This is a genomic window from Microbacterium sp. 01T413_2 (assembly GCF_056398985.1).
This window is the reverse complement of record NZ_JBFTQL010000002.1, coordinates 112,276-224,441: the sequence shown is the minus strand read 5'-3', so window position 1 is coordinate 224,441 and position 112,166 is coordinate 112,276. Positions and strand designations below refer to the sequence as shown.

The following is a 112,166-nucleotide window of genomic DNA, read 5'->3' as shown; positions in this document are numbered from 1 at the left end:
CGTTGCCCGGGATCGAGAACGACTGGAAGATCGCGGCCGGCTGGTTGACCGCACGGTCGCCCAGATCGGACTCGAACGTCTGCTGCGCTGCGGCCGGGATCAGGTCGATCACGTCGACCTTGTCGCTCTGCAGGTCGGCGTAAGCCGCGTCAGCGGTTGCGTAGAAGATGAAGTTCACGCCACCGTTCTTCGCCTGACGTCCACCCTTGTAGGTGTCGCTCTTGACCAGGTCGAGCTCGACCTTGTGCTGCCAGGCGCCGGCCTTGGCGAACTTGTAGGGTCCGTTGCCGATCGGGTTCTCGCCGGCCGTGGCCATGTCCTTGAGGGACGCGGCGGGCAGCGGGTAGTAGGCCGAGTAGCCGAGGCGCTGCGAGAAGTCCGCGGCGACCGGGTTGGCCAGCTTGATCGTGAACGTGTAGTCATCGGTCTTCTTCAGACCGGTCAGCGGGGAGTCGGCGGAGTCACTGAAGCCCTCGATGTCGCTGAACCAGGACTGGTTGAGCTGCTTGTTCGAGAACAGCGCACCGTACTGCCACGCGTTGATGAAGCTGTCGGCCGTGACCTTCTCGCCGTTGGAGAAGGTGTTGCCCTGCTTCAGCTTGATCGTCAGGCTCGAGGCGTCGTCGACCTTGATCGACTCGGCCATGTCGTTGACGAGCTTGCCCTTGGCGTCGTAATAGGCAAGGCCCGCGAACAGGGAGTCGAGGATCTTGCCGCCGCCCACCTCATTGGTGTTGGTCGGGATCAGCGGGTTCTCGGGCTCGCTGCCGCTGACCTTGATGATGGTCTTCGAGTCGCCGCCCTTGGTGGGGGTTGCGTCTCCGCCGCTCTTGCTGGAGCAGCCAGCGAGGGCGAGTGCGCCCGCCGCGAGCAGTCCGATGCCCGCGAGGGCGATCTTGTTGCGCTTCACGTTGTGTCCTCCTGTGGACAGATAACAGCAATCTGCACGCTCTTCGTCGAGCGCGTAGGGATACTCGAGGGTAACCGCCGCACCCCCGATCCGGCGAACCGACTGCGTTAACCGTTACTCACTGGTGACCTGAACGACGAGGCGCCCTGGGAGCGGTTCCCAGGACGCCTCGTCGTTCTTCGGATCGTGCGGATCCCTACAGCGCGAACGCCTCCACCGGAGGGCAGGCGCACACCAGGTTGCGGTCACCGTACGCGTTGTCGATGCGGCGCACCGGCGGCCAGTACTTGCCCGCGATGAGCGCGTGCGTCGGATAGGCGGCCTGCTCGCGGGTGTAGGCGTGATCCCACTCCCCCATCAGCAGCGCGGCCGCGGTGTGCGGCGCATGCACGAGCGGGTTGTCGTCGGCCGGCCAGACACCTGCGGCGACCTCGTCGGCTTCGGCCTTGATCTGGATCATGGCCTCGACGAAGCGCTCGAGCTCGCCGAGGTCCTCCGACTCGGTGGGCTCCACCATGAGCGTGCCCGCGACCGGGAACGACATGGTCGGCGCGTGGAAGCCGTAGTCGATGAGGCGCTTGGCCACGTCGTCGACCGTGATCCCGGTCGCCTCCTTGAGCGGACGCAGGTCGAGGATGCACTCATGCGCCACCCGGCCCTGCTCCCCCGAGTACAGCACCGGGTAGTGCGCGGCCAGGCGTGCGGCGACGTAGTTCGCCGCGAGCACGGCGGCCGCAGTCGCATCCCGCAAGCCGTCGGCGCCCATCATCCGTACGTACGCCCACGAGATCGGCAGCACGCCGGCGGATCCGTAGGGCGCCGCGGAGACCGGGCCGCCCTCGAACACGTAGCCGCCCGCGTGCGCGGTGCGCTGCGCCTGCGGGTGCCCTGGCAGGTACGGCGCGAGGTGCGCCTTCGCCGCCACGGGGCCCACGCCGGGGCCGCCGCCGCCGTGCGGGATCGCGAACGTCTTGTGCAGGTTGAGGTGCGAGACGTCGCCCCCCAGGTCACCGAACCGGGAGTAGCCGAGGAGCGCGTTCAGGTTCGCGCCGTCGATGTACACCTGGCCACCGGCCGCGTGCACCGCCGCCGTGATGTCGAGCACGTCGTGCTCGTACACGCCGTGCGTGGACGGGTAGGTGATCATGAGCGCCGCGATCTCGTCGGCGTGCTGGGCGATCTTCGCCCGCAGGTCGTCGAGGTCGACATTGCCCAGCTCATCGGTCGCGACGACGACCACCTTCATGCCTGCGAGCACCGCGGACGCGGCGTTGGTGCCGTGCGCGGACGACGGGATCAGGCACACCGTGCGGTGGTCGTCTCCGTTGGCGAGGTGGTAGCCGCGGATCGCGAGCAGGCCCGCGAGCTCGCCCTGGGATCCGGCATTCGGCTGCAGGGACACCGCGTCGTAGCCGGTGACGTCCGCGAGCCATGCCTCGAGCTGGTCGATCAACTCGAGCGAGCCCTGCACGTCCGCCTCGGGGGCGAACGGGTGCAGTTGTGCGAACTCGGGCCAGGTGATGGCCGCCATCTCGGTCGCCGCGTTGAGCTTCATCGTGCAGGATCCGAGCGGGATCATGCCCCGGTCCAGGGCGTAGTCGCGGTCGGCGAGGCTCTTCAGGTACCGCATCATGGCGGTCTCCGAGCGGTGCGCGTGGAACACCGGGTGCGTGAGGTACTCGTCCTGACGGGCGAGTGCAGCCGGCACGCTGGTGACCGGGATGTAGGCGAACGAACCCTCTCCCGCACCGAAGACCGTGGCCACGGCGAGGATGTCCTCGTAGGTCGTGGTCTCGTCGGCGGCGATGCTCACGGTGTCGGCGTCGACGGGGTTCAGCAGGATCCCTGCGGCGTGGGCGTCGGCGACGATCGCGTCGGCCCTGCCGGGAACGCGCACCGTGATGGTGTCGAAGTAGTCGGCATGCACGACTTCGGCGCCGGCCTTCTCCAGCTGCGTGGCGAGGAAGCGGGCCTTGGAGGCCACCCCCGTGGCGATCTCCTTGAGGCCCTCCGGGCCGTGATAGACCGCGTACATCGCCGCCATGACGGCCAGCAGCACTTGGGCGGTGCAGATGTTCGAGGTGGCCTTCTCGCGGCGGATGTGCTGCTCGCGGGTCTGCAGGGCCAGGCGATAGGCCGGGTGGCCGTCCGCGTCCTGCGAGACGCCGACCAGTCGCCCGGGCAGCTGGCGCTCCAGTCCGGACCGCACCGCCATGTAGCCGGCGTGCGGGCCGCCGAAGCCCATCGGCACGCCGAAGCGCTGCGTCGTGCCCACCGCGACGTCCGCGCCGAGCGAACCCGGCGAGGCGATCAGGGTGAGCGCGAGCAGGTCGGCCCCGACGACGGCGAGGCCGCCGGCGAGGTGCGCCGCATCGATGACGGCGGAAGGATCCCAGATCCGTCCCGAGGCGCCCGGATACTGCACGAACACGCCGAACAGCTCCTCGGGCAGGGTCTCCCCGCCGGCGAGGTCGCGCTCGACGAGCTCGATCCCGAGCGCGGCTGCGCGCGTGGCCAGCAGAGCCTTGGTCTGCGGCAGGGCGTCGGCGTCGACCACGAACCAGGGCGAGGGCGACTTGGATCCGCGCCGCGCGAGCAGCATGCCCTCGGCGACGGCCGAGGACTCGTCGAGCATCGACGCGTTCGCCGTGTCCAGGCCGGTGAGGTCCGAGACCATGGTCTGGAAGTTGATCAGCGCCTCGAGGCGGCCCTGCGAGATCTCCGGCTGGTACGGCGTGTAGGCCGTGTACCAGGACGGATTCTCCAGCACGTTGCGCTGGATCACGCTCGGAGTGAGGGTGCCGTAGTAGCCGAGGCCGATCATGGGACGGTTCACCGTGTTGCGGTTCGCCATCGAGCGCAGCTCGGCGAGGGCCTCCGCCTCACTCGCGGCGGCCGGCAGCAGGCTGACGCGGTCGGCGGCCGAGCGGATCGAGGCCGGGACGGCCTCGCGCATGAGCGCGTCGACGGGACGCTCGTCGGCGCCGTAGGAGATGCCGATCGCGTCGAGCATCGCCCGCTGGGCGTCGGCCGTGGTGCCGATGTGGCGGTCGAGGAACGCGGTCACTCTCAGCCCTCCGTGTGCGCGACGTAGGCGTCGCGGTCGAGAAGACCGTCGACGGCGCCCGCAGCGATGGACACCTTGATCAGCCAGCCGCCGTCGAAGGGCGCGGAGTTGACCAGCGACGGGTCGTCGACCACGGCGTCGTTGATCTCGACGACCGTGCCGTCGACCGGCGCGTACAGCTCGGAGACCGACTTGGTCGACTCGGCCTCGCCGAAGACGTCGCCGCGGCTGAAGGACGTGCCGACGGCGGGCAGCTCGACGAAGACGATGTCACCGAGGGCGTCCGCGGCGAAGTCGGTGATCCCGATGGTCGCGGAATCGCCGTCGACGGCGACCCACTCGTGCTCTTCGCTGTAGCGCAGGGTATTGAGATCGGTCATTTCTTCCTCCGGTAGAAAGGCAGGGCGGTGACGGTCGCGGGGATCTTGGTGCCGCGGACGTCGAGGAACAGGGGGACGGCGCCGTCGGCGACGGCGGGGTCGACGAAGGCCATCGCGACCGGGTGGCCGAGAGTCGGGCTGAGCGCACCGCTGGTGATCTCGCCGATCACCGCGCCGTCCTCGGTCACGACCGCGTACCCGGCGCGGCCGGCCCGGCGGCCCTCGGCGGCGAGGCCGATGAGCACGCGCGCGCCCTCGGCGGGCGTGACGGCGCCCTTGCCGACGAAGTCGTCCTTGTCCTCCACGACCACGCGACCCAGGCCCGACTGGGCGGGCTTGGTCTCGCGGTTCAGCTCGTGGCCGTACAGCGGCATGCCCGCCTCCAGGCGCAGCGTGTCACGCGCGGCGAGACCGGCGGGCACCAGGCCGCGGTCGGCGCCCGCGGCGAGCGCGGCGTCCCACAGCGCGGCGGCGTCGGAGGCTTCGACGAGCAGCTCGAAGCCGTCCTCGCCGGTGTAGCCGGTGCGCGCCAGCAGCAGCGGCTTGCCGTTGTAGGTCGCGGAGGCCCAGGCGTAGTACTTCTGCTCCGCCCACGGGATCGAGACATCGTGGATGCCGTCGATCGCGGCGACGATCGCCTCGGCGTTCGGGCCCTGCACGGCGATGAGGGCGTAGGAGTCGGAGACGTCCTCGACGACGACCTCACGACCCGCGGTGCGCGCCAGCAGCGCCTCGCGCACGGCGTCGCGGTTGCCGGCGTTGCTGATGATGAGGAAGTCGTCATCGCCGAGTCGGTAGACGATCACGTCGTCGATGATGCCGCCGTCCTCGGCGAGCAGCAGCGAGTACTTCGCCTTGCCGACGGCGAGGGCGGAGAGCCGGCCGGCGAGCGCGTAGTCGAGATACGCGGCCGCGCCGGAGCCGACGATCGTGAACTCGGCCATGTGCGAGATGTCGAAGATGCCCGCGCTCTCGCGCACCGCGTGGTGCTCGGCGAGGTCGGACGTGTAGCGGACGGGCATCTGCCAGCCGCCGAAGTCGGTGAACGATGCCCCGAGCGCCTCGTGGCGCTCCCGAAGGGGGGTGTAGCGGGCGTCTGTCATGGAGCTCTCCCGTGCGGATCGGTGAGGATCCGCACGGCGCACGGATCCGAGAACTCCCCCTCTGTCATGAGCCTGAGAGTTTCGCCCGCGCCTTCGAGAGGCGACAGAGCTTTCACCGTCGGCGGATCCCGAGCGAGAGGTGGAGATCCGCGGGGATCCAGTCACCAGGGTTTCGGCTCAGGCGCCTTCAGCGTCTTCGCTCAACCCGATTTCTCGTTTCACTCGAAATCGCTTTTCAGAGCGGCCGGGTCTGCGCGGTGCGGTTACCTGAGAGATTGGCGGGGAGGCTTGCTCCTTCGGTGTCCGGCTGCGATCACCGGACTCTCCCGCGCGGACCATGCGGCCACGTGTTCAGTTTTCCTGCGCCATCCTACCGTGCGGGATGCCCGTCGCGCCGCCGGTTTCCCGGGCGGGCGCGGCGGGAAGACGAGCGTCACCAGGACGACCGAGATGATCATCAGGAGGAACCAGCTGGACACCTTCGACAGGGAGACCGGCTGCCAGCCCCCGACCTGGTCGGGATAGAGCCAGGCCCCGCTCGCGGTGCCGATGTTCTCGGCCAGCCAGATGAACAGCGCGACGCCGGCGAACGGCAGCAGCAGTGGGATCCGGAGGGTGCGCCGCCAGACGCGTGCATGCATCACGGTCGGCAGCCAGAGGACGACGACGAGCGCCGTGAGCGCCCAGCGCGCATCCCAGATCCAGTGGTGCGTGAAGAAGTTCGCGTAGATCAGCACCGCCAGCACCACGGTGGCCCAGCGCGGCGGGTAGCGCACGAAGGCGAGGTCGAACAAGCGGTGCACGCGCACCATGTACGAGCCGACCGCCGCATACATGAAGCCGCTGAACAGCGGGACGGCGCCGATCCTCAGAAAGCCGTCGGCCTCGTACGCCCAGGAGCCGACGTCGGTCTTGAACAGCTCCATCGCGGTTCCCGTCACGTGGAACAGCATGATCACCCAGAGTTCCCGCCCCGACTCCAGGCGCGTGGCGAGCATCGCCACCTGGATCAGCACCGCGATGAGGGTCAGCAGGTCGTTGCGGGTGAGGGCGAGGTCGGACGGGTACAGCGTGCGCACGAGCACGATCGCCACGAGGAGGGCCGCGCCGAACACGCACGCCCACCCCTGCTTGGCGAGGAACACGGACGCCTCGACGAGGAAGCCGCGCACGCCGGTCGAGGGGGCGCCCGCGAGGATCCGGCGAGCGCGGGCATCGATCCGCGCCTCGAGACGCGTCGGCTGCTGCATGTCCCGACGCTATCCGCCGCGGCGGGCGCGCGGCTGAGAGGTCGCCGTAATGATCGCGAGTTCTGGTCACGGCGACTATAAGATGATCCACGGAGGTTAGAGTCAGCATGACCAGAAGCGAGCACGAGGACGGGATCCGCGTCGCGGTGTCGACCGTGATCCTGACGCTGCGCCGCGACGGCGGCGAGGCGCCGCGGCTCGCGCTGCCGCTCGTCAGGCGCACGCGCGATCCGCATGCGGGCGCCTGGGCGCTTCCCGGCGGATGGCTCGACGACACGGAGAGCCTGGCCGCCGCGGCGGCCCGCACGCTCGCCGAGACGACGGGGCTCACCCCCAGCTACCTCGAGCAGCTCTACGCGTTCGGCGCGGTGGACCGCTCCCCGAGCCGGGTGATCTCCGTCGTGTACTGGGCGCTCGTGCGCGAGGAGGAGTCCGTCGGCGCGGTCGGATCAGATCCGGAGAACGTCGACTGGTTCGACGCCGCCGACCTGCCGGAGCTCGCCTTCGACCACGGCCGCATCATCGAGTACGCACTGTGGCGGCTGCGCAACAAGGCCGGTTACAGCCGTGTGGCACAGGGCTTCCTCCCTCCGGAGTTCACCCTGGCCGACCTGCGCGAGGCGTACGAGACCATCCTGGGTCGCCGGCTGGATCCCGCGAATTTCCGGCGTCAGGTCGACGCGACGCGGACCCTGATCCCCACCAACGCGTTCCGCACGGGCAGCCATCGGCCCGCCCGGCTGTACCGCGATGCCACCGATGTCGAGCTCGCCGACCGCGGCCCGCTCGCCCCCGAAGAGACGAGAACCTCATGAGCACCACCTCTCTGCACTCTCCGATCGATCCGTCCGTCGACCATGCGCTGCGCCTGATCGTCACCGGCGCCTCCTCGGAATCGACCTGCACCACGGATCTCGCCGCGGGGCCCTGGAACTTCGACACGATCCCGGGGTACGGTCCCGGATCGTCCATGGGCGACGTGATCCCGACCGGCGCGCCGCGCCAGGGCGAGCTCCCGGCCGCCTATCGCGAGGCCGGCGAGGACGAGCTGCACGAGCGGATCCGTGCGGCGAAGGCCACCCTCGGCGAGCGCGTCGTGGTGCTCGGGCACTTCTATCAGCGCGAGGAGGTCGTGCAGCACGCGGACCATGTCGGCGACTCGTTCCAGCTCGCGGGCTTCGCGAAGCAGCACCCGGACGCCGAGGCGATCGTGTTCTGCGGCGTGCATTTCATGGCGGAGACCGCCGATCTGCTCTCCGGACCGGATCAGGCCGTGATCCTGCCGAACCTCGCCGCCGGATGCTCCATGGCGGACATGGCCGACATCGACCAGGTCGAGGACTGCTGGGAGCAGCTCGCCGACGTGCTCGGTCCGCTGGACCAGCCCGACGCCGACGGACTCGTGCCGGTGATCCCCGTCACCTACATGAACTCCTCCGCCGCGATCAAGGGCTTCGTGGGACGTCACGGCGGCATCGTGTGCACCTCGTCGAACGCCCGCACCGTGCTGGAGTGGGCGTTCGCTCGGGGTCGGCGGGTGCTGTTCTTCCCGGACCAGCACCTGGGCCGCAACACGGCGAAGGCGATGGGCGTGCCGCTGGATCAGATGCCGATGTGGAATCCACGCCGTCCTCTCGGCGGATCCTCCTCGGTCGAGCTGCAGGACTCCCGCGTCATCCTCTGGCACGGGTTCTGCTCGGTCCACCGCCGTTTCACCGTCGCCCAGATCGAGCAGGCTCGCGCCGAGCACCCTGGCGTGCGCGTGATCGTGCACCCGGAGTGCCCGATGGAGGTCGTGGACGCCGCCGATGAGGCCGGCTCCACCGACTACATCCGCAAGGCCATCGACGCGGCGACCGAGCCCACGACTTTCGCGATCGGCACCGAGATCAACCTGGTCCGCCGGCTCGCGGCGCAGTATCCGCAGCACGAGATCTTCTGCCTGGATCCGGTGGTCTGCCCCTGTTCCACGATGTACCGGATCCACCCCGGCTACCTCGCCTGGGTGCTCGAGGAGCTCGTCGCGGGGCGCACGCCGAACCGGATCACGGTGACGGCGGACGTGGCGGACCCGGCACGGGTCGCACTCGAGCGCATGCTGGCGGCCCGCCCTCCGGTCGCGGTGGCCTGATGCCCGCGCCCGGCGAGCGCCGCGCCCCCGGGGCGCAGCACGTGCTCGTGATCGGCGGCGGGATCGCCGGTCTCACCGCCGCGCTGCATGCGCACGAGGCCGGCCACCGTGTCGAGGTCGTCGTGAAGGACGCCCTCGGCGACGGCGCGACCGCGCTCGCCCAGGGCGGGATCGCCGGGGTGTACGGCACGGATGCCGTTGGCGTGGCCGACTCTCCCGCCGCGCACGCCGCGGACACGCTCACCGCAGGAGCGGGGCTCTCCGACCCCGCTGTGGTGGACGTGCTCGTCGGCGAAGCGCCCGCGCGGATCGCAGAACTGGTCGCCCGCGGAGTGCCGTTCGACCTGGATCCCCAGGGGCGGCTGCTGCGCGGGCTCGAGGCGGCCCACTCCGCGGCACGGATCGCACACGCGGGCGGCGACGCCACGGGGGCGGCCATCTCCGCTGCCCTCGTCCGCGCCGTGCGGGAGGCGGGGATCACCGTCCGCGAGCACGCGATGCTGGTCGATCTGATCGTCTCCGGCGGAGTGGTGCGCGGGGCCGGGCTGCTCATCGCGGGGCGGATCGTCGAGCTCGCAGCGGACGCCGTGATCCTCGCGACCGGCGGCGCGGGCCGGCTGTTCCAGCACACCACGGCCCCCGCCGTCTGCACCGGCGATGGGATCGCCGCGGCGCGGCGAGCGGGTGCTGCGGTCGAGGATCTGGAGTTCGTGCAGTTCCACCCCACGATCCTGGCTGCACCCGGGCCGGCGTTCCTGATCTCCGAGGCGGTGCGCGGGGAGGGCGCAACCCTCATCGACGACGAGGGACGGCGCTTCGCCTTCGACGCGCATCCCGACGGCGAGCTCGCGCCGCGCGATGTCGTGACGCGCGCGGTCGTGCGCCGCGCGCGGGAGCAGGGCGGCCCTGTGCGTCTGGACGCCACGGGGATCTGCCGTCGCGAGGGCTGGAGCGCGGAGCACCTCGCGCGCCGGTTCCCCACGATCGACCGGGTCACGCGGGAGCGCGGCTTCGACTGGGCCCGCGAGCCCCTCCCGGTCACTCCGGCCGCACATTATCTGATGGGCGGGGTGGTCACCGACGCCGACGGCCGTACCACGCTGCCCGGCCTCTACGCGGTCGGAGAGACCGCGCGCACCGGCGTGCACGGTGCGAACCGGCTCGCCTCGAACTCCCTGCTCGAGGGCGCGGTGTTCGGCGCACGGGCAGCGTCCGCGCTGGACACCCCGTGGGTCCGCGCGTCGAGCAAGGGCATCGAAGGACACCCCGACGAAACGCCGTTCGTGACGCGCGATGGCTCGTCTCGGTCCGCGGTTCCCGAGCGCCCGTTCGGGGATCCGTTCTCCCGGCCCGCGCTGCAGGAGCTCATGTGGGATCTGGTCGGCCCGCTGCGCACCCGCGAAGGTCTGGAAGAGGCTCTGGCGACGGTCCGCTCCTGGCGCCCGCCGGAGGGCCTCACCCGAACGGCCGTGGAGGACCGCAACCTGCTCCAGGTCGCCGAGGCCATGATCACGGCCGCGCTCGCCCGCCCGGTCTCGATCGGCGCTCACCATCTCGAACCGTCGCCCGCCCTGATCGGAGTCTGATGCTCACCCCCGCCCTCCTCACCCGCGTCGTCGGAGCAGCCCTCGAAGAGGACGCCCCCTGGGGCGACCTCACGAGCACCGCGCTGCTGCCCGCCGCCGCCACCGCGACAGCGGACCTCGTCGCGCGCGAGCCCGGAGTGCTGGCCGGCGGCGACGTGTTCGCGGCCGCCTTCACACTCACGGATCCGGAGACGGTCGTGGATCTGCACCTCGCGGACGGCGACGCCTTCGCCGCCGGAGACGTGCTCGCGACCGTGACCGGATCCGCCCGCAGCCTGCTGACGGCGGAGCGGGTGGCGCTGAACTTCACGCAGCGCCTGAGCGGCATCGCGACCCTCACAGCCGCCTACGTCACCGCCGTGGAGGGCGCCGGGCCCGACGGCAAGCAGGTGCGCATCGCCGACACCCGCAAGACCACCCCCGGGCTGCGTGCGTTCGAACGACACGCCGTCGTCGCGGGCGGCGGACGCAACCACCGCTTCTCGCTGTCGGATGCGGTGATGGCCAAGGACAACCACCTCGCCGTGCTGACCCGGGGCGGTCGCGACGTCGCGCCCGCGCTGCGCGAGGCGATCGCGACGCTGCCGCACACCACGCACGTCGTCGTCGAGGTGGATCGGCTCGACCAGATCCCTGCGGTGCTCGACGGCGGCGCCCACACCGTGCTGTTGGACAACTTCTCCCTCGAGGATCTGCGCGCGGGAGTCGCGCTGATCGGCGGTCGGGCGACCGCGGAGGCCTCGGGCGGCGTGAACCTCGACACGGTGCGCGCGATCGCCGGGACCGGGGTCGACGTGATCTCGGTGGGCGCCCTGACCCACTCCGCGCGGGCACTGGACCTCGGGCTCGACATGCGGATCGACTGACCATGTCCGTCCCGCTCTACCTCGACCACGCGGCGACCTCGCCGATCCGGCCCGAGGTGCTCGAGGCGATGGCCCCGTTCCTCACCCGCACGTTCGGCAACCCGTCCAGCCATCACACCGTGGGCGAGGCGGCGAGCGCGGCGCTCGAGGACGCCCGCGCGCGGGTGGCCCGCGTGCTGGGGATGCGTTCCGGCGATGTCGTCTTCGCTGCCGGCGGCACCGAGGCGAACAACCTCGCGGTCAAGGGCATCGTGCTGGCCGCACTCGCCCGGGGCGGGCGCCACGTGATCACGACACCCATCGAGCACGAGTCGATCCTGGAGTCGGTCCGTTATCTCGAGCGGTTCCACGGCGTGGCCGCGACCCTGGTCCCGGTCGATGCGGCAGGACGGGTGGATCCGGACGCGGTCGCTGCGGCGATCCGCGACGACACCGCGCTGATCGCCGTCGGGCATGCGAACAATGAGATCGGCACGATCCAGGATATCGCGGGGATCGCCGCGGCCGCCGCCGCGCAGGGCGTGCCGGTGCACCTGGACGCGGTGCAGTCCGCGGGATGGCTGGCACTGTCGGGCCTCGGCGCCGACGCGATCGCGATCGCCGGGCACAAGCTCGGCGCCCCCAAGGGCATCGGTGCGCTCGCCGTGCGCGGCCGGGTGCCGATCGAGCCCCTCTTGCACGGCGGCGGGCAGGAGCGCGGCCGCCGCTCCGGCACCGAGAACGTGGCGGGCGCGGTCGGTCTCGCCACCGCACTCGAGCGGGCCGAGGGCGAGCGCGCCGAAGCCTCCGCGCGCGTCGGGGCGCAGTCCGCCCGGCTCATCGCCGGGGTTCTCGCGGCGGTCCCCTCGGCGCGCGTGACCGGCGATCCGGTGCACCGGCTGCCCGGCACGGCGAGCTTCACGTTCGCCGAGGTCTCCGGCGAGGCGGTGCTGCTCGAATTGGAGCGGCGCGGCGTGGTCTCGTCCAGTGGATCGGCGTGCGCGGCCGGCAGCGACGAGCCCTCGCACGTGCTTCTGGCTTGCGGCATCGACCCCGCCGTCGCGCAGACCGCGGTGCGCTTCACGCTCGGCCACGGCGGCCTTCCCGGCGACGGCCCGGAACAGCTCGCGGCGCTCGTCGCCGACGCCGTGTCCGCTGTGCGCTCCTAGACTGGCGGAGTGCCCGCCCCGCTCGTGACCGTGATCGTCCCCGGTCGCGACATCGCCGCCTTCGCTCCTGCCGCCCTCGACTCGCTGCGCGCGCAGACGGAGACCTCTTGGCGGGCGATCCTCGTCGATGACGGATCGCGCGACGACACCGGCCGGATCTTCGACGCCGCAGCAGACGCGGATCCGCGCTTCACCGTCCTGCGGCACACGGAGGCGCGCGGGCTCGGCGGCGCCCGCAACGCCGCGCTCGAACTCGTCGACACCGAGTACCTCGGCTTCCTCGACGGCGACGACGAGCTGACGCCGACCGCGCTCGAGCGGATGACCGGCACCCTCGCCGCGTCTGGGAGCGACTTCGTGGCGGGCGCGTACGTGCGCTCCCGCTGGGACGGGCAGACATACGCGCCGGGCCGTGTGCAGCCGTGGGTCGCGGCGGCGACGGATCCGGAACGCCTCGGCACCACGATCTTCGAGCACCCTGCCGCGTCGGCGAACATCGTGGCCTGGTCGAAGCTGAGCCGCACCGCGTTCTGGCAGGATCTCCGCTTCCCGGAGGGCGTCGCCTACGAGGACCAGATCGTGGCCCAGCGCATGTACACGGCCGCGCGCGCCTTCGATGTCATCCCCGACGTGGTGGTGCGATGGCGGCTGCGGGAGGACGGATCCTCCATCACGCAGGGCAAGCACCGCCTCCGCGTGCTCCGCGACTATCTCGCCGCGTTGCGCGGGGGCATCGACGTGCTGCATCGGGCGGGCGCGCAGGCCGCCGTTGTCGCTAGGCTCGACCTCATCCTCGCGATGGACCTGCCGCCGCTCCAGGAGATCGCCGGCAGCCACACCGACTCCGCGTATCCCGCGACGGTGCGAGCGTTCGTGCAAGACCTCGAGGCACTCCCCGAGTTCGCCGACGCCCGCGTGGACCCCACTCTCGCCGCCGCGCTGCGCTGGTAGCCGCGGCCATTGCCCGGACGGCCGATGCGCCCGTGCGCGTCGCTCCGCCCAGAATCAGGACCGTCATGAACGCCTATCTCTCCGACCTGTTCTCCCTCGAGGGTCGCACCGCCGTGGTCACCGGCGGCAGCTCCGGCATCGGGCGCGGCATCGCGACCGCGCTCGCCCGTGCCGGTGCCGCCACCGTGATCGTCGCCCGCGGCGCCGACCGGATCGACGAGACGGTGCGCGAGCTCACCGATGCCGGCTGCCGCGCCGCGGGCGTCGTGGGCGACCTCGGCACGCGCGACGGGATCCTCGCCGTGGCGGACGCCGCGGCACGTCCGTTCGGCGAGCCCGACATCCTCGTGAACTCCGCCGGCATCAATATCCGGCCTGCCTTCGCCGACATCACCGAGGCCGACTGGGACGCCACGATGACCGTGAACGCGCTCGCCCCGTTCCTGCTCGGTCAGCGCTACGGCGTGGGCATGGCCGAGCGAGGCTACGGCCGACTCATCCACATCAGCTCGCAGCAGGCGCACCGCGCCTTCGTCGGCAGCGGCATCTACGGCGTGTCGAAGGGTGCCGTCGAGTCGCTGATGCGCTCCGAAGCGGAGGCCTGGGGCGGGACCGGCGTCACCAGCAACACCCTCGTGCCGGGTTTCGTGCTGACGCCGCTCAACGCCCGCCTCCAGGAGGATCCGGTGCAGATCGCGGCGCTCGCCGCCCGCACCATGATCGGCCGTAACGGGCTGCCGTCCGACTTCGCCGGCGCCGCCGTGTTCCTCTCGGGCGCCGGATCGTCGTACGTCACGGGTCACTCGCTCTTCGTGGACGGCGGGCTGAGCGTGCACTGAGGCCGGCGCTGTGTGCTGAACTCAGTCGATCCGGCCTGTGTTCGGGCGCCGGCGCGTCTCAGCGCACGATTCGACTGAGTTCAGCACGCCCCGAGGCTGTCACCCCGCGGCATCGCGGGTCAGGCCGAGCGCACGTCGTCATCGATCCTCGCTGCGGCCACCTGCTGCGCGGCGAGGTCGGCGTACAGTCCCCCCTGGGCGAGCAGCTCGGAGTGGGTGCCCGACTCGACGATCCGCCCCTCCTGCACGACGTGGATGACGTCCGCGCCGATCACCGTGGACAGCCGGTGCGCGATCGTGAGCGTGGTGCGGCCCTTGGCCGCCTCGTCCAGCGCCTCCTGCACGACGCGCTCCGACACCGTGTCGAGCGCGGACGTCGCCTCGTCCAGCAGCAGCACCGGCGGATCCTTGAGCAGCACCCGCGCGATCGCGATGCGCTGCTTCTCGCCGCCCGACAGCCGGTAGCCGCGCTCTCCGACCACGGTGTCGTAGCCGTCTTCGAAGCCGACGATCACGTGGTGGATGTTGGCGGCGGTGCACGCCGCCACGAGCTCCTCATCGGTCGCATCGGGCTTCGCATAGACGAGGTTCTCGCGGATCGTCGCATGGAACAGATACGTCTCCTGCGACACGATCCCGATCTCGTCGATGATCGACGACTGGGTGAGGTCACGCACATCGGCGCCGTCGAAGAGGATCGCTCCCTCCGATGCCTCGTAGAGCCGGGGAGCGAGATAGAGGATCGTCGTCTTGCCGGCCCCCGAGGGGCCGACGAAGGCGACGTGCTGCCCCGGGTCGGCGGTGAACGAGATCCCCTGCAGGGTGTCGCGCGCGGCGGACGACGCGTCCGGGTAGCGGAACCGAACATCGCGGAACTCGAGGCGCCCGCGGGGGCCGGGCGCCTCGGAGGCGGACTTCGCGTCCGGCGCGTCCTGGATCTGCGGCACCAGGTCGAGGTACTCGAAGATGCGCGCGAACAGGGCCTGCGAGGTCTGCACGTCCAGCGCGACGCGCATGAGTCCGATGAGCGGCATCAGCAGTCGCGCCTGCACGGTCGTGAAGGCCACTATGGCGCCGGCGGTGATGGATCCTGTCCCTCCGGCGACGAGGAGCCCCGCCACGAGGTAGATGATCGCCGGGACACTGGACATCAGCACCATCACGACCGCGAAGAAGCCCTGCCCGCTCATCGCCTGGCGCACCTGCAACCGGATCTGCGTGCGGTTCTGCGCCTGGTAGCGGGCCGACTCGGAACGCTGCCGGTTGAAGGACTTGGACAGCAGGATGCCGGACACGCTCAACGTCTCCTGCGTGATCGCGGTGAGCTCGCTCAGCGACTCCTGCGTCTCGCCGGCGATCCGCGCGCGCACCTGACCGACGCGGCGCTGCACGAGCACCAGGATCGGCATCACGCACACCGCGATGATGGTCAGCCGCCAGTCCAGCAGGATCATCGCCACCAGCGAGGCGATCACCGTGACCGTGTTTCCGAGGATGCTCGTGACCGTGCTCGTGAGCACTCCGGCGACACCGCCGACGTCGTTCTGCAGCCGGGACTGGATCACCCCGGTCTTGGTGCGGGTGAAGAACGCCAGCTCCATCGCCTGCAGGTGCTCGAACAGACGCACCCGCAGGTCGCCCGTCACGCTGTTGCCGACGGTCGAGGTGAGCCAGGTCTGCACGACGCCGAGACCGGCCGACAGCAGGTAGAGCGCGACCATGCCGACCACCAGCTCCACGAGCAGCGCGATGCGCGGTCCTCCGCCGCCCGCCGGGAACAGCGCGTCGTCGAAGACGAGCTTCACCAGCAGCGGCGGGATGACGCCGAGCGCGGCCGAGATGATCACCAGGAGGCCCGTGACGAGGATCCGTCCGCGATAGGGGCGGAACAGCGCGACCACCCGGCGGCCGAGATTCGCGATCTTCGGCGCCTCGGCGTTCTGCCGGCGCTGCGACGCCTCGTCCACGGGGCGCATTCCGCCCCGGGCTCCGCCACCTCTGGCCATCATGCTCATCCGCTCACCCCTGCCCGCCGCTGGTCACCTGCACCTTCGGCACCTCGCAAGCGTAGATCCCCGTGCCGAGCATGGGACGCCGCCGTCGAGAACGTCCGCTCAGGGCGCAACGCTGCTGAGAGCAGCGCCGACGGCCGGCGGGGAATGAAATGTCCGACCCTGTGGTTACGCTGAATGTCGCTGGCATCTCTGTACAGCTCATCCCCCCCTTTTTCGCCCCCGCCGAGTCGGAGGAAACATATGTCCGCCATCGAAACCGGATCCGTGCCGACCAGCGCGAGATCCTCTCTCATCCCCCGCCGTGACATGGCGGTCATCTGGGTGCTCCTGGCCGCCGCCTTCGTCGCGATCCTCAACGAGACGACGATGAGCATGGCGATCCCGCACCTCATCGACGATCTGAGCATCACCCCGCTCGCGGCGCAGTGGGTGACAAGCGCGTTCATGCTGACCATGGCCGTCGTGATCCCGACGACGGGCTTCCTGCTGCAGCGCTTCACGACGCGGCAGATGTTCCTCGGCGCGCTCACCCTGTTCTCCGCGGGAACGCTGATCGCCGCGCTCGCGCCCGGCTTCACCGTGCTGCTCATCGCACGCGTCGTGCAGGCGTCGGGCACAGCGATCATGATGCCGCTGCTCATGACGACGCTCATGAACCTGGTTCCCGCGGAGAGCCGCGGCCGGATGATGGGGCGCGTCAGCATCGTCATCTCGCTCGCGCCGGCGATCGGTCCCACGCTGTCGGGCTTCCTGCTCGACCACTTCAGTTGGCGCGCGATCTTCGTCGTCGTGCTGCCGATCGCCCTGGTCGCCATGTTCATCGGCTGGCGCTGGCTGACGAACGTCGGCGAGCGCACCGACGCACCGCTGGACGTGCTGTCCATCGTGCTGAGCGCCTTCGGCTTCGGCGGGCTGGTCTTCGGCCTCAGCCAGATCGGAGCCCTCGCGGGCGGTGGCGGATCCTCCGCTCCCCTGGTGATCGCGCTGGTCGTCGGCGTGGTGGGGCTGGTGGCGTTCCTCTGGCGGCAGGTGATCCTGCAGCGCAAGGACGACGCCCTGCTGGATCTGCGGGTGTTCGCCTCGCGCGACTTCAGCCTGTCGATGGTGCAGATGTTCCTGCTGTCGCTGGCCTTCTTCGGCACGCTCACGGTGATCCCGCTGTTCCTGCAGAAGGCGCTCGGCCTGGAGACCACCGAGGCGGGGCTGGTGCTCCTGCCCGGTGCCCTCGCGATGGGGCTGCTCGGCCCCGTGATCGGGCGGATCTACGACGCCCGCGGCACGAAGATCCTGCTGATCCCGGGCTCGATCCTCACCGCTGCCACGCTGTGGTTCTACACGACGCTCGCCACGAACACCTCGGTGTGGATCGTGCTGGTCGCGCAGACGCTGCTGTCGATCGGACTCGCGCTCTCGTTCACGCCGCTGTTCACGGCGTCGCTGGCTTCGCTGACGCCGAAGTTCTACTCATACGGGAGCGCGGTCATCGGCACTGTGCAGCAGGTCGCGGGTGCGACCGGCATCGCCGTGATGATCGCGGTGTTCACGCTCATCGTGAACGCGAACGGCGGCACCGAGGTGCCCGCCGCGGTCGCGGCGGGCTCGCGCAGCACGTTCGTGATCGGCGCGGTCATCGCGACGGTGACGATCCTGGGCGCGTTCATCATCCGCAAGCCCGCGGACCAGCCGCACGAGGTGGGCTCCCCAGAGGGCAGCGCCCCGGCGATGCACTGAGCCTTTTCCACTTCACTGCACCTCGAATCGTCCCCGTCGGCGCACGCCATAGGCGCCTCCGACGGGGACGATCCTGCGTTCGCGACCGCGAGGGATCCCGACGGGGGTCGCGATCGGCGAGGTCAGTCCTTCGCGCCGGGCAGACGACAGACGCCGTCGATGCACAGTCCGGCGTCTCCCGCGTCGAGGCCCGGGAGCAACGACAGCCCGCCCGGAGCGGCTCCCGATGTCGGACGCGTCGCGTCCGCGGGTGTCTGCTGCGGGGATTCGGCTGCCGTGGTCACCCCCCGATGCTACGCCCGTACCGGAGCATCGGCGCCGTTCTGAGGCATCCACCCATGTCGCCGAACGCATCTCGGGCATAGTCTTCGCTCAGGCGCTGGGGCTCGCCGTCCGCGAGCATGCCGCGCATGGACGCGAAGGAGCTTCCCATGATCATCAGCACTCCCCCTGCCGAGACCGCGCAGGGGCACGCCGCCGACATGTACGCCGAGGACATCGCCGACGCGGGCTTCGTCTTCGCCTACACCCGCGCGATGGCGGTGAACCCCGAGGCGCACGAGGCGTTCATGGCGCTCATCCGCGCGATCGTGCCGTCCATCGGCGTGCGCGTCTATGAGGCGGCGACGCTCGGCGCAGCCCGCGCGATCGGATCCCCGCACTGTCTGCTCGCGCACGGACGCAAGTCTCTGCGGGCGGAGGTCCTCAGCGGCGATGGCCTCGCGGCGTTCGCCCGGGGCGACGACGACGGCTTCTCCGCCGCCGAACAGGCCGTCGTGCAGTACGCGGCCAAGCTCTCCACCGATCCGCGCGGCATGACCGACACCGACACTCAGGCGCTCCGGGACGCCGGCTACGACGACCGCCAGATCGTCGACATCACCTTAGCCGCAGCAGCCCGGAACTACTTCAGCCGCGCTCTGCTCGCCCTCGCCGTGCCGACGGACGAGATGCCGGGCCTGGATCCGGAGACGGCCGAGGCGCTACGGGCCGCTGCGCGCTGAGGCCGGTCGCCGCCCGCCGATCGCGTTCCCCCGCTCCCAGGTGGGAAGACCCTCCGAATCGGGCCGAATCGCCGCACAGCGGTTGAGAGCTCGATCCAGAAGGGGAATCGTGGCCCGGACACATGCCGTGACCTCGGCATGTCCGCAACCGGAAGGAGTGCCTCGTGCTCACCTTGACCGACAACGCCACTGCGCTGGTCACCACGCTCGTCCGTCGTCGTACCGAGACGGAGGGTGCGGGACTGCGCATCCACACGGCCGAGACGCCGGGAAAGGCGGGCGAACCCCGCCTCGCCGCCGACGTGGTCGTCTCGCCGGAGCCGGATGATCAGATCCTCGATCTGCCCGGCGCCCCGGTTTTCCTCGAAGGGGAAGCCGCCATCGTCCTGGACGACAAGGTCCTCGACGCGAACGTGAATGAGGAGGGCGCCGTGTCGTTCTCCCTGATGCCGCAGGTCGCCTGACCCGCGGCACCCCGAACGGGCGCATGACCCGGACCTCCCGTCCGGGTCATGCGCCCGTTCCCATTCCGCTGCCTTTCATGCGGAGCACGGCATGCGCACCCCTCTACCGTGGACGGATGCTCCGTCGCCTCATCGCCCGCGTGTTCTGGACGTTCAGCCGCTGGACGCTCGCTAGCGAACCGGGTCCGACGCGCCCCACCGTGCTGATCGGCGCCCCGCACACCTCGAACTGGGACTTCGTGCTGATGCTCGGCATCGCCTGGCGGCTCGGCGTCGAGGTGCACTGGCTCGGCAAGAAGAGCCTGTTCCGTGGCTGGCGCGGCCCACTCATGCGACGCCTCGGCGGCATCCCGGTGGATCGAGAGGATCCTGCGCGGGTCGTCGGCGAGGTCGTGGCGCAGGTGAACGCCGGCACGGTGTTCGGTCTGGTCGTCACGCCCGACGGCACCCGCGACGGCAACACGTATTGGAAGAGCGGCTTCTACCGCATCGCACGCGAGACCGGCATGCCGGTGACACTCGGGTTCGTCGACCGCACCACGATGACGACCGGGCTCGGGCCCACGTTCGACCTCACCGGCGATATGGCCGCGGACATGGACCGGATTCGCGCCTTCTACGCCGATAAGGCAGGCGTGCGTCCGGAGCGGCGCACGGAGCCCCGGCTACGCGAGGAGCGCCCCGAGATCACCCCAGGCCTGTGACGAGGTTGATGATCGTGCCGAGGATCAGCGCGCCGAACACGTAGGCGATCGTGGTCTGCGCGATCACGATCCGCCGGATGGCATTGCGCGTGACATTGGTGTCGGCGACCTGGTAGGTCATGCCGAGCCCGACCGAGAAGTACGCGAAGTCGGTGTACTCGGGGTCCTCGTTCTGGTTGAAGATGATGCCGGCGGATCCGTCGTAGTAGAGCTTCGCGTACCGCAGCATGTAATCGGCCTGGATCAGCCCCCAGGAGGCGGCGACGCTGAGCACCGCGCTCCCCGCGAGCGCGAACTGGGTCCACCCCTCCGCGTGCCGAGCCTGCAGCACGACGACCAGCACGGCCGCGATGCTGGCGAAACTCCCGACCACGGCGACCACCCGGGCGATGCGTCGACCGGGGTCCTCCTCGGTGGCGTGCGAGCGCGTCTGCTCGGCGTTCATCGGCCACACGACCAGCAGGATCCACACGGTGCTGACGAGAGCCAGCGCGCCCCAGGCCGCGAGAAGGCCCGCGGCGAGGCCGAGGAACGGCGTGACGACGAAGCCGACCGCGACCCCGACAAGGAGCGCGACGGACGAGCGCACGCGCCAACGATGGCGCAGAGGAAGCGGGCTCACCCCGGAATGCTAACCCGCATGTCGCGTCACGTCGTGGAGGGCTCGGGCTGGCAGTGCGGACAGAGTTGAGCGGAGGCACCGGAGAACACGCGATCGATGATCGTCGTGCCGCAGACCGGGCAGGCCTCTCCCCCGCGCCCGTGCACGGCCATCGCGGCGACCTTGGCCTGCTTGAGCTGGCCCGGCGGCAGGCCCCGCCGATCCGCGAGGGAGCCCCGCAGCACGTCGACCGTCGCGTGGAAGAGCCGTTCCCGCTCGGCATCGTCGAGCACTGCGGCGTGCACCGTGGGAGCGATCCGCGCCCGATGCAGGATCTCGTCCGAATACGCGTTGCCGATGCCGGCGAGCGACGTCTGCTCCTGCAGGAGCGCCTTGATCTGCTTGCGCCTGGTGCCGAGGGCGCGCTCGAACACGTCGCGGTCGAAGTCGGCGGCGAGCGGATCCGGTCCGAGCGCCGCGATGCCCGAGACATCAGTCGGGGCATCGACGACCGACGCGGTCACCGCGAGGAAGTCACCCAGGTCGACGACCTGCATCAGCGCACCGTCGTCGAGCGCGATTCGAGCGACCTCGGGCACAGGTTCGTCGCTCCGCGGGGCGTCCGGCGCCTGCCAGCGGATCCAGCCGTTGCGCCCGAACCCGATCATCAGCCAGCCCGCCTCGGTATCGAAGCCGACGTGCTTGCCGAAGCGCTCCAGGCGCCGGATCCGCGCACCGACCAGCGATCCGGGCGGGCGGTCGCGAGTCTTGACGATGCGGAACTCGCCGACATCCAGGTCGGCGATCACACGACCGCGGATCCGCTCGTCGAGGAACTCGACCAGCGCCTGCACCTCCGGAGACTCGGGCATGCGCCCATCCTCGCACCGGGATCGGACATGCGCGCGTGGTGGCGGTCAGGCGAACGCGACCTCGTCGTGCCGCGCCACCGCGAACTCCTGCCCCGGATAGCGCAGCCCGGCGAAGTACATGTTGGTGTGGGCGACGATCTGCTCGCCGGAGATCCGAACGCCCTCGATCGTCGCATCGACGGTGGTGTGCGCGTCGCGCACGAGCGTGACGTCGTAGCCCTCCGCCGCTGCACGCTGGGTCGTGGTGCGTACGCAGAAGTCGGACTGCGCGCCGGCGACGACCAGGCGGGTCGCGCCGTATCCGTCGAGCACGGTCCGCAGTTCGGTCTCCGCGAAGGCGTCGCGGTAGCTCTTGCGCACGACCGCCTCGCCCTCGGCGCGGGCCAGCGGTGCCGCCAGCTCCCAATCCGGCGTCCCCACGCCGATGGGGTCATGGTGCACCCATACCACCGGAACCCCTTCATCGCGCGCCCGGCGCACGAGCGCGTCGGTCCGCATCAGCACCCCGTGCTCGTCGAAGCAGTCGGGCATGACGCCCGCCTGCATGTCGATCACGAGCAGGACGGTGCGGGCGTCCGCCGGCGGAATGGCGCCTCGCATCAGTCCCAGGCCAGGTAGTCCTCGATCGCGAACGCCGTGTCGACCGGATCGCTCACGGGGAACAGGTGCCCCCCGCCCTCGATCGTCACGACACTGGCGCGCTCGACCGCGGACGCGCGCAGCTTCTCGCCGTTCGCCGGGGGCATGACGTCGTCCTCGGATCCCTGGATGATGAGAATCGGCACCGACGGCGCGATCGGCACGTCGACGTCCTCCACGCCCAGCAGCAGCACGCCGAGCGCGCGGTCCGTGCGCTTCGCGGAGAGCGCGCGGGCGACAGTGCCGCCGACGCCGTGGCCCCCGATCCAGGTGGCGCCGATGCCGGCGTGGTCCATGACGTCACTCGCATCCTGGACGCGCTCCTCGAGCGTCGCGGCATCATCGGCGCGACTTCCGATCCGCAGCACACGGATCCCCTCGCCGGCCAGGATGTGCGCGACCGAACCGAGCGCGCCGCCCTCGAGACCACGCCCCGGAATCAGCACCAGAACGGGCCCGTCACCCTCCGACATCTCGTCGACGTAAGGGATCGCGCGGCCATCGGGTTCGAAGATGCTGTTGTTCTCGGTAGTCACCGAGCCATCGTATCGAGTCCCGCTGGAGCATCGACGGCGGCGTACGATCGCTGGACGGACCTGACACGGACGATTCAGGGAGCGACGAGGATGAGCCAGTACATCATCTACTTCAACCAGCAATGGGTCGGCGAGCACAGCGCCGAGTGGTTCGCCGAACGCGGGCCGCTCGCCAATGCCGTCGTGTCGGACATGCGCGACGCCGGCGTGCTCGTCTTCGCGGGAGGCGTGCACGAGGACATGCAGGCGGCCTTCACCGCCGATGCCTCGGGTGGCACCCCGGTGATCACACAAGGTCAGTTCGCCCCCGGCGAGCAGTACATCGGCGGCCTCACCATCATCGACGTGGCGGACGATGACGCTGCGAAGCTCTGGGCCGGCAGGATCGCCGAGGCCTGCGGTTGGCCGCAGGAGGTCCGCCGGGTCAGCTGACGTCCTCATCGACGTCGGGCTCGGCGCGGAGGAGGTCCGCGATCTCCTCCTCCGGACGGGGCGCGATGTTCTCGTCCGCCTCGAGCTCGGGAATGCTCGGTTCGCCCGGCTCCGGAATGTGGGCGGAAACGGACCGCTCATCAGTGTCGGACATGGCCGCACCTCCTCAGGAAGACACGGCCAGCGTACGCCTGCACGCACCGGGCCAGTATGCGGGTCAGTCGAGTGGCCGCTTCAGGCCCACGTGCGCGGTCTGATAGCCGAGCCCGGTGTAGAAGGCGCGTGCCCGATCCCGGGCCTCATCGGTGGTCACCTGGGCGAGGGTCGCCCCACGAGACCGCCCGAAGTCGTGCGCCCACTCCAGCATCGCTGTGCCGAGGCCCTGTGAACGCTCGACCGGAGCGACGCGCAGACCCTCGATCTGCAGCCGAGTGGATCCTCCGCGAGAGAGCCCGGGGATGACGGTCAGCTGCATGGTCGCCACGATGCGGCCGGCGTCGTCTCGAACCACCCCGAGATAGTTCGAGGAATCACGTCTGACCGAGTTGTACGCAGCCTCGTATCGGCTGAGCTCGGCGTCCTCGCGCTCGGCACCGAAGGGATCATCGGCGAGCAGTTCGGCGATCGCCTCGATGTCCGCGTGGCCCGCCCGCTCGATCCGGTAGGTGCGGCCCGCCGCCCGCAGCAGCCCTCGGACGGACGTCTTCGCTTCCGCCTGCAGTCGCGCCACGAGCAGATCAAGCCATTCGCCGACGTTGGCGCGGGCCTCTGCCGTGTCGGGGTACCGGCACCTCAGGTGCAGGCCGGATTCATCGAGGATGAACCACAGCATGACTCCGTCCGTGTCGATCGCCGCGCCGACGTACTGCGCGTCGAGTCCGACCGAGTCGATCCGCACCGGCAACCGGCGCAGGTCGAGCCAGGAGATCGCGAACATCCCCGGCGCGACCGGCATCCCGCCCCAGGGCGCGAGCACGTCGGCAAGCGGCCACGACCCGAGCTGTACGGCCTCCTTGACGGCGGCGGCCGCTGCACGCGGCTCCGCGACCGCCGACTCCAGTACGGAGTTGGTGATGAACCAGCCCACGGAGTCGTGCCAGGTGTCCTCGTAGCGACTGTGCACCGGGAAGATCGCGCGCAGCGCCGTACCGGCGAGCGTGCGGGTGACCGCCGTCATGGCCACGACTGCGAGGGTCAGCGTCGAGACGCCGCTTTCCCGCGCCTGCGCCGCGAAGGCTGCGCTGTCATCCGGATCGAGCACGTCGCGCACCTCGACCCTCTCGCGCTGCGGATCCGGCGAGCCCAGCGGGAGCGGGAATCGCGGCATTGCTCCGCCACTGTCGCGGATGATGTCGGCCCACCGTTTTCGCACCTCGTCAGGGGCCGGGTCGCGTTCGAGCAGCGACCGGGTGTGGTCGACGAATGCCGCGGCCGGCGCGGTCCAGGGATCCCGGCCGTCGCGCGCCGCGTCCACTGCCGAGAGGAGGTCGCGCGCGATGACGAGCATCGACCACATGTCGACGTGCGCATGGTCGGATCCGATCACGATCGTGATCCCCGTCGCGTTCTCGAGGACGCATAGCCGGTACGAGGGTCGGCGGTAGGGCGAGCACGCCCCATCGAGCACATCGCGGACGGCGTCGTTCACCGCCTGCCCCGGCAGGATCTCGTGCTCGACCCAGGATCCTGGGGCGATCGCGAGCTCGTGGAGCTGGGGCTGCCCGTCCTCGCCCGGAGCGAACGCGGTGCGCAGGGTGCCGTGCCGCGCGATCACCGCGAGCCACGCGTCGGCGAGCGCGTCCTTCGTCACGGGCCGCGGCAGGTGGAACGAGATCGCCATCCAGGATCCCGGTCGGTCTCCGAGGCCGACGTGGATCCGCTGGTCGAAGGAGACCGGCAGGCGCGGGCCGAGTTCGGAGGCGCTGACGTCGTACCCCCAGAGCCGGCCGAATGGGAGGCGCAACTGCGTGACGTGGGTCAGACGCATGGCAGTACCCTAGCGTCCCGCTACTCTGACATCGGCGTCGCCTCTGCGGATCCGACATGCGACGCCGGAGCGGAAGGAACCCGATGCCCACCTTCGAAGTCACCGGCGCCGAACTCGCCGTCGCGCTCAGCGACGAGGGCGGGCATCCGGTCGTGCAGCTGCACGGCCTGACCTCGAGCCGAGCCAGGGACCGGGTGCTGAATCTGGACCTCGGCCGAGGGCTGAGCGGAACGCGGCTGCTGCGATACGACGCACGCGGTCACGGCAGATCGACCGGCCGCAAGGTCGCGGAGGACTACGTGTGGTCCAACCTCGCCGACGATCTGCTGCGGCTGCTGGATCATTGGTTTCCCGGCGAACAGGTGCACGGGGTCGGTCCGTCGATGGGAGCGGCAACGCTGCTGCATGCCGCGGCGCGAGAGCCGGGCCGGTTCGTCGGGCTCACCCTCATGGTGCCCCCGACCGCGTGGGAAACCCGGGCCGCGCAGGCGCAGAACTACCGGGACGATGCTGCCCTCGTGGAATCGGAGGGCGTCGATGCCCTGGTCGCCGCGCATCGCGGAGGGACGCGTCCGCCGGCGACCGTGGGCGCGCCGGAGACCGTGCCCGACGTCGCCGATGCGCTGCTTCCCTCCCTGCTGCGCGGTGCCGCGATGAGCGACCTGCCCACCCATGAGGCGATCGAGCGCATCGACGTCCCGACCACGATTCTGGCGTGGATCGAGGATCCGGGACACCCGCTCGCGACGGCGCAGACGCTGGCCGCTCTGCTTCCCCACGCCACCCTGTCTGTCGCGAGCGATCCCGTCGACGTCGACACCTGGCCGCAGGTGCTGAAGCACGACGTCGCCCGCACCCGCTAGTACGCTGGGGGTCGGCCGCGATCCGTGCGGGAAAGGACGGGCTTGCATGAACATCACCCAGCTCCGGCGGTTCGTCGCCGTCGCAGAGGAACTGCATTTCCCGCGTGCGGCAGCCAGGCTCGAGATCTCACTCACCGCTCTGTATTCGGCGATCGAGAAGCTCGAGGAAGAAGTCGGGCACCCGCTCATCACCCGTGGCAGCGCCACCCGTCTGACGAGTGCCGGGATTCTCCTGCTACCCGAGGCGCGCGAGCGGATCGCCGCCGCTCCCCCGCCTCAGCAGAAATCTGCCGCGCCGTCCGGAGGCAAGGCCAAGGCGTCGAAGGGGAAGGGCCGCGCACCCGTGGTGAAGGGGCAGCCCAAGCCGTACAAGAAGCGCCAGGGGCGCTGACGCGGATCGGACCTGCGGACTTCCGCGGCGGATCAGCGCATGCTGCTCGTCACGCGTGTCCAGAGCCACGTCGCCAACGACGGAGCGGCGGCATCAGCGAATGCGCGTCCGATGGTCCATGGAGTCGCTCACGCGGCCTGCAGCGGCGTGATGGCGGCGACCTTGTCCCGAAGAGCCCGGCGTTCGAGCCGTAGCTCGTAGTTCGTCTGCAGGTTCATCCAGAACTCCTCAGACGTGCTGAAGTACCGAGCCAGACGAATCGCGGTGTCAGCCGTGATCCCCCGCTTGCCGTGCACGATCTCATTGATCCGTCGCGGTGGCACCCCGATCGACACCGCGAGCTTGTTCTGCGTGATTCCAAAGCCCTCGATGAAGTCCTCCATCAGGATCTCTCCCGGGTGAATCGGCTCGATCGCGTCAGCCTCAGTGATAGTCGACGAGTTCGACATCTTCCGCACCTCCATCTCTCCAGACGAAGCAGATACGCCACTGCGCATTCACGCGGATGCTGTACTGACCGCGACGATCTCCGGCCAATTTCTCCAATCGGTTCCCCGGTGGGATCCGCAGGTCGTCGACATCCTTTGCCGCGTGAACCAGCTCGAGCTTGCGCAGCGTCGCCCGCTGCACGGTTCGATCAACACCCTTGACGTACTGCTCGCGCCAGATTCGTTCGGTGTCCTTGCCCCCGAACGATCTGATCACGAGGCAAGCATATAACGAAGACCGTCAATAACGCTATACGTTAAAGCGGAACTCCACCACGTCGCCGTCCTGCATGACGTAGTCCTTGCCCTCGAGGCGGGCCTTGCCCTTGGAGCGGGCCTCGACGACGGATCCGGTCGCGACCAGGTCCTCGAACGAGATGACCTCGGCCTTGATGAAGCCCTTCTCGAAGTCGGTGTGGATCACGCCGGCCGCCTGAGGAGCCTTGTCGCCCTTGTGGATCGTCCAGGCGCGGGCTTCCTTCGGGCCTGCCGTGAGGTAGGTCTGCAGGCCCAGCGTGTCGAAGCCGATGCGGGCGAGCTGATCCAGGCCCGACTCGTCCTGACCGGTGGAGGCGAGCAACTCGGCGGCGTCCTCCGGATCCAGGTCGATCAGCTCGGACTCGATCTTGGCGTCCAGGAAGATCGCCTGCGCCGGGGCGACGAGAGCGGCGAGTTCCGCCTTGCGGGCGGCGTCCGTGAGCACGGCCTCATCGACGTTGAAGACGAAGATGACCGGCTTCGAGGTGAGCAGGCCCAGCTCCTTGATCGGGGCCAGGTCGATCCCGCTCGTGGAGAGCAGCTGGCCGCGCTCGAGCGCGTCCTTGGCGGCATTCGCGGCCTCGAGCACCGACGCGTCGGTCTTGCGGCCGCGTACCTCCTTCTCGATCCGCACGATCGCCTTCTCGAGCGTCTGCAGGTCGGCGAGCATGAGCTCGGCGTTGATCGTCTCGAGGTCGTTCTTCGGGTCGATCGCCCCCTCGACGTGCACCACGTCGTCGTCGGCGAAGCCGCGCACGACCTGCGCGATGGCGTCGGCCTCGCGGATGTTCGCGAGGAACTGGTTGCCCAGGCCCTCCCCTTCGCTGGCGCCACGCACGATGCCGGCGATGTCGACGAACGACACCGTCGCGGGCAGGATCCGCTCGCTGCCGAAGATCTCGGCGAGCTTGTTCAGCCGCACGTCGGGCAGGTTCACCACGCCGACGTTCGGCTCGATCGTCGCGAACGGGTAGTTCGCCGCGAGCACGTCGTTCTTGGTGAGGGCGTTGAACAGGGTGGACTTGCCGACGTTGGGCAGTCCTACGATTCCGATGGTGAGAGCCACGGGGTACGAGTCTACCGGGGCCCGCGTCGACTCAGGATCCGCGGATCGCGCGGTAGGCCGCGGTGACGTACGGCATCGACAGCGTCTCGCCCTCGATGAGCCCCAACTCGTCGAACAGCTCGTCCATGGCAGCGGCGATCCGCGCCTTCTCCTCGTCGGACGACGTGATGATGAGGCTGCGCGAGCTGGCCATCGCATGCAGCTCGGCGCGCGTCATCTCCCGGCTCCACTCCCAGCGCCGCTCTTCGAGGGGGCCGAACGGCGCCGCGACCCGCACGGCGTTGTCGGCGATCATCTCCTCCGCGGCGCTGCCGCCCATGATCGCCGTCAGCCGGCGCACCCAGTCGGTGCGGTCATCGCGCACGTTCCAGATCAGTCCGAGCACGCCGCCCGGGCGCACCACCCGTCCGATCTCAGCAGATGCCGCAACCGGATCCACCCAATGCCAGGCCTGGCCGAGAGTGGCGGCATCGACGCTCCCGTCGGCCAGAGGCAGCGACTCCGCGGTTCCTGTGACCGCCTCGACTCCTGGCGTCTTCTGCCGCAGCGCCTCCAGCATTTGCGGATCGGGATCCACGGCCACGACGCTCGTGCCGCCGAGGGCGAGCACGGCGCGAGTGAGCTTGCCCGTCCCCGCGCCGATGTCGACGACCGCCGCGTCGGGGCCCGGCAGCGGCTCCAGCAGCCAGGCCACCGCGTCGGATCTGTACTCCGGACGTCCCTTCTCGTAGCTGCCCGTCTCGGACCCGAAGCTCGTCGCACGTTCGACCATGGCCCGAGCCTACGCTCGGATCCGCCCAGGATCGGCGCGCCTGGACGATGCCGGCCCCTCCGCGACGGAGGGTTGATGCGTGGCCTTGGACTTCACCGCAATCGACTTCGAGACGGCGAACTCCTCCCCTGCTTCCGCCTGTGCGGTGGGCCTGGTGCGGGTGCGGGACGGCATCGTCGTCGCGCAGACCGGATGGCTGATCCGGCCGCCCGCGGGGCACGATGCCTTCCAGGAGTGGAACGTGCGGATCCATGGCATCCAGCCGCACGAGGTCGTGAACGCCGACGGCTGGAGCGAGCAGCTCGACCGGCTCTGCGCGTTCGCCGGCGCCGACGTGCTCGTAGCGCACAACGCGGGCTTCGACCTGAACGTGATCCGTCGTGCCTGCGAGGCCACCGGCGACGAGTGCCCGCCGTACCAGTCGCTGTGCAGTCTGAGCGTGGCGCGCAAGGTGTACGACCTCGACTCCTACAAGCTCCCTGTGGCCGCGGCAGCCGCCGGCTTCGGCGCGTTCCCGCACCACGATGCCCTGGCCGACGCACGCGCCTGCGCGCAGATCGTGATCGACGCAGCCCGGCGCACCGCATCCGGCTCAGTGCAGCAGCTGGCCGACGCGATCGGAGTGCGCCTCGGCGCCCCTCTCGCCCCGGCCGCACCCGCGAAGGTGCGCGCCGCCGCCTGACGCGGTTTCTGCGTTCCGAGGGCGCGCTCTCCGGCGATGTCGGTGGCCGCGCCCATGATGGACGCATGGACGCGCTCGCACTGCTCATCGCCGCACTCACCGCTGTGGCGGGCCTTGCGGTCGGCTGGTTCCTCGGCCGCAGCCGCGGCGCCGCCGATCTCGCCCGCGCCGATGCGGAACTCTCCGTCGTGCGCGAGGACCGCGACCGTCAGCACGACCTGTACCGCGATGCCGTCGAGCACGCCCGCCGCGAGCAGCACGACGCCGCGGAGCGCGTGCGGCAGGAGAACGCCGTGCTCACCGCGCTCGCGCCGGTGCGGGAGAGCCTGCACCGGATGCAGCAGACGGTGACCGTGCTGGAGCGCGAGCGCCAGACGCAGTTCGGACAGCTGAGCGAGCAGCTGCGGCGCTCCGAGGAGAACGGCGAGGCGCTGCGTTCCACGACCGAGTCCCTGGCCGGCGCGCTGCGCTCGACCTCCGCGCGCGGCGTGTGGGGCGAGACCCAGCTGCGCCGCGTGGTGGAGGCCGCGGGCCTCACCCGACACGTCGATTTCGACCTGCAGGCCACGATCCACTCCGATGCGGGCCACGGCCGTCCCGACATGGTGATCCGCCTCGCCGGCGGCGCGTCGATCGCGGTGGACGCCAAGGCTCCCCTCGACGCGTTCCTGGCGGCCGGCGCGCTCGCGTCCGAGGATCCGCAGCGACGGTCGCTCATGCAGCAGCACGTCAAGGCTGTGCGTGCGCACGTCGACGCACTCGCGAAGAAGGCGTACTGGTCGGGCCTCGATGTGAGCCCCGAGTTCGTGATCTGCTTCCTGCCCACGGAGTCGCTGCTGTCCGCGGCGCTCGACGAGGATCCGGCATTGCTCGACTACGCATTCGGCAAGCGAGTGGCACTGGCCACCCCGGTGAACCTGTGGGCGGTGCTGAAGACCGTCGCGTACACCTGGAAGCAGCAGGAGCTGTCGGCCGAGGCGGCCGTGCTCCTCGACCTCGGCACGCAGCTGTACGACAGGCTCGGCGTACTCGCCGGCCATGCGGACGACCTGCGTCGCGCGCTCGAGCGCACCGTCGACAGCTACAACCGCTTCGCCGGATCCCTGGAAAGCAGGGTGCTGGTGACGGCTCGCCGCTTCCCCGGCGTCGATGCGGGAGCACTCATCGCGCCTCCGGCCCTGACCAGTGCCACGCGACGGTTCACCGCCGACGAGCTGGTCTCGTCCGCCGACGATCTGGTCTCATCCGATGACGAGGGGCGTTCCGCGGCTGAGGGCCATCCTGAGGGGATCCGCGCAGACCTCGGCGAGCTGCGTGCGCGCCTGAGCGGTCAGGATCCGGACCACGCCGAGCCGAACGATCGTGCGGAGCGAAACGATCAGGCCGAGCGGGAGGTCACGCGCTCCCCGGAACCGCGCTGAGCAGGAAGACCACGGTGGCGGAGAAGAGCACGAAGGCGCCGATCATCCACCAGGCGCTGATCTCGTGACCCTCGTCGCGACGGACGCGGAACAGCACGTCGGTACGGCGCGCAGCATCCATCTCGACGATCTTGACCGAACCGGTGTCGGTGACCGTCTCCTGGCGGTAGATGTTCTCCGCAGCCATCGTCCACGCTCCCCTGCTCCGCATTCCGAACCGCGCTGAATGCGCCGTGCACGCCGATCGGCGCCCCTCCATTGTGACAGGTGAGGCCGTGAAGACACGGAATGCGATCAGGTCGTTATCGCACCGGGTTCGCTCAGGAAGCCGGTGCGACGGGAAACCCGCTCAGAGCCACTTGGAGACGAGGTGCTCCGAGGCGATCCGGCGCAGGGTGCCGGAGGCGCTGCGCAGCACCACGCTCTCGGTGTAGAGGTAGTCGCCTTCGCGCCGGACGCCGGCGACCAGCTGGCCGTCGGTCACACCGGTCGCCACGAAGATCGTGTTGTTGCCGCTCACCAGGTCGTCGGCCTCGTAGACCTTGTCCATGTCGAGCCCGGCGTCGATGCCGCGCTGGCGCTCGTCATCGTCGCGCGGCCACAGCCGGCCCTGGATGTGCCCGCCGAGCGCCTTGATCGCGCACGCCGTGACGATGCCCTCGGGGCTGCCGCCGATGCCGATGCACATGTCGGTGCGCGCCCCGTGCCGGGCCGCGTTGATGCCGCCGGCGACGTCGCCGTCGCTCATCAGGCGGGTGCCCGCTCCCGCAGCGCGGATCTCCTGGATGAGCTTCTCGTGACGCGGACGGTTCAGCACCGAGACGACGATCTCGTCGACCGGCTTGCCGAGAACGCCGGCGAGGCGCTTGATGTTCTCCGCGACGGGGAGGCGGATGTCGACGACGCCGACACCGGCAGGGCCCGTGACGAGCTTGTCCATGTAGAAGACGCTCGAGGCGTCGAGCATCGTGCCACGGTCGGACACCGCGATGACGGAGACCGCGTTCTGCCGACCGTCCGCGGTGAGGGTGGTGCCGTCGATCGGGTCCACGGCGATGTCGTACTGCTGCGCCCATTCGACGCCGCTGCCGACGTGCTCCCCGTTGAAGAGCATCGGAGCGTTGTCCTTCTCGCCCTCACCGATCACCACCAGGCCGTCGAAGTCGACGGTTCCGAGGAAGGCGCGCATCGCATCGACAGCGGCACCGTCAGCGGCCTCCTTCGCGCCGCGTCCGATGAACGGGACGGCGCGGATCGCCGCGGCCTCCGTCGCACGGACGAGTTCCAGTGCGAGGTTGCGGTCGGGGTGGAGGGGGCTGAGATCGGCTGTGAGGCTCACCATGCCCCCAGCGTAGGGGCGGGACGGTTACGGATCCGCAGATTTCTGCGCTGCGAAACCGAAAGATACGCGCTTCTTTACCAGGCCGAAGATCCGCCCTCCCGAGGCCGCCGTCACGCGCTCTGAATCGCCGATCCTGCGGCGCTAGAGTGGCACCGACCCCCGTCATCCAGCACAGGAGATGCCATGCCCGTTGCCACCCCGGATCAGTACGCCGAGATGCTCGACCGCGCGAAGGCAGGCGGCTTCGCCTACCCGGCGTTCAACGTCTCCAGCTCGCAGACCATCCACGCCGTGCTGCAGGGTCTGACCGAAGCCGGATCCGACGGCATCATCCAGGTCACGACCGGCGGCGCCGACTACTTCGCCGGCCAGACCGTGAAGGCCCGCGCCACCGGCGCCCTCGCCTTCGCCAAGTTCGCCACCGAGGTCGCCAAGAACTACCCGATCACGGTCGCGCTGCACACCGACCACTGCCCCAAGGACGCGCTCGCGGGCTTCGTGGAGCCGCTCATCGCCGCCTCCGAGGAAGAGGTCAAGGCGGGCCGCAACCCCATCTTCCAGTCGCACATGTGGGACGGCTCGGCCGTGCCGCTCGCGGAGAACATCGAGATCGCCCGCGACCTGCTCCCCCGCATGAAGGCGATCAACGCGATCCTCGAGGTCGAGATCGGCGTCGTCGGCGGCGAGGAGGACGGCGTCGCGCACGAGGGCTCGAACGAGGCGCTCTACACGACCTTCGCCGACGTGGACCAGGCCGTGCAGGCGCTGGGCCTCGGCGAGCAGGGCCGCTACATCGCCGCACTCACGTTCGGCAACGTGCACGGCGTGTACAAGCCCGGCGGCGTGAAGCTGCGCCCCGAGCTGCTCGGCGAGATCCAGCAGCAGGTCGCCGCGAAGTACGGCACGGGCGCGAAGCCGCTCGACCTCGTCTTCCACGGCGGATCCGGCTCGACGGACGCGGAGATCGCCCTCGCGGTCGCGAACGGCGTGGTGAAGATGAACATCGACACCGACACCCAGTACGCGTTCACCCGCTCGATCGCCGGATACATGTTCAGCAACTACGACGGCGTGCTGAAGGTCGACGGCGAGGTCGGCAACAAGAAGGTCTACGACCCGCGCGCCTGGGGCAAGGTCGCCGAGACCGCGATGGCCCAGCGTGTCATCGAGTCGACCCGCCAGCTCGGCTCGTACGGCCAGTCCAAGAGCTGACCACCAGCACCGCCGCAGAGCTGACCAGCGGCACAGCCGCAGCAGCGTCCAGGAGCGTCGTCGGGATCCGTCCCGGCGGCGCTCCTGTCGTCTGCGGATCAGCCGCCGATGTCGTGACGCAGGATCACATCTCCCGTGGCGGTGCGGATCTCCACCGTGCGGATGTCCGTCAGCGCGGCGGCCGTTCCCGCCGACAGCGTCGCGGTGCGCCCGGGCTGGGCCTTCCACGTCGACAGATCCGTCGTCGTGCCGTCTCGGTCCACGACGGTGAGGACGTATGTCCAGCCGGCGTCGGGGGCATCCGCGCCGTACAGGCACGCCATGTCGATCCTGGTCCCCCAGGCGACCGGCGTCAGGGACACCGTCGCACTCACCGGCACCGTGGCCGCCCCCTGCAACGCCACCTCGACCGCGGGCCGAGGGGCGACGGCGACGATCGTGACGGGGACGGCGACGGCGAGCGCCGCGGCGATGCCGACGCCGGTCCACAGTGCGCGGCGCCGGGAGCGCTTTCGGGCGCGCGCGATCGACAGCAGCTTCGGCCCGGCGGGGTCCGCCGCTCCAGCGCCGATGCGGGCTGCGTCGTCCGCGTGCACCCGGGACAGGAGCCCCACGGCCGGCACGAGCTCGGCGACGGCGTCCCGGCATTCGGCGCACTCCGCGAGGTGCGCCTCGTACCGCGCTCGGTCCGCGGCGGACAGCGCGCCCATCACGTAGGCGGCATCCCACGTCGCGAACGGATCAGCGCTCACCGGATCACCCCTCTCTCCTGCAGCGCGAGCCGGAGGGCCCGCAGTCCGTAGTGCATCCTGGATTTCACCGTGCCGCCGGGGATCCCCAGCTCGGTCGCGATCTCGGCGACGCTGTGTCCTCCGTAGTAGGCCGCCACGATCACCGCGCGGTGTTCCGGGCTGAGCTCGGCGAGCGCGTCCTCGATGAGGATCGCGTCGAACAGCCGGTCCGTGACATCGCCCGATGCTCGCTCGGGAAGCTCGGCGACCGGATGCTCGTGGCGGCGGCGGGCGCTGCGCGCCTCGTCGATGACGAGGTGCCGGGCGACGGTGAACATCCAGGCCCGCGTCGTCGTCACCTCCTGCTCCAGGATCCGCGGCGTGCGCCAGGCGCGCAGCAGTGTCTCCTGCACGACGTCGTCCGCTGAGGCGCTACTCCCCGTGAGGTGCACGACGTAGCGACGGATCGGACCCGCGTGCACGTCGTAGAGCGCGGTCAGCCGCTCGTCGTCGTCATCCACAGTCGCCTCCTCAGTGGGAAACGAGGCCCGCGCCCCGAAGGTTCATCGGCGGGCGGATCCCGGATCCGACCATCGATGAACCCGGATCCCGACCTGTCGTCCCCTCAGTATGGTCGCGTCGCCTCCCCGGATCCGGGAAGCCGATCATCCGCTCGGCGATGCGGGAAGTAGCCGATCGGCTGATGTGGACGATGCGCCTCGATTCCTAACGTGGAGGACATGAACATCTCCTTCTCCCGCAAGCTCATCGCCGCGTCGACCATCGCCCTCGCCGCCGTCGCGGTCGTCCCGACGACCGCCGCGGCCGCAGCTCCGACCACCACCGCTTCCGTGTCCTTCTCGAAGCAGGTCCTGACCCCGTCCGAGACGCTGGCCTCCACACCGTGGAAGACGACGAGCGCGCGCGATGCCCAGGGCAATCGCGTGGCGCTGGACAACCCTGCCGTGTCGAACTTCGTGGGCTGGGCGTACTTCAAGGCCGACGGCACGTTCACCATGTACAACCTCGACAACAGCCCGAAGATGCACGGCGACTGGTCCGTCCCCGCCGACGGCTCCTCACGCTGGATCGCGGCGAAGGACGCGAACGGCAACGTGCTGTTCCAGCGCATCGTCCCGATCGTCGAGCTGAACAAGAACGTGTTCACCTACCGCGTGTTCCCGAACGCGGCCGACCAGACCGTCTACTACGACATCGTGCACACCAAGACCAACCACGTCGAGCCGGGCACCGACGGCCGCGGTCCGGGCGCCAACGGCAACGGCACTACCGGCAACGGCGATTATCACTTCAACAACGGCAACGCGCGCTGATCCCGCGACGGCCCCGCAGAACGCGAGAGCCCGGCACCCGATGGGGGCCGGGCTCTCGCCCTCTCAGGGCGCTACTTCTGCAGCTGCTGGTTCAGGTAGGCGATGACCGCCGGATCCGTGAAGAACGGCACCATCATGCAGAGCGTCGTCAGGGTGACGAACACGACACCGCCGGTGACCGGGAGCCACCACGTGAGCTTGCCGCGCCGCAGCCGAGCCACGGACCATGCGGCGGTGATGACCCACCCCACGATCAGGAGGATCCCCGCGACCATGCCCCAGGTCCGCGCCTGGGAGTAGTTCGAGAACGTGCTGGAGATCCCCACGGCCTGCATCATCGTCGCCATCAGAGACGACGGGTTCAGGAACGCGAAGGTCGAGGTGATGACGTTCCAGAGCCCGTAGGCGAGCAGCGCGATCGACGCCATGCGATCGACAGGGTGCGCCGAACGCTCCTCCACCACCTCCGCGGGAGCCGCGGGCTGCGCGCCGGGCACGGCTGCGGGTGGCGTGTGCACGACGGGCGGCGGCAGCGGTCGTCCCGCCCGTCTGCTCTGTTCCTCGGGCGTCGCATATTCGCCGAAGGCCGGCCTGCGCGACTGCTCCGCGGAGCCGGAATCGGTCATCGGCTGCGTCCGCCCAGTGCCCGCTCGTCGCGCTGGCCTGAGATGTCCTGGCGCAACTCCTTGGGCAGCGAGAACATCAGGTCCTCCTCCGCGGTGCGCACCTCTTCAACGTCACCGTATCCAGCCTCGGCGAGCACCTGCAGCACCTCCTGCACGAGCACCTCGGGCACGGACGCGCCGCTGGTCACGCCGACCGTCGCGACGCCGTCCAGCCACTCCTGCTGCACCTCGTCGGCGTAGTCGACACGATAGGCCGCCTTCGCGCCGTACTCGCGCGCCACCTCGACGAGGCGGACGCTGTTGGAGGAGTTGGCGGATCCGACCACGATCACCAGATCCGCATCGGCGGCGACCTTCTTGATCGCGACCTGGCGGTTCTGCGTGGCGTAGCAGATGTCGTCGGAGGGCGGATCCTGCAGTTCGGGGAAGCGCGTGCGCAGCCGGTTCACGGTCTCCATGGTCTCGTCCACCGAGAGCGTCGTCTGCGACAACCAGACGACCTTGGAAGGATCGCGCACCTCGACGGTGTCGGCCTCCGCCGGCGAGTTCACGACGGTCACGTGATCCGGGGCCTCACCGGCGGTGCCCTCGACCTCCTCGTGCCCGTCGTGACCGATGAGCAGGATCTCGAAGTCGTCGCGGGCGAAGCGCACGGCCTCGCGATGCACCTTGGTCACCAGCGGGCAGGTCGCGTCGATCGCGTGCAGGTGCCGGTCCTCGGCGGCGGAGACGACCATCGGCGAGACGCCGTGCGCACTGAAGACGACGTGCGACCCCTCCGGGATCTCGTCCACCTCGTCGACGAAGATCGCGCCCTGAGCCTCGAGCTCGGTGACCACATGGATGTTGTGCACGATCTGCTTGCGCACGTACACGGGGGCGCCGTATCGCTGCAGGGCCTTCTCGACGGCGACCACAGCGCGGTCGACACCGGCGCAGTAGCCGCGCGGGGCGGCGAGCAGCACGCGCTTGCGCCCGTCGACGGGACGGTCCTGGAGCGGCTCGCGCACGGCCGTGGGGCGGCGACGAGGGATCTGCGGCACGGGCAGCGCGACGGGTGAACTCACCCCCCGATTCTACCGGCGGCGTCCTGACAGCAGGCCGGGATCGGGCGGAAGCCCATTGCTACGCTGGGGAGGCGATGACCGTCTTCGAAGCCGCCTCCGTCCCTGGCGAGGCCCCGCCTGCCGACTCCGTCGCGCCACGCGAGTCCTCCGCGGACGCCCCGACCTCGATCGCACGGCTGAATGCGACGATCCGCGACTTCGTGGCGCAGTGGGGCACGGTCTGGGTCGAGGGCGAGATCACGAGCTGGAACGTGCGCGCCGGCAACGTCTTCGCGCGACTCAAGGACACCCGCTCCGACGCGCAGATCTCGATCCGGTTGTGGTCGAGCGTGCGTGCGCGGATCCCCGCCGATCTCGCCGTGGGCGATCACGTGGTCGCCGCGGTCAAGGCCGACTACTTCGTCAAGGCGGGCGATTTCAGCTTCACCGTCTCGGCGATGAAGCACGTGGGCCTGGGCGATCAGCTCGAGCGCCTGGAGCGTCTGCGCGTGCAGCTGCGTCAGGAGGGGCTGTTCGACCCGTCCCGCAAGAAGCCGCTCCCGTTCCTCCCGCACGTGATCGGGCTCATCACCGGTGAGAACTCCGACGCGGAGAAGGACGTGCACCGCAACGCCGAACTGCGCTGGCCGCAGGTGCGCTTCCGCACCGTGCATGCCGCGGTGCAGGGCGACCGCTGCGTGCCGGAGACGCTCGCCGCGCTCAAGAAGCTCGACGCGGATCCCGACGTCGACGTCATCGTCATCGCACGCGGCGGCGGAGATCCGCAGACCCTCCTCGGCTTCAGCGACGAGCGGCTGGTGCGCGCCGTCGCAGCCGCGTCCACGCCCGTGGTCAGCGCGATCGGCCATGAGAACGACCATCCGCTGCTGGACGACGTGGCGGACCTGCGCGCCTCGACGCCCACCGACGCGGCGAAGCGCGTGGTGCCCGACGTCGGCGAGCAGCGGGCGCTCGTCGCCCAGCTGCGCGCACGAGCGACGACCCGGGTGTCGCAGCGCGTGGCGCACGACATCGCCCAGCTCGAGCAGCTGCGGTCGAGGCCCGTGCTGCGGGATCCGGATCCGCTCATCGAGCGTCGCGCGCAGGAGGTGTGGCTGCTCGCCGCACGCTCCCGTGACACGCTCGGCCGCGCCGTCGATGCCGCGGGCCGGCGCACGGCCGAGCTGCGCGCCTCGTTGCGCGCCCTGTCGCCGGCGGCGACCCTGGCGCGCGGCTACGCGATCGCGCACCGCGACGACGGCGTGATCGTGCGCGATGCCTCCGACGCCCCGGCAGGCACCGCGCTCACCCTCACGGTGGACCGCGGCTCGCTGCGCGCGTTGTCCGAGGGCGAGATCGCCGAGTCGGACGCCACAGACGCCACGAACCCTGCGCGACCGGAATCCGCCGCGCCGCTGAAGGCCGGCGCATCCGACCCCGCTCCGGCCGAGGGCTCCGACGCGCGCCGGTAGGATGGAGGCGTGACTGTGTCGAACGAGCCGTCCGCCTCCGCAGGGAGTTCTGCGCCGACCGTCGCCGATCCCGCGGGCCTCAGCTTCGAGCAGGCCAGGGACGAGCTGGTGCGCGTCGTCGCGGAGCTCGAGCAGGGCGCGCCCACCCTCGAGCAGTCGCTCACGCTATGGGAGCGCGGCGAGGCGCTCGCCGCCCGCTGCGAGGAGTGGCTGCTGGGCGCCAAGCGCCGCCTGGATGCCTCGCGTCCGGAAGCCGGTGCCGCCTCGCGTCCCGCCGAGGAGGACGCACGATGAGCCGCGCCCCGAAGCAGCCGCCGGTCGTCGCCGAGCTCGGCCGCCCCGAGACCGCCGCGGAGACGGCCGACCGCAAGGCCGCTTCCTCTGCCGCGTACCGGTCCAGCCAGACGTTCCGCGGCCTGATCGCGGCCCTGATCGCGACCGTCGGCGTCGTCCTGCTCATCGTGCTCATCGTGCCGCGCGGTGACTTCACCGGAGCCAACGCCGTGGATCTTCCCACGGCCGCCAAGAACGCGCAGAGCACCCTGGACCGCCCGGTGCTGCTGCCGACGCCGCCCAACAACTGGCGCGTGAACAAGGCCGTGCTGGTCGACGGCAAGCCGGTCGTGTGGGACATCACGGTGGCACCGCAGGCCGACGACGCCCGCGGCTATGCGCACATCGCCCAGGCGTTCGACGCCGACGCCGACTGGGCGGCCACGCCGCTGCGCGGGACGTCCTCGAAGGGCACCGTGAAGATCGGCGGGCGCACCTGGGACGAATACGTGATCCCGAACCCCGACTCGGCGGCGAACATCAACTACGCGCTCGGCACCCAGGTCGGCAAGGACTACGTCCTCGTCTATGGCGCCCTCGGCAAGGCGGGCACGGCGGAGCTGGTCGCCAAGATCAGCCCGCAGATCGACCAACTCGGAAGCGGACGATGACGGATATCACCACCCTGACCCCCGATGAGGCCTGGCGACTCATGAGCGAGGGCAACCGGCGCTTCGTCGCCGGCGACCCCGAGCACCCCAACCAGGACGTCGGCAAACGTCACGAGCTCGTGGACGGGCAGGCGCCGCTCGCGACGCTGTTCGGCTGCTCCGACTCGCGCCTCGCCGCCGAGATCATCTTCGACAAGGGCCTCGGCGACCTGTTCGTCGTGCGCAACGCCGGGCAGGTCCTCGGCGAGTCGATCGTCGCGAGCCTCGAGTACGCCGTGGCGGTCCTCGGCGTGCCGCTGATCGTCGTGCTCGCGCACGACAGCTGCGGCGCCGTGCGCGCCGCCATCGACGGCACCGCGATCGACGCTGCGCCCCTCCCGCCGCACATCTGGAAGCTCATCGCCCCGATCGTGCCGGCCGCCCGCAAGGTGCTCGCCGAGCAGGGCGGGTCCACCGTGGCCGACATCGACGCCGAGCTCGTCGGCCAGGAGCACCTACGCAATACCGTGCGCGATCTGCTGCAGTCCTCCGAGCTGATCGCGCAGGCTGTCGCCGACGGCGCACTGGGCATCGTCGGCGCCAACTACCGACTGAACGAGGGCACGGCCGTGCCCGTCGTCACCGTGGGCCTCAGCGACGCCCACGCCTGAACATCCCCCTCAACACACCGTCACATCTGGAGGAACAGCAGTGGCTGAAATCGAGTACCGCATCGAACACGACACCATGGGCGAGGTGCGCGTGCCCGTGAACGCTCTGTACGGTGCGCAGACGCAGCGCGCCGTGGAGAACTTCCCGATCTCCGGCAAGGGCTTGGAGTCGACGCAGATCGCGGCCCTCGCCCGGATCAAGAAGGCCGCGGCACTCGCCAACAAGGAGCTGGGCACGCTCGACGGCGCCATCGCCGATGCGATCGCCCAGGCAGCGGACGAGGTCGCCGCGGGCAAGCACGACGGCGAGTTCCCGGTCGACACCTACCAGACCGGATCCGGCACCTCCTCGAACATGAACATGAACGAGGTGCTCGCGACCCTCGCGACCCGGATCCTGGGCGCGACCGTGCACCCGAACGACCACGTGAACGCGTCGCAGTCGTCCAACGACGTCTTCCCGACCTCGGTGCACATCGCCGTCACCCAGGCGCTCATCGACACCCTCATCCCCTCGCTCGACCACCTCGCGGTGGCGCTCGAGGCGAAGGCGGAGCTGTGGAAGGACGCGGTCAAGTCCGGCCGCACCCACCTCATGGACGCCACCCCGGTCACCCTCGGCCAGGAGTTCGGCGGCTACGCCCGCCAGATCCGGCTCGGCATCGAGCGCGTGCAGTCGGCCCTCCCCCGCGTCGCCGAGGTGCCCCTGGGCGGCACCGCGGTCGGCACCGGCATCAACACTCCGCTCGGCTTCCCGCAGAAGGTCATCGAGCTGCTCGCGGCGGAGACCGAGCTGCCGATCACCGAGGCCAAGGATCACTTCGAGGCGCAGGCCAACCGCGACGGCCTGGTCGAGGCGTCGGGCGCCCTCCGCACCATCGCCGTCTCGCTGACGAAGATCAACAACGACCTGCGCTGGATGGGCTCGGGCCCGAACACGGGTCTCGGCGAGCTGCACATCCCCGACCTGCAGCCCGGATCCTCGATCATGCCGGGCAAGGTCAACCCGGTCGTCCCCGAGGCCGTGCTCATGGTGTGCGCCCGCGTGATCGGCAACGACGCGACGGTCGCCTGGGCCGGCGCTTCCGGCTCGTTCGAGCTGAACGTGGCGATCCCCGTCATGGGCACCGCGCTGCTCGAGTCGATCCGCCTGCTCTCCAACGCTGTGCGCGTGCTGGCCGACAAGACCGTCGACGGCCTGCAGGCGAACCTGGAGCGCGCCGCCGCGTTCGCCGGCATGAGCCCGTCCATCGTGACGCCGCTGAACAAGCTCATCGGCTACGAGGCCGCGGCGAAGATCGCCAAGCACGCCGTCGCCAAGGGCATCACCGTCCGCGACGCCGTGATCGATCTCGGCTACGTGGAGCGCGGCGAGCTCACCCTCGAGCAGCTCGACGCCAAGCTCGACCTGCTCTCGATGACGCACGCCGGCTGACACCGGATCCCTGCCTCGCGGATGCCGCGTCCCCTCGAGGGCGCGGCATCCGTCGTTCCCGGGCTCGTGCGGTGTGCGCGCCTGCCGGCGCGCACCGCCGTGCGCCGTACGGCGGCGGCGTTCAGATCGGCTCGAACCGGAAGCGCACCAGAACCGCAAGCGTGTCGTCATCGACGGTGAAGGACGGATCCTCGATCGAGGCGCGGTACTCGGTGCCGTGCCAGAACCCCTCGTGCCCCTCGCGCCACTCGGCGACCGTCGTGAAGCCCTCGCCTTCGGCGATCGCGTGCGGCAGATCGACCTCGGCGAGTCGCGCCAGGCGCACGTGCACGATCTCCTCGATTCCGATGGGCTCGCCCTCGGAATCGATCACGACGGCACGGTCGCCGACCGAGGGCAGCGGATCATTTTCTCGCTCGTAGTCGAGCAACAGGCTCGTCGTCGTTGTCTTCTCTCCCGCCCGGATGGCGTCAATCAGCTGATCGCGCAGAGGTCCGGGGAACGCGTATTCGGAGACGGGGAGATCGTCGAGCATGCGTCCAGCCTAGGCGGCGCCGCACGACGCGAAGTCGGGCGCGAACTCCGCCGAGTGCCGGCGAAGACGTCCCGCACATCAAGGGATCTCAGCGAGTTCCGCACCGGTTCCGTATCCGGCTCGGTGCGCACATGCTCGCTTCGGCATCCTCGTTCCTACCCGAGAGGAGCGCGGAGATGCCACGCAAGAAGAAGAACGCCACCGACGACAGCGGGACCGAGGCGCCGAGAAGACCGCAGCGATGGCGCACGGCTGCCGCCGTCAGCCTGAGCCTGGCGATGATCATCACCGGAGCGGCCTTCGCTCCCGCGGCATCCGCGGTGTCCGCGCTCGGCCCCGGCGTTCGAGGCACTCACGGCCATATCGGCGCGACGATCGAGCCCGGTGTCGGCAATGTGTACTGCATCGACAGCAGCCTGGACATCTCGTTCGGACGCGGGATCCAGAGCGACACGATCGTGTCATCCCTCGCGGCGCGTCCCGGCGTGGTGAACGCCATCGATGCCGATGAGGACGCGGTGCGCGGGATGAACTTCATCGCCAGCACCTGGGGCGGCACGGGTGATGATGTCACGGCCGCCGCGGTCGAGATCGCCATCACGGCCTTCGTCAAGGCAGGAGGATTCGCGACCGCAGCCTCGTACGCGAGCCGCAGCGACGTGATCGAACAGGCACGGCGCATGTACGACCAGGCGCAGAGCGTGATCGCCGCGGCGATCGACGAGGCGGCGCACGGGGAGGTCGCGCTGACGATCGATTCGTCGGACGAGTACCGGGGTTCGCTGAGCGTGAACGCCACCGTTCCGGCGACCGGCACGCTCGCACTGACGAACGGGATCTTCGTCGACAGCGGGACCGACACGCTCTCCGACGTGCGAACCGGCGTGGACTATGCCATCGAAGGCGTTCCTCCGACCGCCGATGGCGCGCCCTACCGCGTCAGTGCGATGAGCATCGGTGGCTTCTCAGCGGGCAGCACCTGGCCGGGGCGCATCCGGGCGCTGGATTACGGATCCGGCTTCCAGCGCGTGATCACCGGCATCGGGCCCGTCGCCGTGGAGTTCCCGGTGCGGGGTGAGGATGCGCGCGACCGCAGCACCGTCTTCCGGCCGGCGCTCACCAGCCTGACGGCGCCGATCAGCCCCGACGGCGAGCTCAGCGACACCCTGACGTTCACGACGGCTCCGGGTGGGGACGGCGTGAACAACGCCTGGCCGCGGCACGAGGGAGGCGGGTATCGGCCCGTCTCGTTTACCGTCACGGCCTATGCCGCGGGCGCCTCCGCCCCGACGGAGAGCCCGGACATCCCTGCGGATGCCGAAGCCGTCGGCACCGTCGCGGTACTCGCCATGGGCCCCGGAACGTCGCAGACGGTCGCGATCCCCGGAACCCACCCGCAGGGGCGCTATACCTTCGTGGCCGCCTATGACGAGGCGGGCACACCTCCCCCGACCCGGTCATGGCTCCCGCCCGGATACTCCTGGTCGCACGCCTATGGCATGGCGACCGAGACGACCGCCGTGCCGATGCGATTCACGCTCTCGTCGAGGATCCTCGCGGACGCGATCGGGCCCGGCGGACGCGGGGATGACGCGGTGACCGTGCAGACGGACGGACCGTGGCTGAACGATGCCTCCGGCCGGCCCATCGAGGTCGTCGCGATCGGCTCCTACGTCCATCTCCCGGCCGGCACGACCGAGCCGAGCGATGAGCTTCCCGCGGGCGCCGAGGTGCGCGGAACCGTGAAGGCCGTCTTCACGACGGCCGGCACGCAGGACACGACGTCACTCGAGGTCCTCTCCGGCGAGATATCCGCACCCGAGGTCGCCGAGGGAGCGATGTCCTGGCAGTGGTCCATCCCACTCGCGGCGCAGACGTCTCCCGAACTCGTGATCCCGTCGAACGAGAAGTTCGGGCTGCCGGAACAGACGCAGCGCATACAGCTGCCGACCGTCACCACCGTCGCCCAGACCGACCTCCCGTGGGGCGGGAGCGCCACGGATACGGCGCACGTCGCGGGCCCCCTGCCGGGAACAGGCGCGATCACGGTGCGGTGGGAGGCGTTCCGGGGACCAGAAGGCCCGGCGGATCTGAGCACCGTCTGCACCGCGGAGAACCAGCTCCCGCTGGACAGCACACCGGTGACCGTGACCTCGAGTCCGGGCGAGTACCTGAGCCCGGCCGTCCACGACATCCGCTTCCCCGTCGTGTGGCAGGAGATCGCCACCTGGATCCAGTCTTCGGGGCTTCCCGTCGACTACCATCGCGGAGCCTGCGGAGCGGCCCAGGAAGTCAGCATGCCGGTGCCGCAGGCGAGCGACGCTCCGAGTGCCCGACTCGCCGCAACGGGCGGGGATTCGCCGGCGACGGCGCTGTGGATCGCGGGCGCCCTCAGCCTCCCCGGGGCGCTCATCCTTCTGCTCGCCCTCCACCGTGGTCGTCGCGTCCCGCGGCGGCGCGCGGCCCGCTAGCGAGCCGCGCCGTGGACGAGCATCCAGGCTCGTCCACGGCGCGTGGTTCAGCTGAGCTCTCCGCCCTCCAGGAGCTCGGTCACGAGCGCCGCGATGGCGGAGCGCTCGGAGCGCTGCAGGGTGACGTGGCCGAAGAGGCTGTGCCCCTTCAGCGTCTCGATCACGCTGGCGATGCCGTCGTGGCGGCCCACTCGCAGGTTGTCGCGCTGGCCGACATCGTGGGTGAGCACGACCCGCGAGTTCTGGCCCATGCGGCTCAGCACCGTGAGCAGCACATTGCGCTCGAGCGACTGCGCCTCGTCGACGATCACGAAGGCGTCGTGCAGCGAGCGTCCGCGGATGTGCGTGAGCGGGAGCACCTCGAGCATGCCGCGCTCCACGACCTCTTCCACGACGTTGCCGGAGACCACGGATCCGAGCGTGTCGAAGACCGCCTGTCCCCAGGGGCTCATCTTCTCGTCCTTGTCGCCGGGCAGGTATCCGAGTTCCTGCCCTCCGACGGCGAACAGCGGCCGGAACACGATGATCTTCTTCTGCTGCTGCCGCTCGAGTACCGCCTCCAGGCCCGCGCACAGGGCGAGGGCCGACTTGCCGGTGCCGGCGCGGCCGCCCAGTGAGACGATGCCGACCTCGGGATCCGACAGCAGGTCGATCGCGATGCGCTGCTCGGCCGAGCGGCCGTGCAGGCCGAACACTTCACGGTCTCCGCGGACCAGCGTGTACTCGCCGTCGCCCGTGACCCGTCCGAGCGCGGATCCGCGCTCCGAGTGGATGATGAGCCCCGTGTTGACCGGAAGCCCGATAGCTTCCTCGCTCGTGCCGACCTCGCTCTCGTAGAGGTCGCTCATCTCATCGCCCGAGAGCGAGATCGAGCTGATCCCTGTCCAGCCCGAGTCCACCGCCTGCTCGGCGAGATACTCCTCGGCGTTGATCCCGAGGGAGGCCGCTTTGACGCGCATCGGCAGGTCTTTGGAGACGACCGTGACGTCCTGACCGTCCTGGGCGAGGTGCATCGCGACGGCGAGGATCCGGCTGTCGTTGTCGCCGAGGCGGATGCCGCTGGGCAGCACGGTCTGGTCGGAGTTGTTCAGCTCGACGCGCAGGGTGCCGCCGTCGCCGATCGGGACCGGGAAGTCGAGGCGGCCGTGCTCGACGCGCAGCTCGTCGAGGTGGCGCAGCGCTCGCCGGGCGAAGTACCCGAGCTCGGGGTCGTGCCGCTTGCCCTCCAGCTCGCCGATCACGGCGACCGGGAGCACGATGGAGTGCTCGGCGAAGCGGAAGAACGCCTGCGGATCAGACAGCAGCACGGACGTGTCGAGCACGTACGTCTTCAGATCCTGATCGGGCGTTGCACCTCCGTTCGGTCCTGCCGCTTCGTTGGCGGCGTTCACGGCGCTGGTGCGGGTGCTGCTCTTCAGTGCGGTACGTGCGGCCACGACCCTCTCCCGACCCGGGGATTCCCGGTAGTAGGCGAGTCGGCCAGGGCCACGAGTCGCGATCCTTGAGGCCGACTCGATCGGACGCCGTGTCCGATGCCATGAACGTACGACTCCCCACCGACATCGCGCAGGAGGGACACGCCCTCTGTCCGATTAAGAACGTGTGAACTCTCGGGCGCCGGCGAGGGCGGCGTCGAACAGGCCGAGCGTCTCCGCCGTCGTACCGGCATGGGGCGCCACCCGGACCGCTCCGGACCTCACCGTCACCTGGATGCCGGCTGCGGCGAGCGCGTCGCCGAGCGCCTGCGGATCCGCAGGCGCGAGCACCACGATGCCGGCGCGCTGCGCGGGCTCGCGCGCGGACACCACGTCGACCCCGTGTCGGTCCGCAATGGCGAGCAGGGCGTCGACGTTGCGGGACAGGCGCTCCGCGACGGTGCCGACTCCGGCCGCCTGGATCTCGGCGGCGCCCGCTGCGAGACGTGCGGCGGCGAAGGGATCCGGCGCGCTGACCGCGTACGCCTGCGCCGACAGCGCCGGATCCGGCAGCACGTCAGCAGGCAGACCCGCCGCAGAGGTCGCGATCCGGCCGCTGAGCACGGGGCGGATCCGCTCCCGCGCACGATCCGTGAACCGGGCGAATCCGGTGCCCCGCCCTGTGCGCAGCCACTTGTAGCCATGGCCCACCACAACGTCGGCGGCGGCCCAGTCCTCCTCCACGACGCCGAAGGACTGCACGGCATCGACGAGGAGCAGCCGATCGTCGCCGAGCACCTCGCGGAGGCCTGCGAGATCGGCGCGGTACCCGGAGCGGAAGTCGACATGGCTCACCACGAGCGCCGTCGCGGCGGGGTCCAGCGCCTCGGCGACGGCATCGGCGGTGACCCGGGTGCCGGCGGGCGCGATCCAGCGGGGTGCCAGCCGTCCGCCGGACGCGGCCGCAGCTCGCTCGAGCGTGATCGTGACGCTGGGAAACTCGGCCGCCGAGGCGATCACGGCGCCATTGAGCCCCGCCAGTGCCTGCTGCAGCGCGTGCGTGGACGACGGGTGCACCGTGACCTCGTCCGGACGCGAACCGAGCAGCCCGGCGACCGCCGTCTGCGCCTCGGTCGTCCGACCCGCCGTCGCGGCGATGCCTTCGGGTCGCCCCGTGGCGAGCAGCTCGGCGTCGGAGACCAGAGCGGCACGCGCGGCCGGAGACAGCGGACCGAATGCCGCCCAGTTCAGATATCCCGGATCCTCGTCGAACGATGCGATGTAGTCGTCGATGGCACGCATCCCGTCAGTCTGACACGCAGCGGAGCGGCTCAGCGGCCGGCTCCCGGCTCCGCCCGTCGCTCAGCGGCCGAAGCGGCGGTCGCGGTCGGCGTAGTCGCGGATCGCGCGCAGGAAATCGACCTGTCGCAGATCCGGTCCGAGCGCCTCGACGAAGTAGAACTCGCTGTGCGCGCTCTGCCAGAGCAGGAAGTCGCTGAGCCGCTGCTCGCCGCTCGTGCGGATGACGAGATCCGGATCCGGCTGGCCGCCGGTGTACAGATGCTCGCCGATCATCTCGGGGGTGAGGTGCGCGGCGAGGTCCTCCAGCGTGCCGCCCGAGGCCTCGTGCTGGGCGATGATCGAGCGCACCGCGTCGACGATCTCGTTACGTCCCCCGTAGCCCACGGCGAGGTTCACGTGCAGCCCGGTGTGGTCGCGGGTGCGCTCCTCTGCCTCGGCGAGCACGCGCGCGAGCTCCGCGGGCAGGATGTCGGCGCGCCCCACGTGCTTGACCCGCCAGTTGCCCTCGTGAGAGAGGCCGTCGGCGAGTTCGCCGATGATCTCGATGAGGTCGGCGAGCTCCGCCGAATCCCGCTTGAGCAGGTTGTCGGCGGAGAGCAGGTAGAGCGACACCACCCGGATGCCGAGCTCGTCGCACCAGCCCAGGAACTCGCGCATCTTCGCGGCTCCCGCGCGATGGCCGTGCGCAGGAGTCGCGTAGCCGAGCTGCCGCGCCCAGCGACGGTTGCCGTCGATCATCATCGCGATGTGGTGCGGCATGGTGGCCGGGTCCATCCGTCGCCGAAGGCGTCGGGAGTACAGCCGATAGAGGGGGCCACTCCCTGGCTGTTCGGACCGTGCGCTCACTCCCCTACGCTACCGCGCGGAGGGGGCCCGGCCGCCATGTCGCCCACGGGATATGTGCGGCTTGCGGCATGGGCGGACGCCTAGAGTTCAACCATGCGCAGAGCGAGCCGACCCGCTGCCCCCGATGTGCCGGAGCTGCCCCTCATGGAGGCGGCCGCCGCCGACGCACAGCTCGACATCAAGCCGACCTGGCGGGGCTGGATCCACGCCGGCACCTTCCCCATCGCGATCGGCGCGGGCATCGTGCTCATCGTGCTCGCACACGGCACCCCCGCGAAATGGGCAGCCGTCGTGTTCATGGTCACATCGCTGCTGCTGTTCGGCAACTCCGCGCTGTACCACCGCTTCGACTGGAAGCCGAAGACGAAGGCGATCCTCAAGCGCATCGACCATGCCAACATCCTGCTGCTGATCGCCGGAACCTACACGCCGCTCGCGACGCTCGCACTCGCGCCGCAGAAGGGCACGCTGCTGCTGATCCTGGTGTGGTCCGGGGCGATCCTCGGGATCCTGTTCCGCGTCTTCTGGATCAACGCCCCGCGTTGGCTGTACGTCGCGCTGTACCTGCTGCTCGGCTGGGCGGCGATGATGTACATCGTCGACCTGCTGCACGCCAACGTCGCGATGATGGTGCTGGTCTGCGTGGGCGGACTGCTCTACACCGGCGGCGCGATCGTGTACGCGATGAAGAAGCCCAACCCGTGGCCCGGGAGGTTCGGCTTCCACGAGATCTTCCACGTCTGCACCGTGCTGGCCTTCCTCTGCCACTGGACCGCGTGCCTGCTGATCTCGCTGGCACCGCTGCAGCCGTCGCTGGGCCTGCCCGGCTGAACCGGGCCCGCCTTCCTGAGCCCGGCGTACCGGGGTGGATCCGCTCTGCCCGGCGGTGTCAGGAACGGGGAGCGTCGGCCTCGCCCTCGCCCGCGTCATCACCCTGGGCGGCGTCCTCGGCGTCGAGCTCGGCGCGCACCTCCTCGCGGTAGCGCACCCGGCGGATCCGTCGCTGCATGTCCCAGATCAGCAGAGCCGCGAACACGACGATCACCGCGACGATCACGAATCCCACGGGTCCCGGGGTGACCAGGTTCGGGTCGACCGTCGGAGTCGGAGTAGGAGTCGCCGTCACGGCGGCAAGGATCGCCTCGATCATGTCTCAGCCTTTCTGGGCACGGCCCCGTTCGGGCCCCAGGCCTGGATCGGGATAACCTGGAACCACCAGCCTAACGATCGGATGCACCTCGCCGTGACGACCCCCGCCCAGCTCGACGAGCGCTACGGCCGCGGACCCCGACGGCGCCTGCCGATGATTCTCACGATCGCCGCCGCCGCGGTCGTCGTCGGCGTCTTCGGCTGGTGGACATGGCAGGGATCCGCCGACACCGTCGACGTCACCGGCACGGGCTTCCACCTCGGCGACGATCACACCGTGACGGTGTCATTCCAGATCTCGGCGCCCACGAACCGGCCTGTGCACTGCATTGTGGAGGCGCAGGACGAGGAGTTCGGGATCGTGGGCTGGCGACTCGTCACCTACCCCGCATCGGAGCAGCACGCCCGGGCGTTCACCGAGCATGTGCCGGTCGTCTCAGCTGCGACAACGGGTTTGGTGAACTCCTGCTGGGTGTCCTAGGCTCATCGTGTTGAGCGACGCCCCGGCAGGTGCCGGGGCGTCTTGGCATATCCGGGACCTGCTGTTCCCGGATCCGATTCGCAAGGAGTTCACCGTGTCGAACGACGCACAGGTCCCCTTCCTCACCCAGGAGGCCTACGACCGTCTTGTCGCGGAGCTGGAGAACCTCTCCACGATCGGCCGCGAGGAGATCGCCAAGCGCATCGAGCTCGCGCGCGAGGAGGGCGACCTCAAGGAGAACGGCGGCTACCACGCCGCCAAGGACGAGCAGGGCAAGATCGAGGCCCGTATCCGCACGCTCGAGACGCTGCTGAAGACCGCCAAGGTGAGCGAGGCCCCGGCCAGCCGTGGCATCGTCGAGCCGGGCACTGTCGTGACCGCGACGGTGGCGGGCGGCGAGGAGGTCTTCCTCCTCGGCAGCCGCGAGATCGCCGGCGGCACCGACCTCGACGTCTACAGCGAGGCGAGCCCTCTCGGATCCGCGATCCAGGGCCTCAAGGTCGGTCAGAAGACCTCGTACGAGGCACCCAATGGCCGCTCCATCGAGGTCGAGATCCTGAAGGTCGAGACCTTCGCGGGCTGATCGCACCCCGCAGACGACGAACCCGCCGCGCCATCGAGGGCCGGCGGGTTCGTCGTATGCAGAAGACTCCTCGAGCCGTCAGTCCTGCACCACGATCGGCTCGAAGCCGGCCGCCCGCAGCGTGTCGAGGGTGAGCTCGGAATGCTCGGGACCGCGCGTCTCCACACTGAGCTCGAGGATGACGTCGTTGATCTGCAGTCCGTGGCCGTGCCGCGTGTGCATCGCCTCGATGACGTTGGCACCGGCGTGCGCGATCAGCTCGGACACCCGGGCGAGCTGACCGGGGCGGTCGGGCAGCGGGATGCGCAGCGTGAGGTAGCGCCCCGAGGCGGCGAGGCCGTGCGAGACCACGCGCTGCAGGAGCAGCGGGTCGATGTTGCCGCCCGAGAGCACGGCCAGCGTGGTGCCGCTCTCGTGAACCTTGCCCGCCAGAATCGCCGCGACGCCGACCGCACCCGCGGGTTCCACTACGACCTTGGCCTGCTCGAGCAGCAGGAGCAGCGCGCGGGCGATGTCATCGTCGCTGACGGTGACGACCTCGTCGACGAGTTCGGCGATCATCGCGAAGGGAACGTCGCCGGGGCGCGCCACGAGGATGCCGTCGGCGATGGTCGGCTGCGTGGTGATCTCCACAGGGTGCCCGGCAGCGAGGGACGGGCCCATGGCCGCGGCGTTCTCCGCCTGCACTCCGATCACCCGGACCGTGCGTCCCTGCTCCGCCGCGCGTGCCTTCACGGCCGCCGCGACGCCGGCGATCAGGCCGCCGCCGCCGATGCCGACGAGGATCGTGTCGACGTCGGGCACGTCCTCGACGAGCTCCAGGCCGAGGGTCGCCTGGCCGGTCACGATGTCACGGTGGTCGAAGGGCGGGATCAGCACCGCACCGGTGCGCTCGGCGAACTCGGCCGCGAGGCGCAGCGACGTGGCCACGGTCTCGCCCTCGAGCACGACCTCCGCGCCGTATCCGCGGGTGGCGAGCAGCTTCGGCACCGGCACGCCCATGGGCATGAAGATCGTGGCGGGGATGCCCAGCGCCTGCGCCGCGAGGGCCACGCCCTGCGCGTGGTTGCCGGCGGAGGCCGCGACCACGCCGCGGCCGCGCTCTTCCGCCGTGAGCGTGGAGAGCCGGTGCACGGCGCCACGGATCTTGAACGACCCCGTGCGCTGCAGGTTCTCCATCTTCAACAGGACGGGCGAGCCCAGCACCTTCGTGAGCGCGACCGAGGGCAGCGTCGGGGTGCGCACGATCACGCCGTCCAGGCCGTCCGCCGCCTGCTGGATCTCCGCCAGGGTGGGGACGTGGGCGCCGGTCGGGATCGTGTCGTTCGTCATCGCTTGCTCCTTCTCCGCGCCCGGGGCACGGTCTGCCAGATGTAGTCGCCGTTCGGGGCGGCGCCGGTGCGCCACGCACCGGAGTTGACGGTCACGGCGGCCACGTTCACGAACGCCGCGAGCGGCACCGCGAACAGGGCTCCGGGGATGCCGGCGATCAGAGCGCCGCCGGCCACCACGAGCACCACCGCGAGCGGGTGCACCTTGACGGCGGATCCCATCAGGATCGGCTGCAGGATGTGGCCCTCGATCTGCTGCACCGCAAGCACGACGACGAGCATCCACAGCGCGATCCACGGTCCGTTGTAGACGAGCGCCAGGAAGACCGCCAGGGTGCCCGTGACGACTGCGCCGACGATGGGGATGAAGGATCCGAGGAACACCAGCACGGCGACGGGCACGGCCAGCGGCACGCCCAGCAGGAACGCGCCGAGACCGATGCCGACCGCGTCGATGAAGGCGACCAGCATCTGCGTGCGCGCGTAGTTGATGACGGTGGCCCAGCCGTTGCGCGCGGCAGCGTCGACGGCCGGGCGGGAGGCCTTCGGGAAGAGCTTCACGGTCCAGCCCCAGATCCCGCCGCCGTCGGCGAGCAGGCAGAGCAGGATGAACAGCGTCAGCACGGCTCCGGTCGCCACATGCCCGAACGTGGTGCCGACCGCGATCGCTCCGCTCTTCAGCAGTTCGCCCTGCTCACCGAGGAACTTCACCGACTGGTCGAGCAGATCCTGGATCTGCTTCGCCGTGAGGTGCAGCGGACCGTCGAGGAGGAACTGCTGCAGCTGCCCCCAGGCGGCGACGGTGCGCGTCTGGACGCCGTCCCATTGCTGGGTGATCTGCCAGACCGCCAGCCACAGCAGACCGCCCACGATCGCCAGGGTGCCGACGAGCGCCACGACGATCGCAAGCCACCGCGGCCAGCGCGCCCGCAACATGGTGCTGAACGCGGGCCAGAGCAGAGCGGTGAGCAGGATCGCGACCATCAGCGGGATGACCAGGATCTTGAACAGCATGACCAGCCAGATCACGACACCGAGCGCGGCGGCGATCACCAGCAGCCGCCAGGCGTAGGAGGTCGCGATGCGCAACCCGGGAGGCAGCGATCGCTGCACGTCGTCGCGTACGTCCACATGGCCGGTGACGGTGCGCTGGCGGATGAGATCGCGCAGCCGGGGGGTGCTGTCCTCGCTCATCGGCCCAGTCTACGGGCGCGACGACGGGCGCCTCGTCCGCGCGACGCCGGGCGCCTCGTCCGTGCGACGGCGGCCGCCTCGTCCGTGCGGCGGTGTCCGGGCACGTCCGATGTCGATGGCTGTCGGTACGCTGACCGACGTGACCGACACCCCCGCCATCGCCCGCCGGACAGCCGCACGCCCCGCGACCGCCACGCTGAGCGCCGGCGAGGCCCGGCGGATCGCGCTGGCCGCGCAGGGCTTCTCCCGGCGGCGCCCCGCGGAGCCGGGCGTGCGCCACCTGCACACGGCGATGGCGCGCATGGGCGTACTTCAGATCGATTCGGTGAACGTGTTCGCGCGCTCGCACTACCTGCCGCTGTTCTCGCGCCTGGGCGCATACGACCCCGCCCTGCTGGAGCGCGCGTTCCTGTCCCGCCCGACCGCCGCGCGATCCGGCCGGTACACCGAGTACCTGGCTCATGAGGCGACCTTCCTGCCCGTCCAGGACTGGCCCCTGTGGGGCTTCCGCCGCGACGCGTTCCGCGCCAAGCGGGGCGAGTTCTGGGGGCGGACCTCCTCGGCGCGCACGCTGGACTGGGTCCGGTCCGAGCTGCGCGAGCGGGGAGCTTCCCGCCCCGCCGAGATCCGCGGCGACGCCCCCGGCGGCAAGGCGGGCTGGTGGGAGTGGGACGAGGTCAAGCACGCTCTGGAGTACCTGTGGCGCATCGGAGAGGTGGCGATCGCCGGACGCGACGGCTTCGAGCGCCGGTACGCGCTCGCGGAGGACGTGGTGCCGGCCGACCTGCTCGGGCGCGATCTGGACCGCACCGCCGCGATCGGCGAACTCGTCCGGCGAGCGGCCAGGGCGCACGGAGTCGCGACCGCCGCCGATATCGCCGACTACTACCGGATCAAGGACCGCGCGGGGGTGCTCGGCGCGATCGACGACCTCGTGGAGCAGGGCGAGCTGGAGCCCGTCCGGGTGCGCGGGTGGGAGCGCGGCGGTCGCCCCGTGCCGGCCTGGCGGCACGTCGAGGCCGTCCTGCCGCGGCGCATCGAGACCACCGCGATCCTCACGCCGTTCGATCCGGTCGTGTGGTTCCGTGACCGCGCGCTGCGGGCGTTCTCGCTGGACTACCGGATCGAGATCTACACGCCTGCCGCCAAGCGCCGCTACGGCTACTACTCGCTGCCGGTCCTGGTCGGCGATCGGATCGCCGCCCGGCTGGATCTCAAAGCGGATCGCGCCGCGGGCACGCTGCGCGTGCAGTCCGCATGGTGGGAACCGCAGGCCCGCCCCACGGACGACCTCGAGCCCATCGCCGCTGAGCTGCGCATCGCCGCCGAGTGGCAGGGCCTCGAGCACGTCTCAGTGTCCGGCTGGGGTGACGCCTCCGCAGCCCTCGCCGATGTGCTGGACGGGCATCCGGAGCGGGTCCACCGGCACGACGTAGGACGATCCGATCAGGTGCCGCTCGGGATCTGATCGTCAGCCCGAGAGGGACGTGAGGGTTTCGGCTCGGTCGCCTTCGGCGTCCTCGCTCAACCTTGATACGCGAAGGGCTCAATGCCGCTTCGCGGCATTGAGCCCTTCCGTATCAAAACTGGACGCGCGGGGGCTCCGCGATGGCGGCGCCGTCGGCCACCTCGAAGAACTCGCGCTCGGTGAATCCGAGGTTGCGGGCGAAGAGGTTGTTCGGGAACACCTTGATCTTGGTGTTCAGCTCGCGCACACCACCGTTGTAGAACCGGCGCGAGGCCTGGATCTTGTCCTCGGTGTCGACGAGAGCGGCCTGCAGCTGCAGGAAGTTCTGGCTGGCCTGCAACTGCGGATACGCCTCGGCGACCGCGAACAGGCTCTTCAGCGCCTGCTGCAGGTGCCCCTCAGCGGCCCCTGCCTCACCTGGGCTGGAGGCCGACAACGTCTCGGCGCGGGCGCGCGTGACGTTCTCGAACACCGCCTTCTCGTGCGCGGCGTAGCCCTTCACCGTGTCGATGAGGTTGGGGATCAGATCGGCCCGGCGCTTGAGCTGCACAGTGATGTCGCTCCACGCCTCGTCGACGCGGACCCCCAGCTGCACGAGTGAGTTGTACGTGGCCCACAGATAGATGCCGACGGCGATGATCAGGACGACGATCACTCCGACGACGACGAGTACTGGAACAAGAACATCCACGGACGACGACCCCCCTTGCAGACGCGGTTTCGGCCCATCCTATCCCGGCATGCTCCGTGTTGGCCGGGCTGCCAGGGAACCGTCAGGCACCGAGCACGCGCTCCAGATAGCCGTTGCCGAATCGGCGCTCCGGATCCAGCCGGTCGCGCACCGCGAGGAAGTCGTCGAAGCGCGGATAGCGCTCCCGGAGCTCGTCGGATCCCAGCGTGTGCAGCTTGCCCCAGTGCGGCCTGCCACCGTGCGCGAGGCAGATCCGCTCCACGGCCTCGAAGTACTCGCGCGGGTCGTGGCGCCAGTAGCGATGCACCGCGAGGTACGCGGAATCGCGCTCGTGCGCCGTGGACAGCCAGCGGTCGTCGGCCGCCGCGAAGCGCACCTCGATCGGGAACTCGATGCGCCAGCCGCGCTTCTTGATGAGGGCTTGCACCGCGCGGAACACGGGCACGATCTGATCCTGCGGCAGCGCGTACTCCATCTCGCGGAACCGCACCGTGCGGCTCTGCGTGAGCACGCGATGAGAGAGATCGGTGTACTCGCGGTCACCCGTGAGCTTCACCGCGAGACGGCTGAACGAGGGGGTGATCGCGGGCACGGCGACACCGGCCGCGCACACGGCCCGGTACACGCCGTTCGAGAGCAGTGTCTCGTCGATCCACTTGCCGACCTTCGGCAACGGGCGCCGCACCGTCGACTCCGGAAGCCGCTCGGTGGTCTTCGTGAGCGCCACGTCCGTGTGCGGGAACCAGTAGAACTCGTAGTGGTCCGCCGCGGCCACACGCTCGTGCACGCTCTCCAGCACCTCGTCCAGCGGAGCCGGCTCATCGACCGCGTGCATCACGAACGCGGGCACGCACTGCAGAGTCACCTCGACGAGGATGCCGAGCGCGCCGAGTCCCAGTGCGACGGCCGGAAGCAGCTCGGCGTTGTGCTCCTCGTCCACGCGGAGGAACTCGCCCGCCGCCGTGATCAGGGTCGCGCCCACGACCTGGGCCGCGATGCCGCGGAAGGCTGCGCCCGTGCCGTGCGTGCCCGTGGAGATCGCGCCGGAGATCGACTGCCGGTCGATGTCGCCGAGGTTCTCCATGGCCAGGCCGTACGGCGCCAGCAGCGCGGGGATGCGGTGCAGACGTGTCCCCGCGAGCAGCGTGACGCGGCCCCGTGCCTCATCGGCCGAGACGAGCCCCTGCAGGTCGTCGAGCTCCAGCAGCACATCGGGAGCGACCGCCACCTCTGTGAAGCTGTGACCGGCGCCGACCGCCTTGATGCGCAGTCCCTGGGCGGCCGCAGCCAGAACGGCGCGCTGCACACCCTCCGGGGAGCGCGGGCGCTCGACGCGGATCGGTCGGATCGAGGCCGAACGGCCCCAGTTCTGCCAGGTTCCGCCCATGCGTGTCACAGGAACGCCTTTCCCTCACCGCGATAGGTGGGCAGTTCGTCGACGACGCGATCGCCGTCGACGAGGTGATAACTCAGGATCCGTTCGGCGGGCTCGCCGCTCTTCGCGTGCCGCAGCCAGACGCGATCCCCCACTCGGAGCGTGCGGGCGGCCTCACCGCGCAGCGGCGTCTGCACCTCACCCGCGGCCTCCCGCGGCGCCGTCTGCAAGCCTTGCGGCCACACCGGCAGTGGCTGACGCGAGGCGACCGGCGGTCCGGAAGCGATCCACCCGCCGCCGAGGATCGTCGCGATGTCAGACGCAGGACGGCGCACCACGTCGAATGCGAAGGCACTGGCGGGCGCCGGCGCGAAGGAACGGTAGCCGTCGAACAGGTGCCCCGCGAGCAGCCCGCTTCCGGCCGTGATCTCGGTCAGCGCCGGATCCGATCCGGTGTACTCCAGGGATCCGGTGCCTCCTCCGGTGACGAACTCGAGGGGCACCAGCGCGCGCACCGCCTCAACGATGCGCGCACGCCGCTCGCGCAGCTCCTGCCGGGACTGCGCCTGCACGGTGCGGATCAGCGTGTCGCCGCTGCCGGTGTCATCGCCCTGGCCGGCGATCTGCGCCTCGTACATCTGCAGTCCGACGAGGCGGAAGCCGTCGCGCTCGGCGACCCTGCGGGCGAAGCGCGCGACCTCTTCCGGCGTGTGCAGGGGCGAGCGGAAGACGCCGATGTGGCCGAGAGCCGGGGCGCGCCAGGAGGCGTCGGCGTCGATCGCGATGCGCACCCGAGGCCTGCGCGAGGGTGCGGCGACCGCGTCGATGAGGTCGAGCTGCGATTCGTCGTCGACCATCAGCGTGATCCGGGCGACCGCGCGCTCGTCGGCGAGCAGGCGCTCGAGCCCTGGACGATCGGCGGTCGGGTAGGCCAGCACGATGTCGTCGTGGTCCTCGGCGAGCCAGCGCGCCTCGGCCAGCGTGAAGGCGAGGAGGCCCCGGTACCCGGGCACCCGCAGCGCGGCGTCGATGACCTCGCGCACGCGCACCGACTTCGTGGCGATCCGGATCGGCAGCCCGCCCGCGCGCACCACCATGTCCATCGTGTTGTAGCGCAGCGCGTCCAGGTCGATCACGGCGACCGGCGCGGGCAGGTGCGCCGTGGCCTCGGTCAGGCGCGGCCACCAGCGGGCCGGATCCTCCCAGGCGTGCCCAGCGGGGCGGGCGGACGCGGACGCGTGGCCCCGATCGGCGATGAGCTCGAGCACTCCCCCACCCTATTGGCTCCGAGTCAACATCGCTCGCGGGGCCGCGCTCGCTAGGCTCGACGTGCGGCCCCCGTAGCCCAACGGCAGAGGCAGGCGACTTAAAATCGCTTCAGTCTGGGTTCGAATCCCAGCGGGGGCACCTCGACATCGGCCGCACCGCGCGCGGGACGCCGGAAACGGCGCGATCACGCTCCGCGGGCTCGCGCACGCCGCGGTCAGCTCTCCGGGCGGTCGTCGAGCCAGACCGCATCCCAGTCCAGGATCCGGGCTTCGGCGAGCCCCTCCGTCACGAACGGATCGGCGGCGATGAAGCGCTCGGCGGCGTCGCGCGTCGCGAAGATCCCCATGGATCCGGCCGCCGCGTCCGCGGTGGCGAAGGGGCCGAGCGCGATGAGCTCGCCGCCGGCGGCGTGGAAGGCCCGGTAATAGGCCTGATGACGGGGGAAGACCTCGCCCACCCTCGCCCGGTCCACGCCGTCGCGCAGACGGTACAGCACGACATGGTTCACAGACGGATCGTAGCGCCGGCTCCCGCTACGGCCGGGGACGATCCGAGGTGTCGTAGGCGTGGCGCGCGGAGGCGATGCTCGCCAGATGGTCACCCGACCAGTTCACCAATGCGGAGAACACCGGTGCCAGACTGCGCCCGAGCTCCGTGATCTCGTACTCCACCCGCGGCGGGATCTCCGCATACGTGGTGCGCGAGACGAGCCCGTCGCGCTCGAGCTGGCGGAGCCGCTGCGTCAGGACCTTCGCCGTGATGCCGTCCACGAGATCTCGCAGATCGTTGAACCGCTGACGGCCGTGGGCCTCCAGCTGCCAGAGGATGGGCGTGGTCCAGCGGCTGAACACGATGTCGACAACCGGCGAGATCGGGCATCCGCCGATCCCGAGACCGGGGAGCGTCCTCTCCCTGGCAGGAGGCGTCGGGGCGGTCGTGGACGCAGTCATCGGGGCTCCTCGAAATCGTTCCCAGTTTCTCCTAGGTACCCAGTGTACTGCGGAAACTAATGTGGAGGCAATGCACGAACGGACCCCCACAGGAGACACTCCCATGACCGCTTCCTCCACTGTTCCGCCCGTGGCACGCCCCGGCATCGCGCCGGGCATCGCACGCCCCGGGCTCGTCCTCGCCTTCCTCTCGATCGCGCAGTTCATGGTGTTCCTCGATGTGAGCATCGTGAACGTCGCGCTGCCCTCCATCGAGCACGACCTCCGGATCTCCGAGGCGAACCTCCCCTACGTCGTCACGCTGTACGGCGCGATCCTCGGCGGCTTCCTCCTGCTCGGCTCCCGGCTGGCCGACGGGCTGGGACGACGCCGGATGCTGCAGATCGGGCTCACAATGTTCGGACTCGCCTCGCTCGCGGCGGGCATCGCGCAGGACCAGAGCATCCTGTTCACCGCCCGCGCCGCGCAGGGCCTGGGCTCCGCACTCATCGCCCCGGCCACCCTCTCGACGTTGACCACCACGTTCACCGGCGGCTCGGCGCGCGCGAAGGCGCTCGGCGTCTGGGGAGCGCTGACGGGGATCGCCTCGGTCGCCGGCGTCACGCTCGGCGGAGTCCTGTCCGACGGCCCGGGCTGGCGCTGGATCTTCTTCATCAACGTGCCCGTGGCGCTGGCCGCAGTGCTGCTCGCGCCGCGCGTGGTGCCGGAGAGCCACGGTTCGCGCCGCCGCTTCGACGCGTTCGGGGCGGGGCTCCTCACGAGCGCGCTGCTCAGCCTGCTGTTCGGACTCGACGAGACGATCGAGCAGGGCTGGACGAGCCCGGTCGTGATCGGTTTCCTCGCCCTGGGCGTGCTGCTGCTCGCCCTCTTCATCGCCGTCGAGCGGCGCGCGGCCGCGCCTCTCGTGCCGCTCGACGTCTTCCGGCCGCGGCTGACCCGCTACGCGAACCTCGCCACCCTGTTCCTGCTCGGGACTGTGGTGACCGTGTTCTTCTTCGCCAGCCTGTTCCTGCAGCAGGTCCTCGGCTACACACCCCTGCAGACGGGGCTCGCCTACGTGCCGCTCGCCCTGCTCGTCGCCATCGGCGCGGGCGTCGCGTCGAACCTGGTGTCGCGCATTCCCGGCAGGATCGTGCTCGTGAGCGGCCTCACGCTGCTCACGACCGCGCTCGTGTTGCTCATGCTCGCGCCGGCGTCGATCGACTTCCTGACCGGCGTACTGCCGATCTTCGCGCTCGCCGGGCTCGGCATGGGTCTCTCGTTCGTGCCGCTGCAGATCGCCGCGCAGGCCGGCGTCCCCGAGGAGCGGGCCGGACTCGCGGCCGGCCTCATCAACACCAGCCAGGAGGTGGGCGGCGCGCTCGGCGTCGCCGTATCGGCGACTTGGGCGTTCCGCCGCGTGGATGCGCTCACCGAGGCCGCGCACGGCGATCCGGCGCTGATCGAGGCGGCACGCACCGCCGTCTTCCACGACGGATTCACCGTGGGCGCGGTGTTCGCCGGGCTCGCGCTGATCACCGCTCTGATCCTGCTGCCGGCGATCCCCCGGCACGAGGGCCCGATCGCCGCATGATCGGAGGGCCGCAGGGCGCGAGCGGCGCGTTCCGCGCGCGCCCCGCCGCCCGCATTCAGGACGGAGCGCGACTTTCTCACCACTGGGGACGAATCTCGAAAGCACAGAACGCCCCCGGTTCCTCTGTGACGAGGATCCGGGGGCGTTCTGAACGAGACGGGGCCTACTTGGCGGCGCCGACCGTCTCCTTGGCCTTCTCGACTGCGGCCGGAGCGGCCTCGGCGGCCGGTCGCGGACGGGCGGCGAACTCGTCGAAAACGGCGCGCGGCGTCTGCACGGCCTCGAGGCCGACGATGTCGCGGCCGAGCCACAGGTTGTTCCACCAGCCCCACAGCACGCGCCACTTGCGCTCCCACGAGGGCATCGCGAGGCCGTGGTAGCCGCGGTGCGCGATCCAGGCCAGGAAGCCCTTCAGGGCGAGGTTGCCCGACTGGAAGACGCCGTTGTAGAGGCCGAGGCCGGCGACCGCGCCGAGGTTCTTGTGGAAGTAGTCCTTCGGCGTCTCGCCGCGCAGCACCGCCACGAGGTTCTTCGCGAGCAGCTTGGCCTGGCGCACGGCGTGCTGCGCGTTCGGCACGCACATGCCGCCCACGCCGCCGCCGGACAGGTCGGGGACGGCCGAGACGTCACCGGCGGCCCAGGCCCCCTCGACGAAGGCGTCGGCGGTGCCCACGCGCAGGTCGGCGCGGGTCTGGATGCGGCCGCGCTCCTCGACCGGCAGGTCACCGCCGCGCACGACGGTGGGGTTGGCCATGACGCCCGCGGTCCACACGATCAGGTCGGACGGGATGACCTCGCCCGTGGAGAGCTCGACGTTGCCGTCGACCGCACCCTTGACCTGCGTGTCCAGGTGCACGTTCGCGCCGCGCTTGGCGAGGTCCTTCAGCACCCACTCGCTCGTCTTCAGCGAGACCTCGGGCATGATCCGGCCCATCGCCTCGATGAGGTGGAAGTGCGTGTCCTCGAACGACAGCTGCGGGTACTTCGCGATCAGCGACGATGCGAAGGAGCGCAGCTCGGCGAACGCCTCGATGCCGGCGAATCCGCCGCCGACGACGATGACCGTGAGCAGGCGGTCGCGCTCGGGTCCGGCGGGGATCGAGGCGGCCTTGTCGAAGTTCGACAGCAGCTTGTCGCGCACGGCGACGGCCTCTTCGATGGTCTTGAGCCCGATCGCGTTGTCGGCGATGCCGGGGATCGGGAACGTGCGCGAGACGGCACCGGCGGTCACGACGATCTGGTCGTACGCGAACTCGTACGGCTCACCCTGCGACGGCGTGATCGTGGCGACCTTGTTCGCGTGATCGATGCCGGTGACCTTGGCGGTCACCACATTCGTGCGCTTCAGGTGGCGGCGGTGGGCCACGACCGCGTGCCGCGCCTCGATCGACCCGGCAGCGACCTCCGGCAGGAAGGGCTGGTAGGTCATGTACGGCAGCGGGTCCACCATCGTGACCTCGGCCTCGCCCTTGCGGAGATGCTTCTCGAGCTTCCACGCGGTGTAGAAGCCGGCGTAACCACCGCCCACGATCAGGATCTTGGGCGCGGCAGCGCTCTTTGCCACGGTGCTCTCAGTCACGGAGGCTTACTCCTCAGTCATCGGGATTTTGGCGTGCAGATGCGCGCGCCGAACGGATGCGCCGGGCAGCAGCGGTGACGCCAAGCGCTATCAGGATACCAGGCACGGTGAGCGCCACGAGCGGGAGGGTACCGTACAGCAGCGAATCGGGGCTGGGGATCAGCGGCGAGGTGGCCTTGGTCGGGGTATCGGCCTCCGGCAGAGGCGGGATCGCGACCGGCGTCGAGGTCGGCGCGGCAGGCGCGGGAGCCTCGGCGCGGCGGTTGAGGCGGATCCAGTCGGCGAGGTCGCCGAGCGGGTTCTGATCGACCGACGGCAGCGACGCGGTCACCGCGGCGGCCGCGTCGATCAGCCCGTAGCCGTACAGCGGATCCGGATGCGCCGTCATCTGCGGCGCCGGACGGGCGGTCTGGATGATCTGGTTGATCACGTTGTTCGCGTCCATGTCCGGATGCGCCGCACGCACGAGCGCCACCACGCCCGCCACGATGGGGGCCGCGCCGCTCGTGCCGTTCCAGGTCTCGATCGATCCGTTCGCATCGACGCCGAGCAGCGACTCGCTGGGGGCCGAGACCGCGATCGAGATGCCCTGCGTGGAGGCGGCCTTGCTGGCGACGCCGTGCTGATCCACTCCCCCGACCGCGAGCACGCCGGGAATCGTCGCGGGGGCGCCGACCATGGCCGTGCCGCTGCCGCGGTTGCCCGCGGCCACCACCACGACGACATCGTGCTGGAAGGCGTAGAGGAACGCATCGTCCCAGCTGCGGTCCCATTCCAGCGTGTTCGTGGTGAACGAGAGGTTGATCACGTCGGCGCCGTGGTCGACGGCCCATTTCATCGCATCCGCCACCTGCTTCGTGAACGGCACCGGCGCCGTGGTTCCGAATCCGAGCGAGATGGAGAGCAGCTTCGCCTCGGGCGCGACGCCGATCATGCCGGTGCCGTCGGCTTTGGGCCTGCCCGCGGCCAAGGAGGCGACCCGGGATCCGTGATCGCTGTCCAGCGGCCCGAGCGGCGTCCGGCCGTCGTCGGATCCGATGCCGGACACATCGGTGCCGTCGGTGACAGCACCCTCGAACGGGGCCGGCCCCTTGGCGATGCCCGTGTCGATGACGGCGATGGTGACACCCGCACCGCGGGTGGTCTTCCACGCGGCGTCGATGTGCGCGCCCTCGAGCCAGTACTCCGCCGTGCGCTCGGGGTCGGTCGGACTGGGCGTCGGGGTCGCCCCGATCGCGAGCGGCGCCACGAGCGCGAGCGCGAGCACCGCCACGGCGGAGCGGATCCGCCGGGCGTTCAGGATGCGTGTGGTCGACGTCATCGGACTCGGTTCACCGCCCCAGGGCGGCTCCCGGCTCCAGGCACTCGCAGCGCTCGGGCGACCATCGCGCCCGCCGCAGGGCCTCGTCGCCGATCGGGTTGACGCCCTCCCCCGCGGCCAGGGCATGGCCGGCCAGGGCGTGCAGGCACTTCACGCGGGTCGGCATGCCGCCGGCGGAGACTCCGGCGATCTCGGGGACGTCGCCGTACTGCGCGCGGTCGGCGAGGTAGGCCTGGTGGGCCTGCAGATAGGCGGCTGCGGCGTCCTCCTCCTCGAGCAGCGCGGCGAGCTCGGGCATCACGTGCTCGGCCTCGAGGGTCGACATCGCGGCGGCCGCGGCCGGGTGCGAGAGGTAGTAGAACGTGGGGAACGGCGAACCATCGGCCAGTCGCGGAAGCGTCGCGACGACGGTGGGGTTGCCGCAGACGCAGCGCGCGGCGATCCCGACGACTCCCCTGGCGTCGCGGCCGAGCTGTGCGGAGACGACCGCGATCTCGGCGTCGGTGGGCGGGGCGAAGGGCGGCGTGGTCACCCCTCCAGGGTACGGGGTCCGCCTGCGGGACGCCTCAGCGCGCGGCCGAGCCCGCGGCGGTCTTGGCAAGGCCCGCCCCGGTCACGCTGCGCAGCAGCTGGCCCGCCCAGTCGGACGACTTCACCTGCGCGGTGTCGCTGACGGCGGCCTGCTCGACGGGCTGCGCGGCGGGATCGATGTCGTTGTCGATGAGGTAGACGACCTCGCCCGGCTTGACGTAGAACAGGCGCTCCCTGGCCTGCGCGGTGATGTACGCCGGGTCGTTCCAGCGCTCGCGCTCCGCGGTGAGATCGTCGATCTGCTTCTGCGTGACCTGCACCGAGTGCTCCAGGGCCGCGATCCGCTGCTTCTGGTCGAGATAGGTGCCGAGCGTGGGCACGAGCACCCACGCGCCGAGGACGACGAGCGACAGCATGATGACCATGAAGCCGCTGAGCCGGATGCCGCCGACCCAGCTCCGCACGTCGACGGCCCGGTCGGGAGCGGGCCGGTCGGCGCGTCCCGCCGCGCGGACTCCCGAGGCAGCGGGGGCGGACGACGAAGGAGGAGTCCGACGTGTCGTCATGACTCCTCCTCCGTATCGATCAGCCACCGGCCCGATGACCAGACAGGCCGTCAGCGGCCCCTGGCCGGTGACAAGACCAGCAATGTGCGGATGTGCCGCTCAGCCCTTGAAGCGCGGGAAGGCGGAACGCCCGGCGAAGACCGCCGCATCGCCCAGCTCCTCCTCGATGCGCAGAAGCTGATTGTACTTGGCGACGCGCTCCGACCGAGCGGGCGCGCCGCTCTTGATCTGGCCCGAGTTCACGGCGACGACGAGGTCGGCGATCGTGGTGTCCTCGGTCTCTCCCGAACGGTGCGAGAGCATCGTGGTGTAGCCGGAGCGGTGCGCCAGGCTGATCGCGTCGAGCGTCTCGGACAGCGTGCCGATCTGGTTCACCTTGACCAGCAGGGAGTTGGCGACACCCAGGTCGATGCCCTTCTGCAGGCGCTCCGGGTTGGTGACGAACAGGTCGTCGCCGACGAGCTGGATCGCCGAGCCGAGCTTCTCGGTGAGGCCCTTCCAGCCGTCCCAGTCGTCCTCGGCCAACGCGTCCTCGATCGTGACGATCGGGAAGTCCTTGACCAGGCCCACGTAGTAGTCGGTGAGCGCGGAGGCGTCCCAGTCCTTGTCGTCGAGGCGGTACACGCCGTCGTTGTAGAACTCGGTGGCGGCGGCGTCGAGCCCCAGCGCGATGTCGGCGCCCGGCGTGAAGCCGGCCTTCTCGATCGCCTTGACCAGGAACTCCAGGCCCTCGCGGTTGCTGGGCAGGTCGGGGGCGAAGCCGCCCTCGTCGCCGAGGCCGGTGGCGAAGCCCGCGGCCTTCAGCTCGCCCTTGAGCACGTGGTAGACCTCAGTGCCCCAGCGCAGCGCCTCGGAGAAGCTGTCGGCGCCGATCGGGGCGAGGAAGAACTCCTGCATGTCGATGCCGTTGTCGGCGTGCGAGCCGCCGTTGATGACGTTGAAGAGGGGAACGGGCAGCAGGTGCGCGTTCGGGCCGCCCAGGTAGCGGAACAGCGGCAGATCTGCCGAGTCGGCCGCGGCCTTGGCGACCGCGAGGCTCACGCCGAGGATCGCGTTCGCACCCACACGGCTCTTGTTGTCGGTGCCGTCGACCTCGATGAGGATCTCGTCGATGATGCGCTGCTCGCTGGCCTCGACGCCCTCGATCGCGGGCCCGAGCTCGTCGATGACCGCCTCGACGGCCTTCAGCACGCCCTTGCCGCCGTAGCGGCTCTTGTCGCCGTCGCGCAGCTCGTACGCCTCGAAGGCACCGGTGGACGCACCGGACGGCACGGCGGCGCGCTGCACGATGCCGTCGTCGAGGAGCACCTCCACCTCGACGGTCGGGTTGCCACGGGAGTCGAGAATCTCGCGTGCGCCTACAGCCTCGATCAGTGCCACAGGGTGCTCCTTGTTCAAGAGGGAAGTGGGGTGGTGGAGCGACGTCGATCCGCCGCCCAGTCTAGTCGGAGCCGCGCGCGGACCACGGATGATGATGCACTCGCGCGGAGTCCCCTCACTCCTATCACGCTGCGGTGCGGGATCGGTATTGTTCCGGTGTGGCGCTCAATCCCCTGCCTCCCCTGCTCACCGCGGCGCCCCGCCGGATCCGCGACGGGAGCGGAGAGGTGCGCGTGTCCGCGGACATCGAGGGAGCGGATCCGCTGTGGTTCTCGGTCGCCGGGGAGCACGAGGCGATCCTCGGAGATCGAGCCGACCACGTCGCCGTCGCCCTTCTGCTTCCGGCGATGCGGTACGGGCGCGACCTCCACGTGGGCGGGACGGTCACCGACAGCCTGCTGCACCGGCTGAACCACGACCTGCAGCCGCTCGTCCGATCGGTGCATCCCGGCTACCGCAGAGTCGCCGTGACGGCGGATGATGTCCTCCCCGCCGGATCCGCCCCGGCCGGAGTCGTGACCGGCTTCTCCGGGGGCGTGGACAGCTTCGCGACGCTCATGGAGTACGCCCTCCGCCCCGGCGTGCCGTCCGGCATGCGGATCACTCACCTTCTGAACAACAACGTGGGGGCCCACGGCGACGGCGGCGGCGCACTGTGGGAGACGCGCTACCGGGCGCTGGCGCCCCTCGCCGCCGATCTCGGTCTTCCGTTCCTCCGCGTCGACAGCAACATCGCGGTGCACTACCCGCACATGGGGTTCATGGAGACGGCCACGTTCCGGAATGCGGCCGCGGTGCATCTGCTGAACGGGGGCGTCGGACGCTCGTACCACGCATCCGAAGGCGCCTACCGGAACGTGCGGATGCCGCCGCTGCACGGCGACATCGGCCTGGCGGGCGCCATGACGTTCCCGCTGCTGTCGACCCCCGCACTGACGCTCGAATCGACCGGTTCCGGCCTGTCCCGCATCGAGAGGACGCTCGCCCTCGCGGGAACGCCCCACGCGCGATACCTCGACGTGTGCATCGATCCCGACCCGGCGCGGACGACGAACTGCTCACGCTGCTGGAAATGCATGCGCACCATGCTGACCCTCGAGGTGGCGGGCCGTCTCGAGGAGTTCGTGCCGCACGTGTTCCGACGCGAACCGTATCTGGCGCAGCGGGCGCGCTACTACGTCGAGCTGCTGGCATCGGAGGAGCCGAACGACGTCGAGCTGGTCGAGTTCGCCGATGCGAAGGGCTGGCGATGGGGATCGGCGACGCGACCGCGCGCGGCATTGCGCCGCGCCGCACGCGCGACACGGACGGCGGCGAGCTCGCTGCGACGACGAGTCCGACCCGACGTGGCCTAGGCGCATCCGATCGCCGCCGTCTCGGGCCCCGTCCCCGGAACGAGGAAGGGCCGCGCGGTGCAACCGCGCGGCCCTCCTCAGCTCCCTGCCTGGTGCAGGAACTTACTTGTTGTACGACTTCACGACGTCGAGCAGGTTCGGGACGTTGGCGTACGCCTCGGCGGCGTTGTCCTTGGTCACGATGACCGGCGCGAGCAGGAACGACGGGACGACCTTGACGCCGTTGTTGTACGACTTCGTGTCGTTGACGTCGACCTTCTCGCCCTTCTGCAGCTCCTGCGACATCTTGATCGCCTGGGCGACGAGCAGCGACGTGTCCTTGTTGATCGTGGAGTACTGCAAGCCCTCCATGATCGACTTCACGGACTCGACCTCGGAGTCCTGACCGGTGACCACCGGGACGGGCTTGCCGGCCTGCTGCACCGAGGTGATGATGGCGCGGGCGAGGGTGTCGTTCGGGCTCAGCACGCCGTCGATCGTGGCGGAGCTGTAGTTGGCGGTGAGCAGCGCGTCCATGCGGCGCTGCGCGTTCTCCGCCTTCCAGCCGTCGGTCGCGGTCTGGGTGATCTCGGTCTGACCCGAGACGACCTTGAGCGTGCCGTCCTTGATCTTCGGCTCGAGCACATCCATCGCGCCCTTGAAGAAGACCGCCGAGTTCGCGTCGTCGGCGGATCCGGAGAACAGCTCGATGTTGTACGGCGCCGGGTGACCCGCGCGCTTGGCGAGACCGTCGAGCAGGGCCTGACCCTGCAGCTGGCCGACCTTGAAGTTGTCGAACGCGACGTAGTAGTCCACCGCGTCGGTGTTCTCGATCAGGCGGTCGTAGGCGATCACGGTCGCGCCGGCATCGTGCGCCGCCTTGACCTGGGTGGACAACTGCTTGCCGTCCTTCGCCCCGATGATGATGACCTTCGCACCGCCGGTGACCATGGCCTGGATCTGGTTCTGCTGCTCGGCGACCGTGTTGCTGGCCGGCGCGTACTGCACGTCGGGCTTGAAGCCCGCCTTGGTCAGACCGTCGGTGAACAGCTTGCCCGCGAGCACCCAGTTCTCACTGGTCTTGTCCGGCAGGGCGACACCGATCTTGGCGTCGGCGGCGAAGCCCTTCGCTGCCGCACCGCTCGAAGCGGGGGTTCCGCCGCGCTCGGACGAGCAGCCGGTGAGGGCGAAGGCACCCGCGACGACGACCGCTGTCGCCGAAAGGAGGATCTTCTTCATTGGGATCTCTTTCTCTCTTGGTGTGTGCATCTCAGGTGAATGCAGGATCGTGCCGCGAACGGCCCGGACCTCTTTTACTTGCCGCTCGCGCTGCCGGGAGCGGTGGTGCTGAACGGTTCCTCCGCGCGGGAGAACCGTCGGGTGATGAAACCGGTCAGGGACGGGCGGCCCTGCTGCTTGTTCCAGACGTCGACGGCGACCGCGAGCAGCAGCACGAGGCCCTTCACCATCGAGACGACGTCCGCGCCGAAGCCCAGCAGCGCCATGCCGTTGTTGAGGAACGCCATGACCAGACCACCGATGATGGATCCGATCACGGTGCCGATGCCGCCGGAGACGGCCGCGCCGCCGATGAACACCGCGGCGATCGCGTCGAGCTCCCAGCCGTTGCCGTCCTGCGGGCCGGAGGCCGTCGCACGGGCCACGTAGATCATGGCGGCGACGGAGGCGAGCACGGACATGTTCATCATCACGAAGAAGTCGGTCCAGCGGTCCTTCACACCGCTCAGGCGCGCGGCCTGACGGTTGCCGCCGACCGCGTAGAGGTGGCGGCCGAACACGGTGTTGCGGGTGACGAACGTGTAGACGATGACCAGCAGCAGCAGGATCACGCCGGAGATCGGGAAGCTCGTGCCAGGACGGCCGGTGGCGAACAGCCAGCCAGCGACGAGGATCAGCGCGGACAGGATGACGACCTTGACGACGCTCACCCAGACCGGTGCGACCTCGGTGCCGGCCTTGCGCTGCGAGCGGCGCAGGAAGACCTCGAAGACGACGACCCAGACCACCGCGAGCACTGCGAGCACCATCGTGAGCACGTTGAAGGCGAGGGGCACGGCGAGCTCGGGCAGATAGCCGGCGCCGATCCACTGGAAGTCCGCGGGCACGGCGACCGAGGTCGACTGGCCGAACCACTGGTTGGCACCGCGGAAGAACAGCATGCCCGCCAGGGTCACGATGAACGCGGGCACGCGCACGAAAGCGACCCAGAAACCCTGCCAGGCGCCGACCAGGGCGCCGAGCGCCAGGCCGAGGAGGATCGCCGCCCACCACGGGAAGTGCCAGTTCGCCATCGACTGCGCCACGATGATGCCGACGAACGCGGCGACCGAGCCGACCGACAGGTCGATGTGGCCCATGATGATGACCATCACCATGCCGATCGCGAGGATCAGGATGTAGGAGTACTGGCTGACGACGTTGATCAGGTTGCCGGGCGAGAGCGTCAGCCCGCCGGTCCAGATCTGGAAGATGATGATGATCACGACCAGGGATCCGAGGATCCCGAACTGACGGCTGGTGGACTGACCGCCGCCCATCATCTTGCCGAGGTCGCGGAAGCGGAAGCCCTCCTCGGGCGCCGGCGTCGTCGTCGGCGGGGTCTGAGTGGTCATGGTGCTCATGCGGATGCTTTCTGCGTCAGGGAGGTCATGCTGCGCATGAGCGCCTCCGGGGTGGCTTCGGATGCGGGGAGGCAGTCGGTGACGCGTCCCTCGAACACGGTGTAGATGCGGTCGGACATGCCGAGCAGCTCGGGCAGCTCGCTGGAGATCACGATGACGCCCTTGCCCTGTGCGGCGAGCTCGTTGATGATGCCGTAGATCTCGTACTTCGCGCCGACGTCGATACCTCGGGTGGGCTCGTCCAGGATCAGCAGATCCGGATCCGTGAACATCCACTTCGCCAGCACGACCTTCTGCTGGTTGCCGCCGGAGAGCGTCCCGACCCCCTGGTCGACGGTCGGCGTCTTGATGCGAAGCGACTTGCGGTAGCGCTCCGCGATCTGCGCCTCCTCGACGTCGTTCACGACGCCGTTGCGGGAGATCTTGGAGAGCTTGGCCGATACGATCGAGCGCTTGATGGTGTCCAGCAGGTTGAGGCCCAGGACCTTGCGGTCCTCACTGACGTAGGCGAGGCCGTGCCGGATCGCGCTTCGCACGTCCGGCAACGTGATCTCCTGGCCGTCCTTGATGATCGTGCCGGAGAGGAACTGGCCGTACGAGCGCCCGAAGATGCTCATCGCGAACTCGGTGCGGCCTGCGCCCATGAGGCCCGCGATGCCGACGACCTCGCCGCGGCGCACCTCGATGCTGGAGCCCTTCACGACCATGCGCTCGGACACGCTGGGGTGGCGCACCCACCAGTCCTTGACCTCGAAGAAGACGTCGCCGATCTCCGGGGTCCGATCCGGATAGCGGCTCTCGAGTGAACGGCCGACCATGCCGCGGATGATGCGGTCCTCGTTGATCTCCCCGCGGCCGACGTCGAGCGTCTCGACCGTGCGTCCGTCGCGGATGATCGTGATCTCATCGGCGATCTGCTCGATCTCGTTGAGCTTGTGGCTGATGATGATCGACGTGATCCCCTTCGCCTTCAGGCCGAGGATCAGGTCGAGCAGGTGCTGCGAGTCGTTCTCGTTGAGCGCCGCGGTGGGCTCGTCGAGGATGAGCAGCTTGACGTCCTTGTTCAGCGCCTTGGCGATCTCGATGAGCTGCTGCTTGCCGACGCCGAGGTGCTTGATCGCGACGTCGGGGTCCTCCCGGAGGCCGACGCGGGCCAGCAGCTCGACCGTGCGCTGCTTCTGCGCCGTCCAGTCGATGCGGGCGCCGCGGCGGATCTCGTTGCCGAGGAAGATGTTCTCGGTGATGGACAGCTCGGGGATGAGCGCGAGCTCCTGGTGGATGATCACGATTCCGGCATGTTCGCTGGCTGCGATGTCCTTGAAGCGCTGCTCCTGTCCGTAGAGCAGGATCTCGCCGTCGTAGCTGCCGTACGGGTACACGCCCGACAGCACCTTCATCAGGGTCGACTTCCCCGCGCCGTTCTCACCGCAGATGGCGTGCACCTCGCCGGTGCGAACAGTGATCGACACATCGGAGAGGGCCTTCACACCCGGGAACTCCTTCGTGATGCTGCGCATCTCGAGGATCGGTCCGGCCACAGTGGGCAGCGTCGTCGTCTCGCTCACGGATCTCCTTCGATACCAGGTCCGGTGATGTTACGGTCAATGTTACCGTTCACATCGGGATACATCGTGCACCGCCCGGGCGGACAGTGTCAAGTCACACCGCCCATTTCGTGTCCCTACCGTGACGCGGCGGATTCGCGTCCGCACAGCACCGGGACGACCGGTCCGAACGTCGGCACCGTCTCCCCGCGCAACTGCGCCAGCAGGATCTGCACCCCGCGTCGGCCGAGCTCGGCGAAGTCCTGATGCACCGTGGTCAGCGGCGGCGCGACATGTGCGGCCACCGGAATGTCGTCGAAACCGACGACGCTCACATCGATCGGCACCCGCAGCCCCGCGTCTCGGAAGCCGTGCATGAGCCCGATCGCCATGAGGTCGTTCGCGGCGAACACCGCCGAGAAGTCGCGTCGCCGGGCGAGCTCCTGGCCCGCGAAGTATCCGAAGTCGGCCGTCCAGTCGCCGCGGATGGGCGGGATCGTCGGCAGGTCGGCATCGCGCATCGCGTCGAGGTAGCCGCGCATGCGCGACTCCGCCTCGATCCAGTCCTGAGGCCCCGCCAGATGCAGGATGTCGCTGTGCCCGAGCCGGATCAGGTACTCCGTGATCATCCGGGCTCCGGCGAGCTGATCCGCGGAGTGGCTGAACCCGTCGGAGCCGGACGCGGTCTGCAGGCTGACGAACGGCACCGACACCGCCATCCCCCGCAGCACGTTGAACACGCGCACCTGCGGCGCGAGCACGACGATCCCGTCGACGGACTCCCGCACCAGCTGGCGCACCGCCGCGCCGATGACCTCGGGCGTCGTGTCGGGCAGATTGAGCGTGCTCACCGAATAGCCCTCGGCCCGCGCGGCATCCTCGATCGCCGCGATGGAGGACGTCGGGCCGAACTCCCCCGTCGTCGCGGACAGGATGCCCAGCAGGTTCGACCGGCTCGTGGCGAGCGCTCGCGCCGCGATGTTCGGCCGGTAATCCAGCACGCGGATCGCGTCGAGAACCCGGTCCTTGGTCTCCGGCCGGATGCTGGGGTGATCGTTCAGCACGCGGGAGACGGTCTGATGCGAGACGCCGGCCAGCCGCGCGACGTCGCGGATGCTGGGCATCCGGGCACGCTCGGAGGAGGTCGACATGCATAGCCTCCTCGATGTGCACGGTCACATGGATGAGTCCATTATGGGGTCGCAGCCCTCGGCGCGCACGCTGCCCGGCTCAGTCGTCAGCGGAGACCACGTGCGCCCCGCGCACCGGCCCGTGCGCGCGCAGGGCCGTGCGCCCCGATCCGCGCAGTCGCTCGGCCGTGGCGTCCGCGCCCTCGGCGGTCTCGCAGAGGAAGGCGATGGTGGGGCCGGAACCCGACACGATCCCTCCGACGACCGGCGCGCCGCCCCCGCCGACCACCTCGTCGATGAGCTCCTCCAGCGACGGCCGCAGCCGGAAGGATCCGGCCTCCAGCTGATTGCGCAGACTCTGCCCGAGCTCGAGCGCCTCGCCGGACAGCAGGGACTCGAAGAATGACGGCGGCACCTGCACGGGGTCCAGCCGGCGCCGCTGAGCGTGGCCCTCCGGGTCGCTCTGCAGGTCTTCGGCCATGACCATGTCGAAGGCGCGGTACACCGCCGGCGTGGACAGCCCCTCGTCGTCGAGGAGCAGCACCCACTCGTACCGGCCCCGCGACAGCGCCGGCGTCAGCACGTCGCCGCGCCCCGAGCCGACGGCGGTGCCGCCCATGAGCGAGAAGGGCACGTCAGCGCCCACGCGGGCCGCCAGCTCGTGCAGGCGACCGTGGTCGAGCCCCGTGCGCCACAGTTCGTTGCAGGCCACGAGAGCGCCGGCGGCGTCGGCGGACCCTCCCCCCATGCCGCCCGCGACGGGCACGGTCTTGTGCACGTCCAGATGCACACCGCCGTCGTAGCCGGTGGCCGCGGCGAGCACCTTGGCCGCGCGCATGGCGAGGTTGCGGTCGTCGAGCGGGACCGTGGACGGATCCGCGACGCCCGACACGCTGATCGTGAAGTCGTCGGCGTGCGTCGCGATCACATCCTCGTAGAGCGACACCGCCTGGAACACCGTGGAGAGCTCGTGGTAGCCGTCCTCGTCGAGATCTCCGACTCCGAGGAAGAGGTTGACCTTCCCCGGTGCGCGCACGTGCACGCGCTGCAGCGGCTGCTCGTCCGACTGCTCCTCTGCGATGCTCATCGGCTCACAGTTCCGATGAGACCGACCACAGGTTCACGTCGAGGCCCGCGCCGGCGATGTTGTCGATGCGGGCGATCTCCGCCGCGGTCAGCTCGGGCGCGTCCAGGGCGGCGAGGTTCTCGTCGAGCTGCGCCGGACGCGAGGCGCCGATGAGCGCCGAGGCCACGACGCCGTCGCGGAGCACCCACTGCAGCGCGAGCTGGGCGAGGCTCTGCCCGCGTTCTCTCGCGAGGTCGTTCAGGGCGCGCAGGACGGCGAGCCCCTCATCGCTGAGGGGCTTGTCCGGCAGCGAGCCGCGCTTCTGGGCGCGTGCGGCGGTGCCGTCGCCCAGGTACTTGTCGGTGAGCAGCCCCTGTGCGAGCGGCGTGAACGCGATCGCACCCATCCCTTCCTCGCGGAGCGTCTCGGTGAGGCCGTCCTCGATCCAGCGGTTCAGGATGGAGTACGAGGGCTGGTGGATCACGAGCGGCGTGCCGAGCTCCCGGGCGATGTCCATCGCGGCCTCGGTGCGCTCCGCGCTGTACGAGGAGATCCCGACGTAGAGGGCCTTGCCCTGGCGGACCAGGGTGTCCAGGGCGCCGATGGTCTCCTCGACCGGGGTGACCGGATCCACGCGGTGGGAGTAGAAGATGTCGACGTAGTCCAGTCCCATCCGCGTCAACGACTGCTCGGCGCTCGCCAGGATGTACTTGCGACTGCCGAGGTCGCCGTAGGGTCCCGGCCACATGTCCCAGCCGGCCTTCGACGAGATGATCAGTTCGTCGCGATAGGGCCGGAAGTCCTCCGCGAAGATGCGGCCGAAGTTCTTCTCCGCGGATCCGTAGGGCGGACCGTAGTTGTTCGCCAGGTCGAAGTGCGTGATGCCCCGATCAAAGGCGTGCCGCAACAGGGCGCGCTGGTCGTCCAGCGGGATGTTGTCGCCGAAGTTCCACCACAGCCCGAGCGAGATCGCCGGCAAGTAGAGACCCGAGGTTCCGACCTGCCGGAAATGGGCTCCCTCATAGCGGTCCGCCGCGGCCGTGTAAGGGCGGTGGATGTCGAGGACGTCTGGGCGGAAGCGCGGCTCGGTCACCGTCCCAGGTTAGCGTCGCCGGTCCTTCTCGGCGCTGGTCCGACGCGAGGGGCGCAGGAGACGACGCCTCCCCGCGGCCGCACCGCTCGCCGTGGCATCCCAGGATCGCTATGATAATCCGCCAACCGCGGACCGAGCCCGATCCGCGTCCGATCACGCTCGCCCGAGTGCGGATCCAAACCCGGCCAGTGCATTCGCCCGAGCGTGCGGCGACAGGATCGTCATGCACCGGCACCGGCGTTTACCGCTCGTCCTCATCGCGGCAGGCGTGCTCTGCGCGAGCATCCCCGCGGCCGCATTGACGACGTCCGACCCGCGCTGGTGGCTGTCCTGCTTCAGCCGACTCGGCGCGATGGACGACGCCTCCAGCCTGCTCTTCAACGGCGGCATGGTGCTGACCGGCATCGTGATCGCGCTCTCCGCGCTGCCCGTGATGCGCGGCCTCCGTGCCGCTTCCGCCGCGGGATTCCGGGCGCACAGTGCTGCTCCCACCCTCGTGCCGCTGCTCATCGCGACCCTCGGTCTCAGCCTCATCCTGATCGGGGTGCTGCCGCTCTCGTTCAACATCTTCGCGCACGAGCGCGCGGCGAACGGAGCACTCGCCTCCTCCGCGGGCCTGCTGCTCCTGCATCGCCGCTACCTGCGGGGTCTGTCGCGGAGTCTGGACCGCATCGCCACCGGAGCGGTCGTCGTGCTGTCCCTCGGCATGGCCGGTCTGGTCGCGGGCCTGCTCACTCTGACGGTGTTCGAAGCGCTCGCCTTCGGCTCGGTCATCACCTGGCTGCATGCCCTCGAGACACGCGCGAAGCGATTCCCGAGCGTGCCCGCCGCGCCATTCACGGCAAATTCTCAGCATTTGTTCTTGTCCCCCATTTGGGGGACAAGGCCATCCGGTGTTACTGTCTAGTCCTCAGCTGAGGATGTCGACCGGGACTGGGGACTCGGCCGACATGAAGGTACCTCCAGTCGAAGTGAATGTGCCCTCTCGGGAACCCGATCCCGGGAGGGCACAACTTTGCCCTGGGGCGACCTCGACAAGGTCAGGCGACCGGCGCCGCCAGCGCGATGCGGTGGTAGTCGTCGACGGTGAGGTCTTCGCCACGCGCGGTCGGTGCGACGCCCGCCGCCTCGAGCACGGCCGATGCCTCGGCCGAGCTGCCGAAGATGCCGGACAGCGCCTGACGCAGCATCTTGCGACGCTGGTTGAATGCGGCGTCGACGATCGCGAATGTGCGACGGCGCTCCTCTTCGGATCCGCGCGGTTGCGGATCCCGGTGGAACCCGACGAGCAGGCTGTCCACGTTCGGCACCGGCCAGAACACCTGCCGGGAGACCGTGCCGCTGAGCTTCCACGGACCGTACCAGGCGGCCTTGACGCTGGGCGTGCCGTAGATCTTCGAGCCGGGCTTCGCGGCCAGCCGCTCGGCGACCTCGGCCTGCACCATCACGACGCCGCGCTGGAGGTACGGGAACGTCTCGAGGAAGTGCAGCAGTACGGGCACCGACACGTTGTAGGGCAGGTTCGCGACGAGCACCGTCGGCTCCCCCGGCAGTGCCGTCACGCGCATCGCGTCGGCATCGACCACGGTCAGCGCCCCCTCGGGCACGCCACGTTCGAGGGCGGTCTGCGGCAGGCGCGCGGCGAGACGGTGGTCGATCTCGACGGCCGTAACCGTCGCCCCCGTCTCGAGGATCGCAAGGGTGAGGGATCCGAGGCCGGGCCCGATCTCCACCACGCGCTCGGACGGCTGCACATCGGCGGCCTGGACGATCTTGCGCACCGTGTTCGCGTCGACGACGAAGTTCTGGCCGAGCTTCTTGGTGGGCGTCACATCGAGTTCGGCCGCGAGCCGGCGGATGTCGGCGGCGCCGAGCAGGGAGACGGTCATCTGACCATTGTCCCCTACCGTCGGTAGTCTTCTCGGATGCCCTCGATCGCTGAACTCGTCGCACCTCGGCGCATGGGCAGGGATTTCCGCTGGCTGCTCGCCTCCAGCTGGACCAGCAACGTCGGCGACGGCGTGGCCCTGGCCGCCGCTCCGCTGCTGATCGCGTCGATGACCTCGTCGCCGATCCTGGTAGCGTCCGGCGCGATCCTGCAGTTCCTGCCCTGGCTGGTGTTCGGGCTGCACGCCGGGGCGATCGCCGACCGTTTCGACCGCCGCCGGCTCGTCATGGTCGCGAACGCCGCGCGTGCCGTGATGCTGCTCGTGCTGTGCGCGTTCCTGATCACCGGCGTCGCGAACATCTGGATCGTGCTGGCCTCTGCGTTCCTCTACGGCACCGCCGAGGTGTTCGTCGACACCGCAGGATCCACGCTGCTGCCGATGCTCTTGAAGCCCGCCGATCTCGGACTCGGCAACGCCCGCCTGCAGGCCGGGTATCTCGTCGCGAACCAGTTCGCCGGCCCCCCGCTCGGCGCGTTCCTGTTCGCGGCCGGGCACGCGTGGCCCTTCCTTCTCGAGGCGGTGTGCGTGAGCCTGGCGATCGTGCTGATCTCCCGCATCGCGCGCACGCCGATACCGCCGCGGGACGCGACCGGCACGACCGGATCCTCCGCCGCCGGCACGAAAGTGCACACCGACATCGCGGAGGGCCTGCGCTGGCTGTGGCGCAATCCTCCGGTGCGGATGCTCGTGCTGATCATCCTGCTGTTCAACGTGACCTGGGCAGCGCCGTGGGGAGTGCTGGTGCTGTACGCGACCGAGCACCTGCACATGGGCGCCGTCGGCTACGGCATGCTGACCACGGCCTCCGCCACCGGCGGTCTGCTCGCCACTCTGAGCTTCGGCTGGCTCGAGCGCCACGTGTCCTTCGCCACGATGATGCGGGTCTGCCTGTCGCTCGAGGTGGTGATGCACCTCACGTTCGCACTGACGACGCAGGGCTGGATCGCGCTGCTGATCATGTTCGTGTTCGGGTTCTACGCGTTCGTCTGGGGCACGATCTCGACGACTGTGCGGCAGCGGCTCGTGCCGCACGAACTGCAGGGCCGGGTGTCCTCGGTGAACTCGGTGGGCGTGTTCGGCGGCATGGTGATCGGGCAGGCGCTGGGCGGCGTGATCGCGCAGACCTGGGGCCTCACGGCGCCGTGGTGGTTCGCCTTCGCGGGTGCGGCGCTCACCCTGCTGTTCGTCTGGCGCCCGATCTCGCAGATCGTCTCCGCGCGCCCCGTCCTGGACGAGGTTCAGGCGAACGAGCCGTAGACCTCGACGGTGTTCGCGGCGATCTGCGCGCCGAGTTCGTCGGCGTCCGCACCGAGCTCGGCAGCCATGAAGCGCAGGGTGAGCGGGATCAGGTACGGCGCGTTCGGGCGCCCTCGCAACGGCACCGGCGTCAGGAACGGCGCATCGGTCTCGACCAGGATCCGGTCCCGTGGCGTGACCGCGAGCGCGTCGCGCAGGTTCTGCGCGTTCTTGAACGTCACGTTGCCCGCGAACGACAGGTAGTAACCGGCGTCGGCGCAGATCCGCGCCATCGCCTCGTCGCCCGAGAAGCAGTGGAACACCGTGCGGTCCGGTGCGCCGACGCGGCGCAGCGTCTCCAGAACGTCGTCGTGCGCGTCGCGGTCATGGATCTGCATCGCGATCCCGTGCTGCTTCGCGAGCGCGATGTGCGCTTCGAACGAGGCGTGCTGGGCGGCGCGCCCCGGCTCCTCGGTGCGGAAGTAGTCGAGCCCGGTCTCGCCGATCGCCCGGGTGCGCGGGCGTGCAGCGAGCTCATCGATCACGGCGATCGCCTCGTCGAGGCGTCCGGCCTCGGCATAGGCCGGGGCGTCGTTGGGGTGGATCGCGACGGCGGCGAGCACGCGCGGATCCGACTCCGCGGCCTCCACGGCCCAGCGCGACGACTCGATGTCGCCCGAGGCCTGCACGACGCCGACGACGCCCACGGCCTGCGCCCGGTCCAACTGCTCGACGAGCGTCAGCGAGTACTCCCCATCGGTGATCTCGAGGTGGCAGTGGTTGTCGTAGACGGGCATTGCGAGCGGCTCGGGCGCGGCCGGATAGCGCAGGTCCTTGCGCCCCTCGGTCGCGCGCTCGCGCACGTAGGTGTCCGGTTCGCCCATTGCGGCCTCCGCCCTTCGGCGCCGGGTCAGAGCCCGGCGGTGATCTTGTCGATCAGCTTCTTCGCGCTCTTCGCGTTCTTCACGCCGTCCAGCGCCGCCGCCGGACGGTTGTGATGCGTGTTGAGCACAAGGCCGATGTGGCTGCCCTGCGCGAGCGGGGTGACCGCGATCCGGCCCTCGAGCTCCCACGACAGCAGCGTCTTGCGCGTCGTGAAGTCGACGGTCAGCCCGTCCGGCGAGGCCGCGGTGACAGTCGCCTTCTCGGCGCCGAGGACCTCGGCGATCCGCTGGCCGACGACGGGCGCGGCCGAGGCCACCTCAACGCTCTCCTGCGCTTCGAATCCCATCTCATCCCCCTGTCCGACGCACGCCCGAGGCGCGCATCCGCTGCGTCCTCCGGATCAGGCCGTGGCCTCGATGCGCGGGAACAGCGGCGCGAGCGTCTGCACGGTGGTGCCCGCCGGCAGCTGGCCCCAGCGTCCCGCCTCGCGCAGCGGCTGCGCCGTGAGCGCGCCGAGGCCGCTCTCGGCCCCGAGAGCGTTCCAGAGCTTCGCGGTCGACTGCGGCATCACCGGCGACAGCAGCACGGCGAGCGCGCGCAGACCCTCCGCGCAGGTGTACAGCACGGTGCCGAGGCGCTCGCGCTGCTCCTCGTCCTTCGCCAGTGCCCAGGGCTCGTTCTCCGTGATGTAGCCGTTGAGCGCGTCGACGATGGTCCACACGTCGGCGATGGCCTCGTCGATGCGGAATCGCTCGACGGCAGCGTCCGCATCGGCGGCGGCCTTCGCGACGAGCTGCTGCACCGCGAGGTCCTGCGCCGTGTACTCCCCTGCCGCGGGCACGACGCCGTCGAAGTAGCGCTCGATCATCGCGATCGTGCGCGAGGCGAGGTTGCCGAAGCCGTTCGCCAGCTCGGCCTGGTAGCGCGCCGACAGATCCTCCCAGGAGAAGGATCCGTCCTGCCCGAAGGCGATCGCGGAGAGGAAGTAGAACCGGTACGCGTCGGATCCGAACACGTCGGTGATCTCGGTCGGGGCGATACCGGTGAGCTTCGACTTCGACATCTTCTCGCCGCCGACGAGCAGCCAGCCATGCGCGAAGACGCCCTTCGGCACCTCGAGGCCCGCAGCCATGAGCATGGCCGGCCAGATCACGGCATGGAAGCGCAGGATGTCCTTGCCGACCACGTGGTAGGCGGGCCAGCGGCGATCGAATTCCGCCGACCCGGTTGCTGAGCCTGTCGAAGCACCGTATCCGACCGCGGTGACGTAATTCAGGAGCGCGTCCACCCACACGTAGATGACGTGCGAGGTGTCCCACGGCAGCGGGATGCCCCAGTCGAACGTGGAACGCGAGATGGACAGATCCTTCAGCCCCTGCGAGACGAACGAGACGACCTCGTTGCGCGCCGAGTCGGGGCGCACGAAGTCGGGCTCGGTCTTGTACAGCTCCAGCAGACGGTCCTGGAATTCGCTGAGCTTGAAGAAGTAGTTCTTCTCCTGCAGCAGCTCGAGCGGCTTGGAATGGATCGCGCAGACCTTGAGGCCCTCGAAGGGACCGGTGCCGTCGACGATCTCGGACTCGGGCTTGAACTCCTCACAGCCCACGCAGTACAGCGCCTCGTACTCGCCGGCGTAGATGTAGCCCGCGTCATAGAGCTTCTGGAAGAAGACCTGCACGTTGGTCTCGTGCCGCTCCTGGGTGGTGCGGATAAAGTCGTCGTTCGCGACGTCGAGGGTCGTCAGCAGCGGGAACCAGCTCTCGCTGACGAGCTTGTCCACCCACTCCTGCGGGGTCACGCCGTTCGCCGCTGCCGCGCGCAGCATCTTCTGGCCGTGCTCGTCGGTGCCGGTGAGCATCCAGGTGTCGTCACCCGACTGGCGGTGCCAGCGCGCGAGGGTGTCCACGGCGACGCTGGTGTAGCCGTGCCCGATGTGGGGCACGTCCGACGGGTAGTAGATCGGCGTGGTGATGTAGAAGGACTCGCCTGCGGGCATGCGTTCGATTCTAGGCGGGATGCGAGGGCCGGTTCGGACGATGACGACGGCAGGCCCTCAGCACCGCTCGGCGATGATCGCGCCGTGCGGGCGCACGCTGCCGGCGGTGCCGGGCTCCCGTTCGCGGCGCTCGACGTCGGTCACCGCGAAGCCCGCATCCCGGAGAAGGACGCCCAGGGCTTCCGCGGACCAGTAGTACGCCGGGGCGACCGCGTGTGCGAACCGCTCCCGCGGCTCGCCGTCGAAGTAGCCGATCAGGATCCGGCCGCCGACCGCGAGCACGCGGGCGAGCTCGCCGAGCACCGCTGGCAGCTCGTCCGGCGGCAGATGGATGAGCGAATACCAGGCGAGCACTCCGCCGAAGGATCCGTCCGGGAAAGGCAGGTCACGGAACGACGCCGACTCGAATCGCACCCCGGGATGCCGCTCGCGGGCGGCGGTGAGGAGCTCCGCTGACAGGTCGACGCCGACGACATCGCGGCCGGATCCCGGTCGCGACCCCGGCTCGGCCAGGAACGCCGTCCACAGCCCCGGTCCGCATCCGGCGTCGAGCAACCCGCCCGCGGTCTCATCCCGCCACCGGCCGATCATCGCGACGTCGGCGCATTCCATCTGGTCGATGCTCCCGATCAGCGCGATGTACTCCGCTGCGCGTGCGTCGTAGGCGGCGGCCACCGTCTCGTCATCCACGACGAGCATCCTGCCTCTCACGTGCCGTCTCACGGTGTTCGCCACCCGGTCGAGCGCGAAACCGGAAGAATCGTGAACACGATCGACCCCTCCGAGGAATACAGGATGTGAACAACGACAACACGGTGATCGCGAGATCGGTGACGGATCCGTCGGCTTTCGGCGAGATCTTCCACCGCTACGCAGGATCGGTGCACCGCTACGCGGCCCGACGGGCCGGTGACGTCGTCGCCGACGACGTCACGAGCGAGACCTTCCTGATCGCGTTCCAGCGCCGCGCCCGGTTCGACCCCGCACGGGAGGATGCCCGACCCTGGCTGTTCGGCATCGCGACGAACCTCATCCACCGCCACCGCATCGCCACCGCGCGCGTGCTGAAGGCGATGGAGCGCAGCGCGCCTGAGCCGGCGACGACACACCATCCCGACGAGGCGCTGGACGCGCAGCTCGCGGTCGGACGTCTCGCCGGGCGGATCCGCCGGCTCTCCGCCGGGGACCGCGACTGCCTGCTGCTGTTCGCCTGGGCCGAGCTCTCGTACGACGAGATCGCCGAAGCCCTGCACATCCCTGTCGGCACGGTGAAGTCGAGACTGAACCGCGCCCGGCGCCTGCTCCGCTCCACACCTGAGGAGGGTGAAAATGGACGACCTGACCTTGCTCCGCAGTCTGCGTGACGACGTCGCCGAGCCCGACGCGGTTCGACTCGCTCCCGCGTACCTGAAGCTCGAGACCGCGATCCACGCCGCCGAGAAGACGCCGGCGTCCCGCGCGCCGCGTCGTCGGCACCCGATCCGCTGGGCTGCCGTCGGCCTCACCGCCGCAGCCGCCGTCGCCGCGGCGGTCGTGGTGGGCGGCGTGCTCGCCCCGCCGCATCCGGAATCGGCGAGCGCCGCCGCGATCGTGCTGCGCAAGGCGGCGGCCGAGGCGATCACATATAGCGACCCTGCGGCGGGGCCGGGGCAGTACCTGAAGTTCCACATCCGGGCGGACTGGGCCGGCTACCAGGGCGGGGGCGACGGAACGACCACGCGGATGCCCTCGAACATCCAGAACATCGACGTCTACATCCCGTCCGACGCGGGCGCCGACTGGGCGCTGTACCGGGACTGGGAGCACGGGGAGGCCGGCGACAGCGGTTTCAAGACCGAGACTATCCACGCGCCACGCGGTGAGTTCTACGGCGGCCCCTGGGCGCGCCAGGATCTGAGCGCGATCCCGACCGGATCCGGGGCGGAGACGCTTGCGTACTTCGATGCGCAGTACCAGGGCGGATCGGCGAGCCGCGAAGAGGACGACTTCGTCCGGATCACCGACATCCTGCGCTACTACCCGGTGCCGGCCACGCTCAGGGCCCGCATGTTCGAGGCGCTCGCTCTCATCCCCGGCACCACGTCGACCGACGGCGTCGCGAACCTCGACGGCCAGATCGGCGTCGCGATCGGGCGCAACGAACCGCAGCGGTCGGGCGAGCGCCAGGAGATCATCATCGACCCGAGCACGGGTCAGGTCATCGGCGAACGACGTTTCTACCCGGCGGGCACGGTGTCGGCCGGCGAGGAGCAGACCGCCCTGACCGCGATGTCCACGACGGTGGTCGACACCGTGCCGCCGGCGACCACGCCGGCGCGCGACGAGAACGGCTGACCGGCGATGCGCCCGACACTCAGCCCCGCCGCCCTGACGCTGCCTCCGACGATCAGCGTGCCCGTGCCACTCGCCGCCGTACCGCCGTCGCCGCCGCTCCCGCGACGGTGACACGACGACAGGATCCGGTGCTTCTCGAAGGCACCGGATCCTGTCGCGTGCACGGGAACATCGCGTCCACAAGCCGTGCTCTCGGCGGCAGGCCGTGCTCTCGGCGGGCGAGCGCGACGGCGGATCCAGAGGCGGCGCGTCCCGGCGGCGGCAGGTCGCAGCGCGCGCCAACGCGACGCCGGCCTCAGCGCGCGGCGAGCGCCGCCTGGTACAGATCCCGCGAGCCGAGGCCCGTGGCGGCGGCGACCTCGGCGCACGCGTCCTTGAGGCGCACACCCGAGGCGACCAGCGCCTGCACCTGGGCCAGCGCATCCTCCGGCGAGACCACTCGTGGCGCGGCTCCCTCCACGACCACCACGATCTCGCCCTTCACGCCCTCCGCCGCCCATGCGGCGAGCTCGGCGGCGCCGCCGCGGCGCACTTCCTCGTAGAGCTTGGTCAGTTCGCGGCACACCGCCACGCGCCGGGAAGCGCCGAACGCCGCGGCCATGTCGCCCAGGGTCGCGGCTAGCCGCGACGGCGACTCGAAGAACACCATCGTGCGGGGTTCGGCGGCGAGCGCTTTCAACGCCGAGCGGCGCTCCCCCGGCTTGCGCGGCAGGAAACCCTCGAACGTGAACCGGTCGGTGGGAAGGCCCGACACGGCGAGGGCCGTGACCACCGCGCTCGGGCCGGGGATCACCGTCACCGTCACGCCGCGCTCGGCGGCTGCGGCGACCAGCCCGTAGCCGGGATCGCTCACCGTCGGCATGCCGGCATCGCTGAGCACCACGAGATCCTCGGTCTCGGCCGCCTCGGCGAGCTCGGCGGCCTTGGCCTTCTCGTTGTGATCGTGCAGCGCGATGAGCCTCGGCCGGTTCGCGATGCCGAGTCCCTGCAGCAGCCGCTGGGTGGTGCGGGTGTCCTCGGCGGCGATGATCGTCGCGTTCTCCAGCACCTCGATGAGCCGGCGGGACGCGTCGCCCAGGTTTCCGATCGGAGTGGCCGCGAGGATGATCACCCGCCCCAGCATAGGCTGAGCGGGTGACCGCGCCTCTGCTGCCCGGCGTCGACGCCCGGCACGACGACCGTCCCACTGCCTGGGAGCGGTTGCGCGATGCCTGGCTCGGCGATCCGGTCCGGCTCCGACTCGTGTCCTGGCTTGCGCCGCTGCTCGTCACGCTCCTGGCGGCAGTGCTGCGCATCGCAGGGCTCGGGCATCCGCACGCGATCGTGTTCGACGAGACCTACTACGTCAAGGACGCCTGGTCGCTGTGGGTGCAGGGCTACGAGGGAACCTGGCGCACCGGGGCGAACGACCTGTTCGTGAAGGGCGATACGAGCGCGCTCGAGGAATCCGCCTCCTTCGTCGTGCACCCGCCCCTCGGCAAGTGGCTGATCGCGCTCGGCATCGCGGCCTTCGGCCCCGGATCCAGCTTCGGCTGGCGCATCTCGACGGCCATCATCGGCACGCTCACCGTGCTCGTCGTCTACCTGCTCACCAAGGCCCTCACCCACTCGGTCACGGTCGCGAGCCTGGCGGGCCTGCTCATGGCCGTCGACGGGCTCGGCATCGTGCTCAGCCGGATCGGGCTGCTGGACGGGATCCTCACCTTCTTCATCGTGCTCGGGATCCTGTTCCTCGTGTACGACCGGCGCCAGACGATGCCACGGCTCGAGGATCGCGCCTCCCACGAGCGCGGCGATGACCCGACGCTCTGGGGCCGCGTGTTCTGGCGCCGCCCGTGGGTGATCGCCGCGGGGTTGGCCCTGGGGGCCGCGACCTCGGTGAAGTGGTCCGGCGCGTACGTGCTCGCCGCGGCCGGGATCTACCTCGTCGTCACCGATGCACTCGCCCGCCGCCGCGCGGGTGTCGCACTCTGGCCCACGGATGCCGTCCTCCGGCAGGGCCTCGCGAGCTTCGTGCTGCTCGTGCCGGTGGCGGCGGCCGTGTATCTGGCCTCCTGGAGCGGCTGGTTCCTCACCAAGGGCGGTTACGACCGGAACATCACGGACAACGCGCTCACGTCGTGGTTCAAGTACCACTCCGACATCCTGGCGTTCCACGTCGGGCTGACCTCCTCGCACCCCTATGCGAGCCCGGCATGGCAATGGCCCCTGCTGATCCGCCCCACCGCGTTCTGGGTGGGCGGGCAGAACGCGCCGTGCTTCGGCACGGATCACTGCATCGGCACGATCACCTCGATCCCGAACCCGCTCATCTGGTACCTCGGCGTCGCAGCATCCGTCTACCTGCTGGTGCGGTTGGTGCGCGGACTGGTGCTGCGCTCCCCCATGCCGTGGAGCTACGCGATCCCGCTGGTGGGCCTCGCGGCGACCTACCTGCCGTGGCTGGCATTCCCCGAGCGCACGATCTTCCAGTTCTACACGGTCGTGATGACGCCCTTCCTGATCCTCGCGCTCGTGCTCGCGCTGCGGGACATCGCCGGGCACCGGAGCGCTCCGCGGCACCGCCGGCAGTCCGGCCAGCGCACCGTCGCGATCGTCGTGGTGATGATCGTGCTGCTGAGCGCGTTCTTCTACCCGCTGTGGATCGGTCTGCCCGTGCCGTGGTGGTTCTGGCAGGCCCATAACTGGATGATCACCTGGATCTGACATGCGCATCCTCGACACCATCGACGAATCACTGATCGCGCAGCTGCGCGCGCAGGAGGAGTTCTTCTGGCTCGACCTGGTCTCCCCCTCCGCGGACGAGATCCAGCGGCTCGGCACCCTGCTCGGCTGGCATCCGCTCTCGATCGAGGACACCCAGCGGATGGGCCAGCGCCCCAAGCTCGACGTCTACGGCGACGGAGCGCTCCTCGTGCTGCAGGGCGCCGTCGAGCGGCACCCCGAGGATGAGAACGACCACCCGCTGGAGGAGGTGCACTGCCACCTCAGCGGCGAGTTCATCGTCACGGTGCACTCCGAGCGCTTCCAGGATCTCCGCCAGGTGCGCACGCTGCTGCAGAACTCCACGGCGCCGAAGACCGAGCGCTACTACGTCTACAAGATCATCGACGTGATCGTGGACAGCTACTTCCCGATCCTCAGCGACCTGGACGAGGAGATCAACGCCCTCGAGGACGCGATCGTCGCGGGAGGCGGGCGCAAGGAGCTGCAACAGACCTTCGGTCTCAAACGACTGCTGCTGAAGCTGCGCCGGGTCGTCGTCCCGATGCGCGACCTGTTCGCCCGGCAGGCCGAGGTGATCACGGATCTGGCCGGGTTGGAGGCGGACAGCCACGACTACTTCCGCGACATCTACGACCACCTCATCCGGATCACGGACGAGATCGACGGCTACCACGAGATGGTGTCGGGCTGCACCGACCTGTATCTCTCGACGGTCGCGAACCGCCAGGGCGAGACGTCGAAGCAGCTCGCGATCATCGCGTCGATCTTCCTGCCGCTGAGCTTCCTCACGGGCTTCTTCGGCATGAACTTCGACTGGTCGATCGCGCACGTGCTGTCCGGCCCGTGGTCGTTCTTCCTGCTCGGCATCGGATCCATGGTCGTCTCGGGCGCGATCATGTGGTGGTGGTTCCGCCGCAAGGGCTGGACCGGGAACGACGAGTAGGGCTCAGCCTCGGGCGGCGTGCTCCACGAGCGGCAGCACCCGGCCGCTGAAGTGCGTGCGCATCGCGATCGAGCTCGCGGTGCGGGCGACGCCGGGCACCAGGGCGATCCGGTCCAGCACCCCCTGCAGCTGCTCGGCGCTGTGCGCGACGAGGCGCAGCTGCATGTCGCTCGCGCCGGTGACCGTGTACATGTCGACGACCTCCGGGATCGCCGACGCCAGCGCCTCCGCGACCTCGTCGTGGCCGACCTTCTGATCGATCTCCACCTGGCAGAACGCGGTCAGCGCGTATCCGAAGCCGCGCGGATCGACGCGCGGCACGATGCCCTCGATGACGCCGTTCTCATGCAACCGCGCGAGACGGCTGGTGACGGTGCCACGGGCCACGCCGAGCCGCCGTGCGCATTCCAGCACGGGCAGCTGCGGCGCGTCCGTGAGCAGCCGGATCAGGGCCGCGTCGAGGGCATCGATGCGCATCGTCAGCCCCGGAACACGTCGTCCGCGCCGTCCTTGAGGACGCCGGGGCGGGACAGGCCCCGGGTGGCCCGGGCGAGCACCACGAGCACCACGGTGAGGCCGATGGTCAGCAGCAGCTGGGTGCGCGCACCCTCGTTGAGCATCGTGAGCAGGATGATCGCGCCCAGCAGCACGAGCGTCAGAACCGACAGCCACGGGAAGCCCCACATCCGCATCGGCAGCGGCGTGCCCTCGGCGTCGGCCCGGCGGCGCAGGATCAGCTGCGTGATCGCCGTTGCCGTCCACATCACCAGCAGGGTGGATCCCACCACGTTCAGCAGCGTGGGTAGCACCTGTTCGGGCCAGATCCAGTTCAGGATCACCGTGACGAAGCTGAACGCCACCGAGGCGAGCACCGCCACGCGGGGCACGCCTGCCGTGCTCGTGCGGGTGAGCGCCAGCGGTGCGAGCCCGCGCTCGCCGAGCGAGAACGCCATGCGCGAGGCGCCGTAGATGTTCGCGTTCATGGCCGACAGCAGCGCCACGATGACGATGAGGTCCATCACGAGTCCCACCCCGGGGATCTTGAGCGTGTCCAGCACGGCGGAGAACGGACCGGCGAGCACCTCCTTGGAGTTCCACGGGAGCACGGTGACGATCACGAAGATGGATCCGACGTAGAACACCAGGATCCGCACCATCACCTGGCGCACGATCCGGCTGATGTTGCGCGAGGGGTCGTCCGACTCCGCGGCCGCGATCGCGACGACCTCGGTGCCCCCGAACGCGAACACGACGATCAGCAGGGCGCCCGCGATGCCGGCGATGCCCGTGGGGGCGAAGCCGCCCTGATCGACGAGATTGCCGACGCCGGTCGCCGGCACGCCGGGGATCAGGCCGACGATCGCGAGCACGCCGACGACGAGGAAGGCGATGATGGCGGCGACCTTGATCGCGGCGAACCAGAACTCGAACCGGCCGTAGTTGCGCACGCCGAGCAGGTTCACGATCGTGAGCGCGAGCACGAACAGCAGCACCCACGCCCACTCCGGAAGGCCGGGGAAGCGATGCGCGACGATGCCCGCGGCGCCCGTGGCCTCGGCGGCGATGACGACGACGAGCTGGATCCAGTACAGCCAGCCCACGGCGCTGCCGACGCTGCGGCCCATGGCCTTCTGCGCGTACGAGCTGAATGCGCCCGAGGACGGGTTGGCGGCGACCATCTCGGCGAGCATCGCCATGACGAGCACCACGATCGTGCCGGCCACGAGATAGGACACGATCACCGCGGGCCCTGCGATGCCGATCGCCTGGCCGGAGCCGACGAACAGTCCCGCGCCGATCGCGCCGCCAAGCCCCATCATGGAGATCTGCCGACGGGTGAGCCCGGGGTGCAGGCCCTTCGTGGTGGTCGTGGTCAGGGGAACTTCTTCGATGGTCATGCGGTCGCCTCCTCGCGAACGGCAGCGGTGGGGTGAGCGGGGTTCGCGGTGGCGAGGGCCGCCGCGACGCGGTCGATGTCCAGGGCGGATCCGGCGGAGACGCGCACGCCCTCGCCGGGGAACGTGCGGGCGACGACGCCGCCCGCGTGCAGGAGCTCATCGAGCTCGACGGCGCGCTCCCCCGCCGGCACCCAGACGAAGTTGGCGTGGGAGGGCACGGCGGGCCATCCCGCGTCGACGAGCACCTCGCACAGGCGGTCGCGCTGCTCGGCGACCTCGGCGATGCGCACGGCGAGTTCCTCCTGCGCGTCGAGCGAGGCGACGGCGGCGGCCTGGGCCAGGTCGGTCACGCCGAACGGCACAGCGACCTTGCGCTGGGCGGCCGCGATCCCGGCGGGCGCGATGGCGTAGCCGATCCGCAGACCGGCGAGCCCGTAGGCCTTGGAGAACGTGTGCAGCACCGCGACATGCGGGTAGCGGCGGAACAGCTCGAGGCCGGCGCCGCGCTCCGGATCGGTCGCGGTCGGGTGCTCGGCGAAGTACGGCGACCCGTCGAAGTGCACATAGGCCTCATCGATCACCACGAGCACGTCGCGGGGTACTGCGGCCACGAAGCGCTCGAGCTCCTCGGGCCCGACGACGGTGCCGGTCGGGTTGTTCGGGTTGCACACGAAGATCAGGCGCGTGCGGTCGGTGATCGCGGCGAGCATCGCGTCGAGGTCGTGCCGGTGCTCCGCGTCGAGCGGGACCATCACCGGGGTCGCCCCTGCGATCCGGACCAACGACGGGTAGGCCTCGAACGACCGCCAGGCGAACATGACCTCGTCGCCCTCGCCGGCAGTGGCGTGGATGAGCTGCGACGCGAGCTCGACGGAACCTGCGCCGACCGTCACCAGTTCCGGCTCGACGCCGTAGCGCTCGGCGAGGCGGCCGATGATCTCAGGCGCCGCCATCTGCGGATAGCGATGGATGGATCCGAGCCGTTCGGCGATCGCGGAGACCACGGACGGCAGAGGCGGGTGCGGGGACTCGTTCGAGGACAGCTTCGAGGCGCCGTCCGGGGCGGATCGTCCCTGCTTGTAGGCCGGCACGGCGTCCAAGCGGGCGTTGGTCGGCGGAGTGGCCGGGGGCGTGGTGACAGGGAGGGTCATCGTCGAGGGCGTCCTTGCTGCGGTTCGTTCGGGCCGGTGGGAGGCGCGTCGGCGGCGGGGCCGCAGCGGCGACGTCGCCGGGGATCCGGGCCACTGTATCCGTGGCCACGATCGCTGGACAAACGGATCAGCAAGACCTGCGCACGTCGCACAGTCTGCCGAGCCCCGGTGCCGTACGCCTGGTCAGAATGTACAGCAGTCGCGGATTCGACGCTCAGCGCGCGACAGGGACGAGTGCGGGATCCGACACCGGCAGCCGGCAGACGAAGCCGCGGCAGTCGTGCACGACGCCGTCGACGCCGTCGCGCTCGTCGAAGAGGGCGAAGCCGGCCGCGGCGAAAGCCCGCACCTGCTGCGGAGCCAGCACCGCGGTGAGATCGGCCTCGGCGGAGCGCGCGGCGATCGCGAGCGCCCCGCGCGGCTCCGAGGTCACCGCGACGATCTGCCGTGGCGGCCGAGCGAGCCCCGCCGCCACACGCAGGAGCGAGCCGGATCCGAACGGCTGCCGCATCGCCTGCGCTGCCCGCGCCGAGACCAGGGCTGCGGCCCGCTCGCGGTGCTGCTCCCCCGCCCCGAGCCGCCAGGCGGTCAACTCGGCCGCCGCCCGCGCAGACGTGCCGGACGGCAGGTCGCCGTCGCCGCCGTCCGCGGCGGCGGGGATCGCATGCGCGGCGAGCACCGGATCGGCCGCCGCGTCGGCGTCGAGCACCTCCAGTCCGCGCGTCGCCCAGCGCACATCGCCCGTCGCGAGAGCGAGGGCGAACAGCCCGTTCGCAAGCAGCCCGAGGTCGGCGTCCGTGGCGACAGCCGCCGCGGGCACCCCGTCCAAGGACGTGCGCACGAGGCGCCCGGCCGCGTCGCGGTTCACGGCCAGCACGGTCTCCGCGGCGTGGACGCCCGCGTCGATCCAGGACTGCTCGCCGAGCGCGGCGCCGGCGCGGGCCAGCGCGGCGATCGCGAGCCCGTTCCAGCCCGTGATGACCTTGCCGTCGACCGCCGGCGGCTGCAGCCTCTCCCGCTCGGCCACCGGGCGGCGGTAGTAGCCGCCCTCGCTGCGCTGCCCGTCGATCACGGACTCGGAGTCCTGCGCGGCACCGAACCCGCCCTCGGCGCGCTGCAGCACAGTGAGCAGGAAATGCGCGATGCCGCGCGCCACGTCCGCGCGCCCGGCGTCGATGGCCACATCCAGCAGCTGGGCGTTGTCGGTGAGCATCCGCTCGTAGTGCGGCACCGCCCAGTCCTGCTGCGTGGCGTAGCGGAAGAAGCCGCCGTCCTCGTCGCACAGCTCCGAGGTGGCCATCGCGTCGAGCGCACGCGCGACGACATCGGTGCGTCCCTGCGCCTGCAGGAAGCGCAGCGTCGTGGCGACCGGGAACTTCGGCGCCGTGCCGAACCCGCCGTGCCGGCGGTCCTCTCGCGCCACGATCTCGTTCGCGGCCGCCGTCAGCGCGGCCTCATCGGGCACCGGCGAGGGATCCGCCGACTCCGACGACTCCAGCGCTTCGGCGACCGCGCCGGCCAGCCCCTCCACCTCGGCACGGCGCTCGGTCCAGGCCTCGCGCACGGCGGCGAGCACGGTGCCGAACGCCGGGAGCTGTCCCCGAGCCACGGGCGGGAAGTACGTGCCGGCGTGGAAGGCCCGCCCGGACGGCGTGGCGAAGACGGTGAGCGGCCAGCCCAGATCCTGCGTGAACGCGGAGGCCGCCGCCATGTACGCGGTGTCGACCTGGGGATGCTCCTCGCGGTCCACCTTGATCGACACGAATCCGCGGTTGAGCTGTTCCGCCGTAGCCGGATCCTGGAACGACTCCCGCGCCATGACATGGCACCAGTGGCACGTGGAGTATCCGATCGAGATCAGCACCGGGACGTCGCGGCGCGCGGCCTCGGCGAACGCCTCCTCCCCCCACGGGTACCAGTCGACGGGGTTGTCGGCATGCGCGCGCAGATAGGGGCTGCCGGTGCCGGCGAGGCGATTGCTCATGGCCTCACGCTACGCCGGGCCGGGACCGCCCATGGCCGTTGAGCGAGCGCAGCGAGACGAAACGCGGCGTGCTTGCGAGAGCACCGCGTTTCGTCTCGGTCGGCTTCGCCGTCCTCGCTCAACGACCGGACGCGGCGATCAGTTGACCTCGTCGGGGTGCGAGGCGACGCGGCCGGATCCGTCACCCGGGTCGAGGGCGGAGATCGCGGCGAACTCGACGTCGCTCAGGGTGAAGTCGAACACGTCGAGGTTCTCCCGCAGGCGCTCGGCACGCACCGACTTCGGGAAGACGATGTTCCCCTTCTGCAGGTGCCAGCGCAGCACGACCTGCGCCGGGCTCTTGCCGTGCGCCGCTGCGGCGTCCGCGACGGCCGGGATGCCGAACAGGTCGTACTTGCCTTGGCCGAGCGGACCCCACGCCTCGATCTTCACGTCGTGATCGCGCGCCCAGGAGCCGACATCGCGCTGCTCATAGGCGGGGTGCAGCTCGATCTGGTCGACCGCGGGGGTCACGCCGGTCTCGGCGACGATGCGCTCCAGGTGCGGCACGAGGAAGTTCGAGACGCCGGCCGAACGGGCAAGGCCCCGGTCGCGGATTTCGACGACCTTCGCCCAGGCGTGCACGTAGTTGTCCTTGGCGGGGGTCGGCCAGTGCACGAGGTACAGGTCGACGTGGTCGAGACCGAGCTTCTCCAGGCTCTCCGCGATGGCCGCGTCGGGCTCGTCGCCGTCGTGCCGGTCGTTCCACAGCTTGGTGGTCACGAACAGCTCGTCACGCGGGATGCCACTCTTGGCGATCGCCGCTCCGACGCCCGCCTCGTTGCCGTAGATGGCCGCCGTGTCGATGTGGCGGTATCCGATCTCGAGAGCCTCAGTGACCGTGCGCTCGGTGTCGGCCGGGTCGACCTTGAAGACGCCGTAGCCGAGCTGAGGGATGGTGTGGCCGTCGTTGAGCAGGATTCCGGGAATCGTCGTCATGCCTCCAGCCTAGGTTCCCGCTCCGGAGGTCGGGTCGGCGTCCTCCGGCTCGGCTCCCGCCGACGAGCGCTCAGCGCTTGGGGGCAAGCGCCGCGTAGGCACGGGCGGCGAGCGCCGCCGGGGATCCGGCTCCGCGCACCCCTGCCGTCGACTGCGCCCACTCCTCCAGGCCGATGCGGATCGCCTCCGTCGCCGCCGCGGCGAGCACTCGCGCGGCGAGCCGGTCGCTCTCGCCGCGCTCGGCGATGAGGGCCACGAGGCGCTCCTCGGACTCGTGGTTCACGCGATGCCAGACGGCCCTGAGCTCGCGATCCTCGGCGAGCGCGCGCAGCAGCGGACGCATGCGGGCAAGACCTTCGGCGTCTTCGGGTGTCTCCGGGGTCAGCTGCGCGGCGAGCACTGCGGGGATCGCGACCGCGGGTTCGTCCTCGGCCTCCTCGAGAGCTGCCTGCCACCGTGCGGCGCCGATCTCGAGCACGGGCGCGACGGCGTCCTCCTTGGTCGCGAAGTAGCGATAGAAGGTGCGCAGCGAGACTCCTGAGGCCTCTGCGATCTCCGCCGCGGTCACCTGGGCGACGCCGCGCTCCGCGAAGAGGCGAGCCGCTTCCGCCGCGATCTCACCGGCGGTCGCGGCCTTGCGACGCGACATGAGTCCGGTGCGGGTCTGCATGCTCCGAGCGTACGGGAATACCTTCCGTTGTGAGGTGTTGTGTGTCAATATGGCACGTTGTGCCATTCAGGCACGACAAGACCGCAAGGAAGAAGGATTCGAATGAACCGCTATGAAGGTCGCCGCGCACTGGTCACCGGCGGCGGATCCGGCATCGGACAGGCCACGGTGCTGCGCATGCTCGCCGAGGGCGGGCGCGTGGTCGCCGCTGACGTCAGCGCTGCCGGGCTCGCGGACACCATCGCGAAGGCAGGCGACGCCGCCGATCGTCTCACCGCGATCGAGGTCAACATCGGCGACGAGACCTCCGTCCGGGCCGGCGTCGCCGCCGCGGTCGAGGCACTGGGCGGGCTGGACGTGCTGGTGAACGCCGCGGGCATCCTGCGCTCCTCGCACACGGCCGAGACCACGCTCGACCAGTTCCAGCAGGTCATCCAGGTCAACCTCGTCGGCACCTTCCTGATGATCCGCGAAGCGATCCCCGCACTGCTCGAAGGCAGCGACGCCGCCGTGGTCAACTTCAGCTCGACCTCGGCGATGTTCGCGCACCCGTACATGGCCGCCTACGCGGCGAGCAAGGGCGGCGTGCAGTCGATGACGCACGCGCTGGCGGCGGAGTATGCGAAGCAGGGCATCCGCTTCACAGCCGTGCAGCCCGGGTCGATCTCCTCCGGAATGACCGACGGATCCGGCCAGAGCGGGCAGAGCCGCGGACCGGGGCTGCCCGAGGACGCCGACATGAGCCTGTTCATGAAGCTCGCCCCGGCCATCGGCCAGGGCTTCGCGGGTCCCGAGTCCGTGGCCGGCGTGGTCGCGATGCTCGCGAGCGCCGACGGCGCCTTCATCACCGGCACCGAGGTGCGCATCGACGGCGGCACCCACTTCTGAGCCGCGCGGTCCGCTGATCCCTCGAGGCGGTCGGCACTCTCAGGCGAGGGCGCCGACCGCCTCTTCGATGAGCGCCCAGAACCGATCGACGTCCAGGTCCATCGCGATCGTGGCGTTGGGCTGCGCGCCGAGCACGCCGAGGAGATCCACGCTCGTGGCGCCCCTCGTGAAGACGCCCTCCGTCTCCACGTCGAGGCGTGCACGCACGGTCGTCGCCACTGAGGGATCGATGAGCATCGCGACCGTGATGGGGTCGTGCAGCGGCCCGTCCGGCATTTGCTCCGCGACCTCGTAGGTTGCGCAGAAGAACTCCAGCAGCTCCGCCCCGAACGCCGCCGTGCGGGTGCCGATGCGGCGGATCCGCTCCCGCACCTCCCTGGTGATGAGCGCCTGATGCGAGATGTTCAGCCCCGACCATCGTGAAGTCCACGCCGCTGTCGAGCACGAGCGCTATCGACTCGGGATCGGTCCAGGCGTTGAACTCCGCGTAGGGGGTCGCGTTGCCCCGGCCCGTCGACCCGCCCATCCAGACGACGCGCGCGATGCGCGGCAGCAGGTCGGGATGGTCGCGCACGAGCAGGCCGACGTTGGTGAGCGGCCCGGTCGCGACGATCGTGACCGGCTCCTCCGACGACTCCAGCACCGCGCGGATGAGAGTCGGAGCGTCCCGGTCATCCTCGGGAACGGTGGGCTCGGGCAGCACGGGTCCGCCGAGCGCGTTCGCGCCATGGATCTGCTCGGCGGGATGCAGCCGGCCATGGATCGGCCCGGCCGCGCCGGCGGCGATCGGGATGCCCTCGATCCCCGCGACCGTGCAGGCGATGCGGGCGTTGAGCGTGGTGAACTCCAGCAGAGCGTGGTGAACTCCAGCAGACCGTTCCCGCCGACCGTGGTGATCGCCCGCAGGTCGATCGCGGGGTTCGCGGCGGCGAGCCAGATCGCGAAGACGTCGTCGTGGCCGGGGTCGCAGTCGAGGATGACGGGGATGCTCATGGTGCCTTCAGTATCGCCGCTCGTCGTTCACCGGACGAGCCCGACAGAGGCGCTCCGCCGCGATAGGCTGGAGGGCTATGTCTGCGCCCGTGATCTCCTATCCGCCGGAACTCCCGGTCAGTGCCGCGCGCGACGAGATCGCCGCGGCGATTCGCGACCATCAGGTGGTCGTGGTCGCCGGTGCGACCGGATCCGGCAAGACCACGCAGCTGCCGAAGATCCTGCTCGAGCTCGGCCGCGAGCGCATCGCGCACACCCAGCCCCGCCGCCTCGCCGCACGCACGATCGCGGAGCGCGTGGCCGAGGAACTGCACGTGCCGCTGGGCGGGCTCGTCGGCTACAAGGTGCGCTTCACCGACCAGGTCTCGGACGAGACCCGGATCGCGCTCATGACCGACGGGATCCTGCTCAACGAGATCCACCGCGACCGGCTGCTGCGCCGCTACGACGCGATCATCATCGACGAGGCGCACGAACGCTCCCTCAACGTCGACTTCCTGCTCGGATACCTGCACCGGATCCTGCCCGAGCGCCCGGACCTCAAGGTCGTCATCACCTCGGCCACGATCGACCCGCACAGCTTCGCGAAGCATTTCGCCGAAGCGGACGGCGAGCCTGCCCCGGTGATCGAGGTATCGGGGCGGACCTATCCGGTCGAGATCCGGTACCGGCCGCTCGTGGATCCGGTCCCTGTGCGTGTCGAAGGGCCCGGATCCACGAAGTCCCGTCGACAAGCTCAGGGACCGAGGAAGCGCACCGAGTCCGAGCCCGAGGACGAGGTCACCGCGATCGTGCGAGCCCTCCAGGAGCTCGACCGCGAGGAGCGCGGCGACGTGCTCGTGTTCCTGCCCGGCGAGGCCGAGATCCGCGACGCCGCCGACGCGATCCGCGGCATCTACCGCTCTCAGACAGCGCCGGTCGAAGTGCTGCCCCTGTACGGACGGTTGTCGGCGGCCGAGCAGCATCGCGTCTTCGAGCCGTCGACGGTGGCGGGCCTGCGCCGCCGCGTGATCCTCGCCACGAACGTCGCCGAGACGAGCCTCACCGTGCCCGGCATCAAGTACGTGATCGACACGGGCACGGCCCGCATCTCGCGCTACAGCAGTCGCTCCAAGGTGCAGCAGCTGCCGATCGAGGCGGTTTCGCAGGCCTCGGCGAACCAGCGATCGGGGCGAGCGGGCCGCACGAGCGCCGGAATCGCAATCCGCCTGTACGGCGAGGACGACTTCGACAAGCGCCCCGAGTTCACCGAGCCCGAGATCCTGCGCACCTCGCTCGCCTCGGTCGTGCTGCAGATGCTCAGCCTCGGCTTCGGCGACATCGCGGAGTTCCCGTTCCTCACTCCCCCGGAGTCGCGCGACGTGCGCTCCGCGCTCGATCTGCTCGTGGAGCTGGGCGCGGTGCAGACGGGCCAGGGGGCTTCGACGAGCTCGGCGACCGCGGCCCCCCGGCTCACCCGGATCGGCCGCGACATCGCGCGCATGCCGATCGACCCGCGCTTCGCTCGCATGCTCGTGGAAGCGGGCCGGACAGGCGTGACGGCGCCCGTGCTCGCGATCGTCGCGGGGTTGTCGATTCAGGACGTGCGCGAGCGCCCGTCGGCGGACGCGCCGCAGGGCGTGCGCGACGAGGCGGAGCGGATGCACGCGCGCTTCGCGGACCCGACCAGCGACTTCCTGTCGATCCTGAACCTGTGGAACCACCTGCGCGAGCAGCAGAAGGAGCTCGGATCCAGCGCGTTCCGCCGGCTCTGCCGTTCCGAGCACCTGAACTACGTCCGGGTGCGGGAATGGTTCGACGTGCACCGGCAGCTGCGGACGCTCGTGAAGACCGGCCGCGACGCGGCGACGGACTCCGCCGCCCCGGACGCCGTCCACCGCGCGCTGCTCGCAGGGCTGCTCAGCCACGTCGGCATCCTGGACGAGCGCAACCTCACCAAGGGACCGCCGACGAAGGGCGGGCAGAAGGATCCGAAGCGACGGAGCGCCGAGTATCGCGGCGCGCGCGGGATCCGCTTCTCGCTGTTCCCCGGCTCCGCGCTGCGCAAGAAGGCCCCGCGTGCGGTCATGGCGGCCGAGATCGTGGAGACCTCGCGCACGTTCGCGCGCACGGCCGCAGCGATCGATCCGGCGTGGGCCGAGGCGCTCGCCGGCGACCTCGCCAAGCGGCAGATCTCCGAGCCGCACTGGTCCAAGGAGGCGGGCGCCGCGGTCGCGTACGAGAAGGTGACGCTGTTCGGCGTCGAGATCGTGGCGCGCCGACGGGTGCAGTTCGCGCGCATCGACCGGCCCGCGGCGCGCGAGTTCTTCCTGCGGAACGCGCTGGTCGAAGGCGAATGGGATCCGTCCCGGATCGACAAGCGCGTCTCGGCGTTCTGGCGCAGCAACGCGGAGCTGCGCCGCCGCTTGGAGAAGCTCGAGGAGCGCGAGCGCCGCCGCGACATCCTCGTCGGCGACGAGGCCGTGTTCCGGTTCTACGACGAGCGCATCCCGACCGACGTGTTCGATGTGCGCTCGTTCGAGGCGTGGTGGCGCGACGCCCTCCAGGCGACCCCGAAGCTGCTCGTCATGCGCGAGGCGGACCTGCTCGAGGACGACGATCGCGCGGATCAGCAGGACTTCCCCATCCGCTGGACCCAGACCGATCAGGTGCTCGGCCTGGCCTACCGCTTCGAGCCCGGGGCTCCCGATGACGGCGTGAGCGTGGTGATCCCGCTCGCGCTGCTGCAGCAGGTGCGCGACGCCGGCTTCGACTGGCAGGTGCCGGGGCTGCGCGCCGAGCTCGTGACGGCGCTGCTGCGGGCGCTGCCGAAGGCGATCCGGCGGCACGTCGTTCCCGCCGCGGACTGGGCGGAGAAGTTCGGCGCCGAACTCGCCGCCCAGGGACCCGAGTCGTCCCAAGGCCTACCCGTCCGCAGCCTGACCGAGGCGCTCGCCCGTCTCATCCAGCCGCTCGCGAATCAGCCCATGTCGGCCGCCGACTTCGACCTGGAGCGGGTTCCCGCCCACCTGCGGATGAACTTCCGCGCGGTCGACGAGCGCGGGCGGGTGGCCGGATCCGGCCGGCATCTGACCGTGCTGCAGCGGGAGCTCGCGGATCGGTCGAGGGCGAGCGTGGCCCGCTCGATCGAGCGGGGGCCCGGCCCGGCCCGGCGTGGGAGTGGTGCGGCGGATGTGGCTCACGCGAGCTCGGTCAACGCCGCAGCCCCGGCCGAGCGCGAAGGCCTCACCACCTGGGACGTCGGCGATCTGCCGGAGGTGCTGGACACCCGCGTGGCCGGCGGCGTGGTGCGCGGCTATCCCGCCCTCGTGGATCAGGGCAGATCCGTCGCGCTGCGTGTGGAGGCGACCGCCGAGGCCGCCCTGACGGCCACACGGGACGGAGTGCTGCGCCTGGTGCTCCTGGGGATCCCCTCCCCCACGTCGTACGTGCAGCAGCACCTGACCAGCCCGGAGAAGCTCGCGCTCGCCGCCTCGCCGTACCCGAACGTCGCGACGCTCATCGAGGACGCACGCGCGGCGGTCGCACGGGCGGCGATCGACCGTCTGACGGAACCTTCGACGGGCTCAGGGACCGCGGGCATCGTGCGCTCCGAGGCCGATTTCGCACGCGTGCGCGACGGCGTCTCCGCGGTCATCGTGGACGAGCTGTTCGCGCTGGTGTCGCTGATCGCGAAGATCCTCACGAAGGCGCGCGAGGTCGAGCGCGCGATGAAGGGTCAGAACTCTCTTGCCCTGCTCGGGCCGCTGAACGACATCCGCGGCCAGCTCGGCGGGCTGCTGCCGAACGGTTTCGTCTCCAACGCAGGCGTGGAGCGCCTCGCCCACTATCCGCGGTACCTGGACGGGATCCTGGATCGGCTGCGTACCCTCGCCGAAGCCCCGGGCAAGGATCGCACCCGGCAGAGCGAGTACGAGCGCATGGCGCAGGCCTACGCCGATGCCGGCGGCACGATCCCGCTGCCCGCCGGCGCCGAGCCCCGCCTCGTCGAGGTGCGCTGGTTGCTCGAGGAGTACCGCGTGAGCCTGTTCGCCCAGCGCCTGGGCACGGCGCAGCCGGTGTCTCCGCAGCGCATCGTGAAGGCACTCGCCGAGAAGTGAGACCGGCCGGCCGGGCACAAGCCCGCCCCGCCCCATCCGATGCGTCGTAGCCTGGAGCCATGGCGCAGGCGATCGTGCAGACCGAGCTCGGCGGACCGGAGGTCCTCACCCTCGTGGAGGTTCCGGATCCGGTGCCCTCTGCCGGCGAGGTGGTCGTGCGCATCGAGGCCGCCGGCGTGAATCCGATCGACGCCAAGCAGCGCAGCGGCCTGCGCCCCCTGCCGCCGATCACAGAGCCCCGGCACCTCGGCTTCGACGGAGCGGGTGTGGTGACCGCGATCGGATCCGGCGTCGACGATCTGGAAGTCGGCGATCGCGTCGCGATCCGCGACACCCGCGGCACGTATGCCACCGCGCTTGCGGTACCGGCCGCGCACGCCTCGGTGATTCCTGAGGGCGTCACCGCCGCGCAGGGCGCCGCACTCGGCATCCCCGCCGGCACCGCATACCAGTCGCTGCTCTCGCTCGGGGTCGGGCAGGGGGACCTGCTGCTCCTGCCCGCCGGATCAGGGGCGGTCGGCCAGGCCGCGATCCAGTTCGCCGTGGACTGGGGCGCCACCGTCATCGCGACGGGCGGCCCCTCGTCGCAGGAGCGGATACGCGCGCTGGGCGCGATTCCGGTCATCTATGGAGAAGGCCTGGAGCAGCGGATCCGCGACGCCGCAGACGGGCGAGAGATCACGGTGGCGCTCGACGGCGCCGGCACCGACGAGGCGATCGCGACGTCGCTCGCGCTCGTCTCCGACCGTGACCGGATCGCCACGATCGTGCGCGGCCCCGACGCGGCCGCGCTCGGCATCCGCGCGTTCAGCGGCGGCAGCCCCGTGCCGCTCACGGAGCAGGAGCTCGCCTGGCGCGCCGAGGCCGTGCCGGCGGCGCTCGGGCTCATCGCCCGGGGCCGGTTCTCGGTCGAGTTCGGACCGGAGCTGCCTCTCGCCGACGCCGCAGAGGCGCACCGCCTCATCGACGCGCACGCCGCGCACGGCAAGATCGTGCTGCACCCCTGACGCCACCCGGCGGGCTCTGACCCTTCGGATCCGCAACAGTCGGAAACATCCCTGCGGATCCGCACCCGCGCGCCCGAGGATGGGTCCGTGACCGATACCGCCGCCTCCGCCCCCGACACCCGTTTCGCGACGAAGCAGGTGCAGGCCGCGTATGTCTCCGGCACGCCGCAGAACACCGCCGTCCCACCGCTGTACCAGTCCGCCGCCTACGAGTTCGGCTCGCTGGCCGAGGCCCGCGACCTGTTCGCGCTGCGCCGTGCCGGCAACATCTACAGCCGCAACGCCAGCCCCACGCAGCAGCTGCTCGAAGAGCGGGTGACCGCGCTCGAGGGCGGTGTCTCGGCCGTCGCCGTCGCGAGCGGACAGGCCGCGGTCGCCGTCACGATCCTCGCGCTCGCGGGCCGCGGCGGGCACGTCGTCGCCGCCGACCGGCTCTACGGCGGCACGGTCGACCTGCTGCAGGACACGCTCGCCGACTTCGGCATCACCGTCACCTTCGTCGACCAGGACGACCCGGAGGCCTGGCGCGCGGCGGCGCACGACCGCACCCGGCTGTTCTTCGCGGAATCGGTCGCGAACCCGCTCGCGCAGGTGCTCGACATCCGCACGGTCGCCGACATCGCGCACGCCGCCGGAGTCCCCCTCGTGATCGACAGCACGGTCGGCACCCCGTACCTGATCCGCCCGGGTGAGCACGGCGCCGACATCGTCGTGCACTCCGCGACGAAGTACCTGAGCGGCCACGGCACCTCGCTCGGCGGGGTCGCGGTCGATCTCGGATCCTTCGACTTCGGCGCGGAACCCGCGCGCTGGCCGCAGTTCACGGCGCAGCACGACCGGTTCGGTCCGCTCTCGCTCTGGGAGCGGTTCGGACAGGGCTTCGCCTTCGCAGCACTGGTGAAGGCCAAGTACGTGCACGACCTGGGGCCGTCCCTGTCCCCGTTCAACGCGCACCAGATCCTGCAGGGCATCGAGACGCTCGACCTACGCGTCTCACGGCAGAGCGCGTCCGCGCAGGCGATCGCCGAAGCCCTCGCACAGAACCCCGCCGTCGCCGCGGTGCACCACCCCGGTCTCGCCGGCAACCCGTGGCACGACCTGGCCGCACGCTACCTCCCGCGCGGGATCCCCGCGGTGTTCTCGATCGATCTCGTCTCCACCGGTGACGAGGCCCTGGATCAGGAGCGCGTGGAGCGGTTCGTGGACGGTCTGAAGATCGTGCGCCTCGTGGCGAACATCGGCGACGCCCGCTCGCTCGTCTCCCACCCCGCCTCCATGACGCACTCGCACCTGAACGCCGCCCAGCGCGCCACCGCCGGCATCGCGGGGACCACGGTGCGTCTGTCGATCGGCATCGAAGACCCTGCGGACATCCTCGCCGACCTCCAGCAGGCGCTCGCTCTCGCCATCGCGGAGACGGCCGCGGAGCAGGAGTTCGCCACGGTCTGAGATCCGCTCAGCGCGACCTGTGTCCTCCGCGCGTTCGAAACTCAGTCGATCCTGCAGCTCACGACGGATTCGCGCCCGATCTCGACAGGATCGACTGAGTTCGGCACGACCGTGGCTCGGTACGCTGGTCCCGTGCCGATCCTGAACAAAGACATGACGTTGTGCATCTCGCTGTCCGCGCGACCGAGCAACAACGGCACCCGGTTCCACAACCACCTCTACGAGGCGCTCGAGCTGAACTGGATCTACAAGGCGTTCGCCCCGACCGACCTCGCGCAGGCGATCGCCGGCGTGCGCGGCCTCGGGATCCGCGGCTGCGCGATCTCCATGCCCTACAAGGAGGACGTGATCGCGCTGGTGGACCGGATGGATCCGTCCGCCACCGCGATCGACTCGGTCAACACGATCGTGAACGACGACGGCGTGCTCACCGCCTACAACACGGACTATTCGGCGATCGCCCAGCTCATCGCGCGGAACGAGATCGATCCGGCATCGTCCGTGCTGCTGCGCGGATCCGGCGGCATGGCGAAGGCGACCGCCGCCGCCTTCCGCGACGCGGGCTTCACGGACGTCACGATCGTCGCGCGCAACGAGGACGCCGGGCGAGCACTCGCCGGGCTGTACGGTTTCGGCTGGGCCGCGGACGTGGACGGGCACACCGCCGACGTACTGGTGAACGTCACGCCGATCGGCATGGCCGGGGGCGTCGAGGCCGAGGCCCTGTCGTTCCCCCCGTCCGCGATCGAGGCCGCCCGAGTCGTGTTCGACGTCGTGGCTCTCCCTGCCGAGACCCCGCTCGTGCGCGCAGGACTCGCCTCGGGCAAGACCGTCATCAACGGGGCCTCCGTCGCGACGCTGCAGGCGCTCGAGCAGTTCGTGCTGTACACGGGCGTCCGCCCCACCGACGAGCAGGTACGCGCCGCCGAGGAGTTCATGCGCGCGCAGTGAGCCGCCTCGGCCACGAAGCCCCCGAAGGGATCCGCCCCGCGCCCCGGTAGACTCGGACGGTCATGCCCTCCGTGTCGAACTATCCCGCCCCGCGCCTGGATTCCCGCCCTGTCGAGACGTTCCGCGCCACGCTCGGCGACCTCGCGGCGCACCTCGACGTCGCCGTCCCCGATCGCGCCGACGCGGCGTTCACGGGTGTCGCCGTAGGCACGGAGCACGTCCGATCCGGAGACCTGTTCCTCGGAATCCGCGGCGCGAACGCGCACGGCGCCCGGTTCGCGGCGAAGGCCGTCGAGGCCGGTGCCGCCGCAGTGCTCACCGATGCCGAGGGTGCCGCCCTCGTGCCCGACGACGTGCCGACGCTCGTCGTCGAGGATCCGCGTCTGGCCGCCGGTCCCGCCTCCGCGTTCCTGTACCGGGATCCGGTCGCCTCGATGACGAGCATCGGCATCACCGGCACCCAGGGCAAGACCACGACCGCGTTCTACGTGGCCGCCGCAGCCGGCATGTCACGGTCCGGCACGATCGGATCCATCGGCACGACCGTGGGCGACGACTTCTTCCCGCCCGTGCTGACAACCCCCGAAGCGCCCGAGCTGCAGGCGCTGTTCGCGGTCATGCGCGAACAGAAGCTCGGCACGGTCGCCGTCGAGGCGTCCAGCCACGCCCTCACCCTGGGCCGTGTCGACGGCTTCGCGTTCGATGCGGGCATCTTCCTCAACCTCGGCCACGACCACCGCGACTACCACCCCACCCAGGCCGACTACTTCGCCGCCAAGGCGCTGCTGCTCACCCCCGAGCACGCCAAGATCGGCATCGTCGACATCGACTCGCACTGGGGCCGCGTGCTCGCCGCCCAGGCCACAGTGCCGGTGCGCACGACCTCGGCGAGCGGATCCGATTCCGCCGACTGGCGCGCAGAGGACGTCGAACTGCACGCGCACGGATCCTCGTTCATCGTGCGCTCCCCCCGTGGCGAGCGCGTGCCGTTCACCACGCAGCTGACCGGCGCGTTCAATGTGAACAACATCCTCGCCGCCGTCGCCGCCCTGGTCGAGTCCGGGCGCGAGCTCGCCGACCTCGCCCCGGGTATCGCCGCGCTGCCGAGCGTCGAGGGACGGTTGCAGCGATTCGACTTCGGGCAGCCGTTCACGGCGATCGTCGACTCGGCGCACAAGCCCGAAGCCATCAACGCCGCGCTGCGGGCGATCCGGACCACGACGCCGCAGGGCCGCCTGATCGCGGTGCTCGGTGCGAACGGCCATCGCGACGCCGCCAAGCGCCGCATGATGGGCCGGTTCGCCGCGATGTGCGCGGATGTGCTGGTCATCACCGACGACAACCCCTACGACGACGATCCGGCCGAGATCCGCGCCTCGCTCATCGCCGGCGCACGCTCGAGCACCGTCGAGATCGCCGAGATCGCCGACCGCCGCGAGGCCATCGCGGCGGCTGTGCGCATGGCGCGTCCCGAGGACACCGTGGTGGTCCTCGGCAAGGGCCATGAGCGCTACCACGCCCTCGCCGGCGGCGAGATCGCCTGGTACGACCCCGACGTGCTACGCGAGGTCATCGAAGCGCTCTGAGCCCCCTCTCGCGGATGCCACCACATCCGCGCGCGGAAGTTGTATCAACGAGCCACTATCGCTCTCCTGCCCCTTGTGGAGACAATGGGCGCCATGACGGCCACCGGCGACCGTACGCAGCCGTTCGACGAGCGCGACGGAGCCTTCGGCGACGCTGTCGAGCATGATCGAGGCACTGCCGACGGCCGGGTCGCGGCGTGGGACGGCGCCGGATCGGATCCGCCGCGATGGGAGCGGGCGACGGCCCTCTTCCTGCGCTGGCGCGATGGCGAGCCCCGCGCAATGGACGAGCTCGTGCGCCTGATGACACCCGTGCTGTGGCACGTCGCGCGCGCATACGGGCTGGACCGTGCCCTGGCCGAGGACGTCGTGCAGTCCACCTGGATGGCGCTCATGCGCCGGCACGCCGCGATCGCCGAACCACGCGCCATCTCGGGGTGGCTGACGATGTGCGCCCGGCGCGAGGCGTGGCGCGTGAGCCGGATGCAGCGCCGAGCGGATCCCACCGAGGCGGAGTTCCTCGAGCCGCACCTGCCCGCGGGCGAGTCCGCCGAGCGCCAGGCGCAGCGCGGAACGGAGGCCGGCGCGCTCTGGAGCGCCGTCGCGGCGCTGAACGCACGGTGCCAGCGGCTGCTGCGCATCGTGGCCTTCGAGGAGCGGCCGGATTACGCCCGGATCGCGCAGGATCTCGCGATGCCGATCGGCTCGATCGGGCCGACCAGGCAGCGCTGCCTGGGCAAGCTCCGCGCGCTGCTGGAGCAGGACGGATGGGAGGACGACGATGACCGTTGAGGAGACAGCGGCCGACGCGGCGCTCTTCGCGCGGCTGCGCGTCGAGTGGGGAGCGCACGATCCGGTGCCCGCCGGGCTTGCGGACCGGATGGTCGCCGCGGTCGCGGTGGAGGACCTCGGGCGCGAGTACGCGCTGCTGACGCTGGTGGAGCAGGAGGGGTCGATCGCCGTGCGCGGCGAGGCGGATACGGCGACCCTGCAGTTCAGCGATGGGACCACGGGCGTCGTGGTGCACGTCACGACGACCGAATCGGATCTGCGCCGGATCGACGGGTGGGTCGACGGGGCCGTTCTCGCAATCCGCCTGATCCAGCAGGACCGCGACTGGTCCGCGGAGATCGCGGGCCCCGGCCGGTTCGCCTTCGACGCGGTGCCGAGCGGTCTTTCGGCGCTGCGGCTGGTCCTGCGCGGGGCGGACGGCGAGCCGATGGAATTCCGCACCCCGCAGTTCGAAGTGTGATGCGAGACGACGGATCGAGCAGGAGACACGGATGGCACGGGACGATGAGGGACAGCATGGCCAGGGCGAGGACGGACGGAGGCCCCGCTCGCGACCGAGCTGGCGGGAGAGGGAGCGCGCGGCGCGATTCAGGGGTGCGGTACTCGACGTGACGCTGCAGCCGGCGCACGGTCCCGCGGCGCACACCACCGTCTACGAGCCGGACGTGCTGCTGGTGCGGCCCGCGTTCTTCGAGCCGGACGCATCGGGCCGCCGCGGAGATGAGCGGCTGGCCGCCCTCGCCGCGGCGCTCGGATGGAGCGTGACCGTGGAGCGCCTGGAGGACTCCCCCAACGCACGGAAGACCGACATGGGATCGTCGGTCTCACGACGGGCGCCGGCAGGCGACCCGGGGCCGGACACGGGCCGCGCCGCCCCGTCGCGCGATCCCGGGGTCGCCGACTCGACGCGTCTGCGGATCGCCGTGTCAGCGGGCGCGGCCCGCGACGCCCGGCCGGTGCTCGCGCCGGACGCCTGGCGTCTGCTCGTGGCGGCGCGCGACGACGGCATCCCGGGTCTCGCCCTGAACCACGTGCTCGGGATCCATCCGTTCACGGGAAATCCGTTCACCGGCAACCCCTTCACCGGAAACCCGTTCACAGGCAACCCCTTCACGGGGAACCCGTTCACCGGCAACCCTTTCACGGGCAACCCGGCGGGGATCGCGAGCTACGGGTTCCCCGGCCTCGGCGGACGGCAGCCCGTCGCGTGGACCGGAGCGGCGCCCGCGCGCGCCCCGCTGCCCGCAGGCGCACGACGTCCGGTCGTCGCCGTGCTGGACACCGGCTGCGGCGCGCACCCGTGGTTCGGGAACCTGCCGGGATCCGCACCGGATGCGGATCCCGTGCTGATCACGCGGACGAGCCTCACCGGCGAGCCGCTCGGGCTGAGCGATCCGGCGACGGATCCGGAGACGCACCCGAGTCTGAGCGAGCCCCTCGACGGGCATCTGGATCCGGTCGCGGGGCACGGCACGTTCATCGCCGGGCTCGTGCTGCAGGCCTGTCCCGAGGCGCAGATCCTGCCGGTCCGGGTGTCCGACGGCAACGGCATCATCATGGAGAACGACCTGCTGGGCGCACTCGGGCGCATCGTCGGACTCCTCGAGTCCGGGACGCTGCACCTGGACGTGATGAGTCTCTCGTTCGGCTTCTTCCACGAATCCCCCGGCGCCGAGGAGACGCAGAGCGAGCTGTACGCACTGCTGCAGCGTGTACGCAGGACCGGGTGCGTCGTGGTGTGCTCGGCCGGCAATGATGCGACCGACCGCCCCTCGTCGCCCGCGGCGCTCTTCGCCTGGGGCCCGGAGTCGGGCATCGATCCTGCCGATGAAGCGGGCCTCGCCCCGCAGGTCTCCGTCGGCGCGCTCAACCCGTCGGCGCGCTCGGTGGCGCTGTTCTCGAACTTCGGCCCGTGGGTGCGCACCTACGTGATCGGCGTCTCGGTGCTCTCCACCCTGCCGGTGTCGTTCGACGGGGGGACGCAGGCCGGGATGCGCGACGACGCGGAGGACCGCCGGCGCGAGACGCTCGATCTCGACGACTTCGCGGGAGGGTTCGCGGTGTGGAGCGGCACCTCGTTCGCCGCGCCGATCGTGGCCGGACGGATCGCGCACGAACTCGGCTCCGGAGCACTGGCTGCGAGAGCACCGACGACCGCCGCGGACGCGGTGGATGCCGTGCTCGAGCACTGCCTGGACCAGGACGGGTCGCGCCCGAAGAAGACACTCCCGTAGCGGACGCCGAAGCGTCATGCTGTGAGGGTGACGCTGACGGCGGATGAGCTGTACCGGCGCGGCCGCGCGCAGCTGAACGCCGGCCGGAACGCTGCAGCGCGGCGCGAGTTCCTGCGCGCGCGAGCGCGCACCGAGGATCCCAATCTCCGGGCCAGGATCGCGGGCTCGCTCGCCGCGATCACGATCCGCCAGGGAGATCGCGCCTCCGCCGAGGCCGTCTGCCTCGAGGCGCTGCGCCTGCCCGGCCTCTCCGTGACGACAGCGGCCATGCTCTACGGTCAGCTCGGCCTGGTCGCCCTGGAACGCGGCGACCTGCCGCGAGCGGTGACGCTGCTGGATCGCAGCATCGCCGGCATCGGCGATGAGGTGGAGCATCGCGGACCGATGCTGCTCAATCGCAGCGTGGCGCACATGCAGGCAGGGCGGTTGGCGCCGGCGATCGCCGACCTCGATCGGGCGGTGCTCGACTACGCGGCGACGGGCGACGAGATCTCGCGTGCCATGGCCGTGCACAATCGCGGCTACGCGGCACTGCTCGCGGGCGAGCTGGTGCCCGCGCTGGAGAAGATGGGCGAGGCGCAGGCGGTGCTGAGCGCGGCGTCGGCAGTGAATGCGGCGATCTGCGATCGCGATCGGGCCGAGGTGCTGCGTGATGCCGGCCTCACCCGCGATGCGGAGCGCACGCTGGAACGGGCGATCCGGGTGTTCGGAGCGCATCGGATGAGGCAGGCGCGCGCGGAGGCGGAGTTCCATCTCGCCCGCTCCCTGCTGAGTCATGAGCCGGAGCGGGCGGCGGCGATCTCCGCCGCGGCCGCACGGCGGTTCCGCGCCGTGGGGAGCGAGTCATGGGCGGTGCGCGCCGAGGCCGTGCGGCTGCGCGCGCTGCTGACCGTGGAGACCGAAGGACGGCCGACCGGGCTGCGCGCTCCGAGCGACGCCGGCGTCGACCGCGTCGAGGCGCAGCTGCAGCACCACCGGCTTCGGGGCGAGGCGTCGTCACTGCGGCTCGCCTGGCAGCGCCACCACGCGCAGACCGGCAGCGCAGTCCCGGTTGCGCAGGCGCGGATACGGGTGTCGCCGGGCGCGGGACTGCAGGTGCGTCTGCTCGCCCACGAGGTGCGAGCGGCGCGGGCCGCCGCTGCCGGGGATGACGCGGGCGCACGTCGGATCGCCGCGGCGGGCCTGGACGAGCTCGCCGCGTGGCAGGCCTCGTTCGGCAGCCTGGATCTCGCCACCGCCCTCGTCATGCACGGCACGGGATTGCTCTACGCCGGGCTGGAGGCAGCGGTGCGCTCCCGTCGGCCGGCGGTGGTGTTCGAGTGGTCGGAGCGCGCCCGGCACCTGAGCCAGCAGACCGTGCCGCTGCGCCCTCCGCCCGACCCCGGGTTGGCCGCGGATCTCGCCGAGCTGCGGATGCTCCGTTCCGAGGCCGCGTCCGGCGACTGGCTCGCACAGCCCCGCGCCGCCGAGCTGAGCGAGCGCGTGCGGCAGCGCGAGTGGTCCTCGATCGGCCGGGCTGGAGGTCGGGAGCGCGCCGCGCTCGACGAGCTGCAGGTGGCGCTCGATGACGACAGCGCCTTCGTCGCCTACGCGTATCAGCGCGACGGCCTGGTCGCGATCGCCGTGACCGCCGACGACGCCCGGGTGATCGACGTCCCCCGCTGGCCCGAGGCGCGACGGGCGATGGCCGGTCTGCGCGCCGATCTGGATGTCGCAGCGACCGTCCGCGACGGTCCCATGGGCTCGGTCGTGCGACGCGCGCTCGACGAGCGGCTCATGATTCTGTCGGAGACGCTGCTGACGCCGGTGCTCCCAGTCGTGGGCGATCGGCGCCTCGCGCTGGCTGCGGCGGCGATCCTGAACGGCCTCCCCTGGGGCATGCTGCCCGGGATGCGCGGCCGGGTGTTCACCCTGACCGACTCGGCGACGCAGTGGCTGCGTGCTCGCGGTGAGGCGCCATTCCGGGGCGCCGGTTTCGCGGTCGGTCCGCGTGTCGTCCGGGGCGCCGAGGAGGTCGCCCGTGCCGCAACCGCGTGGCCGGGCGCGCAGGTGCTCGGTCCCGACGCGGCGACCGTGGGCGCGACGACGGAGCTGTCCACGCGGGTGAGCGTACTGCACGTCGCCGCGCACGGTCGCCACGCCGACGGCAACCCCATGTTCTCCGGCCTGGAGCTCGCCGACGGTGCCCTCTTCGGCTATGACATCGACCAGATGGGGCGGGTCCCGGACACCGTCGTGCTGTCGGCGTGCGAGGTCGGACGATCGTCCGTGCGCTGGGGGTGGGAGGCGATCGGCATGACCAGGGTCTGGCTGCATGCGGGCACGCGCGCGGTCATCGCGTCGCCCGTGATCGTCGCCGACGACGACGCGTGCGAGCTTCTCGGCGCGGTCCACGCCGGACTCGCCGCGGGGCTCGCCCCCGCGCACGCACTGGCACGGGCGACGGAGCAGACGGGCGTCGTCTCCCCCTTCCAGACGCACGGCAGCGGCTTCTGAGCCCGATGTATCACCGGCCACCCTGGGTGCTCTTCTTCTGCGGATCGATACGGTGCGGCCACTGCGAAGAGCGTCGGCCACTGGGGACACCGTGAACTGGGGATGTGCGAAGTCGGGTTGACGCACAGCGATCCGAGGGGAAGGGGTGCCGCCGAGGGGACCGGCGGCACCCCTTCCTGCGTGCTTCGCCGGGTCACTCGTCCAGCGGGTCCTCCTCGGCCGGCACGGGTCCGACCTCGACCGGGCGGCCCGGACTGTTCGACCACGCGCTCCAGGATCCGGGGTACACGATCACCTCCCGGCCGATGAGCGCGCCGGCGAGAGCGAGCTGAGCCGCCGTCACGCCGGATCCGCAGTACGCCGCGATCGGCACCTCTTCCCCGGCGCCCGCGGCCTCGAACGCCGCCACGATCTCGGCAGGGCTGCGGAAGCGCCCGTCGGCGGTGAGCAGCTCGGCGATCGGCAGGTTGCGCGCGCCCGGGATGTGTCCGGCGACGGGGTCGATCGGCTCGGTCTCGCCGCGGAAGCGCTCGGGAGCACGCGCATCGAGCAGCACTCCGCCCCACCCTGCGATCTGATCGGTGTCGAGCACGTCCGCGGTGCCGGGCCGGCTCAGTACGACGTCCCCCGGCCGCGGGATGATCTCGCCCTCCTCGATCTCTCCCCCGGCCTCGCGCCATGCTCCGAGACCGCCGTCGAGCACGCGCACGTCCGCGATCCCCGCCCGGCGCAGGGCCCACCACGCGCGGGATGCGGGCAGCGAGCGGGAGTCGTCGTAGACCACGATGGTCTGCCCCTGTCGAATACCCCACCGTCGCGCCGCCTCCGCCAGCGCATCGTCGGAGGGCAGCGGATGCCGGCCCTCCGACGCCGCACCGTGACCCGCGAGATCGGCCTCCAGGTCGGCGAACACCGCGCCGGGGATGTGTCCCGCGAGGTAGTTCGCGTGCCCGTCCGCGAAGCCGAGGCGGTAGCGCACATCGAGGATCCGCGGATCGGCGCCGTCGTCGGCGACCGGCTCCCTCTCGAGAAGGGCGCGGAGTTCGGCGGCGGTGATGAGGTCTGCCATGGTCCCATCATGCCAACCTCCTTCGTGAGCGGCACGGGCGGCGCCCGGCGCCTCCGCCGGGCGATCCGATACCCCCTACGCTGGAGACATGACCGGCCACTCCCCCCGTCCAGCGCTTCGCTGGGGCATCCTCGCCACGGGCGGCATCGCCGCCGCCTTCGCCGCCGACCTGCGTACGGCGGGGCTCGACCTCGTCGCCGTCGGATCCCGGTCGCAGGAGTCCGCCGCCGCCTTCGCCGCGCGCTTCGGCATCGCCCGGGCGCACGGATCCTATGAGGCGCTCGTGGCGGATCCCGAGGTCGACATCGTCTACGTCGCCACCCCGCATCCGATGCACCACGCCGACGCCCGTCTCGCTCTCGAGCACGGCAAGCACGTGCTCGTCGAGAAGGCGTTCACCCTCAACCGCGCCGAGGCGCAGGATCTCGCCGACCTCGGTCGTGAGAAGGGTCTGCTCGTCATGGAGGCCATGTGGACCCGGTATCTGCCGCACATGGCACGTCTGCGCGAGATCGTCGCCGCCGGAACGCTCGGTGAGATCCGCGCGGTCTCGGCCGACCACACGCAGTCGCTGCCGACGGATCCGGCCCATCGCCTGAACGCCCTCGAGCTGGGCGGCGGGGCGCTCCTGGACCTCGGGATCTACCCGATCTCGTTCGTGCACGACGTCCTCGGCGCGCCGGTGACCGTTCAGGCCACGGGGCGCCTGGTGGAGACCGGCGCCGACGCGGAGGTCGCCACCGTCATGACGCACGCCGGAGGCGCCGTCTCCACGACGCTCTCCTCGTCGCGCGCGGCCGGCCCCAACACAGCCGTCGTGCTCGGCACCCAGGCCCGCATCGAGATCGACCGGGTCTGGTACTCCCCCACGACCTTCCGGGTGATCGCCGCCGATGGCACCGTGCTCGAGGAGTTCGACGGTCGCACCACCGCTCATGGTCGCGGTGGCGGACGCGGCATGCAGTACCAGGCGCTCGCCGCCGAGCGCTACGTCGCGGAGGCCGCCGAGCGCGGCTCGGCGCCGGACAGCGATCTGCTGCCCGTCGCGGAGTCGGTGGCGATCATGGGTCTGCTCGATGAGA

General features: G+C 70.4%; 105 protein-coding genes, 1 tRNA gene, 4 pseudogenes and 1 riboswitch (2 of these 111 only partly in view). Of the genes and pseudogenes, 48 read left to right on the top strand and 62 right to left on the bottom strand.

Annotated features, from left to right (window positions below; translation table 11 throughout):
* The 5 genes and pseudogenes from AC1DMN_RS02350 to AC1DMN_RS02330 form a co-directional block, all read right to left on the bottom strand.
* A protein-coding gene (locus AC1DMN_RS02350) for a peptide ABC transporter substrate-binding protein (RefSeq protein ID WP_441976246.1) crosses the window boundary here: on the bottom strand, positions 1-910 show its 5' portion. Its footprint begins 716 nt before the window's first position; the window shows 910 of its 1,626 coding nt (coding positions 1-910); it begins with the start codon at positions 908-910; its stop codon lies off the left edge, out of view.
* A gap of 196 nt (positions 911-1,106) precedes the next feature.
* Positions 1,107-3,923 (bottom strand): aminomethyl-transferring glycine dehydrogenase, encoded by a 2,817-nt coding sequence (gcvP, locus tag AC1DMN_RS02345; RefSeq protein ID WP_477229702.1) that lies wholly within the window; start codon positions 3,921-3,923, stop codon positions 1,107-1,109.
* Between the two features lie 56 nt (positions 3,924-3,979).
* Positions 3,980-4,357, bottom strand: coding sequence for a glycine cleavage system protein GcvH (gene gcvH / locus AC1DMN_RS02340; RefSeq protein ID WP_440734557.1), 378 nt, complete (start codon positions 4,355-4,357; stop codon positions 3,980-3,982).
* Positions 4,354-5,460 carry a glycine cleavage system aminomethyltransferase GcvT gene (gcvT, locus tag AC1DMN_RS02335; protein WP_441976247.1) on the bottom strand — a complete coding sequence of 369 codons (1,107 nt, stop codon included), beginning with the start codon at positions 5,458-5,460 and terminating at the stop codon, positions 4,354-4,356. The genes gcvH and gcvT overlap by 4 nt, the downstream gene beginning before the upstream one ends.
* A gap of 245 nt (positions 5,461-5,705) precedes the next feature.
* Positions 5,706-5,799: riboswitch (glycine riboswitch) on the bottom strand.
* A gap of 116 nt (positions 5,800-5,915) precedes the next feature.
* A pseudogene (locus AC1DMN_RS02330) lies at positions 5,916-6,710 on the bottom strand (DUF817 domain-containing protein); the annotation flags it as partial.
* Between the two features lie 107 nt (positions 6,711-6,817).
* On the opposite strand from AC1DMN_RS02330, the gene AC1DMN_RS02325 reads away from it, so the two are divergent.
* From AC1DMN_RS02325 to AC1DMN_RS02295, 7 genes are all read left to right on the top strand, one after another.
* Positions 6,818-7,525 (top strand): NUDIX hydrolase, encoded by a 708-nt coding sequence (locus AC1DMN_RS02325; RefSeq protein ID WP_440734559.1) that lies wholly within the window; start codon positions 6,818-6,820, stop codon positions 7,523-7,525.
* Entirely contained in the window at positions 7,522-8,841 is a 1,320-nt protein-coding gene (gene nadA / locus AC1DMN_RS02320; RefSeq protein WP_477229425.1) for a quinolinate synthase NadA, read from the top strand. The genes AC1DMN_RS02325 and nadA overlap by 4 nt, the downstream gene beginning before the upstream one ends.
* Positions 8,841-10,427, top strand: coding sequence for an L-aspartate oxidase (gene nadB, locus AC1DMN_RS02315; RefSeq protein WP_477229426.1), 1,587 nt, complete (start codon positions 8,841-8,843; stop codon positions 10,425-10,427). Before nadA ends, nadB begins: the two co-directional genes overlap by 1 nt.
* Positions 10,427-11,293 carry a carboxylating nicotinate-nucleotide diphosphorylase gene (nadC, locus tag AC1DMN_RS02310; protein WP_477383875.1) on the top strand — a complete coding sequence of 289 codons (867 nt, stop codon included), beginning with the start codon at positions 10,427-10,429 and terminating at the stop codon, positions 11,291-11,293. Before nadB ends, nadC begins: the two co-directional genes overlap by 1 nt.
* Positions 11,294-11,295: 2 nt before the next feature.
* The gene (locus tag AC1DMN_RS02305; RefSeq protein ID WP_477229428.1) at positions 11,296-12,441 is read left to right on the top strand and encodes a cysteine desulfurase family protein; all 1,146 of its coding nucleotides are present in this window, start codon (positions 11,296-11,298) and stop codon (positions 12,439-12,441) included.
* Between the two features lie 9 nt (positions 12,442-12,450).
* Positions 12,451-13,392 (top strand): glycosyltransferase family 2 protein, encoded by a 942-nt coding sequence (locus AC1DMN_RS02300; protein ID WP_441976252.1) that lies wholly within the window; start codon positions 12,451-12,453, stop codon positions 13,390-13,392.
* Positions 13,393-13,457: 65 nt separating this feature from the next.
* Positions 13,458-14,231, top strand: a complete 774-nt coding sequence (locus AC1DMN_RS02295; RefSeq protein ID WP_440734565.1) for an SDR family NAD(P)-dependent oxidoreductase — start codon at positions 13,458-13,460, stop codon at positions 14,229-14,231.
* A 119-nt stretch (positions 14,232-14,350) separates the two neighbouring features.
* Here AC1DMN_RS02295 and AC1DMN_RS02290 read toward each other — a convergent pair whose 3' ends face one another.
* On the bottom strand, positions 14,351-16,237 hold the full coding sequence (locus tag AC1DMN_RS02290) for an ABC transporter ATP-binding protein (RefSeq protein ID WP_441976449.1): 1,887 nt from the start codon (positions 16,235-16,237) through the stop codon (positions 14,351-14,353).
* A 249-nt stretch (positions 16,238-16,486) separates the two neighbouring features.
* Between AC1DMN_RS02290 and AC1DMN_RS02285 the strand changes: the two genes are divergently transcribed.
* Entirely contained in the window at positions 16,487-17,977 is a 1,491-nt protein-coding gene (locus AC1DMN_RS02285) for an MDR family MFS transporter (RefSeq protein ID WP_477229429.1), read from the top strand.
* Positions 17,978-18,099: 122 nt separating this feature from the next.
* Here the strand turns inward: AC1DMN_RS02285 and AC1DMN_RS02280 are convergent, their stop codons facing one another.
* On the bottom strand, positions 18,100-18,261 hold the full coding sequence (locus AC1DMN_RS02280) for a hypothetical protein (RefSeq protein ID WP_441976256.1): 162 nt from the start codon (positions 18,259-18,261) through the stop codon (positions 18,100-18,102).
* Between the two features lie 147 nt (positions 18,262-18,408).
* Here AC1DMN_RS02280 and AC1DMN_RS02275 point away from each other — a divergent pair, with 147 nt between their 5' ends.
* The 3 genes from AC1DMN_RS02275 to AC1DMN_RS02265 all read left to right on the top strand — a co-directional run bounded on the left by AC1DMN_RS02275 (position 18,409) and on the right by AC1DMN_RS02265 (position 20,149).
* The gene (locus AC1DMN_RS02275; RefSeq protein WP_477229430.1) at positions 18,409-18,981 is read left to right on the top strand and encodes a carboxymuconolactone decarboxylase family protein; all 573 of its coding nucleotides are present in this window, start codon (positions 18,409-18,411) and stop codon (positions 18,979-18,981) included.
* A gap of 164 nt (positions 18,982-19,145) precedes the next feature.
* Entirely contained in the window at positions 19,146-19,445 is a 300-nt protein-coding gene (locus AC1DMN_RS02270; RefSeq protein ID WP_440734570.1) for a Fe-S cluster assembly protein HesB, read from the top strand.
* A gap of 116 nt (positions 19,446-19,561) precedes the next feature.
* Positions 19,562-20,149: a 1-acyl-sn-glycerol-3-phosphate acyltransferase gene (locus AC1DMN_RS02265; protein ID WP_477229431.1), complete on the top strand. Its 588-nt coding sequence runs from the start codon at positions 19,562-19,564 to the stop codon at positions 20,147-20,149.
* Here the strand turns inward: AC1DMN_RS02265 and AC1DMN_RS02260 are convergent.
* The 4 genes from AC1DMN_RS02260 to AC1DMN_RS02245 are packed head-to-tail and all read right to left on the bottom strand — an operon-like array spanning position 20,133 to position 22,797.
* Positions 20,133-20,771 carry a DUF1345 domain-containing protein gene (locus AC1DMN_RS02260; RefSeq protein WP_441976259.1) on the bottom strand — a complete coding sequence of 213 codons (639 nt, stop codon included), beginning with the start codon at positions 20,769-20,771 and terminating at the stop codon, positions 20,133-20,135. The genes AC1DMN_RS02265 and AC1DMN_RS02260 overlap by 17 nt on opposite strands.
* 26 nt (positions 20,772-20,797) lie before the next feature.
* Complete coding sequence (locus AC1DMN_RS02255) at positions 20,798-21,622, bottom strand: DNA-formamidopyrimidine glycosylase family protein (protein ID WP_440734573.1); 825 nt, start codon at positions 21,620-21,622, stop codon at positions 20,798-20,800.
* A gap of 45 nt (positions 21,623-21,667) precedes the next feature.
* Entirely contained in the window at positions 21,668-22,222 is a 555-nt protein-coding gene (locus AC1DMN_RS02250) for an isochorismatase family protein (RefSeq protein WP_477229432.1), read from the bottom strand.
* Positions 22,222-22,797 carry an alpha/beta fold hydrolase gene (locus AC1DMN_RS02245; RefSeq protein WP_440734575.1) on the bottom strand — a complete coding sequence of 192 codons (576 nt, stop codon included), beginning with the start codon at positions 22,795-22,797 and terminating at the stop codon, positions 22,222-22,224. Before AC1DMN_RS02245 ends, AC1DMN_RS02250 begins: the two co-directional genes overlap by 1 nt.
* 90 nt (positions 22,798-22,887) lie before the next feature.
* Here AC1DMN_RS02245 and AC1DMN_RS02240 point away from each other — a divergent pair, with 90 nt between their 5' ends.
* Complete coding sequence (locus AC1DMN_RS02240) at positions 22,888-23,229, top strand: YciI family protein (protein ID WP_477229433.1); 342 nt, start codon at positions 22,888-22,890, stop codon at positions 23,227-23,229.
* Here AC1DMN_RS02240 and AC1DMN_RS02235 read toward each other — a convergent pair.
* Positions 23,222-23,383 carry a hypothetical protein gene (locus tag AC1DMN_RS02235; RefSeq protein ID WP_440734577.1) on the bottom strand — a complete coding sequence of 54 codons (162 nt, stop codon included), beginning with the start codon at positions 23,381-23,383 and terminating at the stop codon, positions 23,222-23,224. The two genes, AC1DMN_RS02240 and AC1DMN_RS02235, sit on opposite strands and share 8 nt — an antisense overlap.
* A 63-nt stretch (positions 23,384-23,446) precedes the next feature.
* Positions 23,447-25,216 (bottom strand): GNAT family N-acetyltransferase, encoded by a 1,770-nt coding sequence (locus AC1DMN_RS02230; RefSeq protein WP_441976265.1) that lies wholly within the window; start codon positions 25,214-25,216, stop codon positions 23,447-23,449.
* Positions 25,217-25,299: 83 nt separating this feature from the next.
* Between AC1DMN_RS02230 and AC1DMN_RS02225 the strand changes: the two genes are divergently transcribed.
* Entirely contained in the window at positions 25,300-26,079 is a 780-nt protein-coding gene (locus AC1DMN_RS02225) for an alpha/beta fold hydrolase (RefSeq protein ID WP_477229434.1), read from the top strand.
* Positions 26,080-26,125: 46 nt separating this feature from the next.
* The gene (locus AC1DMN_RS02220; protein ID WP_441976267.1) at positions 26,126-26,470 is read left to right on the top strand and encodes a LysR family transcriptional regulator; all 345 of its coding nucleotides are present in this window, start codon (positions 26,126-26,128) and stop codon (positions 26,468-26,470) included.
* A gap of 128 nt (positions 26,471-26,598) precedes the next feature.
* On the opposite strand, the gene AC1DMN_RS02215 is transcribed toward AC1DMN_RS02220, so the two are convergent.
* The 4 genes from AC1DMN_RS02215 to AC1DMN_RS02200 are packed head-to-tail and all read right to left on the bottom strand — an operon-like array spanning position 26,599 to position 29,054.
* Entirely contained in the window at positions 26,599-26,919 is a 321-nt protein-coding gene (locus AC1DMN_RS02215) for a HigA family addiction module antitoxin (protein WP_440734581.1), read from the bottom strand.
* Entirely contained in the window at positions 26,894-27,175 is a 282-nt protein-coding gene (locus AC1DMN_RS02210; RefSeq protein WP_441976268.1) for a type II toxin-antitoxin system RelE/ParE family toxin, read from the bottom strand. The genes AC1DMN_RS02215 and AC1DMN_RS02210 overlap by 26 nt, the downstream gene beginning before the upstream one ends.
* A 33-nt stretch (positions 27,176-27,208) precedes the next feature.
* Positions 27,209-28,282: a redox-regulated ATPase YchF gene (ychF, locus tag AC1DMN_RS02205; RefSeq protein WP_441976269.1), complete on the bottom strand. Its 1,074-nt coding sequence runs from the start codon at positions 28,280-28,282 to the stop codon at positions 27,209-27,211.
* Positions 28,283-28,313: 31 nt separating this feature from the next.
* Complete coding sequence (locus AC1DMN_RS02200; RefSeq protein WP_441976270.1) at positions 28,314-29,054, bottom strand: class I SAM-dependent methyltransferase; 741 nt, start codon at positions 29,052-29,054, stop codon at positions 28,314-28,316.
* Between the two features lie 79 nt (positions 29,055-29,133).
* Here AC1DMN_RS02200 and AC1DMN_RS02195 point away from each other — a divergent pair, with 79 nt between their 5' ends.
* Together AC1DMN_RS02195 and AC1DMN_RS02190 are read left to right on the top strand one after the other, a co-directional pair.
* On the top strand, positions 29,134-29,736 hold the full coding sequence (locus AC1DMN_RS02195) for a 3'-5' exonuclease (RefSeq protein ID WP_440734585.1): 603 nt from the start codon (positions 29,134-29,136) through the stop codon (positions 29,734-29,736).
* 65 nt (positions 29,737-29,801) lie between these two features.
* The gene (locus AC1DMN_RS02190; protein ID WP_441976271.1) at positions 29,802-31,157 is read left to right on the top strand and encodes a DNA recombination protein RmuC; all 1,356 of its coding nucleotides are present in this window, start codon (positions 29,802-29,804) and stop codon (positions 31,155-31,157) included.
* On the opposite strand, the gene AC1DMN_RS02185 is transcribed toward AC1DMN_RS02190, so the two are convergent.
* Positions 31,132-31,344 carry a UDP-N-acetylmuramyl pentapeptide phosphotransferase gene (locus AC1DMN_RS02185; RefSeq protein ID WP_440734587.1) on the bottom strand — a complete coding sequence of 71 codons (213 nt, stop codon included), beginning with the start codon at positions 31,342-31,344 and terminating at the stop codon, positions 31,132-31,134. The two genes, AC1DMN_RS02190 and AC1DMN_RS02185, sit on opposite strands and share 26 nt — an antisense overlap.
* A gap of 162 nt (positions 31,345-31,506) precedes the next feature.
* Positions 31,507-32,499, bottom strand: coding sequence for a class II fructose-bisphosphatase (gene glpX, locus AC1DMN_RS02180; protein WP_441976272.1), 993 nt, complete (start codon positions 32,497-32,499; stop codon positions 31,507-31,509).
* A gap of 183 nt (positions 32,500-32,682) precedes the next feature.
* On the opposite strand from glpX, the gene fbaA reads away from it, so the two are divergent.
* Positions 32,683-33,711: a class II fructose-bisphosphate aldolase gene (fbaA, locus tag AC1DMN_RS02175; protein WP_440734589.1), complete on the top strand. Its 1,029-nt coding sequence runs from the start codon at positions 32,683-32,685 to the stop codon at positions 33,709-33,711.
* 98 nt (positions 33,712-33,809) lie between these two features.
* Here the strand turns inward: fbaA and AC1DMN_RS02170 are convergent, their stop codons facing one another.
* Together AC1DMN_RS02170 and AC1DMN_RS02165 are read right to left on the bottom strand one after the other, a co-directional pair.
* Entirely contained in the window at positions 33,810-34,463 is a 654-nt protein-coding gene (locus AC1DMN_RS02170; RefSeq protein ID WP_441976273.1) for an anti-sigma factor, read from the bottom strand.
* The gene (locus AC1DMN_RS02165; RefSeq protein ID WP_440734591.1) at positions 34,460-34,963 is read right to left on the bottom strand and encodes a sigma-70 family RNA polymerase sigma factor; all 504 of its coding nucleotides are present in this window, start codon (positions 34,961-34,963) and stop codon (positions 34,460-34,462) included. The genes AC1DMN_RS02170 and AC1DMN_RS02165 overlap by 4 nt, the downstream gene beginning before the upstream one ends.
* Before the next feature lie 219 nt (positions 34,964-35,182).
* Here AC1DMN_RS02165 and AC1DMN_RS02160 point away from each other — a divergent pair, with 219 nt between their 5' ends.
* A complete protein-coding gene (locus tag AC1DMN_RS02160; protein WP_441976274.1) occupies positions 35,183-35,776 on the top strand; it encodes a DUF4822 domain-containing protein in 594 nt (197 codons plus the stop codon).
* A 71-nt stretch (positions 35,777-35,847) separates the two neighbouring features.
* Here the strand turns inward: AC1DMN_RS02160 and AC1DMN_RS02155 are convergent, their stop codons facing one another.
* The gene (locus AC1DMN_RS02155; protein WP_477229435.1) at positions 35,848-36,402 is read right to left on the bottom strand and encodes a DUF6264 family protein; all 555 of its coding nucleotides are present in this window, start codon (positions 36,400-36,402) and stop codon (positions 35,848-35,850) included.
* A complete protein-coding gene (locus tag AC1DMN_RS02150) occupies positions 36,399-37,412 on the bottom strand; it encodes a 4-hydroxy-3-methylbut-2-enyl diphosphate reductase (protein ID WP_233312104.1) in 1,014 nt (337 codons plus the stop codon). Before AC1DMN_RS02150 ends, AC1DMN_RS02155 begins: the two co-directional genes overlap by 4 nt.
* A gap of 131 nt (positions 37,413-37,543) precedes the next feature.
* Here AC1DMN_RS02150 and xseA point away from each other — a divergent pair, with 131 nt between their 5' ends.
* The 5 genes from xseA to AC1DMN_RS02125 are packed head-to-tail and all read left to right on the top strand — an operon-like array spanning position 37,544 to position 41,949.
* On the top strand, positions 37,544-38,920 hold the full coding sequence (xseA, locus tag AC1DMN_RS02145) for an exodeoxyribonuclease VII large subunit (RefSeq protein ID WP_477229436.1): 1,377 nt from the start codon (positions 37,544-37,546) through the stop codon (positions 38,918-38,920).
* Positions 38,921-38,929: 9 nt separating this feature from the next.
* Positions 38,930-39,214: an exodeoxyribonuclease VII small subunit gene (locus AC1DMN_RS02140; RefSeq protein ID WP_477229437.1), complete on the top strand. Its 285-nt coding sequence runs from the start codon at positions 38,930-38,932 to the stop codon at positions 39,212-39,214.
* Positions 39,211-39,864, top strand: a complete 654-nt coding sequence (locus tag AC1DMN_RS02135; RefSeq protein WP_477229438.1) for a DUF4245 family protein — start codon at positions 39,211-39,213, stop codon at positions 39,862-39,864. Before AC1DMN_RS02140 ends, AC1DMN_RS02135 begins: the two co-directional genes overlap by 4 nt.
* Positions 39,861-40,514, top strand: coding sequence for a carbonic anhydrase (locus AC1DMN_RS02130; protein ID WP_477229439.1), 654 nt, complete (start codon positions 39,861-39,863; stop codon positions 40,512-40,514). The genes AC1DMN_RS02135 and AC1DMN_RS02130 overlap by 4 nt, the downstream gene beginning before the upstream one ends.
* 40 nt (positions 40,515-40,554) lie before the next feature.
* A complete protein-coding gene (locus tag AC1DMN_RS02125; RefSeq protein ID WP_477229440.1) occupies positions 40,555-41,949 on the top strand; it encodes a class II fumarate hydratase in 1,395 nt (464 codons plus the stop codon).
* Between the two features lie 121 nt (positions 41,950-42,070).
* Here AC1DMN_RS02125 and AC1DMN_RS02120 read toward each other — a convergent pair whose 3' ends face one another.
* Positions 42,071-42,484, bottom strand: a complete 414-nt coding sequence (locus AC1DMN_RS02120; RefSeq protein ID WP_477229441.1) for an ASCH domain-containing protein — start codon at positions 42,482-42,484, stop codon at positions 42,071-42,073.
* A 176-nt stretch (positions 42,485-42,660) separates the two neighbouring features.
* Between AC1DMN_RS02120 and AC1DMN_RS02115 the strand changes: the two genes are divergently transcribed.
* Positions 42,661-44,955: a hypothetical protein gene (locus tag AC1DMN_RS02115; protein ID WP_477229442.1), complete on the top strand. Its 2,295-nt coding sequence runs from the start codon at positions 42,661-42,663 to the stop codon at positions 44,953-44,955.
* A gap of 47 nt (positions 44,956-45,002) precedes the next feature.
* Here AC1DMN_RS02115 and AC1DMN_RS02110 read toward each other — a convergent pair whose 3' ends face one another.
* The 3 genes from AC1DMN_RS02110 to AC1DMN_RS02100 all read right to left on the bottom strand — a co-directional run bounded on the left by AC1DMN_RS02110 (position 45,003) and on the right by AC1DMN_RS02100 (position 48,518).
* On the bottom strand, positions 45,003-46,346 hold the full coding sequence (locus tag AC1DMN_RS02110) for a PhoH family protein (RefSeq protein WP_441976450.1): 1,344 nt from the start codon (positions 46,344-46,346) through the stop codon (positions 45,003-45,005).
* Between the two features lie 201 nt (positions 46,347-46,547).
* Positions 46,548-47,672, bottom strand: coding sequence for an aminotransferase class V-fold PLP-dependent enzyme (locus tag AC1DMN_RS02105; RefSeq protein WP_441976284.1), 1,125 nt, complete (start codon positions 47,670-47,672; stop codon positions 46,548-46,550).
* Positions 47,673-47,732: 60 nt separating this feature from the next.
* Positions 47,733-48,518: an isoprenyl transferase gene (locus AC1DMN_RS02100; protein WP_440734602.1), complete on the bottom strand. Its 786-nt coding sequence runs from the start codon at positions 48,516-48,518 to the stop codon at positions 47,733-47,735.
* 93 nt (positions 48,519-48,611) lie between these two features.
* On the opposite strand from AC1DMN_RS02100, the gene trhA reads away from it, so the two are divergent.
* A complete protein-coding gene (trhA, locus tag AC1DMN_RS02095; protein ID WP_477229443.1) occupies positions 48,612-49,349 on the top strand; it encodes a PAQR family membrane homeostasis protein TrhA in 738 nt (245 codons plus the stop codon).
* Between the two features lie 58 nt (positions 49,350-49,407).
* Here the strand turns inward: trhA and AC1DMN_RS02090 are convergent, their stop codons facing one another.
* On the bottom strand, positions 49,408-49,668 hold the full coding sequence (locus tag AC1DMN_RS02090) for a hypothetical protein (protein ID WP_477229444.1): 261 nt from the start codon (positions 49,666-49,668) through the stop codon (positions 49,408-49,410).
* Positions 49,669-49,761: 93 nt separating this feature from the next.
* On the opposite strand from AC1DMN_RS02090, the gene AC1DMN_RS02085 reads away from it, so the two are divergent.
* Together AC1DMN_RS02085 and greA are read left to right on the top strand one after the other, a co-directional pair.
* Positions 49,762-50,148, top strand: coding sequence for a DUF4307 domain-containing protein (locus tag AC1DMN_RS02085; RefSeq protein ID WP_440734605.1), 387 nt, complete (start codon positions 49,762-49,764; stop codon positions 50,146-50,148).
* A gap of 94 nt (positions 50,149-50,242) precedes the next feature.
* Complete coding sequence (gene greA / locus AC1DMN_RS02080; RefSeq protein WP_477229445.1) at positions 50,243-50,731, top strand: transcription elongation factor GreA; 489 nt, start codon at positions 50,243-50,245, stop codon at positions 50,729-50,731.
* 78 nt (positions 50,732-50,809) lie between these two features.
* On the opposite strand, the gene ilvA is transcribed toward greA, so the two are convergent.
* Entirely contained in the window at positions 50,810-52,063 is a 1,254-nt protein-coding gene (gene ilvA, locus AC1DMN_RS02075) for a threonine ammonia-lyase (RefSeq protein WP_477229446.1), read from the bottom strand.
* A complete protein-coding gene (locus AC1DMN_RS02070) occupies positions 52,060-53,256 on the bottom strand; it encodes an AI-2E family transporter (protein WP_440734607.1) in 1,197 nt (398 codons plus the stop codon). Before AC1DMN_RS02070 ends, ilvA begins: the two co-directional genes overlap by 4 nt.
* 139 nt (positions 53,257-53,395) lie before the next feature.
* On the opposite strand from AC1DMN_RS02070, the gene AC1DMN_RS02065 reads away from it, so the two are divergent.
* Positions 53,396-54,724, top strand: coding sequence for a winged helix-turn-helix domain-containing protein (locus AC1DMN_RS02065; protein WP_477229447.1), 1,329 nt, complete (start codon positions 53,396-53,398; stop codon positions 54,722-54,724).
* A 112-nt stretch (positions 54,725-54,836) separates the two neighbouring features.
* Here the strand turns inward: AC1DMN_RS02065 and AC1DMN_RS02060 are convergent, their stop codons facing one another.
* The 3 genes from AC1DMN_RS02060 to AC1DMN_RS02050 form a co-directional block, all read right to left on the bottom strand.
* On the bottom strand, positions 54,837-55,415 hold the full coding sequence (locus tag AC1DMN_RS02060) for a LemA family protein (protein WP_440734609.1): 579 nt from the start codon (positions 55,413-55,415) through the stop codon (positions 54,837-54,839).
* Positions 55,416-55,497: 82 nt separating this feature from the next.
* The gene (locus AC1DMN_RS02055) at positions 55,498-56,811 is read right to left on the bottom strand and encodes a D-arabinono-1,4-lactone oxidase (RefSeq protein ID WP_441976290.1); all 1,314 of its coding nucleotides are present in this window, start codon (positions 56,809-56,811) and stop codon (positions 55,498-55,500) included.
* Positions 56,808-58,046, bottom strand: coding sequence for an alanine racemase (locus AC1DMN_RS02050; protein WP_477229703.1), 1,239 nt, complete (start codon positions 58,044-58,046; stop codon positions 56,808-56,810). The genes AC1DMN_RS02055 and AC1DMN_RS02050 overlap by 4 nt, the downstream gene beginning before the upstream one ends.
* Before the next feature lie 78 nt (positions 58,047-58,124).
* Here AC1DMN_RS02050 and AC1DMN_RS02045 point away from each other — a divergent pair.
* Positions 58,125-58,197, top strand: a tRNA-Leu gene (locus AC1DMN_RS02045).
* Positions 58,198-58,273: 76 nt separating this feature from the next.
* Here the strand turns inward: AC1DMN_RS02045 and AC1DMN_RS02040 are convergent.
* Together AC1DMN_RS02040 and AC1DMN_RS02035 are read right to left on the bottom strand one after the other, a co-directional pair.
* Positions 58,274-58,567 carry a YciI family protein gene (locus tag AC1DMN_RS02040; RefSeq protein ID WP_477229448.1) on the bottom strand — a complete coding sequence of 98 codons (294 nt, stop codon included), beginning with the start codon at positions 58,565-58,567 and terminating at the stop codon, positions 58,274-58,276.
* A 25-nt stretch (positions 58,568-58,592) separates the two neighbouring features.
* Positions 58,593-59,009 carry a winged helix-turn-helix transcriptional regulator gene (locus AC1DMN_RS02035; RefSeq protein ID WP_477229449.1) on the bottom strand — a complete coding sequence of 139 codons (417 nt, stop codon included), beginning with the start codon at positions 59,007-59,009 and terminating at the stop codon, positions 58,593-58,595.
* A gap of 103 nt (positions 59,010-59,112) precedes the next feature.
* Between AC1DMN_RS02035 and AC1DMN_RS02030 the strand changes: the two genes are divergently transcribed.
* Positions 59,113-60,582, top strand: a complete 1,470-nt coding sequence (locus AC1DMN_RS02030; protein WP_477229450.1) for an MFS transporter — start codon at positions 59,113-59,115, stop codon at positions 60,580-60,582.
* Positions 60,583-60,745: 163 nt separating this feature from the next.
* Here AC1DMN_RS02030 and AC1DMN_RS02025 read toward each other — a convergent pair whose 3' ends face one another.
* The 5 genes from AC1DMN_RS02025 to eno all read right to left on the bottom strand — a co-directional run bounded on the left by AC1DMN_RS02025 (position 60,746) and on the right by eno (position 65,959).
* Positions 60,746-62,161: an NAD(P)/FAD-dependent oxidoreductase gene (locus AC1DMN_RS02025; protein ID WP_477229451.1), complete on the bottom strand. Its 1,416-nt coding sequence runs from the start codon at positions 62,159-62,161 to the stop codon at positions 60,746-60,748.
* Between the two features lie 13 nt (positions 62,162-62,174).
* On the bottom strand, positions 62,175-63,482 hold the full coding sequence (locus tag AC1DMN_RS02020) for a S8 family serine peptidase (RefSeq protein WP_440734617.1): 1,308 nt from the start codon (positions 63,480-63,482) through the stop codon (positions 62,175-62,177).
* 10 nt (positions 63,483-63,492) lie between these two features.
* Positions 63,493-64,014, bottom strand: coding sequence for a DUF501 domain-containing protein (locus tag AC1DMN_RS02015; protein ID WP_440734618.1), 522 nt, complete (start codon positions 64,012-64,014; stop codon positions 63,493-63,495).
* Between the two features lie 34 nt (positions 64,015-64,048).
* On the bottom strand, positions 64,049-64,579 hold the full coding sequence (locus tag AC1DMN_RS02010; RefSeq protein WP_440734619.1) for an FtsB family cell division protein: 531 nt from the start codon (positions 64,577-64,579) through the stop codon (positions 64,049-64,051).
* Positions 64,580-64,678: 99 nt separating this feature from the next.
* Positions 64,679-65,959 carry a phosphopyruvate hydratase gene (gene eno, locus AC1DMN_RS02005; protein WP_477383872.1) on the bottom strand — a complete coding sequence of 427 codons (1,281 nt, stop codon included), beginning with the start codon at positions 65,957-65,959 and terminating at the stop codon, positions 64,679-64,681.
* A 158-nt stretch (positions 65,960-66,117) separates the two neighbouring features.
* Here eno and AC1DMN_RS02000 point away from each other — a divergent pair, with 158 nt between their 5' ends.
* Positions 66,118-67,314 (top strand): hypothetical protein, encoded by a 1,197-nt coding sequence (locus AC1DMN_RS02000; RefSeq protein ID WP_477229453.1) that lies wholly within the window; start codon positions 66,118-66,120, stop codon positions 67,312-67,314.
* 102 nt (positions 67,315-67,416) lie between these two features.
* On the opposite strand, the gene AC1DMN_RS01995 is transcribed toward AC1DMN_RS02000, so the two are convergent.
* The 6 genes from AC1DMN_RS01995 to mgrA form a co-directional block, all read right to left on the bottom strand.
* Positions 67,417-68,532 carry a substrate-binding domain-containing protein gene (locus AC1DMN_RS01995; RefSeq protein WP_477229454.1) on the bottom strand — a complete coding sequence of 372 codons (1,116 nt, stop codon included), beginning with the start codon at positions 68,530-68,532 and terminating at the stop codon, positions 67,417-67,419.
* Between the two features lie 74 nt (positions 68,533-68,606).
* Positions 68,607-69,926, bottom strand: a complete 1,320-nt coding sequence (gene mmsB, locus AC1DMN_RS01990) for a multiple monosaccharide ABC transporter permease (RefSeq protein WP_477229704.1) — start codon at positions 69,924-69,926, stop codon at positions 68,607-68,609.
* Positions 69,927-69,931: 5 nt separating this feature from the next.
* Positions 69,932-71,452, bottom strand: a complete 1,521-nt coding sequence (gene mmsA / locus AC1DMN_RS01985) for a multiple monosaccharide ABC transporter ATP-binding protein (protein WP_477229705.1) — start codon at positions 71,450-71,452, stop codon at positions 69,932-69,934.
* Positions 71,453-71,616: 164 nt separating this feature from the next.
* Positions 71,617-72,630: a LacI family DNA-binding transcriptional regulator gene (locus AC1DMN_RS01980; protein WP_477229455.1), complete on the bottom strand. Its 1,014-nt coding sequence runs from the start codon at positions 72,628-72,630 to the stop codon at positions 71,617-71,619.
* A 79-nt stretch (positions 72,631-72,709) separates the two neighbouring features.
* Positions 72,710-73,696: a 4-(cytidine 5'-diphospho)-2-C-methyl-D-erythritol kinase gene (locus AC1DMN_RS01975; protein WP_477229456.1), complete on the bottom strand. Its 987-nt coding sequence runs from the start codon at positions 73,694-73,696 to the stop codon at positions 72,710-72,712.
* A 4-nt stretch (positions 73,697-73,700) separates the two neighbouring features.
* Entirely contained in the window at positions 73,701-74,768 is a 1,068-nt protein-coding gene (gene mgrA, locus AC1DMN_RS01970) for an L-glyceraldehyde 3-phosphate reductase (protein ID WP_477229457.1), read from the bottom strand.
* Between the two features lie 223 nt (positions 74,769-74,991).
* On the opposite strand from mgrA, the gene AC1DMN_RS01965 reads away from it, so the two are divergent.
* The gene (locus AC1DMN_RS01965) at positions 74,992-75,675 is read left to right on the top strand and encodes a DUF998 domain-containing protein (protein WP_477229458.1); all 684 of its coding nucleotides are present in this window, start codon (positions 74,992-74,994) and stop codon (positions 75,673-75,675) included.
* Between the two features lie 133 nt (positions 75,676-75,808).
* On the opposite strand, the gene rsmA is transcribed toward AC1DMN_RS01965, so the two are convergent.
* Positions 75,809-76,657, bottom strand: a complete 849-nt coding sequence (rsmA, locus tag AC1DMN_RS01960; RefSeq protein WP_441976308.1) for a 16S rRNA (adenine(1518)-N(6)/adenine(1519)-N(6))-dimethyltransferase RsmA — start codon at positions 76,655-76,657, stop codon at positions 75,809-75,811.
* Positions 76,658-76,693: 36 nt separating this feature from the next.
* Between rsmA and AC1DMN_RS01955 the strand changes: the two genes are divergently transcribed.
* Positions 76,694-77,974, top strand: a complete 1,281-nt coding sequence (locus AC1DMN_RS01955) for an MFS transporter (protein ID WP_477229459.1) — start codon at positions 76,694-76,696, stop codon at positions 77,972-77,974.
* On the opposite strand, the gene AC1DMN_RS01950 is transcribed toward AC1DMN_RS01955, so the two are convergent.
* From AC1DMN_RS01950 to AC1DMN_RS01935, 4 genes are read right to left on the bottom strand one after another with little or no spacing between them, the layout of a single operon-like run.
* The gene (locus AC1DMN_RS01950) at positions 77,956-78,837 is read right to left on the bottom strand and encodes a TatD family hydrolase (protein ID WP_477229460.1); all 882 of its coding nucleotides are present in this window, start codon (positions 78,835-78,837) and stop codon (positions 77,956-77,958) included. The two genes, AC1DMN_RS01955 and AC1DMN_RS01950, sit on opposite strands and share 19 nt — an antisense overlap.
* Positions 78,838-78,863: 26 nt before the next feature.
* Positions 78,864-79,184 (bottom strand): hypothetical protein, encoded by a 321-nt coding sequence (locus AC1DMN_RS01945; protein WP_441976311.1) that lies wholly within the window; start codon positions 79,182-79,184, stop codon positions 78,864-78,866.
* Between the two features lie 54 nt (positions 79,185-79,238).
* On the bottom strand, positions 79,239-80,834 hold the full coding sequence (gene metG, locus AC1DMN_RS01940; RefSeq protein WP_441976312.1) for a methionine--tRNA ligase: 1,596 nt from the start codon (positions 80,832-80,834) through the stop codon (positions 79,239-79,241).
* Positions 80,835-80,891: 57 nt separating this feature from the next.
* Positions 80,892-81,524, bottom strand: a complete 633-nt coding sequence (locus AC1DMN_RS01935; RefSeq protein ID WP_441976313.1) for a class I SAM-dependent methyltransferase — start codon at positions 81,522-81,524, stop codon at positions 80,892-80,894.
* Positions 81,525-81,631: 107 nt separating this feature from the next.
* Between AC1DMN_RS01935 and AC1DMN_RS01930 the strand changes: the two genes are divergently transcribed.
* Together AC1DMN_RS01930 and AC1DMN_RS01925 are read left to right on the top strand one after the other, a co-directional pair.
* The gene (locus AC1DMN_RS01930) at positions 81,632-82,198 is read left to right on the top strand and encodes an RNA polymerase sigma factor (protein WP_440734633.1); all 567 of its coding nucleotides are present in this window, start codon (positions 81,632-81,634) and stop codon (positions 82,196-82,198) included.
* Positions 82,164-83,168 (top strand): CU044_5270 family protein, encoded by a 1,005-nt coding sequence (locus AC1DMN_RS01925; RefSeq protein ID WP_441976314.1) that lies wholly within the window; start codon positions 82,164-82,166, stop codon positions 83,166-83,168. The genes AC1DMN_RS01930 and AC1DMN_RS01925 overlap by 35 nt, the downstream gene beginning before the upstream one ends.
* A 295-nt stretch (positions 83,169-83,463) precedes the next feature.
* Here AC1DMN_RS01925 and rsmI read toward each other — a convergent pair whose 3' ends face one another.
* Positions 83,464-84,279: a 16S rRNA (cytidine(1402)-2'-O)-methyltransferase gene (gene rsmI, locus AC1DMN_RS01920; protein ID WP_441976315.1), complete on the bottom strand. Its 816-nt coding sequence runs from the start codon at positions 84,277-84,279 to the stop codon at positions 83,464-83,466.
* Positions 84,280-84,302: 23 nt separating this feature from the next.
* Between rsmI and AC1DMN_RS01915 the strand changes: the two genes are divergently transcribed.
* On the top strand, positions 84,303-85,874 hold the full coding sequence (locus tag AC1DMN_RS01915) for a dolichyl-phosphate-mannose--protein mannosyltransferase (protein ID WP_477229461.1): 1,572 nt from the start codon (positions 84,303-84,305) through the stop codon (positions 85,872-85,874).
* Position 85,875: 1 nt separating this feature from the next.
* Positions 85,876-86,838, top strand: coding sequence for a magnesium/cobalt transporter CorA (gene corA, locus AC1DMN_RS01910; RefSeq protein WP_477229462.1), 963 nt, complete (start codon positions 85,876-85,878; stop codon positions 86,836-86,838).
* A 3-nt stretch (positions 86,839-86,841) separates the two neighbouring features.
* On the opposite strand, the gene AC1DMN_RS01905 is transcribed toward corA, so the two are convergent.
* The 6 genes from AC1DMN_RS01905 to AC1DMN_RS01880 all read right to left on the bottom strand — a co-directional run bounded on the left by AC1DMN_RS01905 (position 86,842) and on the right by AC1DMN_RS01880 (position 93,519).
* Entirely contained in the window at positions 86,842-87,315 is a 474-nt protein-coding gene (locus tag AC1DMN_RS01905) for an Lrp/AsnC family transcriptional regulator (RefSeq protein ID WP_440734638.1), read from the bottom strand.
* Between the two features lie 2 nt (positions 87,316-87,317).
* The gene (locus tag AC1DMN_RS01900) at positions 87,318-88,736 is read right to left on the bottom strand and encodes an amino acid permease (RefSeq protein ID WP_477229463.1); all 1,419 of its coding nucleotides are present in this window, start codon (positions 88,734-88,736) and stop codon (positions 87,318-87,320) included.
* Positions 88,733-89,887, bottom strand: a complete 1,155-nt coding sequence (locus AC1DMN_RS01895; protein ID WP_477229464.1) for a histidinol-phosphate transaminase — start codon at positions 89,885-89,887, stop codon at positions 88,733-88,735. The genes AC1DMN_RS01900 and AC1DMN_RS01895 overlap by 4 nt, the downstream gene beginning before the upstream one ends.
* A gap of 214 nt (positions 89,888-90,101) precedes the next feature.
* The gene (locus AC1DMN_RS01890) at positions 90,102-91,871 is read right to left on the bottom strand and encodes a thioredoxin domain-containing protein (protein WP_477229465.1); all 1,770 of its coding nucleotides are present in this window, start codon (positions 91,869-91,871) and stop codon (positions 90,102-90,104) included.
* A 138-nt stretch (positions 91,872-92,009) separates the two neighbouring features.
* Positions 92,010-92,849 carry an aldo/keto reductase gene (locus AC1DMN_RS01885; RefSeq protein WP_477229466.1) on the bottom strand — a complete coding sequence of 280 codons (840 nt, stop codon included), beginning with the start codon at positions 92,847-92,849 and terminating at the stop codon, positions 92,010-92,012.
* A gap of 70 nt (positions 92,850-92,919) precedes the next feature.
* On the bottom strand, positions 92,920-93,519 hold the full coding sequence (locus AC1DMN_RS01880) for a TetR family transcriptional regulator (protein ID WP_440734649.1): 600 nt from the start codon (positions 93,517-93,519) through the stop codon (positions 92,920-92,922).
* Positions 93,520-93,621: 102 nt separating this feature from the next.
* On the opposite strand from AC1DMN_RS01880, the gene AC1DMN_RS01875 reads away from it, so the two are divergent.
* On the top strand, positions 93,622-94,407 hold the full coding sequence (locus tag AC1DMN_RS01875) for an SDR family NAD(P)-dependent oxidoreductase (RefSeq protein ID WP_441976322.1): 786 nt from the start codon (positions 93,622-93,624) through the stop codon (positions 94,405-94,407).
* A gap of 39 nt (positions 94,408-94,446) precedes the next feature.
* Here AC1DMN_RS01875 and AC1DMN_RS01870 read toward each other — a convergent pair.
* The 3 pseudogenes from AC1DMN_RS01870 to AC1DMN_RS01860 form a co-directional block, all read right to left on the bottom strand.
* A pseudogene (locus AC1DMN_RS01870) lies at positions 94,447-94,821 on the bottom strand (nucleoside hydrolase); the annotation flags it as partial.
* A gap of 73 nt (positions 94,822-94,894) precedes the next feature.
* A pseudogene (locus AC1DMN_RS01865) lies at positions 94,895-95,200 on the bottom strand (nucleoside hydrolase); the annotation flags it as partial.
* A gap of 89 nt (positions 95,201-95,289) precedes the next feature.
* A pseudogene (locus AC1DMN_RS01860) lies at positions 95,290-95,400 on the bottom strand (nucleoside hydrolase); the annotation flags it as partial.
* A 77-nt stretch (positions 95,401-95,477) separates the two neighbouring features.
* Here AC1DMN_RS01860 and hrpA point away from each other — a divergent pair.
* The 9 genes from hrpA to AC1DMN_RS01815 all read left to right on the top strand — a co-directional run bounded on the left by hrpA (position 95,478) and on the right by AC1DMN_RS01815 (position 110,015).
* Entirely contained in the window at positions 95,478-99,500 is a 4,023-nt protein-coding gene (gene hrpA / locus AC1DMN_RS01855; protein ID WP_477383870.1) for an ATP-dependent RNA helicase HrpA, read from the top strand.
* A 59-nt stretch (positions 99,501-99,559) separates the two neighbouring features.
* Entirely contained in the window at positions 99,560-100,507 is a 948-nt protein-coding gene (locus AC1DMN_RS01850; protein WP_477229468.1) for a quinone oxidoreductase family protein, read from the top strand.
* Between the two features lie 87 nt (positions 100,508-100,594).
* Positions 100,595-101,956, top strand: a complete 1,362-nt coding sequence (locus AC1DMN_RS01845) for an O-acetylhomoserine aminocarboxypropyltransferase/cysteine synthase family protein (protein ID WP_477229469.1) — start codon at positions 100,595-100,597, stop codon at positions 101,954-101,956.
* A 132-nt stretch (positions 101,957-102,088) separates the two neighbouring features.
* The gene (locus AC1DMN_RS01840) at positions 102,089-102,907 is read left to right on the top strand and encodes a shikimate 5-dehydrogenase (protein WP_477229470.1); all 819 of its coding nucleotides are present in this window, start codon (positions 102,089-102,091) and stop codon (positions 102,905-102,907) included.
* Between the two features lie 62 nt (positions 102,908-102,969).
* Positions 102,970-104,493: a Mur ligase family protein gene (locus AC1DMN_RS01835; RefSeq protein WP_477229471.1), complete on the top strand. Its 1,524-nt coding sequence runs from the start codon at positions 102,970-102,972 to the stop codon at positions 104,491-104,493.
* A 93-nt stretch (positions 104,494-104,586) separates the two neighbouring features.
* A complete protein-coding gene (locus tag AC1DMN_RS01830) occupies positions 104,587-105,285 on the top strand; it encodes an RNA polymerase sigma factor (RefSeq protein WP_441976334.1) in 699 nt (232 codons plus the stop codon).
* Positions 105,275-105,745, top strand: coding sequence for a hypothetical protein (locus AC1DMN_RS01825; RefSeq protein WP_477229472.1), 471 nt, complete (start codon positions 105,275-105,277; stop codon positions 105,743-105,745). The genes AC1DMN_RS01830 and AC1DMN_RS01825 overlap by 11 nt, the downstream gene beginning before the upstream one ends.
* A 148-nt stretch (positions 105,746-105,893) precedes the next feature.
* A complete protein-coding gene (locus AC1DMN_RS01820) occupies positions 105,894-107,519 on the top strand; it encodes a S8 family peptidase (protein WP_477229473.1) in 1,626 nt (541 codons plus the stop codon).
* Between the two features lie 27 nt (positions 107,520-107,546).
* Positions 107,547-110,015, top strand: coding sequence for a CHAT domain-containing protein (locus AC1DMN_RS01815; RefSeq protein WP_477229474.1), 2,469 nt, complete (start codon positions 107,547-107,549; stop codon positions 110,013-110,015).
* 193 nt (positions 110,016-110,208) lie between these two features.
* Here AC1DMN_RS01815 and AC1DMN_RS01810 read toward each other — a convergent pair whose 3' ends face one another.
* Positions 110,209-111,084 (bottom strand): sulfurtransferase, encoded by an 876-nt coding sequence (locus tag AC1DMN_RS01810; protein WP_477229475.1) that lies wholly within the window; start codon positions 111,082-111,084, stop codon positions 110,209-110,211.
* Positions 111,085-111,172: 88 nt separating this feature from the next.
* On the opposite strand from AC1DMN_RS01810, the gene AC1DMN_RS01805 reads away from it, so the two are divergent.
* Positions 111,173-112,166 carry the 5' portion of a Gfo/Idh/MocA family protein gene (locus tag AC1DMN_RS01805; RefSeq protein ID WP_477229476.1) on the top strand. 44 nt of this gene lie beyond the right edge of the window, so 994 of the gene's 1,038 nt are visible here — the first part of the coding sequence; it begins with the start codon at positions 111,173-111,175; the stop codon falls past the right edge of the window.

Excerpts from the sequence above, each read along its gene's own strand:
- AC1DMN_RS01900 (WP_477229463.1), bottom strand. The coding sequence starts at position 88,736 with ATGACCATCGAAGAAGTTCCCCTGACCACGACCACCACGAAGGGCCTG.
- gcvP (WP_477229702.1), bottom strand. The coding sequence starts at position 3,923 with ATGCTCGACGCGATCGGCATCTCCTACGGCGCCGACGAGCGTCCCGTC.
- AC1DMN_RS02265 (WP_477229431.1), top strand. The coding sequence starts at position 19,562 with ATGCTCCGTCGCCTCATCGCCCGCGTGTTCTGGACGTTCAGCCGCTGG.
- AC1DMN_RS02290 (WP_441976449.1), bottom strand. The coding sequence starts at position 16,237 with ATGGCCAGAGGTGGCGGAGCCCGGGGCGGAATGCGCCCCGTGGACGAG.
- glpX (WP_441976272.1), bottom strand. The coding sequence starts at position 32,499 with ATGGTGAGCCTCACAGCCGATCTCAGCCCCCTCCACCCCGACCGCAAC.
- AC1DMN_RS01880 (WP_440734649.1), bottom strand. The coding sequence starts at position 93,519 with ATGCAGACCCGCACCGGACTCATGTCGCGTCGCAAGGCCGCGACCGCC.
- ilvA (WP_477229446.1), bottom strand. The coding sequence starts at position 52,063 with ATGACGAACGACACGATCCCGACCGGCGCCCACGTCCCCACCCTGGCG.
- AC1DMN_RS02225 (WP_477229434.1), top strand. The coding sequence starts at position 25,300 with ATGCCCACCTTCGAAGTCACCGGCGCCGAACTCGCCGTCGCGCTCAGC.
- AC1DMN_RS02250 (WP_477229432.1), bottom strand. The coding sequence starts at position 22,222 with ATGCGAGGCGCCATTCCGCCGGCGGACGCCCGCACCGTCCTGCTCGTG.
- AC1DMN_RS01965 (WP_477229458.1), top strand. The coding sequence starts at position 74,992 with ATGCACCGGCACCGGCGTTTACCGCTCGTCCTCATCGCGGCAGGCGTG.
- AC1DMN_RS01995 (WP_477229454.1), bottom strand. The coding sequence starts at position 68,532 with ATGAAGAAGATCCTCCTTTCGGCGACAGCGGTCGTCGTCGCGGGTGCC.
- AC1DMN_RS01975 (WP_477229456.1), bottom strand. The coding sequence starts at position 73,696 with ATGAGCATCGCAGAGGAGCAGTCGGACGAGCAGCCGCTGCAGCGCGTG.
- AC1DMN_RS01875 (WP_441976322.1), top strand. The coding sequence starts at position 93,622 with ATGAACCGCTATGAAGGTCGCCGCGCACTGGTCACCGGCGGCGGATCC.
- AC1DMN_RS02130 (WP_477229439.1), top strand. The coding sequence starts at position 39,861 with ATGACGGATATCACCACCCTGACCCCCGATGAGGCCTGGCGACTCATG.
- AC1DMN_RS01980 (WP_477229455.1), bottom strand. The coding sequence starts at position 72,630 with ATGTCGACCTCCTCCGAGCGTGCCCGGATGCCCAGCATCCGCGACGTC.
- AC1DMN_RS01830 (WP_441976334.1), top strand. The coding sequence starts at position 104,587 with ATGACGGCCACCGGCGACCGTACGCAGCCGTTCGACGAGCGCGACGGA.
- metG (WP_441976312.1), bottom strand. The coding sequence starts at position 80,834 with ATGCCCGCAGGCGAGTCCTTCTACATCACCACGCCGATCTACTACCCG.
- AC1DMN_RS02120 (WP_477229441.1), bottom strand. The coding sequence starts at position 42,484 with ATGCTCGACGATCTCCCCGTCTCCGAATACGCGTTCCCCGGACCTCTG.
- AC1DMN_RS02285 (WP_477229429.1), top strand. The coding sequence starts at position 16,487 with ATGTCCGCCATCGAAACCGGATCCGTGCCGACCAGCGCGAGATCCTCT.
- AC1DMN_RS01895 (WP_477229464.1), bottom strand. The coding sequence starts at position 89,887 with ATGACCCTCCCTGTCACCACGCCCCCGGCCACTCCGCCGACCAACGCC.
- AC1DMN_RS02035 (WP_477229449.1), bottom strand. The coding sequence starts at position 59,009 with ATGACTGCGTCCACGACCGCCCCGACGCCTCCTGCCAGGGAGAGGACG.
- AC1DMN_RS02220 (WP_441976267.1), top strand. The coding sequence starts at position 26,126 with ATGAACATCACCCAGCTCCGGCGGTTCGTCGCCGTCGCAGAGGAACTG.
- AC1DMN_RS02190 (WP_441976271.1), top strand. The coding sequence starts at position 29,802 with ATGGACGCGCTCGCACTGCTCATCGCCGCACTCACCGCTGTGGCGGGC.
- AC1DMN_RS01835 (WP_477229471.1), top strand. The coding sequence starts at position 102,970 with ATGCCCTCCGTGTCGAACTATCCCGCCCCGCGCCTGGATTCCCGCCCT.
- AC1DMN_RS02230 (WP_441976265.1), bottom strand. The coding sequence starts at position 25,216 with ATGCGTCTGACCCACGTCACGCAGTTGCGCCTCCCATTCGGCCGGCTC.
- nadC (WP_477383875.1), top strand. The coding sequence starts at position 10,427 with ATGCTCACCCCCGCCCTCCTCACCCGCGTCGTCGGAGCAGCCCTCGAA.
- AC1DMN_RS02105 (WP_441976284.1), bottom strand. The coding sequence starts at position 47,672 with ATGCGTGCCATCGACGACTACATCGCATCGTTCGACGAGGATCCGGGA.
- AC1DMN_RS02135 (WP_477229438.1), top strand. The coding sequence starts at position 39,211 with ATGAGCCGCGCCCCGAAGCAGCCGCCGGTCGTCGCCGAGCTCGGCCGC.
- AC1DMN_RS01885 (WP_477229466.1), bottom strand. The coding sequence starts at position 92,849 with ATGACGACGATTCCCGGAATCCTGCTCAACGACGGCCACACCATCCCT.
- corA (WP_477229462.1), top strand. The coding sequence starts at position 85,876 with ATGCGCATCCTCGACACCATCGACGAATCACTGATCGCGCAGCTGCGC.
- AC1DMN_RS02295 (WP_440734565.1), top strand. The coding sequence starts at position 13,458 with ATGAACGCCTATCTCTCCGACCTGTTCTCCCTCGAGGGTCGCACCGCC.
- AC1DMN_RS01825 (WP_477229472.1), top strand. The coding sequence starts at position 105,275 with ATGACCGTTGAGGAGACAGCGGCCGACGCGGCGCTCTTCGCGCGGCTG.
- AC1DMN_RS02240 (WP_477229433.1), top strand. The coding sequence starts at position 22,888 with ATGAGCCAGTACATCATCTACTTCAACCAGCAATGGGTCGGCGAGCAC.
- AC1DMN_RS02275 (WP_477229430.1), top strand. The coding sequence starts at position 18,409 with ATGATCATCAGCACTCCCCCTGCCGAGACCGCGCAGGGGCACGCCGCC.
- mmsB (WP_477229704.1), bottom strand. The coding sequence starts at position 69,926 with ATGACCACTCAGACCCCGCCGACGACGACGCCGGCGCCCGAGGAGGGC.
- AC1DMN_RS02020 (WP_440734617.1), bottom strand. The coding sequence starts at position 63,482 with ATGACGTCGACCACACGCATCCTGAACGCCCGGCGGATCCGCTCCGCC.
- AC1DMN_RS02215 (WP_440734581.1), bottom strand. The coding sequence starts at position 26,919 with ATGTCGAACTCGTCGACTATCACTGAGGCTGACGCGATCGAGCCGATT.
- AC1DMN_RS02090 (WP_477229444.1), bottom strand. The coding sequence starts at position 49,668 with ATGATCGAGGCGATCCTTGCCGCCGTGACGGCGACTCCTACTCCGACT.
- gcvH (WP_440734557.1), bottom strand. The coding sequence starts at position 4,357 with ATGACCGATCTCAATACCCTGCGCTACAGCGAAGAGCACGAGTGGGTC.
- trhA (WP_477229443.1), top strand. The coding sequence starts at position 48,612 with ATGCGCAGAGCGAGCCGACCCGCTGCCCCCGATGTGCCGGAGCTGCCC.
- AC1DMN_RS02325 (WP_440734559.1), top strand. The coding sequence starts at position 6,818 with ATGACCAGAAGCGAGCACGAGGACGGGATCCGCGTCGCGGTGTCGACC.
- rsmA (WP_441976308.1), bottom strand. The coding sequence starts at position 76,657 with ATGACCGTCTCCCTGCTCGGCGCCGCCGACATCCGCCGGCTCGCGGCC.
- AC1DMN_RS01945 (WP_441976311.1), bottom strand. The coding sequence starts at position 79,184 with ATGGGATTCGAAGCGCAGGAGAGCGTTGAGGTGGCCTCGGCCGCGCCC.
- mmsA (WP_477229705.1), bottom strand. The coding sequence starts at position 71,452 with ATGCGCAGCATCACGAAGGAGTTCCCGGGTGTGAAGGCCCTCTCCGAT.
- AC1DMN_RS02235 (WP_440734577.1), bottom strand. The coding sequence starts at position 23,383 with ATGTCCGACACTGATGAGCGGTCCGTTTCCGCCCACATTCCGGAGCCG.
- fbaA (WP_440734589.1), top strand. The coding sequence starts at position 32,683 with ATGCCCGTTGCCACCCCGGATCAGTACGCCGAGATGCTCGACCGCGCG.
- AC1DMN_RS01950 (WP_477229460.1), bottom strand. The coding sequence starts at position 78,837 with ATGGGCGAACCGGACACCTACGTGCGCGAGCGCGCGACCGAGGGGCGC.
- AC1DMN_RS02030 (WP_477229450.1), top strand. The coding sequence starts at position 59,113 with ATGACCGCTTCCTCCACTGTTCCGCCCGTGGCACGCCCCGGCATCGCG.
- hrpA (WP_477383870.1), top strand. The coding sequence starts at position 95,478 with ATGTCTGCGCCCGTGATCTCCTATCCGCCGGAACTCCCGGTCAGTGCC.
- AC1DMN_RS01850 (WP_477229468.1), top strand. The coding sequence starts at position 99,560 with ATGGCGCAGGCGATCGTGCAGACCGAGCTCGGCGGACCGGAGGTCCTC.
- nadA (WP_477229425.1), top strand. The coding sequence starts at position 7,522 with ATGAGCACCACCTCTCTGCACTCTCCGATCGATCCGTCCGTCGACCAT.
- AC1DMN_RS01905 (WP_440734638.1), bottom strand. The coding sequence starts at position 87,315 with ATGCGCATCGATGCCCTCGACGCGGCCCTGATCCGGCTGCTCACGGAC.
- AC1DMN_RS01890 (WP_477229465.1), bottom strand. The coding sequence starts at position 91,871 with ATGAGCAATCGCCTCGCCGGCACCGGCAGCCCCTATCTGCGCGCGCAT.
- AC1DMN_RS02305 (WP_477229428.1), top strand. The coding sequence starts at position 11,296 with ATGTCCGTCCCGCTCTACCTCGACCACGCGGCGACCTCGCCGATCCGG.
- AC1DMN_RS02155 (WP_477229435.1), bottom strand. The coding sequence starts at position 36,402 with ATGACCGATTCCGGCTCCGCGGAGCAGTCGCGCAGGCCGGCCTTCGGC.
- AC1DMN_RS02255 (WP_440734573.1), bottom strand. The coding sequence starts at position 21,622 with ATGCCCGAGTCTCCGGAGGTGCAGGCGCTGGTCGAGTTCCTCGACGAG.
- xseA (WP_477229436.1), top strand. The coding sequence starts at position 37,544 with ATGACCGTCTTCGAAGCCGCCTCCGTCCCTGGCGAGGCCCCGCCTGCC.
- AC1DMN_RS02010 (WP_440734619.1), bottom strand. The coding sequence starts at position 64,579 with ATGACGACACGTCGGACTCCTCCTTCGTCGTCCGCCCCCGCTGCCTCG.
- AC1DMN_RS02115 (WP_477229442.1), top strand. The coding sequence starts at position 42,661 with ATGCCACGCAAGAAGAAGAACGCCACCGACGACAGCGGGACCGAGGCG.
- AC1DMN_RS02070 (WP_440734607.1), bottom strand. The coding sequence starts at position 53,256 with ATGAGCGAGGACAGCACCCCCCGGCTGCGCGATCTCATCCGCCAGCGC.
- AC1DMN_RS02200 (WP_441976270.1), bottom strand. The coding sequence starts at position 29,054 with ATGGTCGAACGTGCGACGAGCTTCGGGTCCGAGACGGGCAGCTACGAG.
- AC1DMN_RS01925 (WP_441976314.1), top strand. The coding sequence starts at position 82,164 with ATGGACGACCTGACCTTGCTCCGCAGTCTGCGTGACGACGTCGCCGAG.
- AC1DMN_RS01810 (WP_477229475.1), bottom strand. The coding sequence starts at position 111,084 with ATGGCAGACCTCATCACCGCCGCCGAACTCCGCGCCCTTCTCGAGAGG.
- nadB (WP_477229426.1), top strand. The coding sequence starts at position 8,841 with ATGCCCGCGCCCGGCGAGCGCCGCGCCCCCGGGGCGCAGCACGTGCTC.
- AC1DMN_RS01955 (WP_477229459.1), top strand. The coding sequence starts at position 76,694 with ATGCCCTCGATCGCTGAACTCGTCGCACCTCGGCGCATGGGCAGGGAT.
- gcvT (WP_441976247.1), bottom strand. The coding sequence starts at position 5,460 with ATGACAGACGCCCGCTACACCCCCCTTCGGGAGCGCCACGAGGCGCTC.
- AC1DMN_RS02160 (WP_441976274.1), top strand. The coding sequence starts at position 35,183 with ATGAACATCTCCTTCTCCCGCAAGCTCATCGCCGCGTCGACCATCGCC.
- AC1DMN_RS02185 (WP_440734587.1), bottom strand. The coding sequence starts at position 31,344 with ATGGCTGCGGAGAACATCTACCGCCAGGAGACGGTCACCGACACCGGT.